Annotated in this window: 108 protein-coding genes (1 of these 108 running past the window's edge); 72 read left to right on the forward strand and 36 right to left on the reverse strand. The window is 75.9% G+C overall.

What is annotated here, in order from left to right; genetic code table 11:
* Both dapC and WJX68_RS05615 read left to right on the forward strand, forming a co-directional pair.
* A partial coding sequence (gene dapC / locus WJX68_RS05610; RefSeq protein ID WP_340286676.1) for a succinyldiaminopimelate transaminase occupies positions 1-861 on the forward strand: 861 nt, incomplete at its 5' end.
* A gap of 112 nt (positions 862-973) precedes the next feature.
* Positions 974-2,218 carry an MFS transporter gene (locus tag WJX68_RS05615; RefSeq protein ID WP_340286678.1) on the forward strand — a complete coding sequence of 415 codons (1,245 nt, stop codon included), beginning with the start codon at positions 974-976 and terminating at the stop codon, positions 2,216-2,218.
* A gap of 28 nt (positions 2,219-2,246) precedes the next feature.
* On the opposite strand, the gene WJX68_RS05620 is transcribed toward WJX68_RS05615, so the two are convergent.
* From WJX68_RS05620 to WJX68_RS05630, 3 genes are read right to left on the reverse strand one after another with little or no spacing between them, the layout of a single operon-like run.
* A complete protein-coding gene (locus WJX68_RS05620) occupies positions 2,247-3,221 on the reverse strand; it encodes a CHAD domain-containing protein (RefSeq protein WP_340286680.1) in 975 nt (324 codons plus the stop codon).
* Positions 3,222-3,259: 38 nt separating this feature from the next.
* Positions 3,260-4,219 (reverse strand): 2,3,4,5-tetrahydropyridine-2,6-dicarboxylate N-succinyltransferase, encoded by a 960-nt coding sequence (gene dapD / locus WJX68_RS05625; RefSeq protein WP_340286682.1) that lies wholly within the window; start codon positions 4,217-4,219, stop codon positions 3,260-3,262.
* A gap of 11 nt (positions 4,220-4,230) precedes the next feature.
* Positions 4,231-4,968, reverse strand: coding sequence for a helix-turn-helix domain-containing protein (locus WJX68_RS05630; protein WP_340286684.1), 738 nt, complete (start codon positions 4,966-4,968; stop codon positions 4,231-4,233).
* Positions 4,969-5,438: 470 nt separating this feature from the next.
* On the opposite strand from WJX68_RS05630, the gene dapE reads away from it, so the two are divergent.
* From dapE to WJX68_RS05670, 8 genes are all read left to right on the forward strand, one after another.
* The gene (gene dapE / locus WJX68_RS05635) at positions 5,439-6,503 is read left to right on the forward strand and encodes a succinyl-diaminopimelate desuccinylase (RefSeq protein WP_340287233.1); all 1,065 of its coding nucleotides are present in this window, start codon (positions 5,439-5,441) and stop codon (positions 6,501-6,503) included.
* 63 nt (positions 6,504-6,566) lie between these two features.
* Positions 6,567-7,337, forward strand: coding sequence for an LOG family protein (locus WJX68_RS05640; RefSeq protein WP_340286686.1), 771 nt, complete (start codon positions 6,567-6,569; stop codon positions 7,335-7,337).
* Positions 7,337-7,927, forward strand: a complete 591-nt coding sequence (locus WJX68_RS05645; RefSeq protein WP_340286688.1) for an LOG family protein — start codon at positions 7,337-7,339, stop codon at positions 7,925-7,927. Before WJX68_RS05640 ends, WJX68_RS05645 begins: the two co-directional genes overlap by 1 nt.
* Positions 7,928-7,931: 4 nt before the next feature.
* On the forward strand, positions 7,932-8,936 hold the full coding sequence (locus WJX68_RS05650) for a glucosyl-3-phosphoglycerate synthase (protein WP_340286690.1): 1,005 nt from the start codon (positions 7,932-7,934) through the stop codon (positions 8,934-8,936).
* Between the two features lie 35 nt (positions 8,937-8,971).
* Entirely contained in the window at positions 8,972-9,334 is a 363-nt protein-coding gene (locus WJX68_RS05655; RefSeq protein WP_340286692.1) for a DivIVA domain-containing protein, read from the forward strand.
* The gene (locus WJX68_RS05660) at positions 9,309-9,839 is read left to right on the forward strand and encodes an SRPBCC family protein (RefSeq protein ID WP_422785660.1); all 531 of its coding nucleotides are present in this window, start codon (positions 9,309-9,311) and stop codon (positions 9,837-9,839) included. The genes WJX68_RS05655 and WJX68_RS05660 overlap by 26 nt, the downstream gene beginning before the upstream one ends.
* The gene (locus tag WJX68_RS05665; RefSeq protein ID WP_340286694.1) at positions 9,836-10,423 is read left to right on the forward strand and encodes a DNA-3-methyladenine glycosylase I; all 588 of its coding nucleotides are present in this window, start codon (positions 9,836-9,838) and stop codon (positions 10,421-10,423) included. The genes WJX68_RS05660 and WJX68_RS05665 overlap by 4 nt, the downstream gene beginning before the upstream one ends.
* 200 nt (positions 10,424-10,623) lie before the next feature.
* Complete coding sequence (locus WJX68_RS05670) at positions 10,624-10,791, forward strand: DUF3117 domain-containing protein (protein WP_010241564.1); 168 nt, start codon at positions 10,624-10,626, stop codon at positions 10,789-10,791.
* Positions 10,792-10,852: 61 nt separating this feature from the next.
* Here the strand turns inward: WJX68_RS05670 and glgA are convergent, their stop codons facing one another.
* Positions 10,853-12,016: a glycogen synthase gene (gene glgA, locus WJX68_RS05675; protein ID WP_340286711.1), complete on the reverse strand. Its 1,164-nt coding sequence runs from the start codon at positions 12,014-12,016 to the stop codon at positions 10,853-10,855.
* 125 nt (positions 12,017-12,141) lie between these two features.
* On the opposite strand from glgA, the gene glgC reads away from it, so the two are divergent.
* Entirely contained in the window at positions 12,142-13,377 is a 1,236-nt protein-coding gene (gene glgC / locus WJX68_RS05680; RefSeq protein ID WP_340286713.1) for a glucose-1-phosphate adenylyltransferase, read from the forward strand.
* Between the two features lie 21 nt (positions 13,378-13,398).
* On the opposite strand, the gene WJX68_RS05685 is transcribed toward glgC, so the two are convergent.
* The gene (locus tag WJX68_RS05685) at positions 13,399-14,031 is read right to left on the reverse strand and encodes an O-methyltransferase (RefSeq protein ID WP_340286715.1); all 633 of its coding nucleotides are present in this window, start codon (positions 14,029-14,031) and stop codon (positions 13,399-13,401) included.
* Between the two features lie 166 nt (positions 14,032-14,197).
* Here WJX68_RS05685 and sigE point away from each other — a divergent pair, with 166 nt between their 5' ends.
* From sigE to tatB, 4 genes are read left to right on the forward strand one after another with little or no spacing between them, the layout of a single operon-like run.
* Positions 14,198-14,848 carry an RNA polymerase sigma factor SigE gene (gene sigE, locus WJX68_RS05690; protein ID WP_340286717.1) on the forward strand — a complete coding sequence of 217 codons (651 nt, stop codon included), beginning with the start codon at positions 14,198-14,200 and terminating at the stop codon, positions 14,846-14,848.
* On the forward strand, positions 14,845-15,480 hold the full coding sequence (locus WJX68_RS05695; protein WP_340286719.1) for an anti-sigma factor family protein: 636 nt from the start codon (positions 14,845-14,847) through the stop codon (positions 15,478-15,480). Before sigE ends, WJX68_RS05695 begins: the two co-directional genes overlap by 4 nt.
* A 53-nt stretch (positions 15,481-15,533) precedes the next feature.
* Complete coding sequence (locus WJX68_RS05700; protein WP_340286721.1) at positions 15,534-17,078, forward strand: S1C family serine protease; 1,545 nt, start codon at positions 15,534-15,536, stop codon at positions 17,076-17,078.
* A gap of 18 nt (positions 17,079-17,096) precedes the next feature.
* On the forward strand, positions 17,097-17,540 hold the full coding sequence (gene tatB / locus WJX68_RS05705) for a Sec-independent protein translocase protein TatB (RefSeq protein ID WP_340286723.1): 444 nt from the start codon (positions 17,097-17,099) through the stop codon (positions 17,538-17,540).
* A gap of 76 nt (positions 17,541-17,616) precedes the next feature.
* Here the strand turns inward: tatB and WJX68_RS05710 are convergent, their stop codons facing one another.
* Together WJX68_RS05710 and WJX68_RS05715 are read right to left on the reverse strand one after the other, a co-directional pair.
* Entirely contained in the window at positions 17,617-19,020 is a 1,404-nt protein-coding gene (locus tag WJX68_RS05710; protein WP_340286725.1) for an amidase, read from the reverse strand.
* Positions 19,017-20,000 (reverse strand): D-2-hydroxyacid dehydrogenase, encoded by a 984-nt coding sequence (locus WJX68_RS05715; protein WP_340286727.1) that lies wholly within the window; start codon positions 19,998-20,000, stop codon positions 19,017-19,019. Before WJX68_RS05715 ends, WJX68_RS05710 begins: the two co-directional genes overlap by 4 nt.
* 96 nt (positions 20,001-20,096) lie before the next feature.
* Here WJX68_RS05715 and WJX68_RS05720 point away from each other — a divergent pair, with 96 nt between their 5' ends.
* The 5 genes from WJX68_RS05720 to WJX68_RS05740 all read left to right on the forward strand — a co-directional run bounded on the left by WJX68_RS05720 (position 20,097) and on the right by WJX68_RS05740 (position 24,456).
* A complete protein-coding gene (locus WJX68_RS05720) occupies positions 20,097-20,594 on the forward strand; it encodes a DUF3830 family protein (protein ID WP_340286729.1) in 498 nt (165 codons plus the stop codon).
* A 40-nt stretch (positions 20,595-20,634) separates the two neighbouring features.
* Entirely contained in the window at positions 20,635-21,363 is a 729-nt protein-coding gene (locus WJX68_RS05725) for a maleate cis-trans isomerase family protein (protein WP_340286731.1), read from the forward strand.
* Between the two features lie 9 nt (positions 21,364-21,372).
* Complete coding sequence (locus tag WJX68_RS05730; RefSeq protein ID WP_422785662.1) at positions 21,373-22,044, forward strand: GntR family transcriptional regulator; 672 nt, start codon at positions 21,373-21,375, stop codon at positions 22,042-22,044.
* A 63-nt stretch (positions 22,045-22,107) separates the two neighbouring features.
* The gene (locus tag WJX68_RS05735) at positions 22,108-23,037 is read left to right on the forward strand and encodes an AEC family transporter (RefSeq protein ID WP_340286735.1); all 930 of its coding nucleotides are present in this window, start codon (positions 22,108-22,110) and stop codon (positions 23,035-23,037) included.
* A 162-nt stretch (positions 23,038-23,199) separates the two neighbouring features.
* Positions 23,200-24,456: an aspartate aminotransferase family protein gene (locus WJX68_RS05740; RefSeq protein ID WP_340286737.1), complete on the forward strand. Its 1,257-nt coding sequence runs from the start codon at positions 23,200-23,202 to the stop codon at positions 24,454-24,456.
* Positions 24,457-24,517: 61 nt separating this feature from the next.
* Here WJX68_RS05740 and WJX68_RS05745 read toward each other — a convergent pair whose 3' ends face one another.
* Positions 24,518-25,666, reverse strand: coding sequence for an Mrp/NBP35 family ATP-binding protein (locus tag WJX68_RS05745; protein ID WP_340286739.1), 1,149 nt, complete (start codon positions 25,664-25,666; stop codon positions 24,518-24,520).
* A 140-nt stretch (positions 25,667-25,806) separates the two neighbouring features.
* Between WJX68_RS05745 and WJX68_RS05750 the strand changes: the two genes are divergently transcribed.
* On the forward strand, positions 25,807-26,289 hold the full coding sequence (locus WJX68_RS05750; RefSeq protein ID WP_340286741.1) for a MarR family winged helix-turn-helix transcriptional regulator: 483 nt from the start codon (positions 25,807-25,809) through the stop codon (positions 26,287-26,289).
* A 16-nt stretch (positions 26,290-26,305) separates the two neighbouring features.
* On the opposite strand, the gene WJX68_RS05755 is transcribed toward WJX68_RS05750, so the two are convergent.
* Positions 26,306-26,842 (reverse strand): DUF1003 domain-containing protein, encoded by a 537-nt coding sequence (locus tag WJX68_RS05755; RefSeq protein WP_340286743.1) that lies wholly within the window; start codon positions 26,840-26,842, stop codon positions 26,306-26,308.
* The gene (locus WJX68_RS05760; RefSeq protein ID WP_340286745.1) at positions 26,835-28,154 is read right to left on the reverse strand and encodes a magnesium transporter MgtE N-terminal domain-containing protein; all 1,320 of its coding nucleotides are present in this window, start codon (positions 28,152-28,154) and stop codon (positions 26,835-26,837) included. Before WJX68_RS05760 ends, WJX68_RS05755 begins: the two co-directional genes overlap by 8 nt.
* A gap of 73 nt (positions 28,155-28,227) precedes the next feature.
* On the opposite strand from WJX68_RS05760, the gene WJX68_RS05765 reads away from it, so the two are divergent.
* The 7 genes from WJX68_RS05765 to WJX68_RS05795 all read left to right on the forward strand — a co-directional run bounded on the left by WJX68_RS05765 (position 28,228) and on the right by WJX68_RS05795 (position 36,069).
* Positions 28,228-29,154, forward strand: coding sequence for a PhzF family phenazine biosynthesis protein (locus tag WJX68_RS05765; RefSeq protein ID WP_340286747.1), 927 nt, complete (start codon positions 28,228-28,230; stop codon positions 29,152-29,154).
* 163 nt (positions 29,155-29,317) lie between these two features.
* On the forward strand, positions 29,318-30,277 hold the full coding sequence (locus WJX68_RS05770) for an HpcH/HpaI aldolase/citrate lyase family protein (RefSeq protein WP_340286749.1): 960 nt from the start codon (positions 29,318-29,320) through the stop codon (positions 30,275-30,277).
* 41 nt (positions 30,278-30,318) lie between these two features.
* A complete protein-coding gene (locus tag WJX68_RS05775; RefSeq protein WP_340286751.1) occupies positions 30,319-31,512 on the forward strand; it encodes an acyl-CoA dehydrogenase family protein in 1,194 nt (397 codons plus the stop codon).
* A gap of 165 nt (positions 31,513-31,677) precedes the next feature.
* On the forward strand, positions 31,678-32,199 hold the full coding sequence (locus WJX68_RS05780) for a YflT domain-containing protein (protein ID WP_340286753.1): 522 nt from the start codon (positions 31,678-31,680) through the stop codon (positions 32,197-32,199).
* A 77-nt stretch (positions 32,200-32,276) separates the two neighbouring features.
* Positions 32,277-34,520 carry a carbon starvation CstA family protein gene (locus tag WJX68_RS05785; RefSeq protein WP_340286755.1) on the forward strand — a complete coding sequence of 748 codons (2,244 nt, stop codon included), beginning with the start codon at positions 32,277-32,279 and terminating at the stop codon, positions 34,518-34,520.
* A 3-nt stretch (positions 34,521-34,523) separates the two neighbouring features.
* Positions 34,524-34,715: a YbdD/YjiX family protein gene (locus WJX68_RS05790; RefSeq protein WP_340286757.1), complete on the forward strand. Its 192-nt coding sequence runs from the start codon at positions 34,524-34,526 to the stop codon at positions 34,713-34,715.
* A gap of 130 nt (positions 34,716-34,845) precedes the next feature.
* Positions 34,846-36,069, forward strand: a complete 1,224-nt coding sequence (locus WJX68_RS05795; protein WP_340286759.1) for a methyltransferase domain-containing protein — start codon at positions 34,846-34,848, stop codon at positions 36,067-36,069.
* Positions 36,070-36,073: 4 nt separating this feature from the next.
* Here the strand turns inward: WJX68_RS05795 and corA are convergent, their stop codons facing one another.
* A complete protein-coding gene (corA, locus tag WJX68_RS05800; protein WP_340286761.1) occupies positions 36,074-37,180 on the reverse strand; it encodes a magnesium/cobalt transporter CorA in 1,107 nt (368 codons plus the stop codon).
* A 366-nt stretch (positions 37,181-37,546) separates the two neighbouring features.
* Between corA and WJX68_RS05805 the strand changes: the two genes are divergently transcribed.
* Positions 37,547-38,050 (forward strand): MaoC family dehydratase, encoded by a 504-nt coding sequence (locus WJX68_RS05805; protein ID WP_340286763.1) that lies wholly within the window; start codon positions 37,547-37,549, stop codon positions 38,048-38,050.
* A gap of 97 nt (positions 38,051-38,147) precedes the next feature.
* Here WJX68_RS05805 and WJX68_RS05810 read toward each other — a convergent pair whose 3' ends face one another.
* A complete protein-coding gene (locus tag WJX68_RS05810) occupies positions 38,148-38,555 on the reverse strand; it encodes an NUDIX hydrolase (RefSeq protein WP_340286765.1) in 408 nt (135 codons plus the stop codon).
* 117 nt (positions 38,556-38,672) lie between these two features.
* On the opposite strand from WJX68_RS05810, the gene WJX68_RS05815 reads away from it, so the two are divergent.
* The 5 genes from WJX68_RS05815 to WJX68_RS05835 all read left to right on the forward strand — a co-directional run bounded on the left by WJX68_RS05815 (position 38,673) and on the right by WJX68_RS05835 (position 41,900).
* Entirely contained in the window at positions 38,673-38,825 is a 153-nt protein-coding gene (locus WJX68_RS05815; RefSeq protein WP_340286767.1) for a hypothetical protein, read from the forward strand.
* Positions 38,826-38,829: 4 nt separating this feature from the next.
* Entirely contained in the window at positions 38,830-39,387 is a 558-nt protein-coding gene (locus tag WJX68_RS05820; RefSeq protein WP_340286768.1) for a PH domain-containing protein, read from the forward strand.
* A gap of 19 nt (positions 39,388-39,406) precedes the next feature.
* Entirely contained in the window at positions 39,407-40,282 is an 876-nt protein-coding gene (locus WJX68_RS05825; RefSeq protein ID WP_340286770.1) for a PHP domain-containing protein, read from the forward strand.
* 62 nt (positions 40,283-40,344) lie between these two features.
* Positions 40,345-41,226, forward strand: a complete 882-nt coding sequence (locus WJX68_RS05830) for a RecB family exonuclease (RefSeq protein ID WP_340286771.1) — start codon at positions 40,345-40,347, stop codon at positions 41,224-41,226.
* Complete coding sequence (locus WJX68_RS05835; protein WP_340286772.1) at positions 41,223-41,900, forward strand: hypothetical protein; 678 nt, start codon at positions 41,223-41,225, stop codon at positions 41,898-41,900. The genes WJX68_RS05830 and WJX68_RS05835 overlap by 4 nt, the downstream gene beginning before the upstream one ends.
* Before the next feature lie 4 nt (positions 41,901-41,904).
* On the opposite strand, the gene WJX68_RS05840 is transcribed toward WJX68_RS05835, so the two are convergent.
* From WJX68_RS05840 to WJX68_RS05855, 4 genes are all read right to left on the reverse strand, one after another.
* Entirely contained in the window at positions 41,905-43,239 is a 1,335-nt protein-coding gene (locus WJX68_RS05840; protein ID WP_340286774.1) for an FAD-dependent oxidoreductase, read from the reverse strand.
* Positions 43,240-43,335: 96 nt separating this feature from the next.
* Positions 43,336-43,953 (reverse strand): PadR family transcriptional regulator, encoded by a 618-nt coding sequence (locus tag WJX68_RS05845; protein ID WP_340286776.1) that lies wholly within the window; start codon positions 43,951-43,953, stop codon positions 43,336-43,338.
* 45 nt (positions 43,954-43,998) lie between these two features.
* The gene (locus tag WJX68_RS05850; RefSeq protein WP_340286778.1) at positions 43,999-45,252 is read right to left on the reverse strand and encodes an Rv3212 family protein; all 1,254 of its coding nucleotides are present in this window, start codon (positions 45,250-45,252) and stop codon (positions 43,999-44,001) included.
* Between the two features lie 8 nt (positions 45,253-45,260).
* On the reverse strand, positions 45,261-47,093 hold the full coding sequence (locus WJX68_RS05855; protein WP_422785663.1) for a DEAD/DEAH box helicase: 1,833 nt from the start codon (positions 47,091-47,093) through the stop codon (positions 45,261-45,263).
* Positions 47,094-47,336: 243 nt separating this feature from the next.
* On the opposite strand from WJX68_RS05855, the gene WJX68_RS05860 reads away from it, so the two are divergent.
* Both WJX68_RS05860 and WJX68_RS05865 read left to right on the forward strand, forming a co-directional pair.
* The gene (locus WJX68_RS05860) at positions 47,337-47,993 is read left to right on the forward strand and encodes a ferritin-like fold-containing protein (protein ID WP_340286779.1); all 657 of its coding nucleotides are present in this window, start codon (positions 47,337-47,339) and stop codon (positions 47,991-47,993) included.
* A 109-nt stretch (positions 47,994-48,102) separates the two neighbouring features.
* On the forward strand, positions 48,103-48,333 hold the full coding sequence (locus WJX68_RS05865; RefSeq protein WP_340286780.1) for a DUF3107 domain-containing protein: 231 nt from the start codon (positions 48,103-48,105) through the stop codon (positions 48,331-48,333).
* Positions 48,334-48,410: 77 nt separating this feature from the next.
* Here the strand turns inward: WJX68_RS05865 and WJX68_RS05870 are convergent, their stop codons facing one another.
* Positions 48,411-48,731 carry a DUF4873 domain-containing protein gene (locus tag WJX68_RS05870; RefSeq protein WP_340286782.1) on the reverse strand — a complete coding sequence of 107 codons (321 nt, stop codon included), beginning with the start codon at positions 48,729-48,731 and terminating at the stop codon, positions 48,411-48,413.
* On the reverse strand, positions 48,728-49,471 hold the full coding sequence (locus WJX68_RS05875) for a TetR family transcriptional regulator (protein ID WP_340286784.1): 744 nt from the start codon (positions 49,469-49,471) through the stop codon (positions 48,728-48,730). The genes WJX68_RS05870 and WJX68_RS05875 overlap by 4 nt, the downstream gene beginning before the upstream one ends.
* A 99-nt stretch (positions 49,472-49,570) precedes the next feature.
* On the opposite strand from WJX68_RS05875, the gene WJX68_RS05880 reads away from it, so the two are divergent.
* Both WJX68_RS05880 and WJX68_RS05885 read left to right on the forward strand, forming a co-directional pair.
* Positions 49,571-50,485 carry an AurF N-oxygenase family protein gene (locus WJX68_RS05880; protein WP_340286786.1) on the forward strand — a complete coding sequence of 305 codons (915 nt, stop codon included), beginning with the start codon at positions 49,571-49,573 and terminating at the stop codon, positions 50,483-50,485.
* A gap of 13 nt (positions 50,486-50,498) precedes the next feature.
* A complete protein-coding gene (locus WJX68_RS05885) occupies positions 50,499-51,410 on the forward strand; it encodes an alpha/beta fold hydrolase (RefSeq protein WP_340286788.1) in 912 nt (303 codons plus the stop codon).
* A 41-nt stretch (positions 51,411-51,451) separates the two neighbouring features.
* Here WJX68_RS05885 and WJX68_RS05890 read toward each other — a convergent pair whose 3' ends face one another.
* The 3 genes from WJX68_RS05890 to WJX68_RS05900 all read right to left on the reverse strand — a co-directional run bounded on the left by WJX68_RS05890 (position 51,452) and on the right by WJX68_RS05900 (position 54,870).
* Complete coding sequence (locus WJX68_RS05890; RefSeq protein ID WP_340286790.1) at positions 51,452-52,078, reverse strand: TetR/AcrR family transcriptional regulator; 627 nt, start codon at positions 52,076-52,078, stop codon at positions 51,452-51,454.
* Between the two features lie 102 nt (positions 52,079-52,180).
* Entirely contained in the window at positions 52,181-53,905 is a 1,725-nt protein-coding gene (locus tag WJX68_RS05895; protein ID WP_340286791.1) for a hypothetical protein, read from the reverse strand.
* A 5-nt stretch (positions 53,906-53,910) separates the two neighbouring features.
* Positions 53,911-54,870 carry a hypothetical protein gene (locus WJX68_RS05900; RefSeq protein ID WP_340286792.1) on the reverse strand — a complete coding sequence of 320 codons (960 nt, stop codon included), beginning with the start codon at positions 54,868-54,870 and terminating at the stop codon, positions 53,911-53,913.
* Positions 54,871-55,020: 150 nt separating this feature from the next.
* Here WJX68_RS05900 and WJX68_RS05905 point away from each other — a divergent pair, with 150 nt between their 5' ends.
* The 13 genes from WJX68_RS05905 to WJX68_RS05965 all read left to right on the forward strand — a co-directional run bounded on the left by WJX68_RS05905 (position 55,021) and on the right by WJX68_RS05965 (position 71,857).
* Complete coding sequence (locus WJX68_RS05905) at positions 55,021-56,022, forward strand: alpha/beta fold hydrolase (RefSeq protein ID WP_340286794.1); 1,002 nt, start codon at positions 55,021-55,023, stop codon at positions 56,020-56,022.
* Positions 56,023-56,084: 62 nt separating this feature from the next.
* Positions 56,085-57,257, forward strand: coding sequence for an adenylyltransferase/sulfurtransferase MoeZ (moeZ, locus tag WJX68_RS05910; RefSeq protein ID WP_340286796.1), 1,173 nt, complete (start codon positions 56,085-56,087; stop codon positions 57,255-57,257).
* A gap of 255 nt (positions 57,258-57,512) precedes the next feature.
* Complete coding sequence (locus WJX68_RS05915) at positions 57,513-59,609, forward strand: hypothetical protein (RefSeq protein WP_340286798.1); 2,097 nt, start codon at positions 57,513-57,515, stop codon at positions 59,607-59,609.
* 127 nt (positions 59,610-59,736) lie between these two features.
* A complete protein-coding gene (locus WJX68_RS05920; protein ID WP_340286800.1) occupies positions 59,737-60,564 on the forward strand; it encodes a TIGR02569 family protein in 828 nt (275 codons plus the stop codon).
* A 148-nt stretch (positions 60,565-60,712) separates the two neighbouring features.
* Complete coding sequence (locus WJX68_RS05925; RefSeq protein WP_340286801.1) at positions 60,713-62,086, forward strand: nitrate/nitrite transporter; 1,374 nt, start codon at positions 60,713-60,715, stop codon at positions 62,084-62,086.
* Positions 62,083-64,212, forward strand: coding sequence for a molybdopterin oxidoreductase family protein (locus WJX68_RS05930; RefSeq protein ID WP_340286803.1), 2,130 nt, complete (start codon positions 62,083-62,085; stop codon positions 64,210-64,212). Before WJX68_RS05925 ends, WJX68_RS05930 begins: the two co-directional genes overlap by 4 nt.
* Before the next feature lie 9 nt (positions 64,213-64,221).
* On the forward strand, positions 64,222-64,581 hold the full coding sequence (locus WJX68_RS05935; RefSeq protein ID WP_340286805.1) for a hypothetical protein: 360 nt from the start codon (positions 64,222-64,224) through the stop codon (positions 64,579-64,581).
* A gap of 106 nt (positions 64,582-64,687) precedes the next feature.
* Positions 64,688-66,142, forward strand: a complete 1,455-nt coding sequence (locus WJX68_RS05940; RefSeq protein ID WP_340286807.1) for an FAD-dependent oxidoreductase — start codon at positions 64,688-64,690, stop codon at positions 66,140-66,142.
* A complete protein-coding gene (gene nirB, locus WJX68_RS05945; RefSeq protein ID WP_340286809.1) occupies positions 66,139-68,682 on the forward strand; it encodes a nitrite reductase large subunit NirB in 2,544 nt (847 codons plus the stop codon). The genes WJX68_RS05940 and nirB overlap by 4 nt, the downstream gene beginning before the upstream one ends.
* Complete coding sequence (nirD, locus tag WJX68_RS05950; protein WP_340286810.1) at positions 68,679-69,053, forward strand: nitrite reductase small subunit NirD; 375 nt, start codon at positions 68,679-68,681, stop codon at positions 69,051-69,053. Before nirB ends, nirD begins: the two co-directional genes overlap by 4 nt.
* A gap of 100 nt (positions 69,054-69,153) precedes the next feature.
* Positions 69,154-70,347 (forward strand): uroporphyrinogen-III synthase, encoded by a 1,194-nt coding sequence (locus WJX68_RS05955; RefSeq protein WP_340286812.1) that lies wholly within the window; start codon positions 69,154-69,156, stop codon positions 70,345-70,347.
* On the forward strand, positions 70,344-71,051 hold the full coding sequence (locus WJX68_RS05960; protein ID WP_340286814.1) for a sirohydrochlorin chelatase: 708 nt from the start codon (positions 70,344-70,346) through the stop codon (positions 71,049-71,051). The genes WJX68_RS05955 and WJX68_RS05960 overlap by 4 nt, the downstream gene beginning before the upstream one ends.
* Positions 71,052-71,053: 2 nt before the next feature.
* Entirely contained in the window at positions 71,054-71,857 is an 804-nt protein-coding gene (locus tag WJX68_RS05965; protein ID WP_340286816.1) for a putative protein N(5)-glutamine methyltransferase, read from the forward strand.
* 357 nt (positions 71,858-72,214) lie between these two features.
* Here WJX68_RS05965 and WJX68_RS05970 read toward each other — a convergent pair whose 3' ends face one another.
* Positions 72,215-72,496, reverse strand: a complete 282-nt coding sequence (locus WJX68_RS05970) for an MGMT family protein (protein WP_340286818.1) — start codon at positions 72,494-72,496, stop codon at positions 72,215-72,217.
* A 61-nt stretch (positions 72,497-72,557) separates the two neighbouring features.
* Here WJX68_RS05970 and WJX68_RS05975 point away from each other — a divergent pair, with 61 nt between their 5' ends.
* The gene (locus tag WJX68_RS05975; protein ID WP_340286820.1) at positions 72,558-76,052 is read left to right on the forward strand and encodes an ATP-dependent helicase; all 3,495 of its coding nucleotides are present in this window, start codon (positions 72,558-72,560) and stop codon (positions 76,050-76,052) included.
* A 65-nt stretch (positions 76,053-76,117) separates the two neighbouring features.
* Here the strand turns inward: WJX68_RS05975 and WJX68_RS05980 are convergent, their stop codons facing one another.
* Positions 76,118-76,783, reverse strand: a complete 666-nt coding sequence (locus tag WJX68_RS05980; RefSeq protein ID WP_340286822.1) for a phosphatase PAP2 family protein — start codon at positions 76,781-76,783, stop codon at positions 76,118-76,120.
* Positions 76,784-76,793: 10 nt separating this feature from the next.
* On the reverse strand, positions 76,794-77,648 hold the full coding sequence (locus WJX68_RS05985; protein ID WP_340286824.1) for an LLM class F420-dependent oxidoreductase: 855 nt from the start codon (positions 77,646-77,648) through the stop codon (positions 76,794-76,796).
* A gap of 80 nt (positions 77,649-77,728) precedes the next feature.
* Between WJX68_RS05985 and serS the strand changes: the two genes are divergently transcribed.
* The 3 genes from serS (at position 77,729) to WJX68_RS06000 (ending at position 83,783) form a co-directional block, all read left to right on the forward strand.
* Complete coding sequence (gene serS, locus WJX68_RS05990; protein WP_340286826.1) at positions 77,729-78,979, forward strand: serine--tRNA ligase; 1,251 nt, start codon at positions 77,729-77,731, stop codon at positions 78,977-78,979.
* A 279-nt stretch (positions 78,980-79,258) separates the two neighbouring features.
* Positions 79,259-80,395 (forward strand): glycoside hydrolase family 16 protein, encoded by a 1,137-nt coding sequence (locus WJX68_RS05995; protein WP_340286828.1) that lies wholly within the window; start codon positions 79,259-79,261, stop codon positions 80,393-80,395.
* A 10-nt stretch (positions 80,396-80,405) separates the two neighbouring features.
* The gene (locus tag WJX68_RS06000) at positions 80,406-83,783 is read left to right on the forward strand and encodes an ATP-dependent helicase (RefSeq protein ID WP_340286830.1); all 3,378 of its coding nucleotides are present in this window, start codon (positions 80,406-80,408) and stop codon (positions 83,781-83,783) included.
* Between the two features lie 63 nt (positions 83,784-83,846).
* Here the strand turns inward: WJX68_RS06000 and WJX68_RS06005 are convergent, their stop codons facing one another.
* The 6 genes from WJX68_RS06005 to WJX68_RS06030 form a co-directional block, all read right to left on the reverse strand.
* On the reverse strand, positions 83,847-85,469 hold the full coding sequence (locus tag WJX68_RS06005; RefSeq protein WP_340286831.1) for a solute symporter family protein: 1,623 nt from the start codon (positions 85,467-85,469) through the stop codon (positions 83,847-83,849).
* Positions 85,466-85,819: a DUF485 domain-containing protein gene (locus WJX68_RS06010; RefSeq protein WP_340286832.1), complete on the reverse strand. Its 354-nt coding sequence runs from the start codon at positions 85,817-85,819 to the stop codon at positions 85,466-85,468. The genes WJX68_RS06005 and WJX68_RS06010 overlap by 4 nt, the downstream gene beginning before the upstream one ends.
* Before the next feature lie 188 nt (positions 85,820-86,007).
* Entirely contained in the window at positions 86,008-87,669 is a 1,662-nt protein-coding gene (locus WJX68_RS06015) for a sodium/solute symporter (protein WP_340286834.1), read from the reverse strand.
* Positions 87,666-88,043: a hypothetical protein gene (locus tag WJX68_RS06020; protein WP_340286836.1), complete on the reverse strand. Its 378-nt coding sequence runs from the start codon at positions 88,041-88,043 to the stop codon at positions 87,666-87,668. The genes WJX68_RS06015 and WJX68_RS06020 overlap by 4 nt, the downstream gene beginning before the upstream one ends.
* Positions 88,040-88,879, reverse strand: coding sequence for a LytR/AlgR family response regulator transcription factor (locus WJX68_RS06025; protein ID WP_340286838.1), 840 nt, complete (start codon positions 88,877-88,879; stop codon positions 88,040-88,042). The genes WJX68_RS06020 and WJX68_RS06025 overlap by 4 nt, the downstream gene beginning before the upstream one ends.
* Position 88,880: 1 nt before the next feature.
* Complete coding sequence (locus tag WJX68_RS06030) at positions 88,881-89,969, reverse strand: sensor histidine kinase (protein WP_340286840.1); 1,089 nt, start codon at positions 89,967-89,969, stop codon at positions 88,881-88,883.
* Between the two features lie 117 nt (positions 89,970-90,086).
* Between WJX68_RS06030 and WJX68_RS06035 the strand changes: the two genes are divergently transcribed.
* The 10 genes from WJX68_RS06035 (at position 90,087) to nudC (ending at position 100,667) form a co-directional block, all read left to right on the forward strand.
* Entirely contained in the window at positions 90,087-91,085 is a 999-nt protein-coding gene (locus tag WJX68_RS06035; RefSeq protein WP_340287239.1) for a potassium channel family protein, read from the forward strand.
* Between the two features lie 48 nt (positions 91,086-91,133).
* Positions 91,134-91,832 carry a transketolase gene (locus WJX68_RS06040; RefSeq protein ID WP_340286842.1) on the forward strand — a complete coding sequence of 233 codons (699 nt, stop codon included), beginning with the start codon at positions 91,134-91,136 and terminating at the stop codon, positions 91,830-91,832.
* The gene (locus WJX68_RS06045; RefSeq protein WP_340286844.1) at positions 91,829-92,758 is read left to right on the forward strand and encodes a transketolase family protein; all 930 of its coding nucleotides are present in this window, start codon (positions 91,829-91,831) and stop codon (positions 92,756-92,758) included. Before WJX68_RS06040 ends, WJX68_RS06045 begins: the two co-directional genes overlap by 4 nt.
* Before the next feature lie 10 nt (positions 92,759-92,768).
* Positions 92,769-93,632: an exodeoxyribonuclease III gene (locus WJX68_RS06050; RefSeq protein WP_340286846.1), complete on the forward strand. Its 864-nt coding sequence runs from the start codon at positions 92,769-92,771 to the stop codon at positions 93,630-93,632.
* Positions 93,633-93,738: 106 nt separating this feature from the next.
* Complete coding sequence (locus WJX68_RS06055) at positions 93,739-94,620, forward strand: DUF4142 domain-containing protein (RefSeq protein ID WP_340286848.1); 882 nt, start codon at positions 93,739-93,741, stop codon at positions 94,618-94,620.
* 55 nt (positions 94,621-94,675) lie between these two features.
* Positions 94,676-95,548: a class F sortase gene (locus WJX68_RS06060; protein ID WP_340286850.1), complete on the forward strand. Its 873-nt coding sequence runs from the start codon at positions 94,676-94,678 to the stop codon at positions 95,546-95,548.
* Positions 95,549-95,603: 55 nt separating this feature from the next.
* The gene (locus WJX68_RS06065) at positions 95,604-96,875 is read left to right on the forward strand and encodes an aldehyde dehydrogenase family protein (RefSeq protein WP_340286852.1); all 1,272 of its coding nucleotides are present in this window, start codon (positions 95,604-95,606) and stop codon (positions 96,873-96,875) included.
* Between the two features lie 38 nt (positions 96,876-96,913).
* Positions 96,914-98,251 (forward strand): M16 family metallopeptidase, encoded by a 1,338-nt coding sequence (locus WJX68_RS06070; protein ID WP_340286854.1) that lies wholly within the window; start codon positions 96,914-96,916, stop codon positions 98,249-98,251.
* Positions 98,248-99,633, forward strand: a complete 1,386-nt coding sequence (locus tag WJX68_RS06075; RefSeq protein ID WP_340286856.1) for a M16 family metallopeptidase — start codon at positions 98,248-98,250, stop codon at positions 99,631-99,633. Before WJX68_RS06070 ends, WJX68_RS06075 begins: the two co-directional genes overlap by 4 nt.
* The gene (gene nudC / locus WJX68_RS06080) at positions 99,630-100,667 is read left to right on the forward strand and encodes an NAD(+) diphosphatase (RefSeq protein ID WP_340286858.1); all 1,038 of its coding nucleotides are present in this window, start codon (positions 99,630-99,632) and stop codon (positions 100,665-100,667) included. Before WJX68_RS06075 ends, nudC begins: the two co-directional genes overlap by 4 nt.
* An 81-nt stretch (positions 100,668-100,748) precedes the next feature.
* Here nudC and WJX68_RS06085 read toward each other — a convergent pair whose 3' ends face one another.
* Complete coding sequence (locus WJX68_RS06085) at positions 100,749-100,973, reverse strand: glutaredoxin domain-containing protein (RefSeq protein WP_340286860.1); 225 nt, start codon at positions 100,971-100,973, stop codon at positions 100,749-100,751.
* Positions 100,974-101,195: 222 nt separating this feature from the next.
* Here WJX68_RS06085 and WJX68_RS06090 point away from each other — a divergent pair, with 222 nt between their 5' ends.
* The 4 genes from WJX68_RS06090 (at position 101,196) to WJX68_RS06105 (ending at position 104,562) form a co-directional block, all read left to right on the forward strand.
* Positions 101,196-103,271 carry an ATP-dependent DNA helicase UvrD2 gene (locus WJX68_RS06090; protein WP_340287240.1) on the forward strand — a complete coding sequence of 692 codons (2,076 nt, stop codon included), beginning with the start codon at positions 101,196-101,198 and terminating at the stop codon, positions 103,269-103,271.
* A 153-nt stretch (positions 103,272-103,424) separates the two neighbouring features.
* The gene (locus WJX68_RS06095; RefSeq protein ID WP_340286862.1) at positions 103,425-103,715 is read left to right on the forward strand and encodes a hypothetical protein; all 291 of its coding nucleotides are present in this window, start codon (positions 103,425-103,427) and stop codon (positions 103,713-103,715) included.
* 233 nt (positions 103,716-103,948) lie between these two features.
* Positions 103,949-104,257, forward strand: coding sequence for a WhiB family transcriptional regulator (locus tag WJX68_RS06100; RefSeq protein ID WP_340287242.1), 309 nt, complete (start codon positions 103,949-103,951; stop codon positions 104,255-104,257).
* A 56-nt stretch (positions 104,258-104,313) separates the two neighbouring features.
* A complete protein-coding gene (locus WJX68_RS06105; protein WP_340286864.1) occupies positions 104,314-104,562 on the forward strand; it encodes a hypothetical protein in 249 nt (82 codons plus the stop codon).
* Positions 104,563-104,729: 167 nt separating this feature from the next.
* Here WJX68_RS06105 and WJX68_RS06110 read toward each other — a convergent pair whose 3' ends face one another.
* Positions 104,730-105,146, reverse strand: a complete 417-nt coding sequence (locus tag WJX68_RS06110; protein WP_340286866.1) for a VOC family protein — start codon at positions 105,144-105,146, stop codon at positions 104,730-104,732.
* A gap of 75 nt (positions 105,147-105,221) precedes the next feature.
* On the opposite strand from WJX68_RS06110, the gene WJX68_RS06115 reads away from it, so the two are divergent.
* A complete protein-coding gene (locus WJX68_RS06115) occupies positions 105,222-105,899 on the forward strand; it encodes a TetR/AcrR family transcriptional regulator (protein WP_340286868.1) in 678 nt (225 codons plus the stop codon).
* Between the two features lie 104 nt (positions 105,900-106,003).
* Here WJX68_RS06115 and WJX68_RS06120 read toward each other — a convergent pair whose 3' ends face one another.
* Complete coding sequence (locus tag WJX68_RS06120; protein ID WP_340286870.1) at positions 106,004-107,335, reverse strand: ABC1 kinase family protein; 1,332 nt, start codon at positions 107,333-107,335, stop codon at positions 106,004-106,006.
* On the reverse strand, positions 107,332-108,267 hold the full coding sequence (locus WJX68_RS06125) for a hypothetical protein (RefSeq protein ID WP_340286872.1): 936 nt from the start codon (positions 108,265-108,267) through the stop codon (positions 107,332-107,334). The genes WJX68_RS06120 and WJX68_RS06125 overlap by 4 nt, the downstream gene beginning before the upstream one ends.
* A 122-nt stretch (positions 108,268-108,389) precedes the next feature.
* On the opposite strand from WJX68_RS06125, the gene WJX68_RS06130 reads away from it, so the two are divergent.
* Positions 108,390-108,992, forward strand: a complete 603-nt coding sequence (locus WJX68_RS06130; RefSeq protein WP_340286874.1) for a M48 metallopeptidase family protein — start codon at positions 108,390-108,392, stop codon at positions 108,990-108,992.
* 46 nt (positions 108,993-109,038) lie between these two features.
* Here the strand turns inward: WJX68_RS06130 and WJX68_RS06135 are convergent, their stop codons facing one another.
* A complete protein-coding gene (locus tag WJX68_RS06135) occupies positions 109,039-110,622 on the reverse strand; it encodes a zinc-dependent metalloprotease (RefSeq protein WP_340286876.1) in 1,584 nt (527 codons plus the stop codon).
* Positions 110,623-110,729: 107 nt separating this feature from the next.
* The gene (locus WJX68_RS06140; protein ID WP_340286878.1) at positions 110,730-111,734 is read right to left on the reverse strand and encodes a YlbL family protein; all 1,005 of its coding nucleotides are present in this window, start codon (positions 111,732-111,734) and stop codon (positions 110,730-110,732) included.
* Positions 111,735-112,003: 269 nt separating this feature from the next.
* On the opposite strand from WJX68_RS06140, the gene WJX68_RS06145 reads away from it, so the two are divergent.
* Positions 112,004-114,032, forward strand: the 5' portion of a protein-coding gene (locus WJX68_RS06145; RefSeq protein WP_340286880.1) for a UPF0182 family protein. The gene runs 872 nt beyond the window's last position; only the first 2,029 of its 2,901 coding nucleotides appear in the window; it begins with the start codon at positions 112,004-112,006; its stop codon lies beyond the right edge, outside the window.

Below are 114,032 nucleotides of genomic sequence, written 5' to 3' on the forward strand. Positions count from 1 at the left end.
TCCGGTGTCGACCCGGCCGCGGTGCTGCCGACGATCGGCTCGAAGGAGCTGGTCGCCTGGCTGCCGACGCTGCTGGGCCTCGGGGCCGGGGACACGGTCGTCATCCCGGAGCTGGCGTACCCGACCTACGAGGTCGGTGCGCGGCTCGCGGGTGCCGAGCACGTCCGCTCCGACGGCCTCACCGCCGCCGGACCGGCCCGCGTGCGGCTCGTGTGGCTGAACTCGCCGTCGAACCCGACCGGGCGGGTGCTGCCGGTCGAGCACCTGCGCAAGGTCGTGACGTGGGCGCGGGAGCGGGGCGCGGTCGTCGCCTCCGACGAGTGCTACCTCGGCCTGCCCGGCGACGCCGACCCGGCGCCGCGCTCGGTGCTGCACCCCGAGGTCTGCGACGGCGACCCGACCGGCCTGCTGGCCGTCCACTCGCTGTCGAAGGTGTCGAACCTGGCCGGGTACCGCGCCGGGTTCGTCACGGGCGACCCCGCGCTGGTCGCGGGGCTGCTGGAGGTGCGCAAGCACGCCGGGATGATCGTCCCGCGCCCGGTGCAGGCCGCGCTGCAGGCCGCCGTGTCCGACGACGCGCACGTCGCGGAGCAGGCCGCCCGCTACGACGCCCGCCGCACCCGTCTGCGGGCCGGGCTGGAGAAGGCGGGGCTCACCGTCGAGCACTCGCAGGCCGGGCTGTACCTGTGGGCGAGCGCCGACGAGCCCGGTCGCGCCACCGTCGACCGGCTGGCCGGCCTGGGGATCCTCGTCGCGCCCGGCGAGTTCTACGGCCCGGCCGGCGCCCGGCACGTCCGGGTCGGGCTGACGGCGACCGACGAGCGGATCGACGCCGCGGTGGAGCGTCTCGGCAGCGCCTGAGCCCTGATCCCGGCGGCGGTGTCGTTGCGATAGGCAAGGACCGCGGGGGAGGATCACCGGGTAGCGACGTCGACGCCGGTGCAGTGCCTCCGGCAGGCGAAGGAGCCGTCGAATGCAGGCACCGGTCACCCGGTCGCGTCCCGTCATCGCCCCCGCGCTGGTGCTCGTGGGGGTGCTCGCGCTCGCGGTCAACCTGCGCGCCGGTCTCGCCGGCTACCCGCCGCTGCTGGAGACCGCCCGTGCGGACCTCGGCATCGGTGCGGGCGCGGCCGGGCTCGTACAGGCCGGGGCGGTGCTGATGATGTCGGCCGGGTCGTTCGGTGCCGCGGCCGTCGCCGCCCGGGTGGGCCGGGAACGGCTGCTCGGCATCGCCGTGGCGACGATCGGCGCGGGCAGCCTGCTCCGGTCGGTGGTCGCGCTGCCCGCGCTCGTCGGCGGGTCGGTCCTGGTCGGGCTGGGCATCGGCGTGTCCGGGGTGCTGCTCACCGGTGTGGTCAAGGAGCACCTGGCCGAGCGGGCGGGCGCGGTGACCGGCGCGTACGTCGTCTCGATGATGATCGGTGCGACGGTGGCGTCCGCGGTCGCGGTCCCGCTCGCCGTCGGCCTCGGCGGGTGGTCGTGGTCGCTCGCGGTGTGGGCGGTGCCCGCCGTGCTGGCCGTGGCGGTGTGGGTGCCGGTGGCGACCCGGATCGGCCGGGCGCGCCCGCAGCCCGTCGACGGGGCCACGGCGGGCACGGCCCCCGTGGCCGGCGACGACGCGGACGCCGGTGGCCTCGCCGCCGAGGTCCGGGTCCGGCACGATCCGTTCGCCCGCCGGATCGCCTGCTACCTGGCCGGGTCGTCGACGATGTTCTACGGCTGGCTGACCTGGCTGTCGCCGTTCTACGAGTCGCAGGGCTGGTCACCGCAGACGGCCGGGCTGCTGCTGGCGGCGTGGAGCATCGCCCAGATCCCCGCGGCGCTGCTGTTCCCCGCCGCGGCGGAGCGACGGCGGCGCTGGCGGTTCTGGGCGTCGCTGACGGTGCTGAGCTCGGCGACGGGCACCGTGGGCGCGCTGTTCGCGCCCGCACCGGGGACACCGCTGCCGTGGCTGTGGGCGCTGCTGATCGGGATCGGGGTGGGGGCCGGGTTCCCGCTGGGGCTCACCGTGATCGCGTGGCGGACGCCGACCCCCGCCCGCAGCGCCGCCGTCAGCGGGTTCGCCCTCGGCATCGGCTACTTCGCCGCCGGGGTCGTCCCGCTGCTGATGGGCCTGGTGATCGACGCGGCGGGGTTCCCGCCCGCGATCGGGCTGCTGCTGCTCGGCGCGGTGGTGCAGGCCGTGGCCGTCGTGCGGATCGGCGACCGGGCACGCTGAGCGCGCCTGCGCCGGCCCGCCCGCGGGCTCAGAGCTCGGCGGCCCGCTCGGCCAGGTGCTCCCAGGCGTCCCACCACTGCTCGCGCAGTGCCTCGGCCCTGGCCCGCTCGCGCTCGACGAGCCGGCCGCCGACGAACACCTCGTGCGCGTCGGGTGCGTGGCCGAGCTCGTCGAGGAGCTCGCGGATGCGGTGCTCGGCGACGCAGGCGTCCTGGTGGTCGCCCAGCACCTCCTGCAGGCCCTCGGCGGCCTTGAGCATCTTCCGCACCCGGCGGGCGTCGTCGGTGCGGGCGCCGTCGTCGTCGCGCATGGCCGGTTCGACGAGCTCGCCGGTGTAGCGGAGCCGCTTCGTACGGATCCGCAGGTCGTGCAGGGTCATGTCCGGCGGGTTCGGCCCGGCCCGGCGCACCGCCTTGGTCAGCTTGCGGGTCTCGGCCCGCACCAGCTCGATCAGCTCCGGGCGCGCGACCTGCGCCGGCGGTTCCGGCAACGGCGCAGACACGGCCTCGACGAGGGTGCGGCGCAGCGCGGCGTGCCGGTCGGAGTCGAGCTCGTCGAGCATCTCCGCCCGCGCCCCGACCCGCTCGGCCTCCAGCACGGAGACCAGCCGCTCCCCGGCCGCGAGCTCCGCGGACGGCAGGGTGGCGACCTGGCCGCGCAGCCGGTCGATCATGACGTCGAGGTCGCGGACGGGGCCGAGCGCGCGCCCGAGCCGGCCGAGGTCGGCACGCAGGAGGTCGGCCCAGGTGTGGTCGAGCAGCGGTCGCGCCGCCTTCAGCGCGGCCCGCATCCGGCGCACGGCGACCCGCATCTGGTGCAGCTCCTCGATGTCGGAGCCGTCGCGCACCCCGGGCTCGTGCCGCAGCATCGCCCGCAGCCGCTTGTCCAGCAGCGCGCGGACGTGCTCGACCGCGGGGTCCCGCGGCCCGGCGGTGAGCGGGTCGCCGAGGTCGGCGGCGCCGTAGAGGTTCGCCGGAGGCTGCGCGGCGCCGTCCATGCCCATGAGTCCGTTCGTCCTGCCGTGTCCGTCGACGGGGTGGGTCAGTTCGCGTGCAGCGCGGAGTTCAGCGCGATGCCGTCGCCGGTGCGGGCGAGGGCCTCGACGGCGCCGGAGACCGAGTTGCGGCGCAGCAGGAGCCCGTTGCGGCCCGACAGCTCGCGGGCGGCGACCGTGCCGCCGTCGGGGAGGGTGACCTTGGTGCCCGCGGTGAGGTAGAGACCGGCCTCGACGACGCAGTCGTCACCGAGCGAGATCCCGAGACCGGCGTTGGCGCCGAGCAGGCAGCGACGGCCGACCGAGATGACCTCCTTGCCGCCACCGGACAGCGTGCCCATGATCGAGGCCCCGCCGCCGACGTCCGAGCCGTCGCCGACGACGACGCCCGCGGAGATGCGGCCCTCGACCATCGACGAGCCGAGGGTGCCGGCGTTGAAGTTGACGAATCCCTCGTGCATCACCGTGGTGCCCTCGGCGAGGTGCGCACCGAGCCGGACGCGGTCGGCGTCGCCGATGCGGACGCCCGTCGGGACCACGTAGTCGACCATCCGCGGGAACTTGTCGACGTGGGTGACGGTGACCGGCCCGCGGCTGCGCAGCCGCGCCCGGGTCAGCTCGAACCCGGGGACCGGGCAGGGGCCGTGGTTGGTCCACACGACGTTGGCGAGCAGTCCGAACTGCCCGTCGAGGCTCACCTGGTGCGGCTGGACGAGGCGGTGGCTGAGCAGGTGCAGGCGCAGGTACACGTCCGCGGCGTCGACGGGCGCGTCGGCCAGCGAGGCGATCGTGGTGGAGACGACCTCGGTCCGGACCCCGCGCAGCTCGTCGGTGCCGACGAGCGCCTGCAGCTCGGCGCCGCCCTCGGCCGTACCGTCACCGCTGCCGTCGCCGCCACCGTCACCCAGCACGGGGGCCGGGTACCAGACGTCGAGGACGGTGCCGTCGGTCGTGACCGTGGCCAGGCCGGTTCCGGAAGCGCCTTCGCGGCGGTACTCGGTGCTCACGGGCCCCGAACCTACCGTCCCGCGGGAGTGTCGGGCGCGGCGCGGTGGGTGCGCCGCGACACGTCCCGATGATCATTCGGCCGCGGCCGCCCGGGTGCCCGTGCCGCCGCGAGGGCCGGCAGCAGGCGCACGGCGGCCCGCAGGTAGCGCACGACCGCCGCGGCGTCGAACGGCGGTGGCGGCGGCTCGGGCAGCCGGCCGCAGTCCCGGCACCGGGCCTGCAGCATCATCCAGTACTCCACCGTCGGCGGCGGCGGCACGGCCCGTTGCTGCGCGACGCGCACCTCCCAGACGCTGCGCCGCCGCATGACGTCGCGCAGCTCGCGGTCGCGGCGGAAGGTCTCGGGCGGGCGCGCGCAGCCGTACCGGTCGCCCCACCACTCACCGGGCAGCGGGTCGACGATCACGTCGAGATGCGCGGGGAAGCGACGGCCCGCACCGTCGCGCAGGTCGTCGCCCGGCGGGTCCTCCATGGGCGGCACGCGCCGGCCCTGTGCGTCGACGACGACCAGCCGCAGCCCCGCGACGGCGAGGATCGCGGCCAGCGTGCCCAGGGCGGGCGCGAGCGACCGGCTCTCGATCCGCGCGATCGTCGACGGCGCCAGCCCGGTGCGCGCCGCGAGCTCGCGCTGCGACAGGTCGGCACTGCGCCGCACCCGGCGGACCACCCCCGACAGATCCGGGACGACGACGTCCACCGGCGCCGCCGGTGGCTCGTCCGGCAGCCGGTCACCCTCGTCGATCTCCATGCGCCCAGCCTGAGGTCCACGGGAGCCGGATCCGGGCCCGATCCCACACCTGTGGACAACACGGGTGATTGTGGACAGCTCCGGGGCCCAATGCATGATCCACAGTGCGGAGGGCCCGGCCCGGCCGGGTTTCGACGGTGCCGCTCGTGCCTCGCTTTGCTCTGCTCACCGGTGCGCAGCGACACCGTGCGGGCGCCGTGATGCCGGGCCGGACGGGTGCGCAGAAGCGGCTCGAGGTGCCGGTCGGGTCCGCGGCCGAGGAGGTGGGAACCGGGCCCGGAACCGGGTCGGGAGGCCCTGCTGCGCCCCGGTGAGCAGAGCAAAGCGAGGCGCGGCAGGGACCGTCCGAGATCGTGCCGCGAGCACGATGATGATCGACATCAGGGTCGGCCGGGTGACCAGGCGTGGCCGGCCGGTCGGCGGGTCGGGGCGGGTCGGCTGTGGGTAGCGTCGCGGGGGTGACGACGACGCTGCCCGCGCTGGACCTCACCGCCGATCCCGTCGCCCTGACCGCGGCGATGGTGGACGTCGCGAGCGTGTCCGGGGACGAACGGCTCCTCGCCGACGCGCTCGAGGCCGCGTTGCGCGCGCAGGCGCCGCACCTCGAGGTGCTGCGCAGCGGCGACGCCGTGCTGGCCCGGACGAACCTCGGCCGTCCGCACCGGGTCCTGCTCGCCGGGCACCTCGACACCGTCCCGATCGCGGACAACGTCCCCTCGCGGCGGGCGGACGGGATCCTGTACGGCTGCGGGACCTCGGACATGAAGTCCGGCGACGCGGTGTTCGCCCACCTCGCGGCCGCGCTCGCCGAGCCGCGGCACGACCTCACGCTCGTCTTCTACGACTGCGAGGAGGTCGAGGCGGTCCGCAACGGGCTCGGGCGGATCGAGCGCGAGCACCGCGACTGGCTCGACGCCGACCTCGCGATCCTGGGCGAACCGACCGACGGGACGCTGGAGGCGGGCTGCCAGGGCACGCTGCGCGTCGAGCTGGCCACCGCCGGGCGGCGCTCGCACTCAGCGCGGTCGTGGCTGGGGGACAACGCGATCCACCGGGCCGGGGAGATCCTCGCCCGGCTCGCGGCCTACACCCCGCGCCGGGTCGACATCGACGGCTGCGAGTACCGCGAGGGGCTGCAGGCCGTGCGGATCAGCGGCGGCGTCGCGGGCAACGTCGTGCCCGACGAGTGCGTCGTCACCGTGAACTTCCGTTTCGCCCCGGACCGGTCCGCCGAGCAGGCCGTGGAGCACGTCCGCGAGGTGTTCGACGGCATCCCGCTCACCGTCACCGACCTCTCGCCCGGGGCGCTGCCCGGGCTGTCCGCGCCGGCGGCCGCCGAGTTCGTCGCCGCGACCGGTGCGCAGCCGCGCGCCAAGTACGGCTGGACCGACGTGTCCCGCTTCGCCGCGCTCGGCATCCCGGCGATCAACTACGGCCCCGGCGACCCGAACCTGGCGCACACCCGTGACGAACACGTGGCCGAGGAGGCGATCCTGCGCTGCACCGAGGTGCTGCGCCGCTACCTCGCGGGCTGAGCCGCGCCGCCGCGGGCACCCACCGCCGCGCCCGGTCCGTCCGGGCCCGAATACCGTGATCGCATGGCCGACCAGAACGCCGACCCCCGCCCGCTGCCGGAGAAGCAGCGCGGGCCGGTCGTGCTGCGCCGCGAGCGCAGCATCGAGCCGACGACGACCGACCAGAGGCTGCTCGACGCGCGGGGGCCGGCCGACTGGGTGCACACCGACCCGTGGCGCGTCCTGCGGATCCAGGCCGAGTTCGTCGAGGGCTTCGGGATGCTCGCCGAGCTCCCGCGTGCGGCGACCGTGTTCGGGTCCGCCCGCACTCCGGTCGGCTCCCCGGAGTACGAGCTGGGCCGTGAGCTGGGCGCGCGTCTCGCGGGGGCCGGGTTCGCCGTGATCACCGGCGGTGGGCCCGGCGCGATGGAGGCCGCCAACCGCGGCGCGTCCGAGGCCGGCGGCCTGTCGGTCGGTCTCGGCATCGAGCTGCCGTTCGAGCAGGGGCTGAACCCCTGGGTCGACCTCGGCATCAACTTCCGCTACTTCTTCGCGCGCAAGACGATGTTCGTGAAGTACTCGCAGGCCTTCGTCTGCCTGCCCGGCGGCTTCGGCACGCTCGACGAGCTGTTCGAGGCGCTCGTGCTCGTCCAGACGAAAAAGGTCACCAAGTTCCCGGTCGTGCTGCTCGGGACCGAGTACTGGGGCGGTCTCTACGACTGGATCGCCAAGACCGTCCTGGCCGACGGCAAGATCGGCGAGAAGGACCTCGACCTGCTGCACGTCACCGACGACATCGACGACGCCGTCGACGTCGTCCACGAGGCGTACCACGCCTGGGAGGAGGCGCACTGATGGCCGCTCCCGGAACCGGGTTCGCCGTGTGCGTCTACTGCGCCAGCTCCGACGGCGTCGCCCCGCACTACCTGCAGCTCGCCGACGCGGTCGGGCGGGCCGTGGCCGAGCGGGGCTGGACGCTGGTCTCCGGCGGCGGCCGCAAGTCGATGATGGGCGCCGTCGCCGCCGGGGCCCGCGACGCCGGCGGGCGCACGGTCGGCGTCATCCCGCGGTCCATGGTCGAGCGCGAGTGGGCCGACGAGGACAGCGACGAGCTGCACGTCGTGGAGAGCATGCGCGAGCGCAAGCAGCAGATGGAGGACCGCGCCGACGCGTTCCTCGCGCTGCCCGGCGGCATCGGCACCTGTGAGGAGCTCTTCGAGGTGTGGACGGCCGGGACGCTCGGGCTGCACGGCAAGCCGGTCGTCCTGCTCGACCCCGACGGGCACTGGGACGGTCTCGTCGACTGGGTCACCGGCCTCGCCGACCGCGGCTTCGCCTCGCGGGCCCCGATCGAGCGGCTGCGCCACGTCCGCGGCGTCGACGGCGACGACCCCGCCGGTCTCGCCGGTGCGGCCCTGGACGCCTGCGCCCGGCCCCTCACGTGACCCCGTGACACTCCCGGGTGCGACGGCGCGCGGCCCGGCGGCGCAGCGGCTCGCCGCGCGCAAGGACGGGCGCCGGGTCGCCGTCGTCCTGCCGGCGCTCGACGAGGAGGCGACGGTCGGACCCCTCGTCGACGGCCTGCGCCGGCTCTGCGACGGCCCGTCCCCGCTGGTCGACGACCTCGTCGTCCTCGACTCCGGCAGCACCGACCGCACCGCGGACCGCGCCGCGGCGGCCGGAGCGCGGGTGCTGAGCCGGGAGGAGGCGGTCCCGGGGGTGCCGGTGCTGCCCGGCAAGGGCGAGGCGATGTGGCGGGCCGTCGTCGCGCTCGGGGCCGGTCCCCGCCCGGCCGACCTGCTCTGCTTCGTCGACGCCGACCTCGTCGACCCGCACCCCGAGCTGGTCGAACGCCTCCTCGCACCGCTGCTCACCCGGCCCGGGACCGCCCTGGTCAAGGGCTACCACCGGCGACCGCTCGACGGCGCCGACGGGCACGAGGGCGGCCGGGTCACCGAGCTGCTCGCGCGTCCGCTGCTCGCCGCGCTGCGCCCCGGCCTGCGCCACGTCCGCCAGCCGATCGGCGGGGAGTACGCGGCGACCCGCGACCTGCTCGACCGGCTGCCGTTCGCGACCGGCTACGGCGTCGACATCGGGCTGCTGCTCGACACCGACGCCGACCCCGTCGCCGGTGGAACCACCGCCATCGCCCAGGCCGACCTGGGGGTGCGACGGCACCGCAACCGGCCGCTGCACGAGCTAGGCCGCACCGCCCGCGAGGTGCTCGCGACCGCGCTGGCCCGCTGCGGGGTCGAGGACTCCGGCGCCGGCCTGACCGCGTTCCTCCCCGACGCCGTGGCCGGCCCGGGCGCACCGCAGGGGACCGCGCAGGGCGCCGGCGGGTGGCGCACCGAGACCCGTCCGCTGGACCAGACGGACCGGCCCCCGCCCGGCCGGGTGCGCGACGGGGGGTCCGCCGGCCCGGTGGTCGCGCCCGCCGTCCGCGTGGGGTGACCGTTCCCGTCGGGCCGGCGTGATGAGATGGCCGCATGGGGACCGCACTCGCGTACGTGCTCGTCCTCGCCGGCGTCGCCGCGCTGGTGTTCGTACTGGCCGCCGCGGTCTTCGGGCGCGGCGAGGAGCTGGCCCCGCTCGCCCCGGACGCGACACCCACCCGGCTGCCCGCCCGCGAGGTCTCCGGCGCCGACGTCCGCGACCTGCGTTTCCAGCAGGTGCTGCGCGGATACCGGATGGCTGAGGTGGACTGGGCGCTCGACCGGCTGGCGGGCGAGCTGGACCGGGTCCGGACCGACCGGCACGAGCTGGTGGACCGGGTGGCCCGGCTGGAGGCGACGATCGCGCGGATGCGCGCCGAGGAGGACCCGGGTGACGAACGACGACCGCCGCGCTGAGCGCGGCACGCGTGGTGGGCGGGACGGCCTGGTCGAGCTGACCGTCCCGGTGGACGTCAACGTGCCCGCCGACGTCCTGTGGGAGGTCGTCTCCGACCTCGAGGGCCAGTCGGAGTGGATGCTCGGCACGACCGTCGAGATCACCGCGGGCGACGGCCGCTCGGTCGGGACCGAGCTGCGCGCCGTGACCGGGGCCGGGCCGCTCGGCGTCGCCGACACCATGCGGGTCACCGAGTGGACGGAGCCGCCGGCCGGCGGCGCGGGGGAGCGGCGGATCGTCGTGACCCACACAGGGACCGTCATCAAGGGCGACGGCGTGTTCGCCGTCGTCGAGCTCGGCCCGCAGCGCTCGCGGTTCCTGTGGACCGAGCTGCTCGACCTCCCGCTCGGCGCGCTCGGCCGGCTGGGCTGGCCGCTGGTGCGCCCCGCGTTCCGGGCCGGGGTCGCGCACTCGCTGCGGAAGATGGCCGAGGCCACCGAGGACCGCTACCGGTCGGGCCGGTGACCGCACCGCCCGACGGCCGCGGCCGCTGCGACTGGGCGCTGTCGGCGCCGGACTACGTCGCCTACCACGACGACGAGTGGGGCCGCCCCGTCCACGGCACCGCCGCCTGGTTCGAGCGGATCACCCTGGAGGGCTTCCAGTCGGGCCTGTCCTGGATCGTCGTGCTGCGCAAGCGGCCGGCGTTCCGCGAGGTGTTCCGCGACTTCGACCCCGAGGCGGTCGCCCGCTTCGGCGACGACGACGTCGCCCGCCTGCTCACCGACGCCCGGATCGTCCGCAACCGGCAGAAGATCGAGGCCGCGGTCTCCAACGCCCGCGCGGTGCTCGACCTCGCCGACGACGGCGTCGAGCTGGGCGAGCTCCTCGCCTCCCACGCACCCGACCCGGCGTCGCACCCGCGCCCGCAGCGGCTGTCGGACGTCCCCGGTTCCACCCCGGAGTCGACGGCGCTGTCGAAGGACCTCAAGAAGCGCGGGTTCCGTTTCGTCGGGCCCACCACCTGCTACGCGCTCATGCAGGCGACCGGGCTGGTCGACGACCACGTCGCGTACTGCTGGCGGGCCGGTGCCGTCGGCGAGGACTGATCGCCAACCCGGACGCGTGGCGTCCGAGCGTCGTCGTGCCGTTGCGCTGCGTGAACGTCCGCGTCATCGCGGCCGAGCCGTGATCGCCTCGGTTGCACCTCGGCGCCGGTGATGGGGGACAATGTGGTCCCACGGTCGGCGCGTGCCCCGAGCGCGCACCCGCGGAACGACAGTTGTGGATGTTGACGGAGGACGGACGAATGGCCGCGATGAAGCCCCGCACCGGCGACGGGCCCATGGAAGTCACCAAGGAGGGCCGGGGCATCGTCATGCGCGTCCCGCTCGAGGGTGGCGGGCGTCTCGTCGTCGAGATGACCCCCGACGAGGCCACCGACCTCAGCGAGGCGCTGAAGTCGACCGTCGGCTGACGAGCACGGTGCACGACGACGGCGGGGCCGGGCGACCGGCCCCGCCGTCGTCGTGTCCGGCTCAGACGACCGACTCGTAGACCTCGAGCGTCCGCCGGGCCATCTCGGCCCAGGCGAACTCCGCGACCGCGCGCTCCCGGCCCCGCCCGCCCATCGCCGCGGCCCGTGCCGGGTCCGCGACCAGCGCGTTGACCCCGTCGGCCAGCGCGGCCTCGAAGGCCGCGGTGTCGGCCGGGTCGTAGTGCGCGAGCAGCCCCGTCACGCCGTCCTCGACGACCTCCGGGATGCCGCCGACGTCCGAGGCGACGACGGCCGTCCCGCACGCCATCGCCTCCAGGTTCACGATGCCCAGCGGCTCGTACACCGAGGGGCACACGAACACCGTCGCCGCCGACAGCAGCTGGCGGACCTCGGTGGTCGCGAGCATCCGCTGGATCCAGACGACGCCGTCCCGCGCGGCCGACAGCTCCGCCACCGCCCGCTCGGTCTCCGCCGCGATCTCCGGGGTGTCCGGCGCGCCCGCGCACAGCACGACCTGCGCCGACGGGTCGAACCGGTGCGCCGCCGCGACGAGGTGCCCCAGTCCCTTCTGCCGGGTGATCCGCCCGACGAACACGACCATCGGCCGGTCCGGGTCCACCCCGTGCGCCGTCAGCGCGTCGCGCGCCGGGTCCGGGGCGTAGAACTCCGTGTCGATGCCGTTGTGCACGACGTGCACCAGGTCCGGGTCGATCGCCGGGTAGGCGGCCAGCACGTCGCGGCGCATCCCGTTCGAGACGGCGATGACGGCGTCCGCGGCCTCGTAGGCGGTCCGTTCCACCCACGACGACAGCCGGTACCCGCCGCCGAGCTGCTCGGCCTTCCACGGGCGCAGCGGCTCCAGCGAGTGCGCGGTGACGACGTGCGGGCGCCCGTGCAGCAGCCCGCCGACGTGGCCGGCCATGTTCGCGTACCAGGTGTGGGAGTGCAGCACGTCGCAGCGCTCCAGCTCGGCGGCCATCGACAGGTCCACCCCGAGCGTGGTCAGCGCCGCGTTCGCCCCGTCCGGCAGCGGGGGCGCGGAGTGCGCGCGGGCGTCGGCCGGGGCGTCGCTGCCCGGCTCGGCGAAGCAGTGCACGTCGACATCGACGAGCTCCCGCAGGGCCGGGACGAGGTGTCCCACATGGACTCCGGCACCGCCGTAGACGGCGGGCGGGTATTCACGGGTGAGGAGGCCGACGCGCACGGGCCGGGACGCTACCGGGGCGCCCGGACGGCGCGCGAGGAGTCGCGGCGTCCGATCCGGTCCGAGCGTGCCCGGCGCGGACGGACGTATGGCCCCGCCACCCACCGCCCACTAGTGTTCACACCATGCGACCGACCGCGTCCGGACGTCTTCCCGGAAGGGTTCTCGGCATCGTGCTGGCCGGCGGCGAGGGCAAGCGGCTGTGGCCGCTCACCGCGGACCGCGCGAAGCCCGCCGTCCCGTTCGGTGGCAACTACCGGCTCATCGACTTCGTGCTGTCCAACCTCGTCAACTGCGGGATGGACCGGCTCTGCGTGCTCACGCAGTACAAGTCGCACTCGCTGGACCGGCACATCTCCACGACGTGGCGGCTGTCGTCGGTGCTCGACCAGTACATCACCACGGTCCCGGCCCAGCAGCGGCTCGGCCGGCGCTGGTACACCGGCTCGGCGGACGCGATCTACCAGAGCCTGAACCTCGTCTACGACGACCAGCCCGAGTACATCGCGGTGTTCGGCGCCGACCACGTGTACCGGATGGACCCGGCCCAGATGATCGCCCAGCACGCCGAGTCCGGCGCGGGTGTCACCGTCGCCGGGATCCGGGTGCCGCGGGCCGAGGCCAAGGCGTTCGGCTGCATCGCCTCCGACGAGACCGGGCGGATCACCGAGTTCCTGGAGAAGCCGTCGGACCCGCCGCACGTGCCCGACGACCCCGAGGTCACGTTCGCCTCGATGGGCAACTACGTGTTCACCACCGAGGCGCTGCTCGACGCCCTCAAGGCCGACGCCGCGAACGCCGACTCCGACCACGACATGGGCGGCGACATCATCCCCGCACTGGTCTCGCAGGGTCGGGCGCACGTCTACGACTTCGCCGACAACGTCGTGCCCGGGGCCACCGACCGCGACGCGGGCTACTGGCGCGACGTCGGGACGATCGACGCCTACTACGACGCGCACACCGACCTGGTCTCGGTGCACCCGATCTTCAACCTCTACAACCAGCGCTGGCCGATCCGCACCGCGGTGCCCGCGCTGCCGCCGGCGAAGTTCGTCGAGGGCGGCATCGCGCAGGACTCCATCGTCGGCGCGGGCACGATCATCTCCGGGGCCATCGTGCGCCGGTCGGTGGTCAGCCCGAACGTGTCGGTGCTGGGCGGCGCGGAGGTGTCGGACTCGGTCGTGCTGCCGGGCGCCCGGATCGGGCGCGGCGCGGTGGTGCGGCGGGCGATCCTGGACAAGAACGTCGTGGTGCCCGACGGCGCGCTCATCGGCGTCGACCTGAACCTCGACCGCAGCCGCTACACGGTGTCGGCCGGCGGGGTCGTCGTGCTGGGCAAGGGCGTCACCGCGCAGTAGCCGCCCACCGGCGACACGGCCTCACCGGCGCACCGCGCAGAGCATCCCGTCCGCGACCGGCAGCAGCGCCGACAGCAGGCGCTCGTCGTCGCGGACCAGCGCCGCCGTCTCGCGCAGCGCGGCCGTGCCGGGGCCGTCGGCGGACCCGTCGCCGGCGACCCGCCCGCCGTCGAGCACGCCCTCGAGCACCAGCACCCCGCCCGGGCGCAGCAGCCGGATCGCCTCGGCCAGGTAGCCCGGGTACTCGCCGGGGACGGCGTCGGCGACGACCAGGTCGTAGCCGCCGTCGGTGAGCCGGGGCAGCACCTCCAGCGCCATCCCGTTGATCAGCCGCAGCCGGCCCGGCCCGTAGCCGGCGCCGAGGAACGTGCGCCGGGCCGCGCGCTGCAGCTCCGGGTCGACGTCGATGGTGGTCAGCGTCCCGTCGGCGGCCATGCCGCGCAGCAGGTACAGCCCGCTCACCCCGGCCCCGGTCCCGATCTCGACGACGGCGCGCGCCGCGATCGTCGCCGCGAGCACCGACAGCGCCGCGCCGCCCGCCGGGGAGATCGGGTGCGCGCCCGCCGCCGTGCCCAGCGCCCGGGCGTCGCCGCACGCGTCGTCCTCGGCGAGGTAGCCCTCGGCGTACGCGGCCGCCCCCGCGGGTGTGCTCATGGACCAAGATTATCGCCGGACCCCGTTCCGGAGATTTCACAGACTTCTCTCAGACGGGTTTCACATCCTCCTCATGGCCGGGGGGCAGTCTGTGCTGCAACGAACCACACCTCGCGGCCGAGCGGACACCCGTCATGCCGCGACTCCACGGAGGTGCTCCACCCCGATGCCCGCTCCTCGCGCAGCCGTCGACGCCCCGGCCCGGGACGTCGCTGCCGGCACCCGCCCCGGCGAGGGTGCCGACTGGACCCCGCCCAGCTGGGACGAGGTCGTCCGGGAGCACGCCGACCGGGTCTACCGCCTGGCCTACCGCCTGTCCGGCAACCAGCACGACGCCGAGGACCTCACCCAGGAGACCTTCATCCGGGTGTTCCGGTCGCTCGCGTCCTACAAGCCGGGCACGTTCGAGGGCTGGCTGCACCGCATCACCACGAACCTGTTCCTGGACATGGTCCGCCGCCGCGCCCGGCTGCGGATGGAGGGCCTGCCCGAGGACACCGACCGGCTCCCCGGCGGCGGCCCCGAGCCGGAGACGGTGTTCGCGATCAACCACCTCGACCCGCACCTGCAGGCCGCGCTGGACGAGCTGCCCCCGGACTTCCGGGTCGCGGTCGTGCTGTGCGACGTCGAGGGCCTGTCCTACGAGGAGATCGGCGCGACGCTCGGGGTGAAGCTGGGCACCGTGCGGTCGCGCATCCACCGCGGCCGGACGGCGCTGCGGGCGTCGCTGGAGCGCCTGCGCGCCGCGGACGCCGCGGGTTCCGCCGACCACACGGTGGCACACGGCCGCGGACCGGTGGCAGAGTTGGTCCCGTGACCGATCGACGGCGTTTCCAGGTCGTCCCGCCGGACTGGGGGACGGCCCACCTGACGCTCGAGGCGGTCGTCGCCTACGTCGACGACGAGCTGGCCGCCGGCCCGCACGACCGGGCCACCCGGCACCTCGGGCAGTGTCCCGACTGCGCGGCCGAGGTGGCCGAGCAGCGCCGGGCCCGCTCCGCGCTGCGCGGAGCGGACGCGCCGACGCTGCCGCCGTCGCTGATGTCGGCGCTGCGCGCGATCCCGCAGGACACCGAGCTGCCCCCGCCGCCCGCCGGCCTGTCGCTCACCCCGGACGGCGAGCTCGTCTCGGTGCTGCGGCCCGCCGCCGTCGACGGCGACCACGGCCGTCGTGCCGGCCGGTCGCGCCGGGTGCGCCTCGGCACCGGGGCCGCCGTGTCGGGGCTCGCGCTGGGCGCGCTGGCGTTCGGCCTGCCCGCCGCGTCGACGGGACCGGCGCCGCTGCCCGCCGCGGGCGGGTCCGGCCCCGCCGCCGTCGCCCGGTTCGCCTCGACCGCCGTCCCGGCCGGCACCACGCGGCGCGCGACGCCGGCGACCGGCACGTCCGCGCCGGGTGCCACGGACCTCCCCGCACCGACCGCCGGGCCCGGCGTGACGCCGTCGCCCTGAGCGGCGGGCCCACCGATACGCCGACTTCACCACGCGGCGGGCAGGCTGTCCGGGTGCACGCGACGACCGGTGAGCCGGACCCCGACGCCACGGGATCGGCCCCGCCGCGGCTCGCGCCGCGCCCCCTGCAGCGCCCCGGCACCGACCCCGCGGAGCGGGCCGCGTTCGGCCGCCCCGACGGCGTCGACGCCTCGTTCGCACCGCCGCCGTCGCACGGGACCGGATCGGGGTCGCTGCGCAGCGCCCCGCCGCCGACCGCGGCCGTGGCCCGTGCGTTCGGCCGCCCCGACGAGCGCGACGGCGGGCTGCAGCGCCCGCCCGGAGCGACGGAGCCGGATCCCGGCGGTCACGGCGCAGGCGACGGTGAGCCGTTCTGGCCCGGCGGCTCGACCGGCGACCCGTGGCGCGACCCGGGTACGCCGGTCGTCGCCGCCCCGCCGCCCGGCGACGGCGACGACGGCCCCGCCGCGGCCCGCCCGGACGCGGCCCGGCTCAGCGTGCGCGAGGTCCTGTTCGGCAGGCGGGTGCAGCCCCGCGCGCTCGCGCTGCTGGGGGTGATCGCGCTCGCCGTCGGCGCGCTCGGCGGGCTCGTCGGGCACTGGGTCGCTGCCGGGGCGAACGCCCTGACCAGCCCCGGTGCGGTGCTGACCGCGACCGAGCCCGCCCGTGAGCGCCCCGCCGGGTCGGTCGCCGAGGTCGCCGGGCGGGTGCTGCCCGCCGTCGTCTCACTGGAGGTGACCGTCGGCAACCAGGCCGGGAACGGCTCCGGCGTCGTGATCGACCCCGCCGGCTACGTGCTCACCAACGACCATGTCGTCGCACCCGCCACCGGGCCGGGCCAGGGCACCATCGAGGCACTGTTCTCCGACGGCTCCCGCGTCCCGGCCACCGTCGTCGGGGCCGACCCGATGACCGACCTCGCCGTGGTCAAGGTCCCGGTCGCGAACCCGACCGTCGCCGCGATCGGCCGCTCCGGCGAGCTCGCCGTCGGCGACGCCGTGATCGCCATCGGGTCGCCGTTCGGGCTGGCCGGCACGGTGACGACCGGCATCGTCTCGGCCGTCGACCGGCCGGTGCGCCTGGACCCGGAGGGCAGCGCGGGCGACGCCGTCATCGACGCGGTGCAGACCGACGCGGCGATCAACCCCGGCAACTCCGGCGGGCCACTGGTGGACGCGACCGGCGCCGTCGTCGGCATCAACACCGCGATCCGCAGTGCGAGCAGCGCCGAGTCCGGCGGGCAGGGCGGGTCGATCGGACTCGGCTTCGCGATCCCCATCGACGACGCCCGGGCGATCGCCGAGGAGCTCATCCGCACCGGGCGCGTCGCGCACGCCGACCTCGGCGTCAACGCCCGCTCGGTGACCGACGGCGCCACCGACGGCGCCCAGGTGCAGAACGTCGTCGCCGGGGGACCGGCGGCCGCGGCCGGCATCGCCGACGGCGACGTCGTCGTCCGGGTCGCCGGACGCCCGGTCGCCGGGGCCGACGAGCTGGTCGTCGCGGTGCGCGAGCACGCCCCCGGCGAGCAGGTGCCGGTGGAGCTCGTCCGCCAGGGCCGCCCGCTCACCGTGACCGTGACGCTCGGGCAGCGCTAGAGGCCGTACGCTGGCGGTGTGTTCGAGAACATCGGCATGCCGGAGATCCTCGTCCTGGTCGTGGCGGGGCTCTTCATCCTCGGCCCGGAGCGCCTGCCCGAGGCGGCGGCGTGGCTCGGCCGCGCCGTGCGCAAGGTCAAGGAGTTCGCCACCGGCGCCCAGGACCACCTGAAGAAGGAGCTGGGTCCCGAGTTCGACCAGATCCAGCAGCCGCTCAACGACCTGCGCAGCCTCCGGTCGCTCAACCCGCGCACGGCGATCACCCGCAGCCTGTTCTCCGACGACGGCTTCGCCGGGCCGGTCAAGCCGAACGGCTTCGCCCCGGGTGCGGCCGGGACCGCCGCGGGCGCCGCCGGGGCGGCCGCCGCCGGTGGTGCGGCCGCGGCGAGCACCCCGCCGCCGGCGCCGCAGCCCCCGCTCGTGCGGGGGGAGAAGCCGCCGGTGGACTGGGACGCCACCTGACCCGCCGCACGCCCGGCACCCGCACGACGGCGCGGCACCCGGACCCGGGGGCGGCGCCGTCGTCGTCGGTGGGGCCTCAGCCCAGCATCGGCGGGCGGCGCAGGTGGTGGCCGGTCGCCTCCTGGTAGGCGTGGGCGGCGGCCAGGACGGTCGCGTCGGCGTGCCGCGGGCCGACGACCTGCAGTCCGACCGGCAGCCCGGCGGAGGTGAACCCGCACGGCACCGACGTCGCGGGCTGCTGGGTCATGTTGAACGGGTAGGTGAACGGCGTCCACGACGTCCAGCGCGGGTCGTGCCAGCCCTCGGGGACCTCGCGGCCGCCCTCGAACGCGGTGATGGGCAGCGTCGGGGTGAGCAGCAGGTCGTAGGAGTCGTGGAAGGCGCCCATCAGGGTGCCCAGCTCGTTGCGCACGGCCATCGCGCCCAGGTAGTCCAGCGCGGACACCCCCGCGCCCTGCTCGGCGATCTCCACCAGCGCCGGGTCCATCGCCCGGCGGGCCTCGGGGCCGATCGGCTCCAGCGACTTCGCCGCGGCGGCGAACCACAGGGTGTGGAACGGCTCGATCGGGTCGGCGAAACCGGGGTCGGCCTGCTCGACGGTCGCGCCCAGCTCACGGGCGAACACCGCGACGGCGTCGGCGACGAGCGCGGCGACCTCGGGGTCGACGTCGACGAAGCCGAGGGCGGGGGAGAAGGCGATCCGCAGGCCCTGCGCGCCGCTCGCGAGCCGCTCGACGGCGGACTCCCGCGGCACGTCGAACACCCACGGGTCGCGGGTGTCGGGACGGGCGACGACGTCGTACAGCAGCGCGGCGTCGGCGACGGTGCGGGTCATCGGGCCGACGTGGGCGAGCGTCCCGAACGCCGAACCGGGGTAGTGCGCGATCCGGCCGTAGGTCGGCTTGTGCGCGACGGTGCCGGTGAACGCGGCCGGGATGCGGACCGAGCCGCCGGCGTCGGTGCCCAGCGACAGCGGACCCATGCCCAGCCCCACCGCGGACGCGGACCCGCCGGACGAGCCGCCGGCCGTCCTCGTCGGGTCCCACGGGTTGGTGGTGACCCCGGTCAGCGGCGAGTCGGTGACGCCCTTCCACGCCAGCTCGGGGGTGGTGTTCTTCCCGATCAGGACGGCGCCCGCGGCGCGGACCCGGGCGACCGGCGGGCCGTCGACCTCGAACGGGCCGTCCGGCGACGTCGTCGTCGACCCGCGACGGGTCGGCCAGCCGATCGTGAGCAGCATGTCCTTGATCGAGGTCGGGACGCCGTCGAGCGGCCCGACCGGCTCGCCGGCCTGCCAGCGGGCCTCGGACTCCCCGGCCGCGGCGAGCGCGGAGTCGGCGTCGACCAGGCAGAACGCGTTGACCGCGCCGTCGTGGGCCTCGATCCGGTCGAGCGCGTCCCGGGTCGCCTGCACCGGCGAGATGTCCCCGCTGCGGTAGCCCGCCAGCAGTTCGGTGGCGCTCAGGTCGGCGGTCGTCACTGGTTCCCTCCGGTACTCACGTATCCCCGTTCGGGGTCCACCACGTTGCGCAGCTCCCGGCCGTCCCGGAACCGGGCGAGGTTGTCGGCGAACAGCGCGACGAGCATGTCCTTCCAGCCGACGACGTCGCCGGACATGTGCGGGGAGAGCAGCACGTTCTCCATCGTCCACAGCGGCGAGTCGGCGGGCAGCGGCTCGACCTCGAACACGTCGAGCGCGGCGCCGGCGATCCGGCCGGTGGCCAGCGCGCCGGTGAGGTCGTCCTGCACCACGAGCGGGCCGCGCCCGACGTTGACCACGCGGGCCCGCTCGGGCAGCAGCGCGATCGTGCCGGTGTGCAGCATCCCGCGGGTGTCGTCGGTCAGCGGCGCGGCGAGCACGAGGTAGTCGGTGTCGGGCAGCAGCCCGGGCAGCTCGTCGAAGGCGTGCACGCCCTCGGCGGCGCGGCGCCCGACCAGGCGCACCCGCATCCCGACGGCCCCGAGCAGCTCGGCGACGGCCCGCCCGATCGGCCCGCTCCCGACGACGGTCGCGACGGTGCCCGCGACGTTCTCGGTCTCGCGGTGGCGCCAGGTGCGCTCGCGCTGCAGGGCCAGCGAGCGGGCGGTGTCCTTGGCGAAGGCGATCACCGCGCCGAGCACGAACTCGGCCATCGGCCGGTCGAACACCCCGCGCGAGTTCGTCAGCGTCGCCCCGGACCCGAGCAGCGCGGGGAACGCGACCCGGTCGACGCCCGCGCTCGCGGTGTGCACCCAGCGCAGCGCGGACGTGTCGGTGGCGTCCCAGACCTGCTTGACGGCGTCGGAGGTGAAGTCCCAGGTGAGCAGCACCTCGCAGCCGGGCAGCACCGTGGCGAGCTCGTCGGGCGTCGCGGCGAGGCGGAGACGTGCGTCACCGACGGCCCCGTCGAGTCCGGGAGGGGTCTCGCCGCCGTGCAGCACGGCGACGGAGATAGGGTCCTGACCAGCGGAGACCGGCAACACGTGATCCTGTCCGTGGGGAGGTCGGGCGGCGTTGACACGCTAGGAACCGCACCTACGATTGTCAACAATCCGCGTATCGGACAGGGGGATCGGATGTCGAAGCTCATCAGGATCGAGCTCGTGAAGCGTGGCGTCGCGTGCACCGCGGAGCTGCTGGAGAAGGAGGCCCCGCGGACGTCCGCGGCGGTCTGGGAGGCGCTGGCCGAGGGCCCCCGGGGCGGCGACGCCCAGCACGCCAAGTACGCCCGCAACGAGGTCTACACGATCGTCGGCCGGTTCGGGCCCCGGATCGGGCAGGAGAACCCGACGGTCACCCCGATCCCGGGCGACGTCTGCTACTTCGACTTCCACGGCGGCATGCTCGACGCCGCGTTCAAGGACGACCAGGGCATCGACGCGGCCGAGGGCGGCATCGACCTCGCGATCTTCTACGGGCGCAACAACCTGCTGCTCAACGGCGACGTCGGCTGGGTCCCGGGCAACGTGTTCGCGACGATCGTCGACGGCCTCGACGCGATGGCGACCGCCTGCCACGACGTGTGGCGATCGGGCAGCGTCGGCGAGCGGCTCGTCTACTCCCGGGCGTCGTGAGGCTTGCGGTGACGCCGGTCTCTGTAGGATTGTCGACAACATGAGCACGGTCGGCTTCCTGTACCCCGGCTACTCCGCCGAGGACGACTACCCGCGCGCCGAGAAGCTGCTGACCGACGGCAGCCGGCTCGCCCTCGTCCACACCGAGATGAAGGAGGACGCCCACCGCGAGGACGCCCTGCTCGACATCGGCGGCGACGAGGTCCTCGCCGACGGCGCGCGCCGGGTGGCCGCCGAGGCGGGCCCGCTGGACGCGATCGTGTGGGCCTGCACCTCGGGCAGCTTCATCTTCGGTCCCGAGGGGGCGCGGGACCAGGTCGCGTCCCTGGAACGGGTCGCCGGGGTGCCGGCGTCGAGCACGTCGTTCGCGTTCGTCGACGCCTGCCGGCGGCTCGGCGTGCGCTCGGTGGCCGTCGGGGCGACCTACCCGCCCGACGTCGCCGGGGCGTTCGTGCAGTTCCTGACCCACCACGGCATCTCGGTGCTCACGATGTCGGCCCGCGACATCATCACCGCGGCCGAGGTCGGGACGCTGCCGCCGGAGACCGTGCTGGACTTCGCCGCCGCGGTGGCCTCGGACGCGCCCGGCGCCGACGCCGTCCTGCTCCCGGACACCGCGCTGCACACGGTGGACGTGCTCGACGCGCTCGACGAGCGGGCCGGGCGGCCGGTGCTGACCGCCAACCAGGTGAGCATCTGGCAGGGCCTGCGGCTGGCCGGCCCGGACGTCGCCCGGCCCGGGCTGGGAACGCTGTTCCGGAAGGGATGAGACGTGGGGCTGGACATGTCGGAGCTCGAGCCGGTCAGCCGGCGCTCCACGGCGGAGATCGTCGCCGACCGCATCCGCGCGGCCATCATGCGCGGCACCTTCGCGCCGGGCACCCAGCTCGGTGAGGTGGACCTGGCGAACCGGCTGGGCGTGAGCCGCGGCCCGCTGCGCGAGGCCATGCAGCGCCTCGTCGCGGAGGGCCTGCTGCGCAGCGAGCGGCACCGCGGGCTGTTCGTGCGCGAGCTCGGGCCCGACGACGTCCGCGACGTCTACCTGGCCCGGACCGCCGTCGAACGGGCGGCGGCGCTGCAGGTGCTGGCCGGCGACCGGGACGCGGCGGTCGTCGCCCTGGAGATCCCGCTGGGGGCCATGGCCGCGGCCGCCGACGCCGGGGACGCGGTCGGGCTCGCCGACGCCGACCACGACTTCCACGCCGCGCTCGTCGCCGCGTCCGGGAGCCCGCGGCTGCGCCGGATGACCGAGGGGCTGCTGGTGGAGACGCGGATGTGCCTCGCGGCCTTCCAGCAGACCGCGCCGCCCGCACGCGAGCTGCTCGTCGAGCACGAACGGCTGCGCGACGCCCTGCGCGACGGCCGCACCGAGCTGCTGCTCGACCGGCTCGCCGCGCACATGGACGACGCCGTGACCCGCATCCTCGCGGCGATGCCGGGGGCCGCCTGACCCGCTGTGAAGCGTGCCGCCGCGGGCTCCGCGGGGCCGCCCGCCGCCGTAACGTGACGGCACGTGGTGGGCGTGCTGGAGGGGTTCCTGGTCATCGGCGTGGTCGTCGCCGTCGGGTACGTCCTCGGCCGCCGCGGCCTGCTCGGCGAGCAGGGCTCGCGGGTCCTGGCGCGCACCGCGTTCTTCGTCGCGACGCCGGCACTGCTGTTCACCACGCTCAGCCGCGCCGACGTCGGCGCCGTGTTCTCCTCCGGGCTGCTCGTCACCGCGCTCACGAGCAGCCTGGCCTGCCTGCTGTTCGTCCCCGTCGCACTGCTGCGCCGGCGGCCTGCGGGGGAGACAGTGGTCGGGGCGATGGCCTCGGGCTACGTCAACGCGGGCAACCTCGGCATCCCGATCGCCGCCTACGTCCTGGGCGACTCGGCGGCGGTCGCGCCGGTGCTGCTGTTCCAGCTGGCCGTGCTCACCCCGCTGTTCACGACACTCATGGACGTCCTGCCCGGCGACGGCCGCGGCGAGCGGCCCGGATGGGTGCGGGTGGCGTCCGCGCCGCTGCGCAACCCGATCGCGGTCGCGACGGCCGCCGGGCTCACCGTGTCCGCCACGGGCGTCGTGCTGCCCGAGCCGGTCACGGCCCCGGTCTCGCTGCTCGCCGACCTCGCGGTGCCCGCGATGCTGCTGGCCTTCGGCATCTCCCTGCACGGCGCCCGCCGTCCCGGGACCGGGGAGACCGCGGGCTCGCTGTGGACCGCGGTCGCGATCAAGAACGTGCTGCACCCGCTGACCGCCTGGGCCGTCGCCGCCGGCGTGCTCGGGCTGAGCGGCCCGGCGCTGCTGGCCGTGGTCGTCCTGGCCGCGCTGCCGACCGCGCAGAACGTCTTCGGCTACGCGGTGCGCTACGACCGCGCCGTCCCCCTGGCCCGCGACGCCGCACTCGCCTCCACCGTCGTCGCCGTCCCGGTGCTGCTCGTCGTCGCCGCGCTGCTGGCCTGAGCCGCGGCCCGCCCGGCGCGCCGGTGCTGCGCGGGGGTGAGCAGAGCAAAGCGAGGCCCGTCCCACCCTTGCCCGGAGTCGCCCGCGCATGCTTCCCTGAGATTGTCGACAACTCGACAACCCGAGATGCACCACCCTCGACGCATCAGGAGCTGCGAACCCATGGCACAGCTGTCCCCGCTGCTGAAGCAGGCCACCCCGGTCCAGGCCGCCCGCGGTGAGGGCGTCTACCTGTACGACACCGACGGGCGCCGCCACCTCGACTTCACCGCCGGCATCGGCGTGACCTCCACCGGGCACTGCCACCCGAAGGTCGTCGCGGCCGCCCAGGAGCAGGTCGGCACCCTGATCCACGGGCAGTACACGACCGTCATGCACCAGCCGCTGCTGAAGCTGGTGGAGCGGATGGGCGAGATCCTGCCCGAGGGCATCGACTCGGTGTTCTTCACCAACTCCGGCTCCGAGGCCGTCGAGGCGTCGGTGCGGCTCGCCCGCCAGGCCACCGGCCGCCAGCTGGTCGTCGCGTTCGACGGCGGCTTCCACGGCCGCACCATGGGCGCCGCGGCGCTCACCACCTCCGGGGCGAAGATCCGCGCCGGGATCGGCCCGATGATGGGCGGCGTCGCGTTCGCGCCGTTCCCCTACGCCTACCGCTACGGCTGGTCCGAGGAGCAGGCCGTCGCGTTCGCGCTGGCCGAGCTGGACCGCCAGCTCGCCTCCACCGCGCCGGCGTCGGACGTCGCGGCGTTCATCGTCGAGCCGGTGCTCGGGGAGGGCGGCTACGTCCCGACCCCGGCGGCGTTCCTGCACGGGCTGCGCGAGCGGGCCGACAGGCACGGCATCCTGCTGATCGCCGACGAGGTCCAGACCGGCTACGGCCGCACCGGGCGGTTCTGGGGCCACCAGCACGCCGAGGGCCTCACCCCGGACATCATCGTGACCGCCAAGGGCCTCGCGTCGGGCTTCCCGCTCTCGGCGATCGCCGCGCCGAAGGCGATCATGGAGAAGGCCTGGCCGGGCTCGCAGGGCGGCACCTACGGCGGCAACGCCGTCGCCTGCGCCGCCGCGCTCGCCACGCTCGAGGTCCTCCTGGAGGAGGGGCTGGTCGAGAACGCCCGCGTGCAGGGCGAGCGGCTCGTGGCCGGGGTCCGCGACTCCGCGCAGGGCATCGCCGGCATCGGGGACGTGCGCGGCCGCGGCCTGATGGTCGGCATCGAGTTCGTCGACGCCCAGGGCAAGCCCGACGGCGCCACCGCCGCGACGGTGCACGCCGCCGCCGCGGAGCAGGGCCTGCTGCTGCTGACGTGCGGCGTGTACGGCAACGTCGTCCGCATGATCCCGCCGCTGGTGGTCACGGCCGAGCAGATCGACGAGGGCCTCGCCCTCTGGACCAAGGCGCTGAACAACGCCCTGTCCTGACGCCCCGGGGGAACGACGCGGCCCCGCACCCCAGCTGAGGTGCGGGGCCGCGGTACGTCGGTCAGCGCCCGACGGGTGAGATGTTCAGGCTCATCCCGGCCAGGCCACGGGCCTTCACAGTCAGCTTCTCCGCGACGGCGTCGAGGGCCTGCGCGGCCGCCGACTCCGGCTTGCCCAGCACGATCGGCACGCCCGCGTCGCCGCCCTCGCGCAGCGCGACATCGAGCGGGATCTGCCCCAGCAGCGGCACCGTGGTGCCGACCGTGCGGCTCAGCGAGTCCGCCACGGTCTGCCCGCCGCCGGAGCCGAAGATCTCGTTGCGGGAGCCGTCGGGCATCTCCATCCAGGACATGTTCTCCACGACGCCGGCCAGGCGCTGGCGGGTCTGGGTGGAGATCGACCCGGCCCGCTCGGCCACCTCGGCCGCGGCCTGCTGCGGCGTGGTGACCACCAGCAGCTCGGCGTTCGGGACGAGCTGCGCGGTGGAGATCGCGACGTCGCCGGTGCCCGGGGGCAGGTCGAGCAGCAGCACGTCCAGGTCACCCCAGAACACGTCGGCCAGGAACTGCTGCAGCGCGCGGTGCAGCATCGGCCCGCGCCAGACGACGGGGGTGTTGCCGTCGGTGAACATGCCGATCGAGATGACCTTCACGCCGTGCGACTGCGGCGGCATGATCATGTTCTCGACCTTGGTGGGCCGGTCGCCCGCGCCGATCATGCGCGGGACGGAGTGGCCGTAGATGTCGGCGTCCACGACGCCGACCTTCATGCCGCGCCGGGCCATCGCCGCCGCGAGGTTCACGGTGACCGAGGACTTGCCGACCCCGCCCTTGCCCGAGGCCACGCAGAACACGCGGGTCAGCGACCCGGGCTGGGCGAACGGGATGACGGGCTCGTCGGCGTCGCCGCGCAGGCTGCGCCGCAGCTCGGTGCGCTGCTCGTCGCTCATCACGTCGAGCTCGACCTCGACGCGCTCGACGCCGGGGACCTTCGAGACGGCCTCGGTCACGCGGGAGGTGATCGTCTCGCGCATCGGGCACCCGGCCACGGTCAGGTACACCCCGACCCGGGCGAGCCCGTCGGCGGAGACGTCGACGCTCTTGACCATCCCCAGCTCGGTGATCGGCTTGTGGATCTCCGGGTCCTCGACGGTGCCGAGGGCGGCGCGCACGGCCTCGGAGACGGTGCTGGTGCTGCCGGTGACGGACATGGGCTCCTACGACCTCTTTCCTCTCGCGTCACCCCATGCTACGTGGACCGGTCCCGGCCCTCCCCGTCCCCGCCCGCCGGGACGCGCGGCGCCGGCCGGTCCGCCGGTGGGGTGCCCGGTCCGCGACTAGCATCTCCGTGATGGACGACACGAGCGCCGCCCCGCCGCGTGAGCACCCGGTGCGGCGGCGGGTGCTCCCGTCCCCGGCCGAGCTCGCCTCCTGGCGCAGCTTCCTGCGTGCGCACGCGGGCGTGATCCGCCAGCTCGAGGCCGAGCTGGAGGGCGAGCAGCACCTGTCGCTGGCCGCCTACGACGTGCTCGTCCAGCTCTCCGAGGCACCCGGGCGCGCGCTGCGCATGACCGAGCTCGCCGACGCGGTGCTCCTGTCCCGCTCCGGGGTGACCCGGCTGGTGGACCGGCTGGAGCGGGCCGGGCTGGTCGCGCGCGCGAAGGTCGAGGCGGACGGCCGCGGGGTCACCGCCCACCTCACCGACACCGGCTTCGACCGGCTTCGGGTCGCCGCGGGCACCCACCTGCGGGGGGTGCGCGACCACTTCGTCGAGCGCCTCGACGCCGGCGACCTCGCCGACCTCGAACGGATCATGCGACGCCTGGTGCCCTGATCCCCGGGAGCGGGCCTCAGCGGTCCTTCCGGCGCGGCTTCCGGCGCCCGGCGTCGGCGGGGACCTCCTCGCCGCGGGCCCGCGCGACCGCCCCGTCCAGCCGGTCGCCCAGCCGGTCCAGCTCGCCGCGCAGGTAGTCCCGGGTGGCGGTCTCGCCGACGGCCAGGCGCAGCGCCGCGAGCTCGCGGGCGAGGAACTCGGTGTCGGCCTTGGTGCGCTCGGCGCGGCGCCGGTCCTCCTCCAGCGCGATGCGGTCGCGGTCGTCCTGCCGGTTCTGGGCGAGCAGGATCAGCGGCGCGGCGTAGGCGGCCTGGGTCGAGAAGGCCAGGTTGAGCAGGATGAACGGGTAGGGGTCCCACTGGATCCGCCAGGCGATCAGGTTCAGCGCGATCCACACGACGACGATCACCGTCTGCATGGCGAGGAACCGGCCCGTCCCGAGGAAGCGGGCGATCCGCTCGGAGAGCCGGGCGAACCCGTCGGGGTCGATCTCGAACCGGCGGCGCCCGACGCGCGGCTGGTCCAGCCGCCGTCCGATCCCGGCCTCAGGCATCGTGCACCTCCCCGTTCGCGGCGGCCGGGGCGGCCGACCGGCCGTCACCGCGCACCGGGCCGGCGGGCACCTCGCCCGGGGCGAGGTCGCGGTCGCGCCAGCCCTGCGGCAGCAGATGGTCCAGGACGTCGTCGACGGTGACCGCCCCCAGCAGGTGGTCCTCGGTGTCGACCACCGGGCCCGCGACGAGGTTGTAGCTGGCGAAGTACCGGGTCACCTCGCCGAGCCCGGCCGAGGGTCCCAGCTGCGGCAGCTCCGCGTCGACCATGCCCGCGACCAGCTCGAACGGCGCGGCGCGCAGCAGCTGCTGGGCGTGCACGCAGCCCAGGTAGCGCCCGGTCGGGGTGGCCGTCGGCGGCCGGACCACGAACACCATCGACGCGAGCGCGGGGGGCACCTCGGGGTTGCGCACGCGGGCCAGCGCCTCGGCGACGGTCGCGTCCGGGCCCAGCGTGATCGGCTCCGGCGTCATCAGGCCGCCCGCGGTGTCCCACTCGTAGCGCAGCAGGCGCCGCACGGGCTCGGACTCGCCGGGCTCCATCAGCTCCAGCAGCCGGCCGGCCTCGGCGTCGTCGAGCTCGCCGAGCAGGTCGGCGGCGTCGTCGGGGCTCATCGCCTCCAGGACGTCGGCGGCGCGGTCGTCGTCGAGGTAGGCCAGCAGCTCGCGCTGGTCGGACTCGGACAGCTCCTCGAACACGTCGGCCAGCCGCTCGTCGTCCAGGGCGTCGACGACCTGGTGCTGGCGTTCGTCGGGCAGCCGTGACAGCGCGGCGGCGACGTCGGCCGGGCGCATCGTGTCGAACACCGACAGCAGCCGGTCCGCGCCCTGCGCCGCGGCGACGTCGAGCCCCGACACGGCCTCCCAGCCGTGCACCTCCACCCGGGGCCGCCGGGCGAGCCGGGTGCGCCGGAACCGCAGCGCGACCTTGGTGACCGCCCAGTCGCGGGTGCGGGTCGGCTCGATCGCGACGTCGACGACCGACCCCTCGGCGGCGGTCTCGCGCACCGTCGCCGAGGAGTTCAGCAGCTCGCCCAGCACCAGCGTCTCGTTCGGGCGCTGGTCGAACGAACGCAGGTTCACCGACCCGCTGGCGAGCGTGACGGCGGTCGGCGCGATGTCGGCGACCCGCAGCATCGGCACGAAGATGCTGCGCCGCGCCGACAGGTCCACGACGAGCCCGAGCACCCGCGGCGGATGGCTGTCGACCCGCAGCGAGACGACCACGTCGCGGACCTTGCCGATCCGCTCGCCGTCCGGGCCGAAGACGGCCAGCCCCGCCATCCGCGCGACGAAAACCCGAGCCGAGGCCATGTGCCGAACACTAGGCCGGTCCGCGCGACGGGGGCGGCCGGCATCGCCGATGGTGTGACTAGGCTCGCCCGGCGTGAGCGAGCCGCACAGCGAACCCGGTCCGGACCCCGAGCCCCTGCGCTACGACGTCGTCGACGTCTTCACCGACCGCTCCTACGCGGGCAACCCGCTCGCCGTCGTGCACGGCGCCGAGGCGCTGTCGACGGCCCGGATGCAGGCGATCGCGCGCGAGTTCAACCTGTCCGAGACGACGTTCCCGCTGCCCCCGACCGGCGACGGCGAGGGCGGCGCCGACTACCGGGTGCGGATCTTCACCCCGCTGGCCGAGCTGCCCTTCGCCGGGCACCCCAGCGTCGGCACCGCCTGGGTGCTCGCCCGCGACGGCGTCATCGGGCACGGCGAGCGCGTCCAGGAGTGCGGCGCGGGACTGCTCCCGGTCCGGGTCGACGCCACCGGGGCCCGCGTGCAGGGCGGGACCCCGTCGGTGGGCGGCGAGCTCGACGCGGTGCGCCTCGCCGCGGCCGTCGGGCTGGGTCCCGACGACGTCGACGGCGCCGCCGTGCCGGGCGTCGCCGGGGCCGGGACCGACTTCGCCGTCCTGCTCGTCACCGCGGGCGCGGTCGCGCGGGCGGTGCCGGACCCGGGGGCGCTCGTGGCGGCGGTCGAGGGCAGCGGCGCGACCGGGCTGCTCGTCGCGGCCGTCGACGGGACCGCCGAGCGGGTGCACGCGCGGATGTTCGGCATCGGGATCGGGGTGCCCGAGGACCCGGCGACGGGCTCGGCCGCCGTCGCGCTCGGGGTGTTCCTCGCCGACCGCGGGCTGGTCTCCGACGACGGCGAGCACGCCTTCGTGGTGACCCAGGGCGTCGAGATGGGCAGGCCCTCCACGCTCTACGCCGGCGTGCGCACCGCGGGCGGACGCGCCGTCGGGACCTGGGTCGGCGGAACCGTCGTCGCGGTGGCCAGCGGTTCCCTGACCCCTCCTCCCGAACAGGGGTGACTCGCGGGTAACCCCTCCTGACCTCAGCCGGGTGAGAAACCAATCACCTGGACGGGGCGTCGCGGTCCCCGGCGTGCCAGCATCACCGCACAGCCCAGCGCCCGCCCCGTGCCGCAACGGTCCACGGCGGCGGGCGAGGACGAACTCGACGAGGAGCCCGCCTGTGAGCACCACCCTCCGCGCCCGCCGGTCCTGCCTGGCCGTGCCCGGATCGAGCCAGAAGTTCATCGACAAGGCGCGCACGCTGAACTCCGACCAGGTCTTCCTGGACCTCGAGGACGCCTGCGCCCCGCTGGCCAAGCCCGGTGCGCGCACGACGATCGTCGAGGCCCTGAACGAGGGCGGCTGGGGCGAGAAGATCCGGGTCGTCCGGGTCAACGACTGGACCACCGAGTGGACCTACCGCGACGTCGTCGAGGTCGTCGAGGGCGCCGGCGCGAACCTCGACGCGATCATGCTGCCCAAGGTCCAGACCCCGGAGCAGGTCGTCGCGCTGGACCTGCTGCTGACCCAGATCGAGAAGACCAACGGCCTCGAGGTCGGCAGGATCGGCATCGAGGCGCAGATCGAGAACGCGCTGGGCCTGACCAACGTCAACGCGATCGCGACCGCGTCGCCGCGGGTCGAGACGATCATCTTCGGCCCGGCCGACTTCATGGCCTCGATCAACATGAAGTCCCTGGTCGTCGGCGAGCAGCCCCCCGGCTACGACGTGGGCGACGCCTACCACCACATCCTCATGTCGATCCTGATGGCGGCCCGCGCGCACGACAAGCAGGCCATCGACGGCCCGTTCCTGCAGATCAAGGACGTCGACGGGTTCCGCCGCATCGCCGGGCGCTCCGCGGCGCTGGGCTTCGACGGCAAGTGGGTGCTGCACCCCGGCCAGATCGACGCCGCCAACGAGACGTACTCCCCGGCGCAGAGCGACTACGACCACGCCGAGAACATCCTCGACGCCTACGAGTACTACACCTCCGAGGCCGGCGGTAAGCGCGGCGCGGCGATGATCGGCGACGAGATGATCGACGAGGCCAGCCGCAAGATGGCGCTGGTCATCTCGGGCAAGGGCCGCGCGGCCGGCATGACCCGCACCGACAAGTGGACCCCGCCGGAGGCGTGAGCACCCCCGGCCGCTGACCAGAGACGTTCAGGAGGAACACCATGGCCCGGCTCGCCCGTACCGCCGGTCTGACCGACATCCAGGAGGAGATCCTCTCCACCGTCCGCACCTTCGTGGACAAGGAGATCATCCCGCACGCCACCGCCCTGGAGCACGAGGACGCCTACCCGCAGGACATCGTCGACGGGATGAAGGAGATGGGGCTGTTCGGCCTCATGATCCCGGAGGAGTACGGCGGCCTCGGCGAGTCGCTGCTCACCTACGCCCTGGTGGTCGAGGAGATCGCCCGCGGCTGGATGAGCGTCTCCGGTGTGATCAACACGCACTTCATCGTGGCCTACATGCTGCGCCAGCACGGCACGCAGGCGCAGAAGGAGCGCTACCTGCCGAAGATGGCCACCGGTGAGACCCGCGGCTCGTTCTCGATGTCCGAGCCCGACCTCGGCTCCGACGTGGCGGCCATCAAGACCCGCGCGAAGCAGGACGGCGACGACTACGTCATCGACGGCGCCAAGATGTGGCTGACCAACGGCGGCACGTCGAACCTCACCGCGGTGCTGGTGCGCACCGACGAGGGTGCGGACAAGCCGCACCAGAACCTCACCACGTTCCTGGTGGAGAAGCCCACCGGCTACGGCGAGGTCGCCCCCGGCCTGGTCGTCCCGGGCAAGATCGACAAGATGGGCTACAAGGGCGTCGACACCACCGAGCTCGTCTTCAAGGACCACCGGATCTCCGGTGAGCAGATCCTCGGCGGCGAGCGCGGCAAGGGCTTCGCGCACATGATGGACGGCGTCGAGGTCGGCCGCGTGAACGTCGCCGCCCGTGCCTGCGGCATCGCGATCCGCGCCTTCGAGCTCGGCGTCGAGTACGCCCAGCAGCGCTCCACCTTCGGCAAGCCGATCGCGCAGCACCAGGCGATCAGCTTCAAGCTCGCCGAGATGGCCACCAAGGTCGAGGCCGCGCACCTGATGATGGTCAACGCCGCGCGCCTGAAGGACCGCGGCGAGCGCAACGACGTCGAGGCCGGCATGGCCAAGATGCTCGCCTCGGAGTACTGCAAGGAGGTCACCGAGGAGTCCTTCCGCATCCACGGCGGCTACGGCTACTCCAAGGAGTACGAGATCGAGCGCCTCATGCGCGAGGCGCCGTTCCTGCTCATCGGCGAGGGCACCTCGGAGATCCAGAAGACGATCATCTCCCGCGGTCTGCTGCGCGACTACAAGCTGCGCTGAGGCCACCGGCCACCGGCCCCGTACCCCCGCCGGGGGTGCGGGGCCGTGTCGTGCGGTCCCTCGGGTGTGACCTGGGGCTCCGGCGCTAGGGTTCCGGGCACGCCGGAGTCCCGCCGGACGTTGCGGCGGTGACGGGACCAGGACATCTTCTGCGAGGAGTACGCCATGACCAACCCCTTCGGCGGCCAGGCTCGTCCGGCTCCGGGCCTGCCGCAGCTGCCCACTCCGCCGACCGGGTGGCCGGTGGGTTCCTACGCCACCTACGAGGAGGCGCAGCGGGCCGTCGACCATCTCGCCGACTCCGACTTCCCGGTCGCCGACGTGACGATCGTCGGCGTCGACCTGATGCTGGTCGAGCGGGTCATCGCCCGGCTCACCTGGGGCCGCGTGCTCGCCTCGGGCGCGGCCCAGGGCGCCTGGCTCGGCCTGTTCGTCGGTGTGCTGCTGTTCGTGTTCTCCCCGGACGGCAACTTCCTGCCGATCGTCGTCGGGCTCGTCTCCGGTGCGGTGTTCTTCATGGCCTTCGCCGCGGTCAGCTACAGCGCCAGTAAGGGCCGGCGGGACTTCCAGTCCGCCAGCCAGATGGTCGCCGGCCGCTACGACGTGCTGTGCGAGCCCCGCAACGCGGAGAAGGCGCGCGAGATGCTCGCGAAGCTCGCGATGGGCGGCCCCGGCGGCGGGTTCTGAGGGCGAACCGGACATCTGTTCCCCTGAGGTAGTTCCCTCCTTATAGTTCGCGGGTCGGACATATCGGAGGGGACGCGATGACACAGGTGTCGGACGCGGCGGGCCGGGAGCTCCCGCCCGCCGCGGTGGACGAGGAGGTCCTCCTCGCCGAGCAGCGGACGTGGACGCCGCTGAAGATCGCGATCTGGGTGGGGATCGCCCTGCTGGGTGGCCTGGCCTGGGTCATGCTCGCGCTGGTCCGCGGGGAGACGGTCAACGCGATCTGGTTCGTCTTCGCCGCGGTGTGCACCTACGCGATCGCCTACCGGTTCTACTCGCGCTACATCGAGAACAAGCTCCTGCGCCCGGACGACCGGCGGGCCACCCCGGCCGAGTCGAAGGAGAACGGGCAGGACTTCCTGCCCACCGACCGCCGCGTGCTCTACGGCCACCACTTCGCCGCCATCGCCGGCGCCGGCCCGCTCGTCGGCCCGGTGCTGGCCGCGCAGATGGGCTACCTGCCCGGCACGATCTGGATCATCGTCGGCGTCGTGCTCGCCGGAGCGGTCCAGGACTACCTGGTGCTGTTCTTCTCGATGCGGCGCGGCGGCCGCTCGCTGGGGCAGATGGCCCGCGACGAGCTCGGCCGGGTCGGCGGGATCGCCGCGCTGGTCGCGACGCTCGCCATCATGATCATCCTGATCGCGGTGCTGACGCTGGTCGTCGTCAACGCCCTCGGCGAGAGCCCGTGGGGCGTCTTCTCCGTCGCGCTGACGATCCCGATCGCGCTGTTCATGGGCGTCTACCTGCGCTACCTGCGCCCGGGCAAGGTGTCCGAGGTGTCCTGGATCGGCTTCGCGCTGCTCATCGGCGCGATCGTCGCCGGCGGCTGGGTCGCCGAGACCTCGTGGGGCCAGGCGCTGTTCACCCTGGACCGGGTCACGATCGCCTGGGGCATCATCGTCTACGGCTTCGTCGCCGCGGTGCTGCCGGTGTGGCTGCTGCTCGCCCCGCGCGACTACCTGTCGACGTTCATGAAGATCGGCACGATCGTGCTGCTCGCCGTGGCGATCGTCGTGGTCCGCCCGGAGCTGGCCACCCCCGCGTTCAGCGAGTTCGCCGGCCGCGACGACGGCCCGGTCGTCGCCGGGTCGCTGTTCCCGTTCCTGTTCGTCACCATCGCCTGCGGCGCGCTGTCCGGCTTCCACGCCCTGATCTCCTCCGGCACCACGCCGAAGATGGTCGAGAAGGAGCGCCAGACCCGTTTCATCGGCTACGGCGGCATGCTCATGGAGTCCTTCGTCGCGATCATGGCGCTGGTCGCGGCGCTGTCGATCGACCGCGGGCTCTACTTCGCGATGAACTCGCCCGCGGCGCTGACGCAGGGCACCGTCGAGGGCGCGGCCGCGTTCGTGAACTCGCTCGGCCTGATGAACGTGAACGTCACCCCCGACCAGCTCGCGACGACCGCGGCCCTGGTCGGCGAGGAGTCGGTCGTCTCACGCACCGGCGGGGCGCCGACGCTGGCGGTCGGGCTGGCGAACATCATGCAGCAGTTCATCGGCGGTCCCGGGATGATGAGCTTCTGGTACCACTTCGCGATCATGTTCGAGGCGCTGTTCATCCTGACCGCCGTCGACGCCGGCACCCGGGTCGCGCGCTTCATGCTGCAGGACGCCATCGGCACCGTGGTCCCGCGCTTCAAGGACACCTCGTGGCGGCCCGCCGCCTGGACCTGCACCGCGCTGATGGTGGGGGCGTGGGGCGCGATCCTGGTGATGGGCGTGACCGACCCGCTCGGCGGGATCAACACGCTGTTCCCGCTGTTCGGCATCGCCAACCAGCTGCTCGCGGCGATCGCTCTCGCGGTGTGCCTGGCGATCGCGGCCCGGCGGGGGCACGTGCGGTACCTGTGGATCATCGTGGTGCCGCTGGCCTTCGCCGCCGTCGTCACCGTGACCGCGTCGATGTACAAGATCTTCTCCACGAACCCGAAGATCGGGTACTGGGCGCAGCACCTCGCCTTCCGCGACGCGATCGCGGCGGGGGAGACCAGCTTCGGCACCGCGGCCACACCGGCGGCGATGGCCGCGGTCGTGCGCAACACCTTCGTGCAGGGCACGCTGTCGATCCTGTTCGTGACGCTGGCGCTGGTCGTCATCGTGACGGCGGCGCTGGCCGCGTGGCGCTCGGTGCAGGCCGGCGGCCGGCCCGACGACGAGGACGACGCGCCCCCGTCGCAGCGCTACGCCCCGGCCGGGATGATCGCGACCCCGGCGGAGAAGGAGCTGGAGCGGCGCTGGACGCAGGAGGTCGGCGCGCCGGCCCGGGCGGGGCACTGAGCCGTGGCGACCGTGCTCGACCGGGTGCGGGGCCTGCACCGCTGGTGGCGGGGGGTGATCGGGGCGGACCTCTACGAGCGCTACCTCGACCACCACCGCCGCAGCGGGCACGACCATCCGCCGATGACCGAGCGGGAGTACTGGCGGGCCCGCACCGACCACCAGGAGAACAACCCGCAGGGCCGCTGCTGCTGATGCCGCTGCGCCGCACGGGTGGTGCGGCCGCCACGTTCGGACCAGCGCGCCCTCCCGGGTGGGTGTGAACCCCACCGGCGAGGGCGCGTCGGGTTCCCGACGCGTGGCCGGAGCGGCAGGATCGGGAGCCGTGAGCGGCGAGGCGTGGCAGAGCGACGAGATCCGTCCGGCCTCGGTGCACCGTGCCTACGGGCGCGGCGCCGCGGGGTTCGACGCCTACGTCGCGACGCTGCCGGGCTACCGGACGCACCTGCGGGTGTCGGCGTCGCGGATGGGGCTCGGCGACGGCCACGGGCTGCGGCTGCTCGACGTGGGCTGCGGCACCGGCGTGTCCACCGAGGCCCTGCTGACCTCGGTCGGCGGGGCCGAGGTGGTGGCCGTCGACGCCTCGGCGGAGATGCTCGCCGTCGCGCGGCGGAAGAACTGGTCGCCGCGGGTGACGTTCGTGCACTCCCGGCTCGAGACGCTCGCCGAGGCGGGCATCGAGGGCCCGTTCGACGGGATCCTCGCCTCCTACCTGGTGTCGAACCTGCCCGACGCCGAGCACGGCCTGCGCCGGCTGCTCACGCTGCTCGCGCCCGGCGCGCCGCTGGCCGTGCACGACTACGCCGTCGGCGGCACCCGTGGCCGGGTGCGGTGGGCGACGGCGACCTGGGGCTGGATGCTGCCGATGGCCTCACTGCGCTGGGGCGCGACCGACCTGGCGCGCTACCGGGCCAAGCGGGTCGCGACGGCGGGCGGGCCCGAGCAGATGGTGCACCGGATGGAGCGAGCCGGCTTCGACGACGTCCGCGTGCAGACCGTCGGCGGTGCCCAGCAGCACCTCGTGCACACCTTCCTCGGCCGCCGCCCCGACGAGCCGGACGTGGTGGGGGAGCGGCGGGCCCGCCGCTCGGCCATCGCCGCCGCGGGCTGGCGCCCGTCGGCCGCCCCGCCCCCCGACGACGAGCCGGTGGCCGAGGGCGGCCCGGACGACCCGGGCTACGCCGACGAGCTGCCCGCGGACGTCGGCACCGACGGCACCCCGGTCGGCGACACCCCGGTCGGCGACGGCCCCGACAGCACCGACCGCCCCGACAGCACCGACCGCGACGACCTCGTCGAGGAGGGCCGGCCCGGGGACGACGGCTCCGGGGGGAAGGGGGCCGGGGACGGCCCCGCCGGACCGGACCGCGCCGACGACGCGGCCCCGCCGGCCGGCGACGACGACGCCGACACCCGCCCGCGCGGGCACGCGGTCGCCCGCGTCCGGCGCCGCGGCCTGCGCCGGCCGCCGTCCCCCGCCCCGCGCGGGACGCCCGCCGACCCCGGCGACGACGCGCCGACCCCGCCGGAGGGCACCCCCCGGGTGTGAGGCGCTACAGCCAGCCGTTGCGGCGGAAGTTGCGGTACAGCAGCGTGCACAGGGTCACGATGACCAGCAGGACCAGCGGATAGCCGTAGTCCCAGTGCAGCTCGGGCATGACGTCGAAGTTCATGCCGTACACCCCGGCGATCATCGTCGGCACCGAGATGAGGCCCGCGTAGGCGGTGATCTTCCGCATGTCGTTGTTCTGCCGCATGCTGATCTTGGCCAGCACCGCGTCGACCAGGGTGGTCAGCAGCTCGTTGAAGCCCGCGACCTGTTCGGCGACGCCACCGAGGTGGTCGTCGACGTCGCGGAAGTAGGACCGCACCTCGTGCGGCACGAGCGCGCTGTAGCCCTCGGCGAGCTTGCGCATCGGCCCGACCAGCGGCATCACCGCCCGTCGCAGGTCCAGGATCTCGCGCTTCATGACGTAGATCTGCTCGGGGTTCATCGTCGAGCGCGGGGAGAACACCTCGGCCTCGACGGCGTCGATGTCGTCCTCGATCTGCCCGCAGACCTCGATGTAGGAGTCCACGACGTGGTCGGCGATCGCGTGCAGCACCGCGGCCGGGCCGAGCGCCAGCTGCTCCGGGTCGTCCTCGAGGCGGCGGCGCACCTCGCGCAGCCCGCTGTGGCGGCCGTGCCGGACGGTGACCACGAAGTCGCGGCCGAGGAAGGCCATGACCTCGCCGGTCTCGACGATCTCGTTCGACGTCGTCGGGTCGGCGTGCCCGACGTAGCGGACCGTCTTGAGCACCATGAACAGCGTGTCGTCGTAGCGCTCCAGCTTCGGCCGGTTGTGCGCGTGGACCGCGTCCTCGACGGCGAGCTCGTGCAGGCCGTAGGTGTCGGCGACGCCGGCGATCTGCTCGGAGTCGGGCTCGTGCAGCCCGATCCAGACGAAGCCGCTGCCGCGCTCGCGGACCTCGGCGATCGCCTCGTCGTGGGTCCAGCGGCCGGGCAGTCGGGCGCCGTCGACGTAGACGGCGCAGTCGACGACGTAGGCCGACAGCGGCACCCGCAGCCGGACGGGCGGGTTCGCGGCGGCCCGGGCCGCGGCGCGCTCGGCGCGGCGGGACGGGCGGATGGCGGGGCGCAGCTGGGAGAGCGAGGGCATCACGGGGACCACCTCCGGACGTGCCGGTGCGGCTCACGGGGGCGAGCGGGCACCGGTGGACGGTGCGGTCGCACGGGGCGGCCGCCGGACCGGGACTCGCCTCCCGCCGGGATCAGCCCGCGATGGTGCGCGGGGCCGGGCGCAGCGGGAGGCGGCACCTACTGCTCGCCGGTGTCTGGGACGCGGACACCGCACTCACCTCCCTGCCGTCGACGGACCGTCCTGTGTCTCGCTCGTGCGCCGGGAATCGTCACGGGAATGTGAGATCCCCGACCGGGCACGTGTGAGCCGGACCGCCCTTCCTCGCGCGGGCCGCCGGATAGATTACCCCCGCAACGAATCGACGGCGTGATGGGAGCGTGAACGGTGCAGTTCGGGCGCTACTACGAGGAGTTCGAGGTCGGTGCGGTCTACAAGCACTGGCCCGGCAAGACGGTCACCGAGTACGACGACCACCTGTTCTGCCTCCTCACCATGAACCACCACCCGCTGCACATGGATGCGCACTACGCGGAGGAGACGACCGACTTCGGCAAGAACGTCGTGGTCGGCAACTACATCTACTCGCTGCTGCTGGGCATGTCCGTGCCGGACGTGTCGGGCAAGGCGATCGCCAACCTCGAGGTCGAGTCGCTCAAGCACACGAAGCCGACCTTCCACGGCGACACGATCTACGGCGAGACCGAGGTCCTCGACAAGACCCCGTCGAAGTCCAAGGACGACCGCGGCGTCGTGTACGTCGAGACCCGCGGCTACAAGCAGGACGGCACGGTCGTCTGCACCTTCCGCCGCAAGGTGATGGTGCCCAAGCGGTCCTACGGCGACAGCCGCGGCGGCGAGCAGCCCGGCCGCCCGGTCCCGCAGGTCTGAGACCCGCGCCGGCCCCCGTTCCCGCCCGGGACCGGGGGCCGTCGTGTGTCACCCACACGCATACCGCAGGGGTGCGGGTGCGCACCCCGCGTGGCGGTCAGGCGCGGGGCAGGCAGCCCCAGCCGCCGAGCGCCTCGGTGAGCCCGGCGACCACCGGCAGGGCGTCGTAGGCGGCCCGGTCGACGAACCGGGCGTCGGCCGCGTCGTCGCCGGCCCGCGGGACGGGGGCGGAGCCGGGGGCGAGGGTGCAGACGTAGTCGGCGATCCGGTAGGGCCCCCGGTGGACGACGCCGGCGAGCGCCCCCGGCACGACCGCGAGCCCGGTCTCCTCCGCGAGCTCGCGGACGACCGCGGCGTGCTCGGACTCGCCCGGCTCCACTCGTCCACCCGGTACCGACCACATCCCCCGACCGGGCTCGTTGGCCCTGCGCACCAGGAGCAATCGGCCGTCCGGGTCGAAGACGATTCCACCCACGCAGGCGACGTGTCGGCTACTGTCGGTCATCCGGAACGACGGTACGCTGCTCGGGTGCCGGTACCGGGGTCCACGGGCCTCCGGTACCAATGACGTGTTTGTGTCCGACACATCGAGAGACACACCGAGAACGGGTGGGCGGGGAACGTGAAGAAGCTGCTGATCCTGGTCGCGGTGGCGCTGGGGATCTTCCTGGTGATCACCAATCCGAACGGAGCGGCCGGTTCGGTCACGAACGTCGGGAACATCCTCTACGACGCGGCGCAGTCCGTCTCGACCTTCGTCACCAACCTGATCTGAGCCCGTGCTCGCGCCCCGGGAGATCGACGAGTACCTGCTCCCCACGGAGCGGCGCGTCATCCGTGTGCGCCAGCACTGGGCCGTGATGTTCCGCCACATCTGGCAGACCGGGCTGTTCGTCCTCGTCGTGGTCGGCCTCGAGCAGCTGCTCGACCGGCCGGGGACGGACCCCGTGCTGGACGTGGTGGTCGACAACCTCGCGTTCTACCTCGTGCTCGTCGCGGTCCTGCGCTACACCGCGCTGTCGATCCTGTGGTGGATCGAGCGGATCGTGATCACCGACAAGCGGGTGATGATCGCCCAGGGCATCATCGTCCACAACGTCGGCATGATGCCCCTGGGCAAGGTCACCGACCTGACGTTCCAGCGCTCGCTGTCCGGGCGCATGCTCGGCTACGGGACGATGGTCGTCGAGTCCGCCGGCCAGATCCAGGCGCTGAACCGCATCGACTACATGCCGCGGCCCGAGGAGATCTACGAGGCGCTCTCCGAGCTGGTGTTCGGGGAGAAGGGCAAGACCCGCGCGACGGGCATGCTCGCGAAGCCGCGCTGGCGGCGCTGAGGGCGCTACTGTCCCGGGGGTGTCCCGGCCCGTGATCGACCTGCACGCCCACTCCACCGCCTCCGACGGCACCGACTCCCCGGCCGAGCTGGTCCGGGCGGCCGGCGCCGCGGGGCTCGACGTCGTGGCGATCACCGACCACGACACGACCGGTGGCTGGGCCGAGGCGGCCGCCGCGCGGCCCGACGGCCTGCGCCTGGTGCGCGGCGCCGAGTTCTCCTGCCTCAGCCCGACCGGACGGCCGGGGGAGCCGCGCTGCTCGGTGCACCTGCTCGGCTACCTGTTCGACCCGGAGCACCCGGCGATCGTCGCGGAGCAGGAGCGGCTGCGCGAGGAGCGCGTGCAGCGGCTGCACACCATGATCGGCCGGATGGCCGCCGACGGGTACCCGGTCGACGTCGACACGGTGTTCGCGCACCTGCCCGAGGGGGCCAGCGCCGGGCGCCCGCACCTGGCGCGCGCACTCGTCGCGGCCGGGGTGGTGGCCTCGGTCGACGAGGCGTTCGCCGACCTGCTGCACAACGACAGCCCGTACTACGTGCCGCGCGCCGACACCCGGGTCGAGACGGCCGTCGAGATGATCGTCGCCGCCGGCGGGGTCGCGGTGTTCGCGCACCCGCTCGCGCGCCGGCGCGGCGTCGTGGTCGAGCCGTCGGTGCTGGTCGACCTCGTCGGGTACGGCCTCGGCGGGATCGAGGTCGACCACCCCAACCACGCCCCGGCCGACCGCGAGCTGCTGCGCGCGCTCACCGTCGAGCACGGGCTGTTCGCGACCGGGTCCAGCGACTACCACGGCACCAACAAGACGACACCGCTCGCGGAGGAGACCACCGACCCCGAGGTGTACGCGGCCCTGGTCGAGCGGGCCACCGGCGTCGAGGTCCTCGGTAGCTGAGCCGTCACCGCCGGTGGGGAGTGATCCGCGGCGCGGGTGCGGCCCCGCTGTACCGTGACGGGATGGCCCGGACCACCGCTCCCGCCACCGGGGCCCCGGACGGCCAGCTCGGACTGGACCTGCTCGACCCGGGGTTCGGCGCGACCGCGCTGCACCGGGTGACCCCCGCACGGCTCGACACCTGGGACGCCTGCCCCCGCCGCTACCGGCTGCTGCACGTCGACCGCCCGTCCCCGCCGCGCGGGGGCGCGTTCGCGCACACCACGCTGGGCGCCGTCGTGCACCTGGCGCTGCGCTCGCTGTCCGCGCTGCCGGCCGCGCGGCGCACCCCGGAGCAGGCCGCGGCGCTCGTCGACCGGCACTGGACCGGCGACGGGTTCGCCGACGACGCCCAGGCCGCCCGGTACCGCGAGCGGGCCCGGGACTGGGTGGCCGCCGCCGTCGACGGCCCGGTCGGGCGGGACGAGCCGCTCGCCGTCGAACGGTGGGTGCGGGCACCCGCCGGGCCGCTGCTGGTCGAGGGCCGGGTCGACCGGATCGACGGGCGCGACGGCGAGGCCGTCGTCGTCGACTTCAAGACCGGGCGCCGGGTGCCGACCGCGGGCGACGCCGCGGACTCCCGGCAGCTCGCGCTCTACGCCGTCGCCACCGCATCGGTGTTCCGCCGCCCCTGCCGCACGGTCGAGCTGCACCACGTGCCGACCGGGACGGTCGCCGCGCACACCCACGACCGGGCCTCCCTCGACCGGCACGTCGCCGCGGCCGCGGAGTCCGCCGACGCCGCGGCCGGGGCGACGACCGCGCTGGCCGGCGGCGGCGACGCCGACACGCTCTTCCCGGCGCGCACCGGTGCGCACTGCGGGACCTGTGCGGTCCGCCGCCACTGCGCCGCCGGCCGCGCCGCCGTCCCGGAGCCGCGACCGTGGGACCTGCTCGCCCCGTGACCGCCGACCCGCAGTTCCCCGGCCCGCCGCCCCGCCGCCGCCCCCCGCCCCCGCCGGGCGCGCCCGCCCCGTACCGGCCCGGTCCGTCGCACGGGCGCCCGCCCCCCGGTCCCGACGGCTACGGGCCCCGCCCGCCGGTCCCGCCGCCCGGTCCGCCCGCGCGGCGCGGAGGCGGGCCACAGGCCGGTCCGCGTCCCACCGAGGCGCTGCCCGCGGCCCGCCCGGCAGCGCGCCGGGGCGACGCCGGGTCGCGCCGCGGGCCGTCCCCCGGCGCCTCCGGGCCGCCGCGCGCCGACGAGCACCCCGCCGCCCGCGCACCCGGCCGGCGGGCCGACCGCCGCCGCGCCGAGGAGGGCGAGCGGCGGGCACGGCGCCGCACCCCCGGCCCGGGCGTCGAGAGCGCCGGGGCCCGGCTGCTGCGCGGCCTGGCCGGCGTGCTCGCCGGCGGGCTGGTCGTGCTGGCGATCGGGCTGGTCGTCGTGCAGTGGGCGGCCGGGAACGGCGGGGTCCCCGGTCCCGGGTCCGGCGCGATCGTCGCCCACGTCGGCGCGGCGGTCGCCGCCGTCGCGGGCCAGGTCGTCGCAGACCGGCGGCGGGACCGCACCGGGCTGCTCGCCGCGCTCGGGGTGATCGTGACGGCGTCGCTGGTGCTCGGGCTCGGCTGGTTCCTGTAGCCGCTCAGGCGCGCTCGGAGTCCCGGACGCGCTGCATCCCGCGGGCCAGCCGCCGTCGCAGTGCGGGGACCCGGTTCACCAGGCGCAGACCGGTCCGCTGCGCGGTGGTCGCCAGCGCCCGGGAGACCGCGCCGCGGCCGGAGTCGTCGTGCATCTGCTGCAGGGACTCGCGCACCGCGACGGCCGAGTAGCGGCGCATCTCCGCCTCGTAGCCGCCGACGGCGGTGCGCAGGTCGAGGTCGCCGTCGTGCACTCGGACCAGGCGTTCGCCCAGCTCACGGGCATCGCGCAGGGCGGTGTTGGCGCCGGCGCCGCGGCCGGGGGTCAGGGTGTGCGCGGCGTCGCCGAGCAGCGTGACCGGGCCGGGCTCCCAGCGCGGCAGCGGGTCGGAGGTGCGGATGTCGATCCACAACGCCGACGCCGGGTCCGACCGGTCCAGCAGCGCGCCCCAGCGGGGGTCCCAGTCCGCGGTGACCTGCTGCGCCAGGGTGAGCAGAGCGGTGCCGTCCGCGGACGCCGGGCGCCCGCCCGGCAGCACGGTGTGCGAGACGGTGACGCCCCAGGAGACGAAGTCGTCCGTCGGGTCCCCGGCCAGTCCGGGCCAGCCGCGCAGCGCCGCGGCGCGGGCCGGGTCGGTCCCGGGGCGCGGGACGCGGTCGGCGTCCCAGGGCATCCGCATGACGTGGGTGATCCCCGTCGTCCCGGTGCGGCCGAGCACCAGGGCCATGCCGTCGGCGCCGGGCAGCAGCGCGGTCGTGGCGGCGTCGAGCGGGGCGCGCCCGCCGATCGCGACGAGCCCGGTGGAGGTGTGGCCCGCACCGGGCAGGAACCGACCGCGGACCCGGGAGTGCGCACCGTCGGCGCCGACGAGCAGGTCGCCGGCGACCGTGTCCCCGTCGGCGGTGCGGACGAGCACCGTGCCGTCGTCGAGCACCTCGTGGCCGGCGTACGGGCTGCCCCAGCGCACCGTGTCCCCGATGCCGGTCAGCAGCACCCGGCGCAGCGTGGTGCGGCTGACGTTGAACTCCTCGGCCCCGCCGCCGGGCATCTCGGCGAACGGCAGCGACAGCAGCTCGCGGTAGTGCTCGGTGCACATCAGCAGCCGGTCGTACGACGCGCCCGTGGTCGCCTCGAACACCGCGTACAGCTCCGCGGGCAGGCAGGCCCGCAGGGCGCGGGAGCCGTCGGGGGAGATCCCGACCCGGTAGCCGCGCAGCCCGGCCGGGCGCGGGTCGGTGTCGCGTTCCAGGACGACGACCTCGGCCCCGGCCCGGTGCAGCCGCTGGGCCAGGCACAGGCCGCCGGTACCGGCACCGGCGACGATCACTCGGACGGACATGGTGGACCTCCGTGTCGGAGCAGGGCGGATCGCGGCCGGTCGCGGACGCGACGGCCGTGCGTGCGGTGCGGCCGGGACGACGCCTCCGGCGTCCGGTCAGGGGTGGTCGTGCGGTGCGGGGCCGCCGCGCGCGGCGGCCAGGCGCAGCAGCTCCTCGCGGCTCCAGGTGAGGCGGCCCGCGCGGACGTCGTCGACGAGCGCGGCGACCCAGGTGGTCTCGGCCTCCAGCATCGCGATGGTGTACTCGAGCTCGACGAGCACGACCCGCGGCAGCAGGCCCGCGACCGCCTCGTGGCTCGCCCGGGCGCCGGCCAGCCGTCGCCGCAGGGCGTCGAGCCGGATCTCCACGGCCGCGGCGGCGTCGGCCGGGGTGAGCTGGGGCAGGTGCGCGAGCCCGACGACGAACTCGGGGAACTCCGGCCGGGGTACGGCCAGCATCTCCCGGGTCCACTCCTCGGCGGTCTCGCGCCCCGCGTCGGTGACCGCGTACAGGGTGCGTTCCGGGCGGGCGGTCTCCCGCTCGGTGGTGTGCTCGACGATCAGGCCGTCGCGCGCGAGACGGTCGATCGTCTTGTAGAGCTGTGACCGCTGCCCGACGTTGACCACGTCGTCCTTGCCCCGCTCGCGGACGAGCTGCTGCACCCGGTAGGGGTGCATGGGCTCCTCGGTGAGCAGGGACAGGACGGCGAGGGCCAGGCCGGACCGCTGCGTCATGGTGTCGACGATACTAGTGTCGAGGACACTATGGCAACGGGTGGCTCAGCCGGAGGGCCCCAGCGCGACGAGCTCGCCGCCGCGCAGCTCGGCCAGCAGGGCGCCCTGGGCGGCGAGCAGCACCGGTGCGGTGACCGGGCCGCGGTCCACCGGCAGGGTCCGGGCGACGACACCGGTGGCCGGGTCGACGTCGGCGATCCCGCCGGGGACGGGCACGAGCAGCCGGCTGCCGTAGCGGGTGCCGGGGCCCAGCGTGCCGGGCAGGCTCCACGCCGGCTGCAGGCTGCGGGTGTCGAGCGCGACCGTCGCGCCGCCGGTCCACCAGTAGCGGCGGGCGTCGTCGGCGGTGGTGCGGGCGACGCCGTCCGCGGGCCGCGCGATCGTCGCACCGGCGTCGACCGGGAACTCGCCGACGCCGCGGCCGCCGCGGTCGTAGACGGCCAGGCGGGGGACACCCGGCAGCAGCACCGCGACCCGTTCCTCGGACACCGCGACGACCTGCGCGCCGTCGGTCCCGACCACCCGCGAGGAGTCGAACGCGGGCCGGTCGCCCTCGGTGCCGCTGGGGCGCAGCACCGACAGCCGCTCCGCCGGCTCCCCGGGGCACCGCTCCAGGACCGCCGCCCGGTCCGGTGCCGAGGCGAACGACAGGAACGCGCAGCCGGTGCGCGGCTGCGAGCCGGGCTCCTCCAGCGCGCGCACGGTGCCGTACTCCGCGGTGCGGACGAGGTCGGAGCGGAAGGTCTCGACGTAGTCCTGCCCGGTCGCGAGCACCGGGTCCTGGCCGATCAGCCGGGTGCCCGGACGCGCGTCCAGGGTCCGGGCGGGGCCGCGGGTCCCGACGGCGGGCTGCAGCGTCGACAGCTCGGAGCAGTACTCGTCGTTGCGGTAGAGCGCGAGCACCCGCCCGTCGGCGTAGCCGGTGGTGCACAGCGGCAGGTCCCGGGTGTAGCTCCAGCGCTCGGCGCCGGTCAGCGGGTCACGCCCGGACACCCGCGACCCGTCGGCGACGACGACGCCGTCGCCGACCGCCAGCGGCACCGGCGTGTCCGGGCTCGCCGCCCGCCACAGCTCGGTGAACCCCGACGGCACCGCTCCCGCCGGGGGCGGCGGGTCCGGCGCGGCGGTGGCCGGCACCGACTCGGTGTTCGCGGCCGGGCTCTGCACCGCGTACAGCACCGCGACACCGGCCAGAAGCAGCACGAGCACCGCGGCGACCAGCCGGTCGCCGCGGTGTCGTCGTTCGGCGGGCACACCCGGCAGCGGGAGCCGGGACCGCAGGGTCCGCGCGCGGAGCACGGACCGGGTCAGCTGGCGGCCGCGTCGGCCCCGCCGGCGGACTCGCCGCCACCGGACCCGCGCCGCGCCCCGCCGCGACGACGGCGTCGGCGCGGCTTGCCGCCGCCCTCACCGCCGGTCCCGGCGTCGGCGCCGTCCTGCGGGCCGGCCGACGGGGCGCCCTCGCCCGAGGCCTCGCCGCCACCGGCCTCGACGGCGACGCCGCCGCGGGTGCGGGTGCGCGAGCGGCTGCGCCGCGGGCGGCGGCCGGCCTCGGCCTCGCCGTCGCGGCCGCCCTCGCGCCGCCCGGTGCGCGGCTTGCGCGAGCTCTGGTGGTCGCCCTCGGAGTCGATGTACTCGGCGTCGAGCCCGGCCCGGGTGCGCGCGGACAGCGGCAGCCGCCCGGTCGCGCCCGGCGCGATGTCGAGGTCGGCGAACAGGTGGTCCGACGTCGAGTACGTCTCGACCGGCTCGTCGATGCCCAGCGACAGGTCGTCGGAGATCATCTTCCAGCGGGGGATCTCGTCCCAGTCCACCAGCGTGACCGCGACGCCCTCGCGCCCGGCGCGGCCGGTGCGGCCGATCCGGTGCACGTAGGTCTTGGAGTCCTCCGGGCACTGGTAGTTGATGACGTGCGTGACGCCGGTGACGTCGATGCCGCGGGCCGCGACGTCGGTCGCGACCAGCACGTCGACCTTCTCGGCGCGGAACGCGCGCAGGGCCTGCTCGCGGGCGCCCTGCCCCAGGTCGCCGTGCACCGCGGCGGCGGCGAACCCGCGCTCGGCCAGGTCGTCGGCCACGCGCTGGGCGGTCCGCTTGGTCCGGGTGAAGATCATGGTCAGGCCGCGGTCCTTGGCCTGCAGGGCGCGGGTGACCAGCTCGACCTTGTCCATCGCGTGCGCGCGGTAGACGAGCTGCTTGGTGCGCTCGTGGATGGAGCCCTGGTCGGCCTCCTCCGCACGGATGTGCGTCGGGCGGGTCAGGAACGCCCGCGACAGCTGCACGATCGGGCCGGGCATGGTGGCCGAGAACAGCATCGTGTGCCGCTCCTCGGGGAGCATGCGCAGGATCCGCTCGACGTCGGGCAGGAAGCCCAGGTCGAGCATCTCGTCGGCCTCGTCGAGGACGAGGGCCTTGACCCGGCCGAGCACCAGGTGGCGCTGCTCGGCGAGGTCGAGCAGCCGGCCCGGGGTGCCGACGATGACGTCGACGCCCTTGCGCAGGGCCTCCAGCTGCGGCTCGTAGGCGCGGCCGCCGTAGATCGCGACGACGCGCACGCCGAGGTTCTTGCCCGCGGCGGCGATGTCCCGGGCGACCTGCACGCACAGCTCGCGGGTCGGGACGACGACCAGCGCCTGCGGGACGTCCTTGGTGCGGTCGGCGGCCTCGCCCTCGGCGGTGGCCGCGGCGCGCTCACCGGGCGGGGTGATGCGCTGCAGCAGCGGGACGCCGAAGCCCAGCGTCTTGCCGGTGCCGGTGCGGGCCTGGCCGATGACGTCCTCGCCGGCCAGGGCCAGCGGCAGCGTCAGCTCCTGGATGGCGAAGGTGCGCACGATGTCGTTCTCCGCGAGCGCGGAGACGATCTCGGGGCGGACGCCGAGCTCGGCGAAGGTCGGGGGGAGCTTCTCGCCGCCGGGGTTGGTGACGCCCTCGGGCGCCTCGGTGGCGGTGATGCCGGTCGCGAGGAAGCCGGGGTCGGCCTCCGCGGTTCCGGTGGTGGACTCGGTCTCGGGGGTGCCGTCGACTCCGGACAGGGTGATCGCCTCTCTCCGCGCACAGAAGCCGTGACGTGGCTCTCGACCGGCCCCGGGCCGTTCGGGACGGTCCGGGCGGGAGAGCCGCCGAGGCGCTGCGCGCACCAGTTCGGGTGCGGGTCCCGGTGAGACGTGGGCGGCCGTGGTGGCCGCCCGTCCCGTTGCCCGGTCCCCGCGCGGTGGGCGCGCCCGTACCCGTGTCGGGTGACGCGCTGCCCGCATGGTACCCGGCGCGGCGCCGGGACACGACGCCGACGCCGCCGCGGCGCGGGTGAGTTCGCTCGCCCGCCGCGCGCCCGGTGCGTCGCGGGCCGCCCGGCGGGGCCGCACCGGATGGTTAGGGTGACGCCCATGACCCCTGGATCCGGCGGGCCGACCGCCGCGACCGTGGAGCTGCTCGGCGTGCTGGCCTACGGCGAGCTGTCCGCGTTCGACCGTCTCGCCGAGGACGCGCGCGCGGCGCCGACCCTGGCGGGCCGCGCGCAGCTGTCCACGATGGCGGCCGCCGAGATCGGCCACTTCCGGCTCATCGAGGAGCACCTGGGCGGCTCCGGCATCGCCGTCGCCGACGCGATGGCACCGTTCGTCGCGCTGATCGACAGCTACCACGCCTCCACCGCCCCGCGGAGCTGGCTGGAGTCGCTGGTCAAGGCCTACCTGGGCGACGGCCTGGGCGCCGACTTCTACCGCGAGGTCGCGGGCTGGGTGGACCCCGGCACCGGGGACCTGGTGCAGCGCGTGCTGGCCGACACCGGCCACTCGGCGTTCGCCGAGCGCGAGGTGCGGGCCGCCTGCACGGCGAACCCGGCCCAGCGCGACCGGCTGGCCCTGTGGGGGCGGCGGCTGCTCGGCGAGGCCGTCACGCACGCCCAGCGGGTGGTCGCCGAACGCGACGAGCTGGCCGAGTTCATCGTGCTCGGCTCGGGGGAGAAGGGCGGCGTCGCGGGGCTGATCCGGACCGTGCAGAACGCCCACGGCAAGCGGATGAGCAGGCTCGGGCTGTCCTGAGCCGGCACCGCGCCTGGCCGCCCCGTGCGCGGCGCCGCGCCCCGTCGTCGATCTCGACTAGCCTGGCGCCGGCAAGCAGTGCAGGAGTGACGGATCGGGAGGACCACCGGTGAAGGTCAAGATCGGCATCGCGGAGACCCCGCGGGAGCTCGTGGTGTCCAGCGACCGCACGCCGGACGAGGTGGCCCAGCTCGTGAGCGGGGCGATGAAGTCCGACGACGGGCTGCTGGACCTCACCGACGACGAGGGCCGTCGCTACGTCGTGCCGGTCGCGCGCATCTCCTACGTGGAGATCGGCCCGGCCGAGGAGCGCCGGGTCGGGTTCGGCCTCGGCGGCTGAGCGCCCGTTCCGGGTGGACCCGGGCCCGGCTCCCCGTGGGGGCCGGGCCCGTCGCACGTCCGGGCCCGGGTGCGGACTCAGTCGCTCTCCGGCGGCGGCGGCGCGTCCAGGGCGAACGGGGGATGCCCCGTGCCGGTGATGCGGAACCGGTCCCAGAGGTCGGGCTCGGACAGCGTCCCGACGGCGGTGTGCCCCGGCGTGTGCACCCGCACGGTCCCGCCCCGGCTGCCCAGCAGCTCGGTGAGCCGCGGGTGCGCCGCGACCCGGCCCGACCAGTGCAGACGGCCGTCGAAGGGCTCGTGGCGGGCGTCCAGCAGCACCTGCACGTCGAGGGTCTCGGAGCCGAGGTCGAGCGTCGCCGGCCCGCGGTAGCCCTCGTCGTGCTCGTCGTGGCTCACCGCCCGCCCCCGGCGGAGCCGCCGGTGGGGCCCGCGGCGTCGTCGCCGGCGGCCCCGGGGGCGTCCTCGACCTGCGGGTCGGGCACCAGGCGCAGGATGTCGGCGTTCGCCGTCGGCGCGTCGATCCCGGCGACGCCCGCGATCCCGCCCCAGATCAGCGCGGACAGGTAGTTGGTGAGTGCGTCGCGGCTCATGGTGCGGCGGTCCAGCCACCACTCCCCGGCGGACTGCACCATCCCGATCAGCCCGTGCGCCCAGGCCTCGGCGCCGCCGGAGTCGCGGCCCTCGGCGCGCAGCCGCTCGCCGAACAGGGTGGTCAGCAGGGCCCCGATCTGGCCGCGGACGTCCTGCGCGATCTCCGCGCCGGGTACCGGCTCCGCCGGGTTGGCGACGACGAAGCGGTACAGCTGGGGCTCGTCCTCGATCATCCCGAGGTAGGCGTCGATGACGGCGGCGACGTGCTCGATCGGCTCTGCGTCGATCGCGAGGACCGGGTAGATGCGGCGCATCAGCATGCCCGCCGCGTGCTCGCCCACGGCGCGCTGCAGGTCGCCCCGGTCGGCGAAGTGCCGGTAGAGCACCGGCTTGGTGATCCCGGCGGCCGCGGCGATCTGGGCGACCGAGACCCCGGGGCCGTGCTCGCGGATCGCCTCGACGGCGGCGACGACCATCTCGGTCCGCCGTTCCTCCCGGCGGCGGCTGCGCGCGTCCGGCTTGACATCCCTGCTGTCCTGGGGCACGTTACCAGTGGTAACCGTTACCGGCGGTAACAGCAAGGGTCCGGGGTGTACGAACGCCCACACCGCGGCCGCCGGACCTCCGTCTGGAAGGCGTGACCGATGAGCGCTCCCGCCCGCACCGGCAGCAAGACGAACCTGGCCGACCGGGAGGACACCGCGCGGCGGCTGCTCCGCAGCTCGGTCACCACCTCCTACGACCCGTCGATCGACATCGACTGGGACGCCCCGCTGGTGGAGGGCCGGTACGGCATCGTCCCCGAGCGCGTCTCGATCTACGGCACGCCGCTGTGGGACGGCCTCACCGAGGAGCAGCGGATCACGCTCTCGGTCCACGAGTTCTGCAGCGTCGCCCGGATCGGGCTCTGGTTCGAGATGATCCTGATGCAGATGCTGCTGCGCTACGCCTACGACCGCGACCCGCGCCGCGCCCACGTCCAGTACGCGCTGGTCGAGATCGCCGACGAGTGCCGGCACTCGATGATGTTCGCCCGCGCCACCGAGCGCTACGGCGTCCCGGACTACGCCCCGCGCCGGCTCACCCACGAGCAGGGCCGGCTGATGAAGACCATCGGCAGCGGCCCGGCGATGTTCGCGGGCACCCTGTTCGTCGAGGAGATCCTCGACCAGCTCCAGCGCGAGGGCATGCGCGACGAGCGCGTCCAGCCGCTGTCCCGGATGATCAACAAGATCCACGTGACGGAGGAGGCGCGGCACGTCCGCTACGCCCGGGAGGAGCTGCAGCGGATCATGCCGGGGACCCACCGCGCCGAACGCGCCTGGGCCCGCTACCTCACCGCGCGGATCGCGTTCGTCGTGGCCCGCAACCTGATCCACCCCGAGGTCTACCGCAGCGTCGGGATCGCCCCGGCGGCCGGCCGCCGGGCCGCGCTGGCCAACCCGCACCACCACGAGATGCTGCGCTGGTCGGCGCGCAAGCTCGTGCCGTTCCTGCGCGAGCAGGGGATCGTCGGCGGGCCGACGGAGTCCCTGTGGACGCGCGCCCACCTGATCTGAGGAGCCCCCTGCGATGAGCACGCGGATCGTCACCCGTGACGGCACCGGCCTGTTCGCCCGGGTGTCCGGGCCGCCGTCGGCGCCGGTCACCGTGCTGCTGGCGCACGGCTGGACCCTCGACGAGCGGTGCTGGGCCCCGGTGGCCGACGCGCTCGCCGTCGGCGCACCGGGCGGCGGCCCGGTGCCCCGCGTCGTCCGCTACGACCACCGCGGCCACGGCCGCTCCGACGACACCCCCGACGAGCACAAGACCCTCGAGGTGCTCGCCGACGACATGGCCGAGGTGATCGGGCAGCTCGCCCCGTCCGGCCCGCTGGTGATCGCGGGGCACTCGATGGGCGGGATGACGGCGATGGCGCTGGCCCAGCGCCACCCCGAGCTCGTCGCGCAGCGGGTGACCGGCGTCGCGCTCGTCGCGACGGCGAGCGGCGGCCTGGGCGCCGCCGCCACCCTGGGCATGAGCGGGCGGCCGGCGCAGCTGTTCCTGGCCGGCAAGGACAGGCTGACCGTCAGCCCGCGGTGGACGGGCCGGCGCTCGCTGTCGACGCACCCCACGCTGCTGCGCGCGGGCCTGCAGCCGCTGCTGCTCGGCTCGCGACCGGACCGGCTCGCGGTCCGGGCGACCTGCGAGGCGATCGCGGACTGCCGCCCGACCACGATCTCCGGGTTCACCCCGACGCTGACCGCGCACGAGCGCGACGAGGCGCTGGCCGCGTTCGCGGACCTCCCGGTGGAGATCCTCGTCGGCACCCGCGACCGGCTCACCCCGCCGCGGTTCGCCCGGCGCATCCACCGCAGCCTGCCGCGCGCGGAGCTGACCGTGTTCCCCGGCGCCGGGCACATGCTGCCCGTCGAGCGGGTCGGCGGGGTCACCGCGCGCGTCGCGGCGCTGGTGCGCCGGTCGGTCGCCCAGCGGGCGGCCTGAGCCCGGCCGGCCGGCCCCGGGGGGTGCCGGCCGGTGCCGGGTCAGACCTGTTCGGTGCCCTGCTTCGGGAACCCGGCGATGCCCCGCCACGCCAGCGACGCCATCAGCGCCACCGCCTCGTCGCGGGGGACCCGCTGGTCGGAGTCCAGCCAGAACTGGGCGCCCACCTGGCTCAGCCCGACCAGGCCGACGGCCAGCAGCCGCGCCCGGTCCTGGTCGAGTCCGGCGTCGGTGGTGACGGCGCCCGCGACGGCGTCGATGCAGCGGTCCAGCGCGCTCTCGACCAGCGCCGCGGCCTCGGGGTCGCCGCGCAGGTCGGACTCGAACACCAGCCGGTAGGCCTTGCCCTCGCCGGCGACGAAGTCGAAGTAGGCCGCGACCGCGGCCTGCACCCGCTCCTTGTTGTCGTGGGTCCGCTCGATCGCGCCGGAGACCCGCTCGACGAGCTCCTCGGCGTAGGTCGTCAGCAGCGCCTGGTAGAGCTCCAGCTTGCCGGGGAAGTGCTGGTACAGCACCGGCTTGGAGACGCCCGCACGCTCGGCGATGTCGTCCATGGCGGCGGCGTGGTAGCCCTGGTCGGCGAACACGTCGCGGGCGGCCAGCAGCAGCTGGGCGCGCCGCGCGCCGCGGGACAGCCGTGCGCCCCGTGGCGTGGCGGTTCCGGTCATGGGCCCCCTACCTCTCACCCGGTGTGGGCATACCCTACTAGCAGGTAACCGGGTTGACGAACGATGTGTGAACGGGCTGGTCCACCCGGGTGCGACAGCGGCTCACGATCGGTGGTGCAGCGCCGCGGCCCACACCGCGAGAGCACCCAGGACGGGGACCCCGGCGACCGCTGCGGCCGGCACGCCCAGGACGGCGAGCAGCGTCGCCGCGGCCGACAGCGCGAGTGCCGCCCGGACCCCCGAGCGCGCCCGCGCCCGGGCGCGGCGGGCGATCAGCAGGGCCGCGGCCACCTCGGCGGGGCCGCCCCGGGCGGAGATCCTGGCCGATCCCGTCTCCGGCGCGGCGACCGGGTCCCCGTCGGCCGCCCAGGGGGTCAGCGCGACGGCGAGGTCGGCCGCGTCGAGCGCGGCGCCGTCGGGGGCGGGGTCGGCCGCGACCGCGACCGTGCGGCCGCGCACCCGCAGCCCGGCGACGGCGGCGGCGCGCGCGGCGGCGTCCAGGCCCGGCCGTACGGCGTCGGGGTCGGCCGTGTCGAGCCCGGCCGCGGCGGCCAGGGCGCGGGCGGCGCCGTCGTCGTCGGGGGAGAGCAGGACCGGCTCCACCCCGGCGGCGCGCAGGGCCGCGGTGCCCGCCCCTGCCGCCGGGTGCGGGGCGCGGGGCAGCGCGAGCACGGCGCGGGCGCAGCCGTCCCAGGCGACGGCGAGCACCGCGCGCCCCTCCGCGACGGCCTTCTCCCGCTCCACCGTCAGCGGCGGGGTCAGCCGGATCCCGTGCTCGCCGAGCCAGGCCGGGCCGCCCAGGAGCACCGCGTGCGCGACGACCGTCGCCGCACCGCCTCCGGTCACCGGCTCGCGCAGCTCGGCGACCAGGCCGGACACGCCCAGACCGGGCTGCTCGTCGGCCTCGGCGGCGTCGGGCACCGGGGCCTCGGCCGCGGCGGCCAGCGCGCGTGCCACCGCGCGCAGGTCCGAGCCGGGCCGGGCGCCCGCGGCCCCCGACGCGGCCAGGCGCAGCACCTGCGCCGGGTCCTCCCCGGGGCCCGCGTGCACGGTGACCGGGGCGGGCGCGGTCCCGGTCAGGACGTCCGGCCCGGCCAGCACGACGGTGTCGACGCGCCCGGCCGCGCCCGGCCCGCCCGCGGGCCCGGTCCAGCCCACCGGGTCGCGCCGCCCGGGCCGCGGGACCGGCAGCCGTACGGCGTCGCCGCCGGCCCGGTCCGCGGCCCGCAGCGCCGCCGGGAGCACCGCGAGCAGCGGGAGCGGGCAGGCCGCGAGGAGCACGGCGACCCCGGCGGGCACGGCGTCGGCCCACGGGTCGCCGGTGCCCGCGCGGAACGCGGTCACCGCGACGGCGAGCAGCACCGCGGGCGGGGTGAGCAGAGCGCTCCAGCGGTCGGCGACGGTGCGCAGGCCGGCGCGCGTCGCGTCGTCCCGGCCGCGGCCGGTGCGCTGCACCGCGGCCGCCACGACCGTCACGACGGCGGCGGTGCCGGGCAGCAGCGCGGTCGCCACGGGCACCGCCCCGGTCGCGGGGGAGACGGCCGCGACGGCCAGGACCGCCGCCGGCCAGGCCAGCGCCGCGGCGAGGGCCACGGCGACCCCGGCCTCCGCGGTGACGGTGGCCCCGCGCAGCCCGCGCCCGGCGTCGCGCAGGCCGGGGCGCCCCACCGTCGCGACGACCGCGACGGCGAGCAGCAGCGCCACCAGCGCCGGTCCGGCGGGCAGTGCCGCCGTCCACCCCGGCAGCAGCAGCGGCGCGGCGAGCGGCGCCGGCAGGGCGAGCAGGGCCGCCGCCGGGGCGGCCGCGGCCCGGAGGACCCGGCGCACCGCCGTCAGCTCCGGGGGGCGGTCGGCAGCGTGAACTCGCAGGAACGCAGCGCGCCGCCGGAGCGGTAGTCGAGGAACAGCCGGTAGCTGCCCGGCGCGGGGACCGACCCCGCGAAGGCGACGCCCGGCCCGGCCCGGTCGCCCGCGGCCGCGCCGGTGATCTCCGGACGGATCTCGAAGCGGGCCAGGTCGCCCTGGCGGACCGCGGTCAGCCGGCCGAAGGCGCCGCCGTCGAGGGGCTCGAGGTCGGTCACGCCGCCGCCGTCGCGCCCGACCGTGGCGAACAGCCGGGACTCCCCGCCGGGGACGAGCGCGCCGTCGAGGCGGACCTGCTGGTCGCTGCCGCCGCAGAGCCCGGCCCGGTCCTCCGAGGGGAAGGTGAACGCGCCGTAGGTGCCGGGCACGTGCAGGTCGGCGCCCAGGTCGAGGCGGGGGCCGCCGGTCGGGGTGAAGGCGGCGTAGAGGTGCCACACGCCCTGGCCGGGGAAGCGCACCGGGGCCCGCCAGACGCCGTCCGGGCCGAGGACGGCGCGCAGCCGCGTGTAGCCGGCGACGTCGCGGCGCAGGACGGCGACGTCCATCACCGGCGCCCCGTCCGCGGGGTTGTCGAAGCGGGTGACCGGGGCGCCGTCGGAGCCGGTGACGGTGAACGCGACCTCGGTCGGCTCGCGCCAGGGGTAGGTGGGCCGGACCGGGGACAGGGTGTAGCCCGCGACGGTGCTGAGGACCCCGCCCGGCAGCGCGGCGTCGCCGGTCGCCAGGCCCGCGGAGAGCACGCCGTCGTCGCCGATCTCGCCGCCGATCCCGCCGCCGATCCCCCCGCCGGGGTCGCCGGCGGTGCCCGGGACGGGCCCGGAGAGCGCGCCCACCGCGCCGCCCGCCGTCCACGCCGCGGTGAACACGAGCACCGACGCGGCGCCGAACCCGGCCAGCCGCGCCGCGGCCGATCCACCGATCCGCCCCATGCCCGCCTCCCGTCGCGCCGTCCCCCGGGTACAACGCGCGGACGGCGTAGTCGTTGCGCTCCGTGGAGCATCGGATGCGGACGGTGATCACACGGAGACGCGGGTCACCCGGCCCGGCGGGTGATCCGTACGACACGTCATGCTGGTGGGATGGCCGCCGCCCCGTCGCTCTCCGTTCACCGTCCCGTCACCGTCACCGGACAGCCGGCGGCGCCGGGCACGGCGTCGTGCGCGACCGGCGAGCGGCCGCCGTGGCCGGGCCGCCCGGTCACCTCCGGCGGCGTCACCCTGCACGTGCGCGAGACCCCGGGGGCGGACGGGACCGAGGCCGTCTACGTCCACGGGCTCGCCGGGTCGGCCACGAACTGGACCGACCTGGCCGGGCTGCTGGCGCCCCGCGCGGCCGGGCTCTCGGTGGACCTGCCCGGGTTCGGCCTGTCCGAGCCGACCGCGGCCCGCGACTTCACCCCGGACGGCATGGCCGACGCCCTGCTGTGCTGGCTGGCCGGGCGCGGGCGCCCGGTGCACCTGGTCGGGAACTCCCTGGGTGGCGTGGTCGCGATGACGGTGGCGGCCCGTCGTCCCGAGCTCGTCCGCACCCTCACCCTGGTCTCGCCCGCGATGCCAGACCGGCGTCCCGACCCGCGGCGGCTGTCGGACCCGCGGATGGCGCTGGCGATGGTGCCGCTGCTGGGCCGGGGCGCCCGCCGCGCGCTCGCCGAGGAGCCGTTGCGCTCGCGGGCCGAGCGGATCGTGAAGGTGTGCTTCGCCGACCCGCGGCGCGGCTCGGCGCGCCGGCTGGAGGAGCTGATCGCCGAGCACGAGCACCGCGCCACGCTGCCCTGGGCGGGGGAGGCGACCGACGGGGCGACCCGCGGCCTGCTGGCGCTCTGGGCCGGACGCCAGGTGTGGCGGCGTGCGGCCCGGGTGCCGGTGCCGTCGCTGGTCGTGTGGGGCGCCGAGGACCGGATCGTCACCCCGCGCCTGGCCGCGCGCACGGCCGCCGCGCTGCCGGACTCGCGCCTGCTCGTCCTGCCCGCGGCCGGGCACGTCGCGCAGATCGAGCGGCCCGAACAGGTCGCCGGCGCGGTCGGCGACCTGTGGGACTCCGCACCTGCGCCGCGGCGGGACGGCGTCGCTGCGGGAAGATGACGGCGAACCGGTGCGTTGAGACGCTCGGAAGACCCGCACGCGACCCGCGAGGAGTGGACGAGATGGCGCTACCGCCGCTGGTGGAGCCGGCTGCCGAGCTCACCAAGGAGGAGGTGGAGCGGTACAGCCGCCACCTCATCATCCCCGACGTCGGGATGGACGGACAGAAGCGGCTGAAGAACGCCAAGGTCCTCGTCGTCGGCGCGGGCGGCCTCGGCTCGCCCGCCCTGCTGTACCTGGCCGCCGCCGGTGTCGGCACGCTCGGCATCGTCGAGTTCGACGTCGTGGACGAGTCCAACCTGCAGCGCCAGATCATCCACGGCCAGTCCGACGTGGACCGCCCGAAGGCCGAGTCCGCCCGCGACTCGATCCGGGAGGTGAACCCCTACGTCGACGTCCGCCTGCACGACGAGCGCCTCACCAGCGAGAACGTGCTCGAAGTCTTCCGGGACTACGACCTGATCCTCGACGGCACGGACAACTTCGCCACCCGCTACCTGGTGAACGACGCCGCCGTGCTGCTGGGCAAGCCCTACGTCTGGGGCTCGATCTTCCGGTTCGAGGGCCAGGCGTCGGTGTTCTGGGAGGACGCGCCGAACGGGCAGGGTCTCAACTACCGCGACCTCTACCCCGAGCCGCCGCCGCCCGGGATGGTCCCGTCGTGCGCCGAGGGCGGCGTGCTGGGCGTGCTCTGCGCGTCGATCGGCTCGATCATGGTGAACGAGGCGATCAAGCTGGTCACCGGCATCGGCGAGCCGCTGCTCGGCCGCCTGGTGATCTACGACGCGCTGGAGACCACCTGGCGCCAGGTGAAGATCCGCAAGGACCCGGAGACGCCGAAGATCACCGAGCTGATCGACTACGAGGCGTTCTGCGGCACCGTCACCCAGGACGCGCAGGACGCCGCGGCCGGGAACACCATCACCGTCGGCGAGCTCAAGCAGATGATGGACGCGGGCAAGGACTTCCAGCTCATCGACGTCCGCGAGCCCCACGAGTACGAGATCGTGAAGATCCCCGGCTCGGTGCTGATCCCGAAGGACCGGATCCTGTCCGGTGCCGCGCTCTCGGAGATCTCGCAGGACAAGCCGGTCGTGCTGCACTGCAAGTCCGGTGGCCGCTCCGCCGAGGCGCTCGCCGCGCTGCACAGGGCCGGGTTCCGCGACGCCGTCCACGTGGGCGGCGGGGTGCTGTCCTGGGTCAAGCAGATCGACCCGTCGCAGCCGACGTACTGAGCCCCCGGCGGGCGTGAGCGGATCGTCCGCGCCCTACCCCGAACGGCCGCCCTCCCGGAAGCCCCGGGACGGCGGCCGTTCGTCGTTCCCGTTGTGGCACAACGTCACCGCCGGGCGACGAGGCGCCGCCGTTCGAGTGAACATCATCCGTTCACCCCCGTATTGGTCCCGTTGGGCGAAACATACCGACCGATCGCCGCGACATGGGGATGCCGGTGATCGACGGATGCGGGAGGACGCTCGGTGGAGGACTCGGTGCGTACGTGCGCTCTGCAGGGTTGCGACGCTCCGCTGGGGCCCGCGGTCGAGGTCCCGGGGGACCGTCCGCAGCGGCGCTACTGCTCGGCGGCGCACCGGGTGCAGGCCCGGCAGGCCCGCCGGGCCGCGGCGCAGGCGTCGGGCGACCAGCAGCTCTCGGACACGTTGCCGTGGCTGCGCGAGCCCGAGGCCACCGGTGAGGTGCCGCCCCCGCGACCCGCGCCGGCGCGCCGGCCGGTGGGGGCGCACCCGCCGTCGTCGGCCCGCCGGGACCGGCCCGGCCCGCTGCGCGCCCCGCGCACCCCGCTGCGGCACCGCCGCACCCTGGCCCTGATCGGCGCGACGGCGGTGCTGCTCGGCGGGTACGCGCTGGCGTCGTCGCCGACCTCGCCGCTCGGCCCGGTGGTGCCGCAGGAGCGCACCGCCGACCAGTGGGCCGGCGAGGCCCGCATCGCGCTGGCCGCGCTGGACGACCAGCTCGGCACGCTCAACGCGACCGAGCGGACCTGGCAGGCGTCCTCGCGCGAGCCCGGCCGCACCCCGGCGGCCGTCGCGAAGCTGCAGCAGCAGCGCGACACCCTGCTCCAGCAGCGCGCGGCGTTGCAGTCCCAGCTGCAGGCCTACACCTCCCGTCAGGACGCGGTGGACGCGCTCGCGGCGGCCGAGCAGCAGCTCGCCGAGCTGGACGGGATCGTCGCCGGACTGCCCCCGGCGTCGCGCCGCACCCCGGAGCAGGTGGCCGCGGCGGCGTCGCTGGAGGAGCAGCGCGACCTGCGCGCCCGCAACCGCGACGCCTGCGTCGACCGGCTCGCCGCGATCGACGACGGCATCGACCGGGCCCGCACCGCGCCGCTGCCCGGCTCGGGCGACGACACCGAGCAGGTCACCGACGACGTGCTGGCCCTGGCCCGCGGCGAGGAGCCGGCGACGCCGGACCCCACCGGGGTCCGCACCAACCCCGAGGTCCTGGCCGGCGGCCGGGAGACCGCCGGTGACCGCGAGCGCGACGACATCGGTACCAGCGGCCCGCCCGACCCGCGCGGGCCGCTCGACGAGACCCGTCCGCGCGCGGAGGGACCCGAGGGCGCGTCGGCCCGCGGGCCGGGCAGCACCCCGGGCCAGGACGCCGGGCCGGGGGAGAAGCTCGGCGGCGCGGTCTCCGGGGCGGCCGACGGCGTCGCGTCGCTGACCGGGCCGGACGAGGCCGCCGGCCCGGGGGACGGGGCGGGGCGCAGGGCCGGGGGCGGCGGGGACGCCGCGCCGGTCGAGCCGGCCGCGGCCGGGGGCCCGGTGAAGAAGGTCGGGCGCACGGTCGGCGACACCGCGCAGGGCGTCGGCGACACCACCGAGTCGGTCGGCAAGGGCGTCGACGACGTCGCCGGCGGGGTGACCGGGTCGCGTCCCGACCCGGCCCCGGGTGGCGGGGACGGGCCGGACTCCGGTGGCGGCGGGGCGGGTGGCGCGGACCGCGCGGCCGAGCCCGCGCCGTCCGCCCCGTCCGCGCCGTCCGCCGACCCCGCTCCGCGGACGGGCGGCGGCTCCGGGTCCGGCTCGTCCGGGTCGGGCGGCGTCGTCAGCGCGGTGGCCGGGTCCTACGTCGAGGCCGCGATGGGCGAGGAGGCGGCCGCCCCGGTGCTGGCCGAGGCCGACCGGCAGGCGGCGGAGCAGATGTCCGCACGCTCCGGCGGGTCGTCCCGGTCGGGCGGCGGATCCTCCTCCGGCTCCTCCGGCTCCTCCGGCTCCTCCGGCTCCTCCGGCTCCTCCGGCTCCTCGCGGTCCGGCGGGTCGGGCTCGTACGCGGAGGCGGTGTCGTCGTACGCGACCGGCGGGTCCGGTGGCTCCCGCTCCGGCGGCGGTTCGAGCGGTTCCGACGGCCGCTCGGACAGCGGCTCCCGTGGCGGCTCCGGCTCGGACTCCGGCGGCTCGGACCGCGGTGGTTCGTACTCCGGTGGTTCGGACCCGGGCGGCTCGGACTCCGGTGGTTCGGACCGCGGTGGTTCGGACCGCGGTGGTTCGGACCGCGGTGGTTCGGACTCGGGTGGTTCGGATTCCGGTGGTGCGGACTCCGGCGGATCCGGGTACGGCTACTACTGAGGCGGCGCCGGTCCGGCCCCGTCCGGGGCTCCCGGGGGCCCTTGATCACCCGATCGGTGCGTCCGCGACGCGCGGTTCGGGCGTGGCGCGACGAGCGCGGGCCCCGACCGCGGGTACCGTCCCCGCCGTGACCGCTGCCCGCACGCTCGCCTCCGCGCCGGCCGCGAGCGTCCTGCCCGAGCACGTCCGCACCGCCTTCGGGGTGCGTGAGGCGTCCCCGCGTCCCGTCGTGTGGGCGGGGCAGCGTGCCTGGCAGTGCGGCGAGGTGCTGCTCCGGCCGGTGTCCGACCACGTCGTCGCGGCCTGGTCGGCGACGGTCCTGGAGAACCTCGAGGTCCCCGACGTCCGGCTCGCCCGCCCCGTGCGCTCCTCCGACGGCCGCTGGGTCGTCGGCGGCTGGGCGGCGTCGCGGCACGTGCCCGGCGTCCCCGAGCCGCGCCACGACGAGGTCGTCGCCGCGTCGCTGCGGCTGCACGCCGCCACCGCGACGGTGCTGCGCCCGCGCCTGCTCGACGACCGCGACGACCTGCTGTCCCGCTCGGCGGCCGCCGCGTTCGGCGAGCGCCGCCTGGACCTGCACCCCGACACCGGCGGCCGGCTGTTCACCGAGCTCGCCGCGCACCGGCGCACGATCCGGCTCACCCCGCAGGTCGTGCACGGCGAGCTGTTCGGGGCGATGCTGTTCGACCCCGCGGGGCGTCCGGCGGTGCTCGACCTCGTGCCGTTCTGGCGGCCCGCGGAGTGGGCGGCGGCGGTCGTCGTCGTCGACGCGGTCGCGTGGGGCGGCGCCGACGAGGACCTGATCGAGCGCTGGTCGGAGCTGGCGGAGTGGCCGCAGTCGCTGCTGCGCGCGGTGCTCTACCGGCTCGCGCTGCACGCCCAGCACCCCGACGCGACGACCGACTCGCTGGCCGGGATCGAGCGCGTCGCGGGCCTGGTCAGCCGCCGCCTCTAGCGGCACCGGCGCGACCGTCGCCCTCACACGTGCGGATCGGCACGTGTGAGAAGAGCGTTGCGAGGGTGTCACGCGCGGCCACCCGTCGGAAACGGTGTCTGCCTAGCGTCGTCGACGACGACACCGCCGGCGATCAGGAGACCGATCCGTGACCACCACCCCCACGTCCGGGCGCCGTATCGGCGGCCGCTGGATCGACCACTGGGACCCCGAGGACGAGGGCTTCTGGGAGCGCACCGGCAGGCCGATCGCCCGCCGCAACCTGTGGCAGTCGATCTTCTCCGAGCACATCGGGTTCTCGATCTGGACGATCTGGTCGGTCCTGGTGCTGTTCATGGGCCCGGAGTACGGCTTCACCGCGGCGCAGAAGTTCTTCCTGGTCGCGGTGCCGACGCTGGTCGGGGCGGTCCTGCGGCTGCCCTACACCTTCGCCGTCGCCCGCTTCGGCGGCCGCAACTGGACGATCGTCGCGGCGTCGCTGCTGATCGTCCCGACCATCCTCGCGATGATCGTGGTGGAGCCGGGCGTGTCGTACACGACGCTGCTCGTGGTGGCCGCGGTCGCCGGCGTCGGCGGCGGCAACTTCGCCTCGTCGATGGCCAACATCAACGCGTTCTTCCCCGAGCGGGAGAAGGGCTGGGCGCTCGGGCTCAACGCGGGCGGCGGGAACCTCGGCGTCCCGGTCGCGCAGCTGCTGGGCCTGCTGGTCATCGCGACCCTGGGCGCGGGCTCCCCGCGGGTGCTGCTCGCCCTCTACCTGCCCTTCATCGTCGTCTCGGCGGTCCTCGCGTGGCGGCGGATGGACAACATCGCCGCGATGTCCAACGACACCGGCGCCTTCACCGAGGCCTGCCGCGACCGGCAGACCTGGATCATGTCCTTCCTCTACATCGGGACGTTCGGGTCGTTCATCGGCTACTCCTTCGCGTTCGGCCTGGTCCTGCAGAACCAGTTCGACCGGACCCCGCTGCAGGCCGCCGCGGTCACGTTCATCGGACCGCTGATCGGCTCGCTCATCCGGCCCTACGGCGGCCGGCTCGCCGACCGCTTCGGCGGCGCCCGCGTCACGCTGTGGAACTTCGCCGGGATGGCCGTCGCCACGCTGGTGATCATCTTCGCGTCGGGGATCGCGTCGCTGACGCTGTTCACGGTCGGGTTCATCGTGCTGTTCACGCTGTCCGGCGTCGGCAACGGCTCGACCTACAAGATGATCCCGGCGATCTTCACCGGGCGGGCCCGGGCCGCGATCGCCGACGGCGCCGACCGCGCGGGCGCGCTGTCCACCGCCCGCAGGCTGTCCGGCGCGGTGATCGGCATCGCGGGCGCCGTCGGGGCGCTCGGCGGGCTGTTCATCAACCTCGCGTTCCGCCAGTCGTTCCTGACCGTGCAGTCGGGCACCCCGGCGTTCTGGAGCTTCCTGGCCTTCTACGTGGTGTGCATCGGCGTCACCTGGGCGGTCTACCTGCGCCCGGTCCCGACGCCGGCCGGGACGACCGGCGCCCCGGCCGTGGCCCGGGTGTGAGCACGGACGGCCGGACCGCCACCCACTGCCCGTACTGCGCGCTGCAGTGCGGGCAGTGGGTCGGGCCGTCCGGGGAGGTCGACGCCCGGCAGTTCCCCACCAACGCCGGGGGCATGTGCCAGAAGGGCTGGACCTCCGGCGCTCTGCTCACCCATCCGCAACGACTGACGACGCCGCTGGCCCGGCCCTCGCGCGACACCGGGTTCCGCCCGGTGACCTGGGACGACGCGCTGTCCGGCGTCGCCGCCCGGCTGGCCGCGCTGCGCGCCGAGCACGGCCCGGACGCCGTCGCCGTCTTCGGTGCGGGCGGGCTCACCAACGAGAAGGCCTACCTGCTCGGCAAGTTCGCCCGCGTCGCGCTCGGCACCAGCCAGATCGACTACAACGGCCGCTTCTGCATGTCCTCGGCCGCCGCGGCGGGCAACCGCGCGTTCGGCCTCGACCGCGGGCTGCCGTTCCCGGTGACCGACCTCGACGACGCCGAGGTCGTCGTCCTCGCCGGCGCCAACGTCGCCGAGACCATGCCGCCGCTGATGTCGCACCTGGCCGGGGCGCGCCTGGTCGTCGTCGACCCGCGGCGCACCCCGACCGCGGAGCGCGCGCTCGCCTCCGGCGGGCTGCACCTCGCGCCGCGCCCGGGCACCGACCTGGTGCTCGCGCTGGGGATGCTGCACGCCGCCGTCACCGGCGGGCACCTCGACCTCGCCTACCTCGACGAGCGCACGACCGGCTTCGACGACGTCTGGGCCGTCGCCGGGCAGTGGTGGCCCGAGCGCGCGGAGCGGGTCTGCGGGGTCGCCGCGTCGGACATGCGCACCGTCGTCGGGTGGCTCGCGGCCTCCACACGGCGCTACGTGCTGACCGCGCGCGGCGCCGAGCAGCACGCGCACGGCGTCGACACCGTCGCCGCCTGGATCAACCTGTCGCTCGCGCTGGGCCTGCCCGGGCGCCCCGGCTCCGGCTTCGGGACGATCACCGGGCAGGGCAACGGGCAGGGCGGGCGCGAGCACGGCCAGAAGTCCGACCAGCTGCCCGGCTACCGCCACATCGCCGACCCGGCCGCCCGCGCGCACGTCGCGTCGGTGTGGGGGGTGGCGCCGGAGTCGCTGCCGGGCCCCGGCCGCAGCGCCGTCGAGCTCCTCGACGCCCTCGGCCGCCCCGGCGGACCGCGGGCCCTGCTGGTGTTCGGCTCGAACGTGCTGGTCTCCGCCCCGGACGCGCGCGCCGTCGCCGAGCGGCTCGACGCGCTGGACCTGCTCGTCGTCGCCGACGTGGTCCCGGGGGAGACGGCGGCGCGCGCCGACGTGCTCCTGCCGGTGGCCCAGTGGGCCGAGGAGGAGGGCACGATGACCAACCTGGAGGGACGCGTGCTGCGCCGGCGCCGCGCACTGGCGCCGCCGCCCGGGGTGCGCACCGACCTCGAGGTGGTCGCCGGCCTGGCCGCCGCGCTCGGCGCGCCGGGGGCGTTCCCGTCCGACCCGCGCACCGTGTTCGACGAGCTGCGCCGCGCCTCGGCCGGCGGGCCCGCCGACTACGCGGGCGTCTCCTACGAGCGCCTGGACGCGGGCGAGGCCCTGCACTGGCCGGTCCCCGCCGACGACCACCCCGGCACCCCGCGCCCGTTCACCGAGCGCTTCGCCCACCCCGACGGGCGCGCCCGGATGCTGCCGGTCGACCACGTCGAGCCCGACGAGCGCGTCGACGGGGAGTTCCCGCTGGTCGTCACCACCGGACGGGTGCTGGTCCACTACCAGTCCGGCGCGCAGACCCGCCGGGTCCCCGAGCTGGCCGGTGTCGCCCCGGAGGTGGTCGTCGAGGTGCACCCGGACACCGCCGCCCGGGCGGGCCTGGCCGACGGCGACCCCGCCGACGTCGTGTCCCGCCGCGGGACGACGACCGCCCGGGTGCGCTGCGTGCCGACGCTGCGCCAGGACACGGTCTTCCTGCCGTTCCACTACGGCGGCGCGGGAGCCGCGAACAACGTCACCAACCCGGCCCTGGACCCGGTCAGCCGGATGCCGGAGTTCAAGGTCGCCGCGGTGCGCCTGGAACCCGCCGCGACCGGGGACCGCGCGGCAGGCCGGGTCCCGGAGAAGTCGGGTGCGGGGCGTAGTTGTCAGGGTTAACCTGACAGCATGTCCGACATCGAACACGCCCTCACCGTCGACGTCGCCGCGGCCGCGCAGGCCGTGACCGCGGCGGCCGTCGCCGAGCTCGACCGCCACGCCGACGCCGTCGCCGGCGTCCCGCCGCTGCCCGGCACCCCCGAGTGGGACGCCGAGCAGGGCACCGACGCGCCGGCCCGTCGCGAGGCCGCCTGGCAGCTCGCCGCGTTCCGCATCGCGCTGGCCGCGGGCCTCGACCCGCTGCCGCAGCTGGTCGGGCTGCGCCGCACCGGGACCAGCTGGGAGACGATCGGCCGCGCCGCCGGGGTCACCCGCCAGTCGGCGCACGAGCGGTGGGCCCCGCGGGTCGCCGGTGTCCTGGAGCGCTGAGCAGACCCGTGGCTCACGGCCGGCGACCGGCGAGAATGAGGACCTCGTAACGCCCGTGCAACCCCGGGCGTTCCGGGCGTAACCCCCCGTTCCTACCGTCGGTGCCATGAGCAGGCGCGTGGTGGTCGTCGGGCACGGCATGGTCGGCGCCCGCGTCGTGGAGGAGGTGCGCCGCCGCGACCCCGACGGCGCCCGGGTGCGGCTCACCGTGCTCGGTGCGGAGGCCAGGCCGGCGTACAACCGGGTGCTGCTGTCCACCGTGCTGGCCGGGTCACTGAGCCCGGCGGCGGTCGCGCTGCCGGTCGTCGACGGGGTCGCGCTGCACACCGGGGTCGCCGCCGAGCGGATCGACCGGGCCGCCCGGGTCGTGCACGCCGCCGACGGCACCGTCCACCCCTACGACGAGCTCGTCCTCGCCACCGGTGGCCGGGCCCGGCTCCCGTCCGTCGACGGGTTCGCCGACCCGGCCGCCCCGGACGTCCCCGCCCCCGGGGTCAGCCTGTTCCGCGACCTCGACGACTGCGAGCGCATCCTCGCCGCGGCCGCACCGGGGGCGCGGATCGCCGTCGTCGGCGGTGGTCTGCTCGGGGTCGAGGCGGCACGCGGGCTGGCCGGGCGCGGCGTCGCCGTCACCCTCGTCCACCCGCGCACGCACCTGATGGAGCGGCTGCTCGACGCCGGTGCGGGCGACGTCCTCGCGGCCGCGCTGCGCGCGCTCGGGGTCGACGTCCGCTGCGGGGTGGGGGCGAAGGCGTGGGACCCCGCCACCGGCCTGGACTGCGACGACGGCTCCCGGATCGCCGCGGACGCGGTCGTCGTCACCGCCGGGGTCGGCGCGAACTCCGGGCTGGCCGCCGACGCCGGGCTCGCCGTGGACCGCGGGATCCTCGTCGACGACCGCCTCGCCACCGACGACGGGCGCGTGCACGCCGTCGGCGACTGCGCCCGGCACCCCGGTGCGCCCGGCGGGCTCGTGCAGTCCGGCTGGGAGCAGGCCGCGGTGCTCGCCGACCTGCTCACCGGCACCGACCCGGCCGCGCGCTACCGCGGCACCCGCCCGGTCGTCCGGCTCAAGGCGGCCGGCATCGACCTCGCCGCACTCGGCGACCCGGGCGCCGGCGACGAGGAGCTGCGCGTCTCCGACCCGCGCCGCGGCCGCTACGGCGTGCTCGCGCTGCGGGAGGACCGCGTCGTCGGGGCCGTGCTCCTGGGCCTGCCCGACGCCGCCGCCACGATCACCGGTCTCTACGACGCCGGCACCCCCGCTCCCGAGGACCGGCTCGCACTGCTGCTCGGCCGGGCCCTGCCGGGGGAGGCCGTCGCGGCCGCCGACCCGGCCCGGATGCCGGGCGGCGCGGTCGTCTGCCGGTGCAACACGGTCACCAGGAACCAAGTGGTCGCGGCATGGCGCGAGGGCGCCCGCACCGAGGACGCCCTGTCGCGCCGCACCCGCGCGGGGACCGGCTGCGGGAGCTGCCGCGACACCGTCCGCGGGATCCGGGACTGGCTCGCCGACGTCGACCCGCCGCAGGACGGCGCGGCACGAAGGAGGACAGCATGAGGCAGCTGGTGGTCGTCGGGAACGGCATGGTGGGGCACCGCCTGGTCGCCGCGCTGCGCGACCGCGACCCGGCGGGGGAGTGGGCGGTCACCGTCCTCGGCGAGGAGCCCCGCCGCGCCTACGACCGCGTCGCGCTGTCGTCCTACGTGGACGGCCGGTCCGAGGAGGAGCTGCGTCTCGACGACGGGGACCTGCGCGACGACCCGCTGGTCACCTACCACCTCGGGGACGCCGTCGCGACGGTCGACCGCGACGCCCGCCGCGTCACCACCGCGGCCGGCCGCACGCTGGGCTACGACGCGCTGGTGCTCGCCACCGGCTCGCACCCGTTCGTCCCGCCGGTCCCCGGCAGGGACCTGCCCGGCTGCTTCGTCTACCGCACGCTCGACGACCTCGACGCGATCTCCGCGGCGGCCGCGGCCGCCGCGGCGCACCCGGACCGCAGGGGCCGTCCCTCGGCGGTCGTCGTCGGCGGCGGGCTGCTCGGGCTGGAGGCGGCGCGTGCGATGCGCCTGCTCGGGCTGTCCCCGCAGGTCGTCGAGATCGCGCCGCGGCTGATGCCGGTGCAGGTCGACGAGGGCGGCGGCGCGCTGCTCGGGCGGCTCGTCACCGCGCAGGGCATCGCCGTGCGGACCGGGGTGTCGCTGGCCGCGGTGTCCGCCGACCGCGGCCGGCTGCTCGCGACGCTGTCCGACGGCGTCGAGCTCGACGCCGACCTCGTCGTCTTCTCCGCCGGCATCCGCGCCTCGGACCGGCTCGCCCGCGACTGCGGCCTGCCCGTCGGCGAGCGCGGCGGGGTGCTGGTCGACGACCGCTGCCGCACCACCGACGACGCCGTCTGGGCGATCGGCGAGTGCGCGGCGCTGCAGGGCCGCACCTACGGCCTGGTCGCGCCCGGCTACGCGATGGCCGAGGTCGTCGCGGACCGGCTGCTCGGCGGCGGGGCGCGGATGACCCCCGACGAGCTGGACACGTCCACCCGGCTCAAGCTGCTCGGCGTCGACGTCGCGAGCTTCGGCGACGCGCACGCGGCCACCGAGGGCGCGCTGGAGATCGTCGTCGACGACCCGGTGGCGGGCACCTACTCCAAGCTGGTCGTGTCCGACGACGCGTCGACGCTGCTCGGCGGGGTCCTGGTCGGCGACGCCTCGCGCTACGGCGCGCTGCGCCCGCTCGTCGGGGGCCGGCTGCCCGACGACCCGGTCACCCTGATCTCGGCGGGCGGCGCCGAGCCGGACGCGTCCGTGCTGCCGGACTCCGCGCAGATCTGCTCGTGCAACGCCGTCACCAAGGGCGCGCTGTGCGCCGCGATCGACGGCGGCGCGCACACCGTGCCGGAGCTCAAGGTCTGCACCCGCGCCGGGACGACCTGCGGCTCGTGCGTCCCGGCGCTCGCACGGATCCTGGCCCAGCAGGGGGTGGAGGTGCCGAAGGCGCTCTGCGAGCACTTCGACCACTCCCGCGCGGAGCTGTTCGAGATCGTCGCCGGGGCCGGCATCCGGTCGTTCTCCGACCTGGTCGCCCGTCACGGCCGCGGTGCCGGCTGCGACGTCTGCAAGCCCGTCGTCGCCTCGATCCTCGCGACGCTGCACAACGAGCACGTCCTCGACGGCGAGCGCGCCACCCTGCAGGACACCAACGACCACTTCCTCGCGAACCTGCAGCGCAACGGCACCTACTCGGTGGTGCCGCGGATCGCGGGCGGCGAGGTCACGCCCCGAGGGCTGATCGCGATCGGCGAGGTCGCCCGCGACTTCGGCCTCTACACCAAGATCACCGGCGGGCAGCGGATCGACATGTTCGGCGCCCGCGTCGAGGACCTGCCCGCGATCTGGACGCGCCTGGTCGACGCCGGGTTCGAGTCCGGCCACGCCTACGGCAAGTCGCTGCGCACCGTGAAGTCCTGCGTCGGGACGACCTGGTGCCGCTACGGCGTGCAGGACTCGGTGGGCATGGCCGTCGAGCTGGAGCTGCGCTACCGGGGGCTGCGCAGCCCGCACAAGCTGAAGTCCGGCGTCTCCGGGTGCGCGCGCGAGTGCGCCGAGGCCCGGTCGAAGGACTTCGGCGTGATCGCGACCGAGCGCGGCTGGAACCTCTACGTCGGCGGCAACGGCGGCTCCACCCCGCGCCACGCCGAGCTGCTCGTGTCCGACGTGGACTCCGCGACGCTGGTGCGCACGATCGACCGGTTCCTGATGTTCTACGTCCGCACCGCCGAGCGCCTGCAGCGCACCGCACCGTGGATCGAGGCGATGGAGGGCGGGCTCGACCACCTGCGCGCCGTGGTCGTCGACGACGCGCTCGGCATCTGCGCCGACCTCGACGCCGCGATGGCCCGCCACGTCGACTCCTACGCCGACGAGTGGGCCGGCGTCCTGGCCGACCCGCAGAAGCTGGAGCGGTTCGTGTCCTTCGTCAACGCCCCCGGCACCCCGGACCCGACCGTGCGCTTCGTCGAGGAACGGGGCCAGAACGTCCCGGCGCCCGGCCGGCCCGACGAACCGGTCCTGATCGGGCTCCCGGAGGTGTCCCCGCGATGACCGCGCCCGTCTCCACGCCCGCGCCCGCCCCGGCCGGGACCGAGCCCGCAGGCTGGCTCACCGTCTGCGCGCTGCGGCGGCTGCAGCCCGGCCGCGGCGCCGCGGCACTCGTCGGCGACACCCAGGTGGCGCTGTTCCGGCTCGCCGACGGCTCGCTGCACGCCCTGGGCAACATCGACCCGTTCAGCGGCGCCGCCGTCGTCTCGCGCGGGATCGTCGGCGACCGCGGCGGCGAGCCGACGGTGGCGTCGCCGGTGCACAAGCAGGTCTTCGCGCTCCGCGACGGCCGCTGCCTCGACGACGACGCTGTGAGCCTGCCCGCGTTCGCCGTGCGGGACATGGGCGGTGCGGTGCAGGTCGGGATACGGTGAGAAGTCCTGTCCGCAGCGCCGCGCCCACCACACCACGCGACGCGCCCGCCCGTGCCGACCGGCCCACGGCCGCGGCACCCGGCGGAGGAACGGAGGATCGGTGACCCGAACCGCCACCGCCCGAGACGCCGGCGCCGCACCCGCCACGACGCCGGTGCCGCCGCTGGCCGGGTTCACCGTGGGGATCACCGCGGCCCGGCGCGCCGAGGAGCTCGCCACGATGCTGGAGCGCCGCGGCGCGAGCATCCAGCACGGTCCGGCGCTGCGGATCGTCGCCCTCGCCGACGACGCCGACCTGGAACGGCGCACCCGCGAGCTCGTCGCGGCACCCCCGGACATCACGGTGGCGACGACCGGCATCGGCTACCGCGGCTGGATCGAGGCCGCCGACGGCTGGGGCCTGGGCGAAGAGCTGCTCGCCGCGCTCGGCCGCTCGGAGATGCTCGCCCGCGGCCCGAAGGCCCGCGGCGCGATCCGCGCGTCCGGGCTGGTCGACGCCTGGTCGCCGGAGTCGGAGTCCACCGCGGAGGTGCTGGAGCACCTGCTCGAGCGCGGCGTGGAGGGCAGCCGGATCGCGGTGCAGCTGCACGGGGAGCCGCTGCCCGACGTCGTCGACGCCCTGGAGATGGCGGGCGCCGAGGTCGTGACCGTCCCCGTCTACCGCTGGGCCCCGCCGCTCGACCTCGGACCGCTCGACCGGCTCGTCGACGCCACGCTGGCCGGCGGGATCGACGTCCTGTCGTTCACCAGCGCGCCCGCCGCGGCCGGGATCCTGGCCCGTGCCGCGGAGCGGGGGCTGCGCGAGGACCTGCTCGCGGCGCTGCGCGGCCCGGTGCTGGCACTGTGCGTCGGCCCGGTCACCGCCGCGCCGCTGGAGGCGCTGGACGTGCCGACCGTCCAGCCCCAGCGCTCGCGGCTCGGCGCGATGGTGCGGACCTGCGAGTCGGTCGCCCCGGCCCGGGCCCGCCGGCTGCCGGTCGACGGCCACCAGCTGGAGCTGCGGGGGCACGCCGTCCTCGTCGACGGGGTGCTGCGCCCGCTCCCGCCGACGCCGATGGCGCTGCTGCGGCTGCTCGCGAAGCGGGCCGGGCGGGTCGTGTCCCGCGCGGAGCTGCTCGCGGCGCAGCCCGGCGGGGCCGGTGACGAGCACGCCGTCGAGAACGCGATCGCCCGGCTGCGCGCCGCGCTGGGCGTCCCCGGGCTGGTGCAGACCGTGGTGCGGCGCGGCTACCGGCTCGCGCTGGAGCCCGAGCACGGCGCGCACTGCGCGGAGGACCCGGAGGTGACCCGGTGACCGCGCTCCCGCTGCTGCTGGTCGCGCACGGGTCGCGGTCCGACGCCGCCGACGCGGTGGTCCGCTCGCTCGCCGCGGCCGTCGCCGAGCGGGGTCTCCGGGTCGAGGTCTGCTACGTCGACGTGCGCGGCCCGAAGGTCGTCGACGCCGTGACCGCGTTGCAGGATCAGGGGTGCGACGGTGCGGTCGTCGTGCCCGCGTTCCTCGCCGCCGGCTACCACGTGCGCACCGACCTGCCCGCCCAGCTCGCCGAGGCCGGTGCCGACCCGGCGCGGTTCCGGGTGACCCGCTCGATGGGCCCCGACCCGCTGCTCGCCGCCGCCGCCCTGGGCCGGCTGCGCGGGGCCGGGTACCGCGACGGCGACGCCGTGGTCCTCGCCGCGGCCGGGTCGTCGGACCCGTCCGCGGTCGCCCAGGTGCACGCGAGCGCCGCGATGCTCGCCCGCCGGGTCGGCCGTCCGGTGCCGGTCGGCTTCGCCGCCACCGGCAGCCCGTCGGTGACCGAGCTGGTCACCCGGCTGCACGACGCGGGGGAGCGGCGGGTCGCGGTGGCGTCCTGGCTGCTCGCGCCCGGGGTGTTCCAGAACCGGCTGCTCGCGTCGGGGGCCGACGTCGTCGCCGAGCCGCTCGGCGTGCACGACGACGTGGTCGACGCCGTCCTCAAGCGCTACGCCGCCGGGGCCGCCGCGGTGCTCGCCGCCTGACCGTGCGCCCGCCCGACCCGGACCTGGTGGCCCGGCTGCGCGCCGCGGGCTGCGTGTTCGCCGAGGACGAGGCGGCGCTGCTGCGCGCGGCGGCCGCGGACGGTGCGGACCGCGAGGAGCTGGTCCGCCGCCGCGTCGCCGGGGAGCCCCTCGAACACGTCCTGGGGTGGGTCGGCTTCGACGGGCTCACGGTGCGCGTCGCCCCCGGGGTGTTCGTGCCGCGCCGCCGCTCCGAGGCACTGGTGCACGCCGCCGTCGCCGCGCTCCGGGAGACCGCCCCGGCCGCCGCGCCGGTGGTGGTCGACCTGTGCTGCGGCTGCGGCGCGCTCGGCCTCGCGGTGACCCGCCGCGCCGCGGCCGGTCCGGCGACCGCGGTGGAGCTGCACGCCGCCGACGCCGACCCCGTCGCGACCGCCTGTGCCGCACGGAACCTCGAGGGTACCGGCACCGTGCACACCGGCGACCTGTTCGCCGCGTTGCCCGCCCGCCTGCGCGGCCGGGTCGACCTACTGGTCGCGAACACGCCCTACGTGCCCAGCGGTGCGATCGCCGCGATGCCGCCCGAGGCCCGCGACCACGAACCGCACCGGGCCCTCGACGGCGGCCCCGACGGCCTCGACCCGGCCCGCCGCGTCGCCGCCGGGGCGGGGGAGTGGCTCGCCCCCGGCGGGACCCTGCTGATCGAGACGGGCACCGCGCAGGCCCCGGTGCTGGCCGAGGTGTTCGCGGCCCACGGCCTGACCGCCGCCGTCGGGACCGACGACGAGCGCGCCGCCACCTGGGTACAGGGCCGGGCACCCCGCTGACCTGCGACGACGCCGCGACGGGGCTGCCCGGACGGCCCTCTGGCCGCCCCGCTTTGCTCTGCTCACCGCGACGCAGCACACCACCCGACCCGCTCCTACGACGCCGCCCGCAGGCCCCGGACCGACCCGTCGACGTGCACGTTCGCGCCCCGGCGAGGGCCGGAACGTGCGACCCGACGGGAGGTCCGGAGGGGCCGCTGCGCAGGGGTGAGCAGAGCAAAGGGAGCGCCGGGCCTGCACCCGTCGCGCCGCGACGGCGGAGGAAGGAGGCGTCGCGGAGGGCATCGGGCGCTGCGGAACCGCGGTCGCGGCCGCGATGTCGCGACGCCCGATGACGGGGACCGGTGGCGTCCCGGGTCAGCGGCGGCGGTGCTCGGGTGGCAGCCGGCCGTCGACCATGATGATCCCCTCGGTGCGCAGCCGGGCGGCCTGCTCCGCGGCGATGTGCGGGGCGGCGCGACCGTCGGAGCGGGTGACGCGGTGCCACGGCAGGTCGGCGCCGTCCTCGGACAGGATCCGGCCGACGAGGCGGGCCGAGCGGATCCCGGCGAGCTCGGCGACCTCGCCGTAGCTGAGGGTCTGCCCGGCCGGGATCGACCGGACGACCTCGCGCACCCGCTCCAGGGTCTCCTCGTCCACACCGCGATCCTGCCGCGGGCGGACGTCGGAACCGTCGGTGGGGCGTGGTCGAATCGACGGCATGACCCGAGCAGCCCCGGAGCAGGCGTCGCCGCGCCTGGTGCGTGCGGACCCGCGCCCCGCCCCCGTCCGGGAGTGGAGCGGTGCCGCGGCGCGGGTGCTCGCGCACGACCGCGGCCCGCTGCGGGTGCTGGGCGGGCCGGGCACGGGCAAGACCAGCCTGCTGCTCGACGCGGTGGTCCGCCGGATCCGGGAGGGGGAGCCGCCCGGGTCGGTGCTGCTGCTCGTCGGGAGCCGCCGGGCCGCGGAGGAGCTGCGCGGGCGGCTCACGGCGTTGCTGACCGCGGGCGGCGGGGACCTCGCCGGGGATTTCGGCGCGCGCACCACGCGGGAGCTGCTGGTGCGCACGGTGCACTCCTACGCGTTCGGCGTGCTGCGGCTGCACGCCGCGCGGTTCGAGGACCCGCCGCCGCGGCTGCTGGCCTCGGCCGAGCAGGACGTCGTGGTCCGCGAGCTGCTCGCCGGTGAGATCGACGGGTGGGGCGGCACCGTCGCCGGGTCCGGCTGGCCCGAGCGGCTCGACCCCGCGCTGGGGCTGCCGGGGTTCGCCGCCGAGCTGCGCGAGCTGCTGCTGCGCGCGGCCGAGCGCGGCCTCGGCCCGCAGGAGCTGGCGGAGCTCGGGCGCGCCCACGGACGCGCGGAGTGGGTGGCCGCCGCCCGGTTCTTCCGGACCTACGAGGAGGTCACCCTGCTGCGGGGCGCGGCCGGGCGGGGCGCGCCGCAGGCCACCGCCCCGGCGCTGGACTCCGCCGAGCTCGTCGCCGCCGCGCTCGACACCCTCGCCGCGGACCCCGACCTGCGCGAGCAGGAGCGCCGGCGGGTGCGCCATCTGCTCGTCGACGACGCCCAGGACCTCGACCCCCAGCAGATGGAGCTGGTCGCGGCCCTGGCCGCGCACGCGGGCTCGACACTGCTCGCGGGCGATCCCGACCAGGCCGTCCTGACCTTCCGCGGGGCCGACCCGCAGGGGCTGACCGCGGTCGACTCGCCGACCGAGGTGCTCACCGTCGACCACCGCCAGGCCCCCGGGGTCCGCGCGGCCGGGCTGCGGGTCGCCGAGAAGCTGCCCGGCGCGGGTGTCACCCGGACCCGTCGTGCGCCCGACGGCGCCGCGGGCGCGGGCGGCGCGGCCGGTCCGGGCGGCGTGGCCGGGGCCGGCGAGGCCGTGCAGGTCCGCGTGTTCGGGTCGCCCTCGGCCGAGGCGGGCTGGATCGCCGACCGGCTGCGCCGCGCCCACCTCGTCGACGGCGTGCCGTGGTCGGACATGGCCGTGCTGTCGCGCTCCGCGCGCCGCACCCTGCCCGCGCTGCGGCGCGCGCTCGCCGCGGCCGGGGTCCCGCTCGCGGCACCGCCGGACGAGGTGCCGCTGCCGCGCCAGCCCGCCGTCGTCCCGCTGCTGCTGGCGCTGCGGGCGGCGTGGCGGCCCTCGACGATCGACGCCGACCTCGCGACGGCCCTGCTCACCTCGCCGCTGGGCGGCGGCGACCCGATGCGCATGCGCCGGCTGCGGCGCGGGCTGCTGCGGATGCACGCCGCGGCCGGGCACGACGTGCGCACCCACGCCGACGACGAGCGCGTCGAGGACGGCGGCGTCGACCCGGCCGCGGCGAGCAGCGACCCGCTGCTCGTGGAGATGCTGCGCGACGCCGTCGCCGGGCGCCCCGACCCGCTCCCGATGCTGTCGCCCGCCGAGGCCGCCCCGATGCGCGACGTCGGCCGCCTGCTCGACACCGCCGCTCGCTCGATCGGCGCCGGGGACCCGGTCGAGGACACGCTGTGGAAGGTCTGGCGGCGGACCGGCCTGTCGAAGCGCTGGAGCGACGCGAGCGCCCGCGGCGGGCCCGGCGGCGCGGCCGCGGACCGCGACCTCGACGCGGTGCTCGCCCTGTTCGACGCCGCGGCCCGCTGGACCGACCGTCTCCCGGGCGCCGACGTCGGCGGGTTCCTGGAGTACCTCACCGACCAGCAGCTGCCCGGCGAGACCCTCGCCCCGCAGGCGCCGCGCGCCGGCGCGGTGGAGCTGCTCACCGCGCACGGCGCCCGCGGCCGCGAGTGGACGGTCGTCGCCGTGCCGGGGGTGCAGGAGGGGCTGTGGCCGGACGTGCGGCTGCGGGGCAGCCTGCTCGGCCACGAGCGGCTCGTCGACCTCGTCGCGGGGGTCGCCGAGCCCGACGAGGCCGTGTCGCGGACCGCGCCGCTGCTCGCCGAGGAGCGGCGCCTGTTCTACGTCGCCTGCACCCGCGCCCGCACGACCCTGCTGGTCAGCGCGGTGCAGGGTGAGGACGAGCAGCCCTCGCGCTTCCTCGACGAGCTCGACCCCCGCCCCGCCGACGCCGCGGAGGCCCGGCCGGTGCACCGGCCCGAGCGGTCGCTGGTGATGGCCGAGCTCGTCGGCGAGCTGCGCCGCGCCGTGACCGCGCCGGACCACGGCGACCCGGCCCGCGCGGCACGGCGGCTCCGGGCGGCGACCCAGCTGTCGCGGCTGGCCGCGGACGGCGTCCCCGGCGCGCACCCCGACGACTGGTACGGCGTACCCGAGCTGTCCGACGGCGCCCCGCTGCGCGCCGACGGCGAGCTCGTGCCGATCTCCCCGTCCGACGTCGAGACGATCGCGGGCTGCCCGCTGCGCTGGGTGCTGTCGCGGCACGGCGGCGACGAGACCGGCGCGCTCTCGGCCGTCACCGGCTCGCTCGTGCACGCCCTGGTGCAGGCCCGCGCGGCCGGCGCCGACCCGGCCGAACTGGAGGAGGCGCTGCGTTCGGCGTGGCGGCGGCTGGACTCCGGCGCCCCGTGGTTCGGGCGCCGCGAGCTCGTCCGGGTCCGGGAGATGCTGGCCGCGTTCGACGACTGGGTCCGCCGCAGCCGGGCCGAGGGGCTGGAGCTCGTCGCCGTCGAGCACCCGGTGCAGCTCGACCTGGAGGGTGACCTGCCGGACCTGCCGCCCGGTGGCATCGGGTCGAGCGAGGGCGACGAGCCACCGGGGGCCGCGCTGCTGCCGGTCGACGGGACGCTCGGTGGTGAGCCCGCGGGCCCGGGCCGGGGCGGGGGTGCCGCGCGGGCGGCCCGGCGGGTCCGGCTGCGGGGCCGGGTCGACCGGCTCGAACGCGACGACCTCGGCCGCCCGGTCGTCGTCGACGTCAAGACCGGGAAGACGGCGACGTCGGCCCGCGCCACCGCCGAGCACCACCAGCTCGCGGTGTACCAGCTCGCGGCCTCGCTGGGTGCGTTCGACCAGCTGGTCGGCGGCGGGATCGAGCCGGGCGGGGCCCGGCTGCTGTTCCTCGCCGACCGGAAGGCGAACGGCGAGGCGAAGGAGCCGCGGCAGGACGCGCTGCGCCCGGAGGAGATGGGCCACTGGCGCGACGTGCTGATGACGTGCGCCGAGGACTCGGCCGGCGCGGTGTTCGTCGCGCGGGCCGGGCCCGACTGCGAGCGCTGCCCGGTGCGGACGAGCTGCCCCGCCGTCGAGACGGGACGGACCGTGGTGGACGGCTGACCGGCCGTGCCCCGCGGTGCCGTGCGGCCCGGCCGACCGGGTCCCCGCGGTCCCGCGCGGCGGGGTCAGCCGCTCCGGGCCCGCGCCGCCCACCGGTCCGCGACCCGGTCGATCACCAGCGCCGAGCTCAGCCCGATCGCGACCGCCGTGCAGAACCCGCCGACGGTGTCGGTGGCGTAGTGCGCCCCGATCCGCACCATGCCCGCGCCGACGGTGCCGCCGGCGAGCAGCGCGGCCGCGATCAGCGTCGTCACCGCGGGCCCGGCCCGGGCCACCGGCAGCAGCCCCACCAGCCCGACGGCGACGACCAGCCCGATCGACACGGCCCCACCGGTGTGTCCGCTGGGGAAGGCGAACCCCGCGGACGCCGTGTCGCCGATGGTGCGCCCGATCAGCGGCTTGAGCACCGTCGTCGCGACGCCGGTCAGGCCGGGCCCGGCGACGGCCAGCACCGCCAGCCGTCGCCGTCCCAGCAGCAGGGCGGCCCCCGAGAGCAGCACCGCGCACAGCACCACCGTCGGCGGGGACCCGAACCGTGTCGCGTCGGCGAGCAGGCTCGACGGCCGGTGCCCGAGCGCGTCGAGCACCGTGCCCGCGTCGCGGTCGAGCCGCCCGGCGACGGCGTCGCCCCGGTAGCGCCAGGCGAGCACCACGACGACCGCCGCGGCGAGCGCGGCGATCACCGGTGCCGGCCGGCGCAGCGGACCCAGCAGGCTCGGGGCGGCACGCACCCGGCCGAGGCTAGCGAGCGGCGGCCCCGCCGAGCCCGAGAGCGGACGCGAGCCGGCGCAGATCACCCTCCGGTGCGGCCATGCCCGGGGTCAGGACCTGCGCGCAGACGTGGTCGGCACCCGCCGCGAGGTGCTCGTCCAGCCGGGCCGCGACCTGCTCGGGCGTCCCGTGCGCGACGAGCGCGTCGATCAGCGCGTCGCTGCCCCCGTCGTCGAGGTCGGACTCGGCCCAGCCGAGGCGCTTGAGGTTGTTCCGGTAGTTGACCAGCCCCAGGTAGGGCTTCTCGACGGCCGGGCGGCCGAGCCCGCGCGCGGCCCCGGCGTCGTCGTTCAGGACGATCTTGTGCTCCGGCGCGACCAGCGGCCCCGGGCCGTAGCGCTCGCGGGTCGAGCGGGTGTGCTCGGGCGTGGTCAGGTACGGGTGCGTCCCGGCGCTGCGCTCGCGGGCCAGGTCGAGCATCCGCGGCCCGAGCGCCGCCAGCATCCGGCCCTCGACCGGGACGCCCGCCGCGTCGAGCCGGTCGAAGTAGTCGACCAGCGCCGCGTACGGGCGGGTGTAGTCGCTGGTCGCCTCCGGGTGCCCGACGCCGATGCCGAGCAGGAACCGCCCCGGGTGCCGGGCCTCGATGCGGTGGAAGGACTCCGCGACCTGCTCGGCCGGGGTCGCCCAGATGTTGACGATGCCGGTGGAGACGGTCAGCGAGCTCGTCGCGTCGAGCATCGACTCCGCGAGCGCGAGGTCCCCGGGAGGGGAGCCGCCGACCCACACCGTGGAGAACCCGAGCTTCTCGATCTCGGCGGCGAGCTCGGGGGACAGCCCCGTCTCGTGCCGCCAGACGCCGTACCGGCCGAGGGAAACACTCATGTACACGACTACCACCGCGCGGGACGGATCATTCCCGGTCCTACGATGGCCCCTCCACGACGCGAGAGGCTGGAACCGCAGTGATCGACCTCAAGGCGGCCCGACAGGACCCGGACACCGTCCGCACGGCGTTGTCACGCCGCGGTGCGTCCGCGGACTTCGACGCACTGCTCGAGGTCGACGCGCGCTGGCGCGAGGCCACCGACCACGTCGGCAGCCTGCGCGCCGCCGCCAAGCAGCGCCCCAAGGGCAGGCCGACCCCCGAGCAGGTCGAGCAGTTCAAGAAGGAGAAGGACGAGCTGCGCGCCGCCGAGGAGGCCCTCGCGGCCGCCGACGCCGAGCGCACCGAGCTGCTCGCCCGCATCCCGAACCTGCCCGACCCGACCGCCGCGGACGGCATGGCGGAGGAGGACGCGGTCACCGTCCGGACCTGGGGCGAGCCGCCGTCGTTCGACTTCACCCCGCGCGACCACCTCGACCTCGCGTCGTCCACCGGCCGGGTCGACATGGTCCGTGGCGCGCGGCTGTCCGGGTCGCGGTTCGCCTACCGCTTCGGTGACGTCGCGCTGCTCGAGATGGCGCTGTTCCGCTTCGTCATGGACAAGCTGACCGGCGAGGGGTTCGTCCCGGTGCTCGGCCCCGTCCTGGCCAACGAGAAGGCCATGTACGGCACCGGGTTCCTGCCGACCGAGGCGTCGAACCTCTACGAGCTGGAGAAGGACGGGCTGTACCTCACCGGCACGTCCGAGGTCGCGCTCGCCGGCATCCACATGGACGAGATCGTCGACCTGGCGACGCTGCCCGCGAAGTACGTGGCGTTCTCCACCAACTTCCGCCGCGAGGCGGGTGCCGCGGGCAAGGACACCAAGGGCATGTTCCGGGTGCACCAGTTCGACAAGGTCGAGATGTTCGTCTACTGCCTGCCCGAGCACTCGCGCGACGTGCACGAGCAGCTCCTCGCGCACGAGGAGTCGATCGTGCAGGAGCTGGGGCTGCCGTACCGGGTGCAGAACATCGCCGTCGGCGACCTGGGCAACCCGGCCGCGAAGAAGTACGACATCGAGGCCTGGTTCCCCGTGCAGGAGCGCTACCGCGAGATCACCTCGTGCTCCAACACCACCGACTACCAGGCGCGACGCCTCAACGTCCGGTTCCGCCGCGAGGCCGGCGCGCCGACGGAGAACGTGCACACCCTCAACGGCACCGGCGCCACCGCACGGGCGATGCTCGCGATCATGGAGAACTTCCAGGACGCGCACGGCACCGTCGCGGTGCCCGAGGTGCTGCAGCGGCACGGGGCCCCCGCGACGGTCGGGACGCCCCCGGCCTGAGCCCGGCCCGCCGGGGTGACGCGGGATACCCCGAGCCGGGGCAACCCGAACGGGTGGCCGGACGTCCACGACATCGTGGAGAACCCGGGGAGAGCCGTGTCCGCGCGCGGAGCGCGCCCGGACGCGCCCCGGCACGCCGCCGCAGGGGACGACCGGACCTCCGGCGCGGGGGCCGGCCGGACCCCGTGGCCGACCGGCCGCCGTGTGCCGGGTGGACCCGGTGCCCACCGCGCCGCGGCGCCGGTGCGTCCCCGGCCGCCGGCCGCCGCGCCCGGTCCCGTGGCCGCGCCGCCCGCACCGCGCCGGCCCGGCACCCCCGCGCCGCCGGCGGCCGGCAGCGGAGCGCCGCGACCGGCCGGTCCCGCCGCGCCGCGGCCCGGCGCCGCACCCGTCGCACGGCGGCCCGTCGCGCCGCGGCCCGGCCCCGCGGTCGTCCGGCCGGAGCGACGGGCAGCGGCACCGCCGGCCGCACCCCCGCCCGCCGCCCTCGCCACGACCTCCCGCGTCCGGCCCGTCCCCGCCGGCGCCCGCGCCCCGCGCGACGCGCGCCGCCCGGCCCGGTCCGGCGCGCCCACCGGGCTGCGCCGCCGGGTCGCGCACGGCGCCGGGGCGATGGCGCTCGTGCTCGTCGCCGTCGCCGGTCTGACCTGGACCGTCCTCGTGCCGCCGGACGGCACCGCCGACGCCGCGAACCCCGCCACCTCGGCCCTGGACAACCAGCTCCCGCCGCCACCTCCGCCGCCCCCGCCGCAGCAGTGGGAGCGGGTCGGCGGCGACGAGTTCGACGGCACCGCGGTCGACCGCGGCACCTGGACCGTCTACAACTCGCCCGGCGGTTTCGGCAACGGCCTGCGGCGCCCGTCGGCCGTCGGCGTCGGCGACGGGCTGCTCACCGTCACCGCCCGTCCGCGGGCCGCCGGCGGGGGCGTCTCCGGCGGGATCGCCATGCACGACGGGCAGCTCTACGGCCGCTGGGAGTTCCGCGCCCGCACCGACGTCGGCACCGGCTACAGCCCCGCCATCCTGCTCTGGCCGGACTCGGAGCGCTTCCCCGACGACGGCGAGCTGGACATGATGGAGATCCCCTACGGCGACCGGCACGCCGCCACCGCGTTCATCCACTACGGCGCGCAGAACCACATCCTGTCCACCGAGACGCCCGGCGATTTCACCCAGTGGCACACCTTCGCCCTGGACTGGCTGCCCGACCGGATCACCTGGTACGTCGACGGCGAGAAGAAGTGGGAGGTCACCGACCGGCGGGCCATCCCCACCACGCCGATGCACCTCGCGATCCAGCTCGACCAGGGGCCTGCCGTGAAGTGGATCCCCGGCCCGGACGCCACCACCCCCGACGAGGTGCGGCTGCAGGTCGACTGGGCACGCGTGTACGAACCCGTCGGTGGTGCCGGGTAGAACGGTCCGCGTGGACCCGACCCCCGTCGAGCTGGCCGTCGCGCTCGGCCTGCACCCGCCGACCGAGGAGCAGGCCGCCGTCATCGGCGCGCCCGCCGGGCCCGCGCTCGTCGTCGCCGGGGCGGGGGCGGGCAAGACCGAGACGATGGCGGCCCGCGTCGTGTGGCTGGTCGCGACCGGGCGGGTGCTGCCCGAGCAGGTCCTGGGGCTGACGTTCACCCGCAAGGCCGCGCAGCAGCTCGGCACCCGTGTGCGGTCCCGGCTGCGCCGCCTCGCCGGCTCCCGGCTGCTCGACGACCTCGACCCCTCCGGCGCGCGCCGCGCCGCGCTGCTGGCCGGCGAGCCGACCGTCGCCACCTACCACGCCTACGCCGGGCGCCTGGTCGGCGAGCACGCGCTGCGCCTGCCCGCGGAGCCCGCGAACCGGCTGCTCGGCCCGACGGCGGCCTGGCAGCTCGCGCACCGCGTCGTCTCCACCTGGGCGGCGGACCTGGAGATCGACCGGGTCCCGGCCACCGTCACCGGCTACCTGCTGGCGCTGGCCGGGGAGCTGGGGGAGCACCTCGTCGAGCCCGAGCAGGTCGAGCGGCTCGCCGCGCGGATCCTGCCGGTGCTCGAGCACGCCCCGCCCGGCAAGCGGCAGCGCGCGGAGCCGTCGGCCGGGTACAAGGCGCGCATCGCCGGGCAGCGGATGCGTCTGGAGCTGCTGCCGCTGGTCGCCGAGTTCGCCCGCCGCAAGCAGGCCGAGCAGGCGATGGACTTCGCCGACCAGATGGCACTGGCCGCCCGCATCGCCGAGGCCGACCCGGAGGTCGGGCGGATCGAGCGCGCCCAGTACCGGGCCGTGCTGCTCGACGAGTACCAGGACACCGGGCACGCCCAGCGGGTCCTGCTGCGCGCGCTGTTCGGGGTGCCGCCGGGGCTCGCCGCCGAACCGCCCGGCGACACCGGCGGCCACCGCTCGGTCACCGCCGTCGGCGACCCCTGCCAGTCCATCTACGGCTGGCGCGGCGCCAGCGCGGGCAACCTCGCCCGGTTCCGCACCGACTTCCCGGCCGCGGGCGGCGACCCGGCCCCCGTGCACGGGCTGCTGACGAGCTTCCGCAACCCCGCCGAGGTCCTCGTCCTGGCCAACCGGGTGTCCGAGCCGCTGCGCACCGCGCCCGGCTCGGTGCGGGTGGGGGAGCTGCGCCCGCTCGACGGCGCGGGCCCTGGCGACGTCCGCGCCGCGCTGCTGCCCGACGTCGCCACCGAGGTCGCCTGGGTCGCCGACGGCATCGCCGGGCGCTGGCACGCCGGCGCCGACGAGGGGACCCCGCCGACCGCCGCGGTGCTCCTACGGCGCCGCTCGGACATGGACGCGCTGGCCGCCGCGCTGCGCGACCGCCGCGTCCCGGTCGAGGTCGTCGGGCTCGGCGGGCTGCTGTCCACGCCCGAGGTCCGCGACCTGGTCTCCGCGCTGCGGGTGGTGTCCGACCCGCTCGCCGGGCCGGCCGCCGTCCGCCTGCTGACCGGGCCGCGGTGGCGCCTCGGCGTCGCCGACCTGGCCGCGCTGTGGCAGCGCGCCCGCGAGCTCGTCCCCGGCCGCCCCGCGCGGCCCGGGCCGCTGTCGGCCGCCGAGCTCGCACTCGGCGCGCTGCCCGGCGAGCAGGCCGAGCAGGCCGGGCTGGTCGACGCGCTCGACGACCCGGGCGGGCCCGAGCGCTACTCCCCGGCCGGGTTCGACCGGATCCGCCGGATCGGCCGCGAGCTGGGCCAGCTGCGCGCCCGTACCGCCGCGCCGCTGACCGACCTGGTCGCCGACGTCGAGCGGACCCTGCTGCTCGACGTCGAGACGATGGCCCGCCCCGGCCCGACCGGGCGGGCACACCTCGACGCCTTCGCCGACGTCGTCGCGGACTTCGCCGCGGGCGCGGACGTGCCGTCGCTGCCGGGGCTGCTCGACTACCTGGAGACCGCCGAGCAGGCCGAGGAGGGGCTCACCCCCGGAGAGGTCGAGGTCGCCCCGGACCGGGTGCAGATCCTCACCGTGCACGCCGCGAAGGGCCTGGAGTGGGAGGTCGTCGCCGTCCCGCACCTGGTCGCGCAGGTCTTCCCGGGCCGCAAGATGTCCGGCTCCTGGCTCAAGGACCCGGCCGCGCTGCCGGTGCCGCTGCGTGGCGACGCCGACGACCTGCCCGGCCTCGACCTGCCCCCGCCCGGTGCCGACCGCAAGCAGGTCGAGACCGCCCTCGACGACCACGACGACGCGCTGGACGAGCGGCGCCTCGCCGAGGAACGCCGGCTGTTCTACGTCGCGCTGACCCGGTCGGAGCGGGTGCTGCTGGCCTCGGGGCACCGCTGGCCCGCGACCGGGGAGCGGCCCAAGGAGCCCGGCGTGTTCCTCACCGAGCTGGCCGAGATCCTGGAGGGCCCCGGCGGCACCGAGGTCGGCGTCCTGGAGCGGTGGGCGCCGCCGCCGGAGGCCGACACCGGGAACCCGGCCGCGGGCGTCGAGCGGACCGCGCTGTGGCCGCCGGACCCGTTCGGCGACCGCGACGACGACGTCCGCGCCGGCGCCGACCTGGTCCGCGCGGCGCTGCGGGCCCGGCGCCCGAGGCGGCCGCGCCGCGGCGCGGCCGCCGACCAGCTCGCCCTGGAGCTGCCCGGCCCCACGGAGCCCGCCGCGGGGGTCGCCGACGCCGACGGCGACCCCGAGGGCTGGGCCGCCGACGTCGACGTCCTGCTCGCCGAGCGGGCCGCGGCCGCGCAGCGGCCCACGGTCGCGCTGCCGGGGCGGCTGTCGGTGAGCCGGCTGGTCGAGCTCGCCGACGACCCGGACGCGCTCGCCGCCCGGCTGCGCCGCCCGGTGCCGGTACCGCCCAACCCGCACGCCCGGCGCGGCACCGCGTTCCACGCCTGGCTCGAGCAGCGCTTCGGCGCCGAACGCCTCCTCGACATCGACGAGCTGCCCGGCGCGGCCGACGAGTCCGCGGCGTCGGAGGCCGACGCGACCGAGCTGGCGGAGCTGCAGGCCGCCTTCGAGGAGTCGGAGTGGGCGCAGCGGATGCCGGTCGACGTCGAGGTGGCGTTCGAGACCGTGCTGGCCGGGGTCGCGGTCCGCGGCCGGATGGACGCCGTGTTCGCCGACCCCGACGGCGGCTGGACCGTCGTGGACTGGAAGACCGGTGCCCCGCCCGCGGCGGACCGCACGCACGCCGTCGGGGTGCAGCTCGCGGCCTACCGGCTGGCCTGGGCCGCGCTGCAGGGCGTCGAGGCCCACCGGGTGCGGGCGGCGTTCCACTACGTCCGTGACGGCGTCACCCTGCGCCCGGCCGACCTGCTCGACGCCCGCTCCCTGCACGACCTGGTCGCCGGCGTGCCGTCGGGCACCGCGACCGGCCCCTGAGACGCCGCGAGCCCGCGCCCCGGGGTGTCCGGGACGCGGGCTCGGCGTACGGGCGGCCGGGGCTCAGTGCACCTCGGCCTTGGCGATGCCGGCACCGGTCAGCGACCGGACCTCCATCTCCGCGTACTTGCTGCCGTCGTGGCGCTTCTGGCCGACGTAGGTCCCGACGACACCCAGCAGGAACGACAGCGGGATCGAGACCAGACCCGGGTTGGCCAGCGGGAACCAGGCGAAGTCCGCCTCCGGGAAGATCGCGGTCTCCGCGCCGGACACGACCGGCGAGAAGATGATCAGGACCAGGGTGCTGATCAGACCGCCGTAGATCGAGTACAGGCCGCCGGTGGTGTTGAACCGCTTCCAGAACAGCGAGTACAGGATCGTCGGGAGGTTCGCCGACGCGGCGACGGCGAAGGCCAGCGCCACCAGGAACGCGACGTTCTGGTCCTTGGCCAGGATGCCGCCGACGATCGCCACGATGCCGATCACGATCGCGGTGCGCCGCGCGACCCGGACCTGGGTGGCCTCGGTGTCGGCGACCTCGCCCTTCTTGATCACGTTGATGTAGACGTCGTGCGCGAACGACGCCGACGCGGTGATCGTCAGCCCGGCGACGACCGCCAGGATCGTCGCGAACGCGATCGCGGCGATGATGCCCAGCAGCACCGGACCGCCGAGCGCGGCGGCGAGCAGCGGGGCGGCGGAGTTGACCTTGCCCGGTGCGTTGTTGATGGCCTCCGGCCCGACCAGGGCACCGGCGGCGAAGCCGATGACCAGGGTGAACAGGTAGAACAGGCCGATCAGCCAGATGGCGACCTCGACCGAGCGGCGGGCCTCCTTGGCCGTGGGCACGGTGTAGAAGCGCATCAGCACGTGCGGCAGGCCCGCGGTGCCGAGCACCAGCGCGATGCCCAGCGAGATGAAGTCGATCTTCGAGGTCAGCGACTTGCCGTACTGCTGGCCCGGGGCGAACAGGCCCTCGCCCTTGGGCGAGCCGTCCGCGGCGGCCTGCATGATCGCCGAGAAGTTGAACCCGAACAGCGACAGCGCCCAGACCGTCATGACCAGCGCGCCCGCGATGAGCAGCACCGCCTTGATCATCTGGACCCACGTGGTGCCCCGCATGCCGCCGATCAGCACGTAGGCGATCATCACGACGCCGACGACGGCGATGACGACACCCTGCGCGACCGCGCCCGAGATGCCGAGCAGCAGCGAGACCAGCGCACCGGCGCCGGCCATCTGCGCGAGCAGGTAGAAGAACGACACCGCCAGCGTCGAGGTCGCCGCGGCGGCGCGGATCGGGCGCTGCCTCATCCGGAACGCCAGGACGTCGCCCATGGTGAACCGGCCGGTGTTGCGCAGCAGCTCGGCGACCAGCAGCAGCGCGACCAGCCACGCGACCAGGAACCCGATCGAGTAGAGGAAGCCGTCGTAGCCGTTGATCGCGATCGCGCCGGCGATGCCCAGGAACGACGCCGCCGAGAGGTAGTCACCGGCGATGGCGAAACCGTTCTGGGTGCCGGAGAAGCCGCCGCCCGCGGTGTAGAAGTCCGCGGCGGTCTTCTTGGCCTGCCGGTTGTTGACGTAGAACACGATCCCGAGCGTCCCGATCACGAAGACCAGGAAGATCGAGATGTTGAGGACCGGGTTGCTGTCCGCGGTCGCCGCCAGCACCGTCGTGGTCATCGGCCCCCCTCGATCTCGTTGCGGACCTTCGTCGACAGCGGGTCGAGCGTGCGGCCGGCGAACCGGATGTAGGCCACCGTGATCGCGAACGTCGACACGAACTGCAGCAGGCCCAGGATCAGGCCCAGGTTGATGTTGCCGAGGACCGGCGTGGCCATGAAGGCCGGCGCGAAGCTGGCCAGCAGCACGTACAGCAGGTACCACGCCAGGAACCCGGCCGTGACCGGGAAGACGAACCCGCGCAGCCGCCTGCGCAGCTCCTGGAAGTCGGGGCTGGCCTGAGCGGCCGCCCAGTCGGGAGCGCCGGGCGTCGAACCGCCGGGCTGCTCGTCGGACTCGGTCGTACTCACGTATGCCTCCTTGCATGAACCCGCGCACGGCCACGGAACCGGACCCAGGAAAGGGCCTTCGGGCCGTGTGCGGAACCCCACACGCACGCCCCGTCCGAACCGAGATGCGAGCGGCCGACGACCGGGCGATCGAGCGCACCGGAGAACGACCAACGGTCTTGACGCGACCTCGCGGCTACGCTAAGTGCCTACTCGCGATCGGCCAGATGGAGCCGGAGCATCGTAGCTTCCGCGTCCGACGGAACGTGGTCGCCCAGTGACACCGCGATCATGACGACGAACGCGCAGGGCACCGACCACAGGGCCGGTTGGGCGAGCAGCATGCCCGCCGTACCGCCCAGCCCGAGCGCGGCATCCAGGGCCATCGCCCCGACCGTCGCGACCAGTCCGGTGACCATTCCGGCGTACGCGCCGCGCGCCGTCAAGCCCTTCCACCACAGTCCGAGCACGAGCAGCGGGCAGAACGTGGACGCCGCGACGGTGAACGCCGAGGTCACCGCGGCACTGACGTCGACGCGCACCATGAGCAGCGCGGCCGGGACGACGGCCGCCGAGGCGGCCAGGGCGGTGAGCCGCAGCCGGCGCAGCCCCGACGGCATGAGGTCGTGGGCCAGCGCGCCGGACAGCGCGAGCAGCAGGCCCAGCGAGGTGGCGAGGAACGCCGCGAACGCCCCGGCGGTGAGCATCGCCGTCAGGGCCGCGGCGGTGCCGCCGCCGGTGATCCGCCCGGGCAGCGTGACGATCGCGGTGTCGGTGCCCTGCGACAGGTACAGCTCGGGGGTGAGCACCGTCCCCAGCAGCCCGTAGACGATCGGGAACAGGTAGAACGCGCCCAGCATCGCGATCGTGATGGCCGCGGTCCGCCGCGCGCCGCGGCCGTCCGGGCTGGTGTGGAAGCGCACGATGATGTGCGGCAGCCCCATCGTGCCCAGCGCGGTGGCGACCAGCACCGACCACGTCGTGAGCAGCGGGGCGGTGTCGGCGGTCCCGAGCAGCGGCAGGGCCCACTCCGCGCCGCCGGGCACCGGGGCCCGGCCCCCGCCCAGCTCCGGGACCGACGCGCCGGCCGGGAACACCCAGACCTGGTCCGCCCCGGCGTGGTGCGGCCCGGGCTCCAGTGCCGTCGCGACGCCGTCGACGACGACCGTGGTCGGCTCGGTCAGGACGAGGTCGGTGTCGAGCCGGAAGTCGACCGGGGTCTCGGCGGTGAAGCGGGTGAACTCCGGCGGCGCGGCCAGGTCGGCCCGCAGCTGCGGCCCGGCGAGCAGCAGCAGCCAGATCGCCGGCCCGGCGAACAGCAGCAGCTTCAGCGCGAACTGGAAGGCCTGCACGTAGGTCGCGGCCCGCATCCCGCCCAGGGCCAGGGTCAGCCCGACCGCCAGCCCCGAGACGACGACGCCGACCCAGTAGTCGACGCCGGAGACCAGCGTCAGCAGCTGGCCGGCGGCGACGATCTGCGGCACCAGGTACAGCACCGCGATCACGACGACGACCACCGCGCAGAACCGGCGCAGCGGCCGCGACCCGAGCCGGGCCTCGGCGAAGCCCGGCACCGTCAGCGCCCCGGACCGGCGCATCGGCGCCGCGACCAGGGCGAGCATGAGCAGGTAGCCGGCGGCGAACCCGACCGGGTACCAGAGCGCGCCGGTACCCTCCTTGATGACGAGCCCGGCCACCCCCAGGAACGACGCGGCCGACAGGTACTCCCCGGAGACCGCGGCCGCGTTGAGCATCGGTGACGTCCGCCGGGAGGCCACCAGGAAGTCCGACGTGGTGCGCATCGCCGCGACCCCGCGAGCGCCGATCAGCACCGTGACCAGCAGCAGCGCGACGACCGCGGCGGCCGTCACGGGCGGTGCCCCGCGGTGTCGACCCGGTCGGCGCGGTCGCTCCGCTCGGCGCGTTCGGCCCGGCGCAGGTGCCACCAGCCCAGGACGGCGAGCAGCGGGTAGGGCAGCCACGCCACCGCGATCCAGCCGAACGGCAGCCCGCCGACCCGCCACTGCGCGAGCTCCGGCGCGAGGCGCAGCAGCACCGGCAGCCCGAACAGCAGCACCGCGGCGCAGGTCAGCGTCACCACCGCCCGGCGCAGCTGCACCCGGCGCAGCCGCCGGGCCGCCGCGGTGAGGTCCGGGTCGAGCGCGGCCGCGGCGTGCGGCCGGGGCACGACGGTGCCGCGCGCGGGCGGTGCGGTGACCGCGACCCGGCGCGGGCGGCTGCTCACGCCCGCCCCCGGCCGGGCCCGTCGTCGCCGGGGCCGTGCCGGTCGGCGAGCGCGCCGGCGGTGGCCGCGGCCATCAGCTGCTCGCGCAGGTCGCGGGCGTGGCGCCGGCTGACCGGGACGTCGCCGGCGTCGGTGTGGGCGAGCAGGCCGCCGCCCGCGTCGCTGCGCAGCTCGCGGACCGCGGGCAGGTGCAGCAGGAAGCTGCGGTGCACCCGGACGAAGCGGTGCGCGTCCCAGTGCTCCTCCAGGCGCGAGAGCGGGATGCGCACCAGGTGCGACCCGGCCGGCACGTGCAGCCGGACGTAGTCGCCGTGCGCCTCGACGAACCGGACGTCCTCGCGGCGGACGTAGCGGGTCCGGCCCGCGGCCTCCACGGGCAGCACGGCCAGCTCGTCGACCCGCGGCAGGGCCGGCCCGGCCGGTCCCGGCGGGGCCGCCGCGGCGGGACCGGCGGCGGTGCGCCCGGCGCGGGCCCGGTGGACCCGGGCGAGCGCGTCGGCGAGCCGGTCGGCGCCGACCGGCTTGAGCAGGTAGTCGACGGCGCCGAGGCCGTACGCGGCGACGGCGTGCTCCTCGAAGGCCGTCACGAACACGATCTCGGGCGGGGTGGCCATCGCGGCGAGCACGCCGCCCAGCTCCAGGCCGTCCATGCCGGGCATCGTGATGTCGAGGAAGACGGCGTCGAAGCGGCCGGTGGGGATGGCGCGCAGGGCGTCGACGGCGCCGCCCGCGCGGGCGATCTCGCCGACGTCGGGCGCGTCGGCCAGCAGCGCGCAGATCTCGTCGAGGGCGGGGGCGACGTCGTCGACGGCGAGCACGCGCAGCGGCGCACCCACCTCAGACCACCACGCCGGGCTGGAAGCGGGGGATGCGCAGCACGATCCGGGTCCCGGCGCCGGGCGCGGTCTCGACGACCAGCCCGTGGCCGGGGCCGTACACGGCACGCAGCCTGCGGTCGACGTTCACCAGGGCCAGCCCGGCGCCCCCGGCCGTCCCGGCCAGCACGGCCCGGGCGTGCTCGGGGCTCATGCCCGGCCCGTCGTCGTCGACGGTGATCACGCAGACGTCCCCCTCGGCCTCGCCGCTGACCTGCACGAGCCCGCCGTCGGCGGACCGCTCGACGCCGTGCTGCACCGCGTTCTCCACCAGCGGCTGCAGCGCGAGCACCGGCACGGGCACCGGCAGCACCTCCGGCGCCACCCGCACCTGGACCCGCAGCCGGTCGCCGAGCACGGCGCGGGCCAGGGTCAGGTACGCCTCGACCGAGCGGAACTCCCCGGCCAGCGACACGTAGTCGCCGCGGGCCAGCGAGTGCCGGATGAACTCGGCGAAGGTCTCCAGCAGGTCGCGCGCGCGGGCCGGGTCCGACCGCACGAACGAGGCGATCGTGGTCAGCGCGTTGTAGACGAAGTGCGGCGAGATCTGGGCGCGCAGGGCGCGCAGCCGGTCGGCCTCGGCCTCGGCCTCGCCGTCGGCGAGACGGGCGCGCTCCAGGGCGTCGGCGACGAACCCGGCGGCCCGGCGCGCCGCGGCCGAGCCGAGGGTGCCGCCCAGGACGAGGACGGCGCCGTCGTCGAGGGGCAGCGCGGTGCGGCCGGCCTCGGTCAGCCGCCGGCCGTGGGCACGCGCGGCGAGGGCGGCGCCGTCGTCGCGGCCGGGGCCCCACCACGTGACGGGCAGGCCCGGCCGCACCAGGCCCGCCGCGTCGGCGCCGCACAGCCCGGCCAGGCGGCGCAGGGCGTCGGCGGCGGCCGCGGAGCCGGCCGGGGCGCGCAGCCCGGCGGCGACGGCGACACCGGTCTCCAGCACCTCGGTCGGGTCGGCGGCGGGGTCCGGCGCGGCCCGGAACCGGCGGGCGCCCAGCCGGGGCCGCAGCGACGTGCGCGCAGCGCGCGTCCCGCGTTCGTGGTCCCCCTCGGCCGACACCTGAGTCAGGATAGGGCCCGCGCGGGCACCGTGGCCCCGGGCGGGCGCTAGCCTGCCCGCGTGATCGGCTCCACCCGCCTCAGCGCACTCGATCCCCACGTCGAGGGCGCGCTGCGGATGCCCGACGCCCGCTCCGGCCCGGTGCGGTCGCTGGTGACCCGTCTGGTGATCGCGGTGTTCGCGCTCGGGGCGACCACGCTGATCGTCTTCTTCGGGCGCGACGGCTACCTCGACAACAACGGCGCCGGCGAGATCTCGATGCTCGACGCGCTCTACTACGCGACCGTGTCGCTGTCGACGACCGGCTACGGCGACATCGTCCCGGTCAGCCCGACGGCCCGGGCCGTCAACATCGCCGTGATCACCCCGCTGCGGGTGCTGTTCCTGATCGTCCTCGTCGGTACGACCGTCGAGCTGCTCACCGAGCGCTCGCGGCAGTCGTTCCGGATCCAGCGCTGGAGGTCGCGCGTGCGCGAGCACACCGTCGTCGTCGGCTACGGCACCAAGGGCCGGGCCGCGGTGGAGACCATGCTGGGCGACGGCGTCGAGCCCGAGAAGATCGTGGTGGTGGACACCGACCGGACGCGCCTCGACGTCGCGTCCGGGCTGGGCCTGGTCACCGTGTCCGGCAACGCGACCCGCTCGGCGGTGCTGCGCATCGCGGGCGTGCAGCTGGCGACGACGCTGGTCGTCGCGCTGGACCGCGACGACACCGCGGTGCTGGTCACCCTGACCGCCCGCGAGCTGTCCAAGTCGATCTCGATCGTCGCGGCGGTGCGCGAGGCGGAGAACGTGCACCTGCTGCGCCAGTCCGGTGCCAGCTCGGTCATCGTCTCCGACGAGACGGCGGGACGGCTCCTGGGTGTCGCGACCCGCTCGCCCGCGGTCGTCGAGGTGGTGGAGGACCTGCTCACCCCGGACGCCGGGTTCGCGATCTCCCAGCGCCAGGTCGAGCCGTCCGAGGTCGGCGGGTCGCCCCGGCACCTGCCCGACATCGTGCTGGGCGTGGTCCGCGGCGAGCAGCTCCACCGGGTGGACTCCGCCGCGGTCGACGCGCTGGAGCGGGGCGACCAGCTGCTCTACGTCCGCAAGGCCACCCCCGCCGACGACGAGTGACCACAGCACCCTTGACCTGAAGTTGGGTTCAGGTCGCACGGTGGTCGCATGCGACCACCGACCACCCGCGGGTACGACGACCTCGCGGCCCTGATGACCCGGATGACCGGCGACGAGAAGCACGAGCCGGCCGCCACCTCCACCCTCGACGTGCTGTGGGTCCTCTACGACCGGATCCTGCGCGTCGACCCCGCCCGTGCCGACGACCCGGACCGTGACCGGTTCCTCGTCTCCAAGGGGCACGGCCCGATGGCGCTCTACGCGGTGCTGGCCGCCCGCGGGTTCCTCGACGAGGCCGCCCTCGACCGCTTCGCCGGGTTCGACTCGAACCTCGGCCACCATCCCGACCGCACGCTCGTGCCCGGGGTGGAGATCTCCTCCGGCTCGCTCGGGCACGGGCTCGGGCTCGCCGTGGGCACCGCCACCGGGCTGCGGCTGCAGGGCCGCGCCGCCCGCACCGTCGTGCTCGTCGGGGACGCCGAGCTCGACGAGGGCTCCAACCTCGAGGCGATCCAGTACGCCGGCCGCGCGGGCCTGGCCGGGCTGAGCGCCGTCGTCGTCGACAACCGGTCGGCCTCGCACGGCTGGCCCGGCGGGATCGCCGCGCGGTTCGCCGCAGAGGGCTGGGCGACCGTCGACGCCGACGGCCGCGACCACGACACGCTGGAGCGCGCGTTCCGCACCGTCCACGACGACCGGCCGCTGGCCGTCGTCGCGCACGTCGAGCCGAAGGGGAGTCCTCGATGACCGGCTTTGCTCTGCTCACCGCCACGCAGCAGCCCGCACCCACCCCGCCCGACCAGCGCGAACGGTTCTACGCGCTGCTACCCGAGCTCCTCGCGTCCGACCCCCGGGCCGTGGCGCTGCTCGCCGACATCGGCGCCGGCTACGTCGACGCCGGACCGGCCGTCGCCGACCGTGTGATCAACGTCGGCATCCGGGAGCAGCTGCTCGTCTCCGCCGCGGGCGGGCTCGCGCTGACCGGGATGCGCCCGATCGTGCACACGTTCGCGCCGTTCCTGGTCGAGCGGCCCTACGAGCAGGTGAAGCTCGACCTCGGCCACCAGGACGTCGGCGCGCTGCTGGTGTCGGCCGGCGCGTCCTACGACATGGCGGGCGCGGGGGAGACCCACTTCGGCCCGCGCGACGTGGCGCTGCTCGACACCCTCGACGGCTGGACCGTGCACGTGCCCGGGCACGCCGACGAGGCGCAGGCGCAGCTGCGCGCGGCGCTGCCCGGCGACGACCGGGTCTACGTCCGGCTCTCCGGCGCGTCCAACGCGCGGCCCTACGGGACCGGGCCGGGGATGACGGTGCTGCGGCGCGGGAACCGGGGCACGGTCGTCGCGGTCGGGCCGCTCGCGGACCGGACGCTGGCCGCCGTCGAGGACCTGGACGTGACGGTGCTGTACGCGCCGACGGTCCGCCCGTTCGACGCGGCCACGCTGCGCTCCACGCTGTCCGAGCCCGACGTGGTGCTCGTCGAGCCCTACCTCGCCGGGACCTCGGTCCGCCGCGTCGCCGAGGCCCTGCCCGACGTGCGCCACCGGGTGCTCGGGCTCGGTGTCGGGACGGCCGAGCTGCGCCGCTACGGGAGCCCGGCCGACCACGACGCCGCGCACGGTCTCGACGCCGACGGCATCCGCCGATCGGTCACGCGGTTCCTCTCGTAGGGTCGCCCGTGTGCGTCTGGCCACCTGGAACGTGAACTCGGCGAAGTCCCGGCTCCCGCGGCTGCTGCCGTGGCTCGACGAGCGGGAGCCCGACGTCGTCTGCCTGCAGGAGACCAAGCTGTCCGACGACGACTTCGGCGAGACGTTCGACGAGGCCCTGGCCGAGCGCGGCTACGCGAGCGCGCACCACGGCCAGGGCCGGTGGAACGGCGTGGCGCTGCTGTCGCGGGTGGGGCTCGACGACGTGGTGCGCGGCCTGCCCGCCGAGCCGGTCTTCACCGAGGGCGGGCTGGACGCCCCGGACGCGCGCGCCGTCACCGCCACCTGCGGCGGGCTGCGGGTGACCTCGGTCTACGTGCCGAACGGGCGCAGCCCCGAGGACCCGCACTACGCCTACAAGCTGCGCTGGCTGGCGGCGCTGCGCGAGCTCGTCGCGGCCGGGGACCCCGCGTCCGCGGTCGTCGCGGGGGACATGAACATCGCCCCGGCCGACGACGACGTGTGGGACCGCGCCCTGTTCGACGGCGCCACCCACGTCACCCCCGACGAGCGCGCCGCGCTGGACGCGCTGCTCGGGACCGGGCTGCGCGACGTCCTGCGCGAGCGCTGGCCGGACGAGCGCGTCTTCACCTACTGGGACTACCGCGCCGGACGGTTCCACCAGGACCAGGGCATGCGGATCGACCTCGTCCTCGCCGGGGACGGTCCCGCCGACCGGCGCGCCGCGGTGTGGGTGGACCGCAAGGCCCGGAAGGGGAAGTCTCCCAGTGACCACGCGCCGCTGGTCCTGGACCTCGACGAGGCCCCCGACGGCGACACGGGGCCGGTCGTCCCGCCGCCGTCCGCGCCGGCACCGCTCAGCCGCCGGGGATAGCCACTCGTCGCCGACCGGCCGTCCGTGGTGTGGTTCGAGTTGCAACGTTCGGAGTAACGCTGATAGCCCATCGAGGGTAGACCGCTACTTCCGGGGGATGACTGGCATGACTTCCACGACCACGAACAGCCCGCGCCGGATCGGCCGCACCGTGGGTGCCGCCGTCGCCACGGCCGCGCTCGTCGGGCTGACCGCCTGCGGCGCCGAGACCCCGCAGGTGCCGGGCGTCCCGACGAACCTGCCGCAGGTCCCGGGCGTCGGCGACCCGCGCCAGGCGTTCGGCGACGCCCACCAGAAGGCGCTCGGGCTCGCCGCGCTCGGCGGCCTGGGCGCCGAGCAGGGCCTCGGGCAGCAGGTGAAGGACCTCGCGCCGCAGGTGCAGGGCGAGGGCCAGCAGCTCAACGACAAGCTGCGCGGGCTCGCGTCCGCGATCGGCGTCGCCCTGCCCGACCAGCTCGCCCCCGAGGTGCAGGCCCAGGTCGACGACCTCAAGGCCCGCACCGGCGAGCAGTTCGACCAGGGCTGGCTGCAGGCCGCGAGCGAGCAGGTCGGGCAGCTGAACGACCAGACCCAGCAGCTGCTGAACGTGCCCGGCCTGCCGCCGGAGCAGCTCGACCAGGCCCGCGCGCAGCTGACGAACCTCGGTGAGCTGAAGACCAAGCTGGACGAGGCGGCGGCCGCGGCCGGCGCCGCGACCCCGGGCTCCGGCGCGGACTCCGGTGCCGCGGCCGGCGGCTCCGGCGGCGAGGCCGGCTCGGCCGCCGGCCAGGACGGCACCGCCGGTGCGGCGGGCCAGGACGGCGCCGCCGGTGCGGGTGGCGCGGGTGGCGCCGCCGGTCAGGGTGGCTCGGGTGCGCCCGCGGTCGACGCGGGCACCGGCGGCCAGGCCGCCGTCGCCGCCGACGCGGCGCTGCCGGTCGCGCTCGGCGCGGCGGGCCTGCTGCTGCTCGTCGCCGGGGCGCTCCGGCTGCGACGCGCCCGCTCCTGACCGCGGCATGAGCGTGCGGCGCCGGGGTCCGGCCGGGGGCCTGCGGGGAGCGGCCGTGCTGCTGCTCCTCGGCGCGGTCCTGCTGGGCACCGGCGCCGGGCTCGCGCTGGGGGGCGAGGTCCGCGTCGAGGCGTCCGACCTCGGCGCGGTCCCGTCGGCGACACCGGCCGCCGGCTCCGGTCCCGTCCCGGCGGCGGCCGGGCCGCTGCCCGCCGCCCGGGCGCTGCCGGTCCTGGCGCCGCCCGACCCGCCCCCGGCCGCCGCGACGCCCGACGACGCGGTGCTGCCCGGGAGCCCTGTCCCTGCCCCGGCACCGGCCGGGCCCCTCGTGCGCCCCGGGCCGCTCCTGCCCGGCCGCACCGTCCCCGTCCCGGCCCGCTCCGCCGGCCCCGCGGCCCTCGCGCCGCGGCAGCCGTGGACGGTGTCCGCCGTCTACCCGCCCATCACGACCACCGCGCCGGCGCCGCGCCCGTCGCCGGTGGTACCCGCGGTGCTCGACCTGCCCGCCCGCGGGATCAGCGCCCCCGTCGACGCCGTCGGCACCGGCCCGGCCGGCGGCATGGTCGTGCCCGAGCAGGTCCGGACGGTCGGCTGGTGGGCGCCCGGGGTGCTGCCCGGCGGCGCGGCGGGCAGTGCCGTCATCGCCGGGCACGTCGACTCGCGCACCCAGGGCGTCGGGTTCCTGTCGGTGCTGCCGCAGCTCGCCGCGGGGGAGCCGGTCGTGGTCCGCGGCGTCGACGGTCGCGGGGCGGCCTACCGCGTCGTCGCCCGCCGCGAGTACGGCAAGCACGACCTGCCCCGCGACGTGTTCCGCCGCGACGGCGACCCGCAGCTGGTCCTGATCACCTGCGGCGGGGTCTTCGACCCGGCCCGGGGCAGCTACGAGTCCAACATCGTCGTCTACGCCGTCCCGGTCGCCGCGCCCTGACCCGGCCCGCGGACACCCGCCCGGGGCCGTCCGGCGACCGCCTACCCTGACCTGCGTGAGCAGCACCGTGACCACCCCGCAGCAGACGACCGAGGCGCCCGAGCACGCCGCCGTCCGTGAGGCCGCCCTGCGCGCCCGGGCCGCGGCACCGGCCGTCCGTGCCGCGGGGGAGGGCCGGATCGACGACGCCCTGCGTGCCGCCGCGTCGCTGATCCGCGACCGCGCCCACGAGCTGCTCGACGTCAACGCCGCCGACGTCGACGCCGCGCAGCGCGCCGGGACGGCCGCGGGCCTGCTCGACCGGCTGCGCCTGGACCCCGAGCGCCTCGCCGGGATCGCCACCCAGCTCGAGGTGCTCGCCGCGACGCCCGAGCCGCCGACCGAGTGGCCGGTGCGGACGCTGGAGACCGGCGAGCGGGTGTTCGAGCGGCGCATCCCGGTCGGCGTCATCGGTGCGGTGTTCGAGGCCCGGCCGAACGTGACCGTCGACGTCGCCTCGCAGGTGCTCAAGGCCCGCAGCGCCGCCGTGCTGCGCACCGGATCCGCGGCCCTGCGCAGCGCGACGGCGCTGGTCGAGCAGGTCCTGCGGCCCGCGCTGGCCGACGCCGGGCTGCCCGAGGCCGCCGTGCAGCTCGTCCCGCTCCCCGGGCACGCCGGCGCGGAGGCACTGGTCGGGCTGCCCGACCTGGTGCCGCTGGTCGTCGTGCGCGGCTCCGGCGAGGTGACCCGCAAGCTGTCGCTGATCGGTGCCACCGCGGGCACCCGGGTGCTCGCCCACGCCGACGGCGGCGGCGTGCTCTACCTGGACTCCAGCGCCTCGCCGGAGGACGTCACCCGCCTGGTCACCGACTCGACCGACCGGCTCGGCGTCTGCAACCGGCTCAACCTGCTGCTGGTCGACCGGCCCGTCTACGACACCCTGCTGCCGGTCGTCACGGCCGCGCTCGACGCCCGCGGCATCGCCCTGTCGCTGCCGCCGCACGACCACCCGCTCGGCCACGAGTGGGCGCTGGACTCCGGCGCCGAGGCGCACGTGACCGTCGCCGCCGTCGACGGACCGGACGACGCCGCCGACACCGCCGCCCGCGAGACCTCCGGGCTGGCCGCCACGATCTGCGCCTCCGACGAGCAGGTCGCCCAGCGCTTCATCGACCGCTACACCGGCACCGGCGTGTTCTGGAACTCCCCGTCGCGGCTGCTCGACGGCTATAAGCTGCTCGGCCTGCCCGAGACCGGCATCAACGTCGACCACACCCCGGGCCCGCGCGGCCCGGTGACCTACCGCGACCTCGGGCTGCGCCAGTTCGTCGTCCTGCCCCCGGCCTGAACGGGCCGATCGCGGGGGGTGCGGGATAGCCTCGGCGGGTGTCCGTGATCGCCGAGAAACCCTCCCTCGAGCTGCACCGGGCCACGCTGGCCAACGGGCTGCGCGTGCTCGTCGTGCCGGACCCGGCCACCCCGGTGGTCGGGGTCTCGGTGCACGTCGACGTCGGCTTCCGGTCCGAGCCGCAGGGCCGCACCGGGTTCGCCCACCTGTTCGAGCACCTCATGTTCCAGGGCAGCGAGAGCCTGGAGAAGCTGGAGCACTTCCGGCAGGTCCAGTCCGCGGGCGGGATCTTCAACGGCTCCACCCACCAGGACTACACCGACTACTTCCAGGTGCTGCCCGGCGCGGCGCTGGAGCGGGCGCTGTTCCTGGAGGCCGACCGCCTGCGCGCCCCGAAGCTGACCGAGGAGAACCTGCGCAACCAGGTCGACGTCGTGAAGGAGGAGATCCGGCTCAACGTCCACAACCGCCCCTACGGCGGCTTCCCGTGGATCCTGCTGCCGCCGGTCCTCTACGACACCTTCCCGAACGCGCACAACGGCTACGGCGACTTCTCCGAGCTGGAGCAGGCGAGCCTGGACGACGCGGCCGCGTTCTTCGACACCTTCTACGCCCCGGGCAATGCGCTGGTCACCGTGCACGGCGACCTGGGCGAGTCCGGGGTGGACGGCACGCTGGCCCTGGTGGAGCGCCACTTCGGTGACATCCCCGCCCGCCCGGTGCCGCAGCGGCCCTCGTTCGCCGAGCCGGTGCCCGGTGCCGAGCGGCGGCGGTCGGTGGCCGACGCGCACGCCCCGCTGCCCGCGCTCGCGCTCGGCTACCGGGTGCCCGACCCGGGCGCCGAGCCCGGCGCGTACCTCGCGCACGCCATGCTCGCGACCGTCCTGGCCGACGGCGAGGCGGCCCGCCTGCAGCGCCGGCTGGTGCACACCGACGGGCTCGTCACCGACGTCTCCGCGTCGAACGGCCTGATGGGCGGCCCGTTCGACGCCCGCGACCCCGACACGTTCACGATCACCGCCGTGCACCCGGCCCAGGTGCCCGCCGAGCGGGTGGTCGCCGCCGTCGACTCCGAGCTGGACCGGCTCGCCGAGCAGGGCCCCGGCACCGAGGAGCTGGCGCGCCAGTCCGCCCGCTGGGCGGCCGCGCTGCACCGCGAGGACGACCGCGTCATGTACCGGATGCTGGGCCTCGGGGCCCGCGAGCTGCTCTACGGCCGCGCCGAGCTCGCCCTGGAGCTGCCGGCCCGGCTCGCCGCCCTGACCGGCGACGACGTGGCCGCCGCGGCCGCCCGGCTGCGCTCGGCCGGCCGCGCGCTGCTGACCGTCGAACCCGCGCCGAGCGACGCGGCGAGCACCGAGGGGAGCACCGCGTGACCGACCACCGCAGCGCGGAGGAGATCGGCCGCACCGGGCAGGGCCCGCGTCCGCTGCCGCCGCTGGGCCGCACCAAGGAGGTGCCGCTGCCCGACGTCCTGGTGGAGACCCTCCCCAACGGCCTCACCGTGCTCGCCGCGCGACGCCCGGGCGTCCCGCTGGTCGAGACCGTCCTGCGCATCCCCGCGGCCGCGCCCGGGCCGGTCGCCGACGCCGCCCGCACCGCGGGCACCGAGGTCCTCGCCGAGACGGTGCTGACCGGCACCGCGACCCGCGACCGGGTCGGGATCGACGACGCGCTGGCCGCGGTCGGCGGGGAGCTCGGCGTCGCCGTCGACCCCGAGTACCTGCAGGCCGGCGGGTCCGCGCTGGCGTCCGGTCTGCCCACCGTGCTCGACGTGCTGGCCGAGGTCCTCACCGCGGCCACCCACCCCGACGCCGAGGTCGCCCGCGAGCGGGCCCGGCTCGCCGAGCGGATCGCGGTGGCCCGCGCGCAGCCGCGCACCGTCGCCCGGGAGGCGCTGATGCGCCGCCGCTTCGGCGACCACCCGATCGTCTCGGAGATGCCCACCGCCGACGCCGTCGCGGCCGTCACCGCGGAGCGGGTGCGCGAGCTGCACGCCGACGTCGTCGTCCCGGACGGGGCGAGCCTGGTCCTGGTCGGCGACATCGACCCGGAGGCCGCCGTCGCCGAGGTCGCCCGCCGTCTCGGGGGCTGGACCGGCGACCACCCGGCGCGGCGGCTGTCCGCGCCGCCGGTGCCCGCGGCCGGGGACGTCGAGCTCGTGCACCGGCCCGGCTCGGTGCAGTCCCAGCTGCGGCTCACCGCGCCCGGGCTGGACCGCACCGACGAGCGCTACACCGCCTTCCAGCTCGCGAACCTGGTCTTCGGCGGCTACTTCTCCTCGCGCTGGATGGAGAACATCCGCGAGGACAAGGGCTACACCTACGGCGCCCACTCCGGGCAGGAGTTCGTGCCCGGCGGCGCCGTGCTGGGGCTCGACGCCGACGTCGCCTCCGACGTCACCGCCGCCGCGCTGCTGGAGACCCGCTACGAGCTGGGCCGCATGGTCGCGGTGCCGCCGACCGAGCAGGAGGTCACCTCGGCCCGCCGCTACGCGATCGGGTCGCTGCTGATCTCGCTCGACAGCCAGTCCGCGCTGGCCGGCACGCTCTCGGCGCTGCACGCGGCCGGGCTGGGCGTCGACTGGCTCCGCGACCGGCCGCGCCGCCTGGAGGAGGTCTCCGTCGACGAGGTCGCCGCGGCGGCCGCCGCGCTGTTCGCCCCGACCCGCTTCACCGGAGTGATCGTCGGCGACGCCGACGTGGTCGGGCCACCACTGGCCGCACTGGGCGGCGTGACCGGGGACGGGGACCGATGAGCCGCGGGGACTTCACGCTGACCGAGGAGCCGGTGCTGTCGCGCAACGCGCTCTCCCGCGACGAGAACCGGCGCCTGGACCCGGGCTGGGTGCGCGACACCTGGCCGAAGGCCCGCGTCGTCGTCGTCGACGAGACCGGGCGCACCCCGGTCGACTGGGACGTCGCGCCCGGCCACGAGTTCCACGAGACCGACGCGGCGGCCTGGGACGGCGCCGCGGGCCGCGGCGGGCACGTCCGCACCCGGGCCGGGACGGACCTGGCCACCGAGCCGCCGGCCGAGGCCGTCCTGCTCGGCGAGCGCGAGGGCGTCCCCTACTGGGCGGTGCGGGTCGGCACCGAGCGCACCGCGGACAGCGACATCTTCACCGGCGAGGGGGAGTGGGCGGACCTGCGCGCGGCCGGGGCGTTCCTCGACCCGCTGGGGTCCGGGCTGCTGACCGGCGCGGTCGCCACCCTGAACTGGCACGACCGGGCCCGCTTCTGCGCCGTCGACGGCACCCGCACCCGTCCGCACAACGCGGGCTGGGCGCGCGTCTGCGACAACGGCCACGAGGAGTACCCGCGCACCGACCCGGCGATCATCTGCCTGGTCCACGACGGCGCCGACCGCGTCCTGCTCGCCCGCCAGCCGGTGTGGCCGGTCGGCCGCTACTCCGTGCTGGCCGGGTTCGTGGAGTCCGGCGAGTCGTTGGAGGCGTGCGTGCACCGCGAGATCGCCGAGGAGGTCGGCATCGCGGTGTCCGACGTGCGCTACCTCGGCAGCCAGGCGTGGCCGTTCCCGCGCTCGCTGATGGTCGGCTTCCACGCGATCGGGGACCCGGACGTCCCGCTGCGCCCGCAGGACGGCGAGATCGCCGACGCCCTGTGGGTCACCCGCGCCACGCTGCGCGCGGCGCTGGCCCGCGGCGACTGGGGCACCCGCGACACCCACGACGACGCCCCGGACGGCACCGACGGCCCGGTCGTGATGCTGCCGGGCACGGTCTCGATCGCGCGCACGATGCTGGAGTCCTGGGCCGCGGCCGGCGGCTGAGCCCCGGCACGGCGACGGCCCCGCCCCCGGATCACCGGGGACGGGGCCGTCGCGCTCCGTGGTGGGAGTGCAGGGGAGGTGTCAGACCCCGAGCCGGGTCCTCACCTCGGAGAAGCTCGGGTTGGTGGCGACCGACTCGTCGGGGAAGACGACCGTCGGCACCGTGCGGTTGCCGCCGTTGGCCTGCTCGACGAACGCGACGGCGTCCGGCTCGCGCTCGATGTCGATCTCGCGGTAGCCGATGCCGGCCTGGTCGAGCTGCAGCTTGAGCCGGCGGCAGAAGCCGCACCAGCTGGTCGTGTACATCGTCAGGTCCGCCATGTGGTGTGCAACCGGTCGGGGCGCCGGTTTCTTCCCCCGCCGCTGTGACCTCCCCGGCACCGGTACCCGGCCGGGGCGGGCGGGCGGCCCGGAACCGTCGGGGGCGGGTGTCAGGATGGGTGGGTGCCGTCCCGATCCTCCGCCCGGTCCGCCGCCCGTCCGACCCGCGCGCCCCGCGCCGGGGCGGCGCCGGACCCGGCGGCCCCGATCGGTGCCGACGGGCTGGACCCGGAGCAGCGCGCCGCCGTCCACGCGCCGCGCGGGCCGGTGTGCGTGCTGGCCGGCGCCGGGACGGGCAAGACCCGCACGATCACCCGCCGGATCGCGCACCTGGTGACCTCCGGGCACGTCGCCGCGGGCCAGGTCCTCGCGGTCACGTTCACCGCCCGCGCGGCGGGGGAGCTGCGCACCCGGCTGCGCGCGCTCGACGCGTCCGGCGTGCAGGCCCGCACGTTCCACGCCGCGGCCCTGCGCCAGCTGCGCTACTTCTGGCCGCAGGTGATCGGGGGCAGCCCGTGGCCGCTGCTGGACGGCAAGCTGCGCCTGGTCGGGCAGGCCGCCGCCCGCGCGCGGGCCGGCACCGACTCCGACGCGCTGCGCGACCTGGCCTCGGAGATCGAGTGGGCCAAGTCCTCGCTGATCGCCCCGTCGGACTACGCGGCCGAGACGGCGCGCCGCCGCCGCGACACCCCCGGCCCGGCGGAGCAGGTCGGGCAGGTCTACGCCGCCTACGAGGAGCTGAAGAACGCCGCCGAGCAGCTCGACTTCGACGACCTGCTGCTGCACACCGCGGTCGCGCTGGAGGAGCACGGCGGGGTCGCGGAGGAGTTCCGGTCCCGCTACCGCTGCTTCGTCGTCGACGAGTACCAGGACGTCACGCCGCTGCAGCAGCGCTTGCTCGACGCCTGGCTCGGCGACCGCGACGACCTGACCGTCGTCGGCGACGCCAACCAGACGATCTACACCTTCGCCGGCGCCTCGCCGCGCTACCTGCTGGAGTTCCCGCGCCGCTTCCCCGAGGCCGCCGTCGTGCGGCTGCAGCGCGACTACCGCTCCACCCCGCAGATCGTCGGGTGCGCGAACCAGCTGATCGGCGCCGCCCGCAACCGGCCCGCGGGGTCGCGGCTGCAGCTCGTCGGGCAGCTGCCGCCCGGGCCGGACCCGGACTTCTCCGAGCACGACGACGAGGCCGGCGAGGCCGCCGCCGTCGCCGGGCGGATCCTGACGCTGATCAACGACGGCACCGAGCCGTCGGAGATCGCGGTGCTGTTCCGGATCAACGCGCAGTCCGAGGCGTTCGAGCAGGCGCTGTCCGACGCCGGCGTCCCCCACCAGGTCCGCGGCGGCGAGCGCTTCTTCAACCGGCCCGAGATCCGCCGGGCGATGCTCGCGCTGCGCACCGCGGCCCCGGACCAGCGGCCCGGCACCGACCTCGTCGACGTCACCCGCGCGGTGCTCGGCGCCCGGGCCGGCCTGACCGACGAGCCGCCGAGGGGCGCGACGCTGCGGGCCCAGTGGGAGTCGCTGCTCGCGCTGGTCGGCGTGGCCGAGGAGCTGGCCGCCGTCGAGCCGGCGGCCGACCTGGCCCGGCTGTGCGCCGAGCTCGAGACCCGCGCCGACCACGCCCAGGCCCCGGTCGTCAACGGGGTCACCCTCGCGTCGCTGCACGCGGCGAAGGGCCTGGAGTGGGACGCGGTGTTCCTCGTCGGGCTCGCCGACGGCACGCTGCCGATCGGCCACGCCGGCGACGACGAGGCGGCCGTCGAGGAGGAGCGGCGCCTGTTCTACGTCGGCGTCACCCGCGCCCGCCGGGTGTTGTCGATGTCGTGGTCGCTCTCGCGCGCCTCGGGCCGCGGCCCGAAGCGCCGCCGTTCCCGCTTCCTGTACGGGCTGATCCCCGACTCGCACCCGGCGTCGCGGGTGGCGGGGGAGCGCCGCCCCGGCGGTGCCCGTCCCAAGTGCCGGGTCTGCGGCACCCCGCTGTTCGGCGCGACGGCGACCAAGCTGCTGCGCTGCGACGACTGCCCGTCCGACGTGGACCTGGAGCTGCTCGACCGGCTCAAGCAGTGGCGGGCGGCGACGGCGAGGACGCAGGACGTGCCGGCGTTCGTGGTGCTGACGGACGCGACGCTCACCGCGATCGCCGAGCAGCGCCCGTCGGACCCCTCGGCCCTGGTCGGCATCCCGGGGATCGGCGCGGCGAAGCTCGACCGCTACGGCGACGACGTCCTGCAGGTGCTCGCCGAGCACGCCGCGGAGGGTTCGCGAGCCCCGATCCGGTAGTCGCCGGATGAACTTCGGAAAAGTCTTCGAATAATCGGTTGCCGTCCGCTGCGCTGCACTCCTAGTGTCAACTGCACCGAGTGGAGCAACCGCTCCGCACACACGCGCCGCGCGGGAGACCGCGCCGGTGGGGAACGACAGGAGGTGACCGACATGGGCACGAGCGACACGACCGTCCGGGTCGGCGCCGTCCTGCGCGCCTCCGCCCCGGTGTGCGGCGCGGTGCGGACCGTCGTCGCGCACGACGTCGCGCACGCGGGCATCGCCCTGTCGCCGATCGGCGGCCTGCGCCGTCGCGAGGCGGGTGAGGGCCTGATCGCCGTCCGCGCGCTCCGTGTCGAGGGTGACGTGTACCTGCAGGGCGGAATGCCGGCCGGTGCCACCCCGATCTTCGATGACAAGTCCACATCAGCGTCCGTTCCTGGGCGCCGAGGGAGTCCCTGACCTCTCAGCGCCGGCGAGTCCCATCGGGGCCGCGGAACCCACGCACACGGGTTCCGCGGCCCCGATTTTTTTGTCCGTCCATCCGTCCCGAGAGATGAGCAGTCCTGTCCCGAGCAGTCCCTACGACCAGCAGAGAAGTTCGATCGAGGAGGTCGATCGTGTACGTGCGATCCGTTCCGTGTGACGGCGGACTGATCACCGAGCAGTCCGGCGGCGGCGCCGGACCCGACGAGGTGCGGCTCCGGGCCGTGCCGGGCGGGCCCGCCGGGCGTCGTTCGGCCCTGCCCTGCCGCAACGGCGACGCCGACCTGTGGTTCGCCGAGGCCCCGGCCGAGCTGGAGGAGGCCAAGTCCCGCTGCTCGCACTGCCCCCTGCAGCGCGAGTGCCTGGCCGGCGCGCTGGAGCGCGGCGAGCCGTGGGGCGTGTGGGGTGGCGAGATCTTCGAGCGCGGCCGGGTCATCCCGCGCAAGCGCCCGAGGGGTCGTCCCCGCAAGGCCGACCTGGAGCGCGACCGGGCCCTGGCCCTGGCCGCCGGCCACTAGCAGCACCCACCGCGTACGGGCCCGAGCCCGCACCCGCAGAACCCGAGGAGAGCGACATGAACGACCTGACGACGGCACCGGCCGTGCGACCGATGTCCCGCACCGACCTCCCGACCCACCTCGTGAACCAGGAGAACGCGATGACGCTCATCCAGGAAGCCCTGGCGAGATCCCATCAGCAGGAGGCACAACGGGTGGCGGCCGAGTACCGGCGCGCGCGCCGGCTCACCGCCGGGCGGGGCTGGTCGCGGCTCGCGACGTGGGCCTCGGCCCGCGCGGAGCGGGCGCGGCTGCGCAACGGCTGACGGCCGTCGCCCACCGCGGCCGCGGCGAACCGACCCGGGGTCGGCCGCCGGGCCGCGGCGCTGTCCCGGTGCCCCGTCCGGACCACGTGTCCGGGCGGGGCACCGTCGTGTCCGGGGTCGCCCCCGGCGGCGGCTCTGCTCTGCTCACCCGGGCGCAGCGCCGCCGGTCAGGACGGTGGCGCGCCGGTGAAGGCCGCGGCGAACTCCGCCGACGGGGCGATCTCGGTGATCACGTCGACCAGCACGCCGTCCGGTCCCTCGACGATGAAGTGACGCTGCCCGAAGTCCTCGTCGCGCAGCGGCAGCACCGCCGTCAGCCCGCCACGGACGACGAGGCGCTCCCACTCGGCGTCGACGTCGTCGACCTCGAGGTTGACGAGCAGCCCGCCGGCGGCCCGGCCGCGGTACCCGGCCGGGATGGTCGGGTGGTCCCGGTCGAGCACCGCCAGCTCGTGGCGCCCGTGGCGCAGGCTGACGTACCAGCCGGAGTCGAAGACGACCGAGAAGCCCATCGGTCCGGACCAGAACGCGCGGGCGGCCGGGACGTCGGCCGTCGCGAGGACCGGGTAGCTGCTGCGAAGCACGGCACCCTCCATTTCACATACTGATGGTATGTGAAAGGTAGTGACGTACCATCGGTACGTCAACGGGGAGGTGGCATGGGGGTCCGCGACGACCAGCGGGAACGCACGCACCGTGCGCTGCTCGACGCGGCCGAGCGGCTGTTCGCCCGCGACGGCTACGGCGCGGTCGGGCTGCCGGCCGTCGTCGCCGCCGCCGGGGTGACCAAGGGCGCGCTCTACCACCAGTTCGACGGCAAGGCCGCGGTGTTCGCCGCGGTGCTGGACCGGGTCGCGGACCGGGTGGCCGGCCGCGTGGTCGCCGCGGCCGAGGCGGTGCCCGACCCGTGGGGACGGCTCGTGGCCGGGTGCCGGGCGTTCCTCGACGCCAGCACGGAGCCCTCCGCCGCGCGCATCATGCTCGTCGACGGCCCCGCCGTCCTCGGCTGGGCGGACTGGCGCGAGCGCGACGCGCGGTCCTCCGGCCGGCACCTCGTCGAGGCGCTCGAGGAACTGGTGGGCTGCGGGGAGCTCACCCCGCAGCCGGTGGGGCCACTGGCCCGCCTGCTGTCCGGCGCGATGAACGAGCTGGCGATGTGGCTCGCCGAACCCGGCACCACCGACGCGGACCGGGCCGCGGCCGGCGCCGCCCTCGACCGGGTGCTCGACGGCCTGCGCGTCCGCCCCGCCGACCGGCCGGACGCCGTCCGACCTGCTCCGCTGCGCCCTGGTGAGCAGAGCAAAGGGACAGCGGACGACCCCGCTGCGCCCCGGTGAGCAGAGCAAAGGGACAGCGGACGACCCCGCTGCGCCCCGGTGAGCAGAGCAAAGGGACAGCGGACGACCCCGCCGGAGGGCGGGCCCGCACGGCTCGGCGTGGGTCAGCCCGTCGGCGCGTCCGGCTCGAACATCTGCGGCTGCCACTCGGCGACGATCTCCCGCAGGCGCACGTGCGCGTCGAGCTGGCAGAGGATGCCCAGCGTCCCCATCGTCACCCGGTGCACGAGCAGGAACCGTGGCGGCAGGTTCAGCGCCCGCCCGATGGCCGCGTCGGGGCTGCGGAGGTCGCCGACCCGTTCGGCCTGGCGCTGGATCCAGCGCCGGCTGAAGTGGAACTCCTCGTCCTCCAGCGGCTCGGTGAACGGCGCCAGGTAACCCAGGATCTGCTCCTGCTCGATGCGCGCGCCGTCGCGGACGAACCCGGCCGAGCGCATCAGCGCCATCAGGTCGCCGCTGCGCCCCTGCAGCGCGTACTTGGTCATCTCGACCAGCTCGGGCGGCATCCCGTCGGGCATCCGCGCGACGGCGCCGAAGTCGAGGACGAGCAGGCGGCCGTCGTCGAGGATCCCGAAGTTGCCGGGGTGCGGGTCGGCGTGCAGCAGGTGGGCGCGGTCCGGGGCGGAGTAGTGGAAGCGCGCGAGCCGGTTGCCCGCGTGGTCGCGCTCGGCGCGGGTGCCCTCGCGGATGACCGAGGACAGCGGGCGCCCCTGCACCCACTCGGTGATGACGGCCTTGGGTGCGGAGCCCACCACGCGCGGGACCTTGACGTCCGGGTCGTCCTCGAAGACGGCGGCGAACTCGCGCTGGTAGGTGGCCTCGTCGCGGTAGTCGAGCTCCTCCTCCATGCGCTCGCGGAGCTCGGCGACGAGCGGCTTGATCTCCATCCCGGGGACCAGCGGCTGCAGGATGCGGCTCATCCGGCCGAGCTGGCGCAGGTCCGAGCGCAGCGCCTCCTCCGCGCCGGGGTACTGCACCTTGACCGCGACGTCGCGGCCGTCGCGCTTCCAGACGGCGCGGTGCACCTGCCCGATGCTGGCCGCGGCGGCCGGGGTCTCGTCGAAGTCGGCGAAGCGGGAGCGCCAGGAGCGGCCGAACTGCTGGGTCAGCATGTAGTCGACGTCGCTCATCGGCATCGGCGGCGCCGCGGCCTGCAGCTTGGTCAGCGCGTCGCGGTAGGGCTCGGCGTACTCGTCGGGCACGGCGGCCTCGAACACGCTCAGCGCCTGGCCGAACTTCATCGCGCCGCCCTTGAGTTCGCCGAGGACCTCGAAGAGCTGCTCGGCGCTCTTGGCGGCGATCTGGGCGGAGATCTCGTCGCGGTCGCCGCCGGTGAGACGGCGCCCGAACCCGGCGGCGGCGCGCCCGGCGACGCCCAGCGGGATGCCCGCGAGCTTGACGGTGCGCGAGGCCGTGCGGCGGGGAATGTCGCTCACACCATGATTGTCCACCCCGGCGGGCCCGTCCCGCACGCCGCGGTGCGCGGCGGCACGCTCGCGGGGCCCGTCGCACAGGGGCATCCGGGCCGCCCCGGACCCGGCCGGGTGACGAGCGTCGCGGTGCCGGGGTCCAGGGCCAGTACCGCTCCCCAGGACGCCGGGGGCGGCCCGCCGCGCACCGGCCCGTCCACCGCGGCCAGCGCCTGACCGACGGTCAGCGCGGCCGTCGCGACGACCACGTGCGGCGCCGCCGACGAGGGCCCCGGCCCGGGCGCACCCGCGCAGGCCGCGCACGGTCCGCGGCCCGGCAGCACCAGCGGCCCGACGAGCCCGCCGCCGTCGCGGACGGCGGTGAACAGGTGCTCGACCGGCCCGGCCGGCGGCGCGGTGGTGCCGCCGGCGAGCACCACGAGGTCGGCGGGCACGCGGCGCGCCGGAGCGGGGTCGGCGCCGGCGTCGCGCAGGGCGGCGGCCAGCGCCGCGGCCCGGTCCCGTCCCGGTGGGACCGGCAGCCCGGCGAGGACGTCGTCGGCGCCGGTGGTGCCCGTGACCCGTGCCGACACGAGGCCGATCCCGGCCCGGGCGAGCCCGGTGACCACGCCGACGGCGAGCGGCCCGTCCCCGCGGACCTCCACCAGCGTGCCCGCACGGCGCCGCCGCACCCGGTCCTCGACGTCCGGGTCGGCCAGCAGCCCCGCCCGCAGCAGGACGGCGAGCAGCGCCGCGACCTCGCCGTCGTCGTCGCCGGTCAGGTCGGCGGTGGCGCACGGGCCGTCGGCGAGGCGGTCCAGCGCGGCGACGGCGGCGGGCGACAGCTCCTCCAGCAGCCGGGCCCGCGGTGGGGCGGTCCCGATCCGGCGGGCGCGGGGCCCGGCCGGGCGCACCGTGAGGTGGGCGGCGGGCGCGAGCCGCGGCGGCAGTCCGGTCACCGTGCCCAGGCTGCCGCGGTCGCGTCCCCGGCGGGCCGGATCGCGGGAGAGGTGGTCGCACCCGCGAACGGCCGCGGCGCGGGGTATGGGGTGTCGGGGGCGCGGCGGCCTACCCTGGGGCCATGGCGAGCCCCCCGGTAGAGGTCCGACGCAGCGCCCGCCGGAAGCGGATGGTCAGTGCCCGCCGCGAGGGCGACCGGCTCGTCGTCTTCATCCCGGGGTGGATGTCGGCCGAGCAGGAGCGCGACTGGGTCGCGGAGATGGTCAAGCGGGTGGAGGCGAGCGAGGCGCGCCGCCGCTCGCCCGGCCGCAACAACGACGAGGCCCTCCTGCGCCGCGGCCGGGAGCTGTCGAAGCGCTGGCTGGAGGGCCGCGCCCGGCCGGCGTCGATCCGGTGGGTGCCGGTGATGCGGACCCGCTGGGCGTCCTGCACCCCCGACGACGCCACCATCCGGATCAGCGAGCGGCTGCGCGACGCGCCCGGCTGGGTCGTCGACTACGTCCTGGTGCACGAGCTCGCGCACCTGCTGTCCGCCGCGCACGACGACGTGTTCTGGTCCTGGGTGCACCGCTACCCGCGCACCGAGCGCGCCATCGGCTACCTGGAGGGCCTCAACGCCGCCGCCGAGCTGGGCATCACCGGCGTCGACGGCGACCCCGCGACCGCCGACGAGGCCGACGGGCTGCCGGTCGACGACGAGCCGGTCCGCGCGACCGGCACCTGAGCGTCCCGCCCGGTCCCGGGGGACACGGACCGGACCGGCGCCGCGGTCAGGACTCGCCGCGCCGCGGCCCCTCGTCGCCGTCGCCGGTGTCGTTCTCGGAGCCGGAGCCGGAGCCGGAGCCGGAGCCGTCGTCGGCCGCGGACGGGCCGGGGTCCGCCGCGCGCTCGGCGTCGGCGGCCATCTGGCGCTCCAGCTCGGCGATCGGGTCGTCCGGCACGCCGCCGGCCACGCCGCCGCGGACGAAGGCCTCCGGGTCGTCGAGGTCGTCGGCCGAGGGGATCAGGTCCGGGTGCGCCCAGACGGCGTCGCGCCCGTCGACGCCCCGCTCCTCGCCGAGCCGCTTCCACAGGTCGGCGGCGGCCCGCAGCTTGCGCGGGCGCAGCTCCAGCCCGACGATCGTCGCGAACGCCTGCTCGGCGGGCCCGCCCGAGGCGCGGCGGCGGCGCATCGTCTCGCGCAGCGCCTCCGCGCCGGGCAGCCGCTCGGCCAGCGCCTCGGCGACGACCGTGTCCACCCAGCCCTCGATGAGCGCCAGCAGCGTCTCCAGCCGGGCGAGCGCCGCCTTCTGCTGCGGGGTGTCCTCCGGCTCGAACATGCCGGACTGCATTGCCTCCTGGATCGACTCCGGGTTCGACGGGTCGATCCCGCGGGCCAGCTCCTCGATCCGGGAGGTGTCCACCGAGATCCCGCGGGCGTACTCCTCGACGGCGCCGAGCAGCCGCTCCCGCAGCCAGTGCACGTGGGTGAACAGCCGCTGGTGGGCGGCCTCGCGGGCGGCGAGGTAGAGCGTCACCTCACCGGCCGGGCGGTCGAGCCCCTCGGTGAACCGGGCGATCGCCTCCGGCAGCAGGGCCGCCGTGCGCTCCGGGCCGACCGGGATGCCGAGCTCGGTGGAGGTCAGCACCTCCTTGCCGAGCTGCGCGAGCCCCTGGCCGAGCTGGCTGCCGAACGCCATCCCGCCCATCTTGCCGAGCATCCCCAGCATCGGGCCGGCGGCGCCGCGCACCTCCTCGGGCAGGCCCTCGACCCAGGCCGAGGACAGCCGCGTCGCGACCGGGTCGCACAGCCGCTTCCAGGTCGGCATGCCGGCGCGCACCCAGTCCGACGGGGTCCACGCCTTCACCTCGCCACCGGAGGACGGGAAGGTCGTCGCCGGGTCGAGCCACAGCTCCGCGAGCCGGACGGCCTCGGCGACGCCGCTGCGCTGGGAGTCGGTGAGCGACGACGTCGACTGCGCGAGCTGCTGGGTGGCGAGACGGGTGGCGAGCTCGTAGTCGACCGGGCCGCCGTCGCCGGACCCGGCGCCGGACAGCATCTGGCCGAGCTGGGAGAGCATCTGCCCGAGCTGGCTCATGTCGAACTGGCCGCCGGGCGGCATGCCGGGCATCCCGGGGATGCCGCCCATGCCGAACGCGGCGAACGGGTTCTGCGCGCCGCCGCCGGGCGAGGACTGCGGGTCGTCGGACTGCGGGTGCGACCCGAAACCGAACGGGTCCTTCGGGCCCTCGGGCTCGCGACGCCCGGACGAGCCGCCCTCCGCGCCGGAACCCGGCTCCGAGCCCTCACCGGACTGGTCACCGGAGTCGCGGTCGCGGTCGGCGGGGCCGAAGCCGAAGGGGACGTCGCTCATGGCCCCCACCGTACGCGGGGCCCGGGGGTCGACGCCGCTCCCGGAGCGGGCGGATCGGGCCAGGTGGGGCCGTGTTCGCCGGGAGCGGACGGGGGAACCCGCGCGGCTCAGGAGCAGCCGGCGGGGGTGCCGCCGGAGTCGAGGGTGGTCAGTGCGCCGACCGCCTCGTCGAGCGTCCCGACCCGCACCAGCTGCAGGCCATCGGGCGCGTCGCCGGCCGCCTCGGCGCAGTTCGCCGCGGGCACCAGGAAGGTCTGCGCGCCGACCTCGCGGGCCTTGAGCATCTTGAACCGGATGCCGCTGATCGGGCCGACCCGGCCCTCGGCGTCGATGGTGCCGGTGCCGGCGACGAACCGTCCTCCGGTCAGCGGGCCGGGCGTCAGCTTGTCGACCAGGGCGAGGCTGAACATCAGCCCGGCCGAGGGCCCGCCGACGTCGCCGAGGGTGATCGTGAGCTTCTGGCCCTCGGCGGGGGAGGTGGCCGGGGTGATCCCGAGGAACGCGCGCGCCGGGTCGGTCGGGTGCGCGGACGGGGTGACGGTGACCTCGCGGGGCGCCGCGTCGCCGCGGCGGATCGTGAGCGCGACCGGGACGCCCGGGCGGGCCGCGCCGAGCGCGTCGAGCAGGCCCTGCACGGAGGTGACCGGGGTGCCCGCGACGGCGCGGATCTCGTCGCCCGGCTCCAGCACCCCCGCCGACGGCGACGGGTCGGTCAGCGCGCCGACCGTCACCCGGGTCGGCAGGTGCAGGTGGTTGAGCGCGGCGGCCTCGGCGTTGGCGATGGAGCCGTCGAACTCCTGCTGGTTGGCCTGCGTGACCTGCTCGGTCGTCTCCCCGGGCGGGTAGAGCGACGAGCGCGGCGCCAGCCGGTAGGTGCCCGAGGCCCACATCCCCAGCGCGCGCAGCGTGGAGATCCCGTCGGTGACCCCGACGGTGGTCATGTTCAGGTGCCCGGTGGTCGGGTAGGTCGGCAGCCCGTCGGCGGAGACGACCGGTGTGCCCTCGACCTCGCCGAGCGTGTCGAAGGTGGGGCCGGGCCCGAGGGCGACGACCGGGGCCGGGACCACCGTCCCGACGGCGGTGAGCGCGAGCAGCACCAGGACCGCCGTCACCCACGTCGAAGATCGAACGCCCACGGAACGGCACCCTACGATCGTGCGACGGCGACGGCGCGCCCGACCCCGGTGCGTCCTGCGACGATGCGCCCGGAGGCCCGGTCGCCCTCGCGCCCGAAGTGTCTTTTTCGTCCCGACACGCCGGGACCCGACCGCGACTTCACCGAACCTCCGTACAGTTGCCCCCGGAGAACCGGTTCGTCGCCTGGCGCCGGCTGCGCTCTCCGCGTGTCGTACCCGAACTGTGGAGCGTGCCCGTGTCGTCCATGCGGCCCCCTGTGGGAGCGCCGTCGCTGACCCGCCGAACCCGGATCCTGCTGGTCGCCGCGGGCGTCCTCGTAGTGCTTCTGCTCGGTGGCTCCCGGCTGCTGAACTTCTACGTCGACTACCTCTGGTTCGGCGAGGTCGGGTTCCGGAGCGTCCAGCTCACCCGGCTGTTCACCCAGATCGTGCTGTTCGGGGTCGTCGCCCTGGTGGTCGGCGGCCTGGTCGCGCTGACGCTGTGGCTGGCCTACCGGTACCGGCCGGTGTTCGTGCCGGTCTCGGGCCCCGAGGACCCGGTCGCCCGGTACCGCACCACGATCATCCAGCGGCTGCGGCTGTTCGCCGTCGGCGTGCCGGTCGCGATCGGGCTCGTCGCGGGGCTCGCGGCGCCGACCCAGTGGCAGACCGTGCAGATGTTCCTGCACGGCGTCCCGTTCGGCCGGGTCGACCCGGAGTTCGGCAACGACATCGGCTTCTACGCCTTCACGCTGCCGTTCCTGCGGATGACGCTGAACTGGCTGTTCGTCGCGGTCGCGATCTGCTTCGTGCTGGCGCTGGTGACCCACTACATCTTCGGCGGCATCCGGCTGTCGGGCCGCTCCGGCTTCGTCTCCACCGCGGCGCGCGCCCAGCTCGCCGTCCTGGCCGGGGTGTTCGTGCTGCTCAAGGCGGTCGCCTACTGGTTCGACCGCTACGACCTGCTGTGGTCCAACCGCAACGCCCAGACGTTCTACGGCGCCACCTACACCGACCTCAACGCGGTGCTCCCGGCCAAGCTCATCCTGCTGGTCATCGCGGTCATCTGCGCGCTGGCGTTCTTCGTCGCGGCGTTCCGGCAGAACCTGCAGATCCCGGCCGTCGCCGTGGTCATGCTGGTCGTCTCCTCGATCCTGGTCGGCACGGCGTTCCCGCTGGTGCTGCAGCAGTTCGTCGTCGCGCCGAACGCGAACGTCAACGAGGCGCCGTCGATCGAACGCAACATCGCCGCGACCCGCGACGCGTTCGGCATCGGGCCCGACACGGTGAAGGTCGTCCCGTACGCCGGGACGTCCGAGGCGACCCCGGCCCAGGTGCGGGCCGACACCAGCACCATCCCGAACATCCGCCTGCTCGACCCCGGCAAGCTGAACCGCACGTTCACCCAGCTGCAGCAGCGGCGGAACTTCTACGGGTTCACCCCGAACCTGGACATCGACCGCTACACCGTCCGCGGCGAGACCCAGGACTACGTCGTGGCCGCCCGCGAGATGGACGCCAACGCCCTCGCCGGCAACCAGCAGGACTGGATCAACCGGCACCTGGTCTACACGCACGGCAACGGCTTCGTCGCCGCGCCGGCCAACCAGGTCAACGAGGCGCTGGAGGACGCGGGCGGGGCCGGCGGCCTGCCGAACTTCCGGGTGTCGGACACCCAGGCGCAGAACTTCGTCCCGCTGCAGCAGCCGCGCATCTACTACGGCGAGCTGCTCGACAACCAGTACTCGATCGTCGGCGCCCAGCCGGGCACCGCACCGCGCGAGTACGACACCGACGAGGCGCAGTACACCTACACCGGCGCGGGCGGCGTGCCGATCGGCGGCCTGTTCGACCGGACCGTCTTCGCGCTGGCCTACGGCGAGCGGAACATCCTGTTCAACCAGGAGATCAACGCCGACTCGAAGATCATGTACGTCCGGAACCCGCGGGACCGGGTCCAGGCCGTCGCCCCGTGGCTGACCCTGGACAACGACCCGTACCCGGCCGTCGTCGACGGGCGCGTGCAGTGGATCGTCGACGGCTACACGACGCTGCAGGACTACCCCTACGCCGAGCGGGTGCAGCTGGGCGACGCGACCAGCGACTCCCGGCTCGGGCCGAACGGCCAGCAGCTGCCGAACGACACCGTCAGCTACCTGCGCAACTCGGTCAAGGCCACCGTCGACGCCTACGACGGCACGGTGAAGCTCTACGCCTTCGACGAGGCCGACCCGGTCCTGCAGACCTGGTCGGCGGCGTTCCCGGGCACCGTGCTGCCCCGCTCGGCGATCTCCC

Source organism: Pseudonocardia spirodelae, from assembly GCF_037727765.1.
Taxonomy (GTDB): domain Bacteria; phylum Actinomycetota; class Actinomycetes; order Mycobacteriales; family Pseudonocardiaceae; genus Pseudonocardia; species Pseudonocardia spirodelae.

Bases quoted from the DNA above. Each gene is read 5' to 3' on its own strand.
- WJX68_RS05740 (WP_340286737.1), top strand. From the start codon at position 23,200: ATGGCACAGCTGTCCCCGCTGCTGAAGCAGGCCACCCCGGTCCAGGCC.
- WJX68_RS05640 (WP_340286686.1), top strand. From the start codon at position 6,567: ATGGCCGACCAGAACGCCGACCCCCGCCCGCTGCCGGAGAAGCAGCGC.
- WJX68_RS05860 (WP_340286779.1), top strand. From the start codon at position 47,337: ATGACCCCTGGATCCGGCGGGCCGACCGCCGCGACCGTGGAGCTGCTC.
- WJX68_RS06115 (WP_340286868.1), top strand. From the start codon at position 105,222: ATGGGGGTCCGCGACGACCAGCGGGAACGCACGCACCGTGCGCTGCTC.
- moeZ (WP_340286796.1), top strand. From the start codon at position 56,085: ATGGCGCTACCGCCGCTGGTGGAGCCGGCTGCCGAGCTCACCAAGGAG.
- WJX68_RS05845 (WP_340286776.1), bottom strand. From the start codon at position 43,953: ATGACGCAGCGGTCCGGCCTGGCCCTCGCCGTCCTGTCCCTGCTCACC.
- WJX68_RS05775 (WP_340286751.1), top strand. From the start codon at position 30,319: ATGGCCCGGCTCGCCCGTACCGCCGGTCTGACCGACATCCAGGAGGAG.
- sigE (WP_340286717.1), top strand. From the start codon at position 14,198: ATGCCCGCTCCTCGCGCAGCCGTCGACGCCCCGGCCCGGGACGTCGCT.
- WJX68_RS05905 (WP_340286794.1), top strand. From the start codon at position 55,021: ATGGCCGCCGCCCCGTCGCTCTCCGTTCACCGTCCCGTCACCGTCACC.
- WJX68_RS06040 (WP_340286842.1), top strand. From the start codon at position 91,134: ATGCGACCACCGACCACCCGCGGGTACGACGACCTCGCGGCCCTGATG.
- WJX68_RS05935 (WP_340286805.1), top strand. From the start codon at position 64,222: ATGTCCGACATCGAACACGCCCTCACCGTCGACGTCGCCGCGGCCGCG.
- WJX68_RS05985 (WP_340286824.1), bottom strand. From the start codon at position 77,648: ATGAGTGTTTCCCTCGGCCGGTACGGCGTCTGGCGGCACGAGACGGGG.
- glgC (WP_340286713.1), top strand. From the start codon at position 12,142: ATGCGACCGACCGCGTCCGGACGTCTTCCCGGAAGGGTTCTCGGCATC.
- nirB (WP_340286809.1), top strand. From the start codon at position 66,139: ATGAGGCAGCTGGTGGTCGTCGGGAACGGCATGGTGGGGCACCGCCTG.
- WJX68_RS06085 (WP_340286860.1), bottom strand. From the start codon at position 100,973: ATGTACACGACCAGCTGGTGCGGCTTCTGCCGCCGGCTCAAGCTGCAG.
- WJX68_RS05830 (WP_340286771.1), top strand. From the start codon at position 40,345: ATGGCCCGGACCACCGCTCCCGCCACCGGGGCCCCGGACGGCCAGCTC.
- WJX68_RS06055 (WP_340286848.1), top strand. From the start codon at position 93,739: ATGACTTCCACGACCACGAACAGCCCGCGCCGGATCGGCCGCACCGTG.
- WJX68_RS05785 (WP_340286755.1), top strand. From the start codon at position 32,277: ATGACACAGGTGTCGGACGCGGCGGGCCGGGAGCTCCCGCCCGCCGCG.
- WJX68_RS05620 (WP_340286680.1), bottom strand. From the start codon at position 3,221: ATGGGCATGGACGGCGCCGCGCAGCCTCCGGCGAACCTCTACGGCGCC.
- WJX68_RS06005 (WP_340286831.1), bottom strand. From the start codon at position 85,469: ATGACCACGACGGTGCTGGCGGCGACCGCGGACAGCAACCCGGTCCTC.
- WJX68_RS06045 (WP_340286844.1), top strand. From the start codon at position 91,829: ATGACCGGCTTTGCTCTGCTCACCGCCACGCAGCAGCCCGCACCCACC.
- WJX68_RS05725 (WP_340286731.1), top strand. From the start codon at position 20,635: ATGAGCACGGTCGGCTTCCTGTACCCCGGCTACTCCGCCGAGGACGAC.
- WJX68_RS05630 (WP_340286684.1), bottom strand. From the start codon at position 4,968: ATGGAGATCGACGAGGGTGACCGGCTGCCGGACGAGCCACCGGCGGCG.
- WJX68_RS05780 (WP_340286753.1), top strand. From the start codon at position 31,678: ATGACCAACCCCTTCGGCGGCCAGGCTCGTCCGGCTCCGGGCCTGCCG.
- WJX68_RS06130 (WP_340286874.1), top strand. From the start codon at position 108,390: ATGGCGAGCCCCCCGGTAGAGGTCCGACGCAGCGCCCGCCGGAAGCGG.
- corA (WP_340286761.1), bottom strand. From the start codon at position 37,180: ATGCCCTCGCTCTCCCAGCTGCGCCCCGCCATCCGCCCGTCCCGCCGC.
- WJX68_RS05720 (WP_340286729.1), top strand. From the start codon at position 20,097: ATGTCGAAGCTCATCAGGATCGAGCTCGTGAAGCGTGGCGTCGCGTGC.
- WJX68_RS05645 (WP_340286688.1), top strand. From the start codon at position 7,337: ATGGCCGCTCCCGGAACCGGGTTCGCCGTGTGCGTCTACTGCGCCAGC.
- WJX68_RS05685 (WP_340286715.1), bottom strand. From the start codon at position 14,031: ATGAGCACACCCGCGGGGGCGGCCGCGTACGCCGAGGGCTACCTCGCC.
- WJX68_RS05890 (WP_340286790.1), bottom strand. From the start codon at position 52,078: ATGACCGGAACCGCCACGCCACGGGGCGCACGGCTGTCCCGCGGCGCG.
- WJX68_RS05880 (WP_340286786.1), top strand. From the start codon at position 49,571: ATGAGCGCTCCCGCCCGCACCGGCAGCAAGACGAACCTGGCCGACCGG.
- WJX68_RS05745 (WP_340286739.1), bottom strand. From the start codon at position 25,666: ATGTCCGTCACCGGCAGCACCAGCACCGTCTCCGAGGCCGTGCGCGCC.
- nirD (WP_340286810.1), top strand. From the start codon at position 68,679: ATGACCGCGCCCGTCTCCACGCCCGCGCCCGCCCCGGCCGGGACCGAG.
- WJX68_RS05975 (WP_340286820.1), top strand. From the start codon at position 72,558: ATGACCCGAGCAGCCCCGGAGCAGGCGTCGCCGCGCCTGGTGCGTGCG.
- WJX68_RS05760 (WP_340286745.1), bottom strand. From the start codon at position 28,154: ATGGCCTCGGCTCGGGTTTTCGTCGCGCGGATGGCGGGGCTGGCCGTC.
- WJX68_RS05840 (WP_340286774.1), bottom strand. From the start codon at position 43,239: ATGTCCGTCCGAGTGATCGTCGCCGGTGCCGGTACCGGCGGCCTGTGC.
- WJX68_RS05670 (WP_010241564.1), top strand. From the start codon at position 10,624: ATGGCCGCGATGAAGCCCCGCACCGGCGACGGGCCCATGGAAGTCACC.
- WJX68_RS05810 (WP_340286765.1), bottom strand. From the start codon at position 38,555: ATGACCGACAGTAGCCGACACGTCGCCTGCGTGGGTGGAATCGTCTTC.
- WJX68_RS06105 (WP_340286864.1), top strand. From the start codon at position 104,314: ATGAACGACCTGACGACGGCACCGGCCGTGCGACCGATGTCCCGCACC.
- WJX68_RS05885 (WP_340286788.1), top strand. From the start codon at position 50,499: ATGAGCACGCGGATCGTCACCCGTGACGGCACCGGCCTGTTCGCCCGG.
- WJX68_RS05900 (WP_340286792.1), bottom strand. From the start codon at position 54,870: ATGGGGCGGATCGGTGGATCGGCCGCGGCGCGGCTGGCCGGGTTCGGC.
- WJX68_RS05615 (WP_340286678.1), top strand. From the start codon at position 974: ATGCAGGCACCGGTCACCCGGTCGCGTCCCGTCATCGCCCCCGCGCTG.
- WJX68_RS05940 (WP_340286807.1), top strand. From the start codon at position 64,688: ATGAGCAGGCGCGTGGTGGTCGTCGGGCACGGCATGGTCGGCGCCCGC.
- WJX68_RS06035 (WP_340287239.1), top strand. From the start codon at position 90,087: ATGCCCGACGCCCGCTCCGGCCCGGTGCGGTCGCTGGTGACCCGTCTG.
- WJX68_RS05655 (WP_340286692.1), top strand. From the start codon at position 8,972: ATGGGGACCGCACTCGCGTACGTGCTCGTCCTCGCCGGCGTCGCCGCG.
- WJX68_RS06135 (WP_340286876.1), bottom strand. From the start codon at position 110,622: ATGAGCGACGTCCCCTTCGGCTTCGGCCCCGCCGACCGCGACCGCGAC.
- nudC (WP_340286858.1), top strand. From the start codon at position 99,630: ATGAGCCGCGGGGACTTCACGCTGACCGAGGAGCCGGTGCTGTCGCGC.
- WJX68_RS05750 (WP_340286741.1), top strand. From the start codon at position 25,807: ATGGACGACACGAGCGCCGCCCCGCCGCGTGAGCACCCGGTGCGGCGG.
- WJX68_RS05755 (WP_340286743.1), bottom strand. From the start codon at position 26,842: ATGCCTGAGGCCGGGATCGGACGGCGGCTGGACCAGCCGCGCGTCGGG.
- WJX68_RS06095 (WP_340286862.1), top strand. From the start codon at position 103,425: ATGGGCACGAGCGACACGACCGTCCGGGTCGGCGCCGTCCTGCGCGCC.